The 115,343-nt window shown below is 71.0% G+C and carries 83 protein-coding genes and 1 tRNA gene (1 of these 84 only partly in view); 32 read left to right on the top strand and 52 right to left on the bottom strand.

Annotated elements, in window-relative coordinates; genetic code table 11:
• Positions 1-168 carry the beginning of an MFS transporter gene (locus tag OV207_RS07920; RefSeq protein WP_267553912.1) on the bottom strand. Its footprint begins 1,059 nt before the window's first position, so the window shows 168 of its 1,227 coding nt (coding positions 1-168); the start codon lies at positions 166-168; the stop codon falls past the left edge of the window.
• Between the two features lie 291 nt (positions 169-459).
• Between OV207_RS07920 and OV207_RS07915 the strand changes: the two genes are divergently transcribed.
• The gene (locus OV207_RS07915; protein WP_193348110.1) at positions 460-1,440 is read left to right on the top strand and encodes a hypothetical protein; all 981 of its coding nucleotides are present in this window, start codon (positions 460-462) and stop codon (positions 1,438-1,440) included.
• A gap of 38 nt (positions 1,441-1,478) precedes the next feature.
• Here the strand turns inward: OV207_RS07915 and OV207_RS07910 are convergent, their stop codons facing one another.
• The gene (locus OV207_RS07910) at positions 1,479-2,561 is read right to left on the bottom strand and encodes a hypothetical protein (RefSeq protein ID WP_267553910.1); all 1,083 of its coding nucleotides are present in this window, start codon (positions 2,559-2,561) and stop codon (positions 1,479-1,481) included.
• 93 nt (positions 2,562-2,654) lie between these two features.
• On the opposite strand from OV207_RS07910, the gene OV207_RS07905 reads away from it, so the two are divergent.
• Positions 2,655-3,689, top strand: a complete 1,035-nt coding sequence (locus OV207_RS07905) for a PA0069 family radical SAM protein (RefSeq protein ID WP_193348108.1) — start codon at positions 2,655-2,657, stop codon at positions 3,687-3,689.
• A gap of 31 nt (positions 3,690-3,720) precedes the next feature.
• Here OV207_RS07905 and OV207_RS07900 read toward each other — a convergent pair whose 3' ends face one another.
• From OV207_RS07900 to serC, 4 genes are all read right to left on the bottom strand, one after another.
• Positions 3,721-3,969: a GlsB/YeaQ/YmgE family stress response membrane protein gene (locus OV207_RS07900; RefSeq protein WP_193348107.1), complete on the bottom strand. Its 249-nt coding sequence runs from the start codon at positions 3,967-3,969 to the stop codon at positions 3,721-3,723.
• Positions 3,970-3,999: 30 nt separating this feature from the next.
• Positions 4,000-6,141 (bottom strand): M13 family metallopeptidase, encoded by a 2,142-nt coding sequence (locus OV207_RS07895; RefSeq protein WP_267553907.1) that lies wholly within the window; start codon positions 6,139-6,141, stop codon positions 4,000-4,002.
• Between the two features lie 232 nt (positions 6,142-6,373).
• Positions 6,374-6,937 (bottom strand): chalcone isomerase family protein, encoded by a 564-nt coding sequence (locus OV207_RS07890; protein ID WP_193348105.1) that lies wholly within the window; start codon positions 6,935-6,937, stop codon positions 6,374-6,376.
• Between the two features lie 40 nt (positions 6,938-6,977).
• Positions 6,978-8,066 carry a 3-phosphoserine/phosphohydroxythreonine transaminase gene (gene serC, locus OV207_RS07885; protein WP_267553904.1) on the bottom strand — a complete coding sequence of 363 codons (1,089 nt, stop codon included), beginning with the start codon at positions 8,064-8,066 and terminating at the stop codon, positions 6,978-6,980.
• A gap of 523 nt (positions 8,067-8,589) precedes the next feature.
• Between serC and OV207_RS07880 the strand changes: the two genes are divergently transcribed.
• The 4 genes from OV207_RS07880 (at position 8,590) to OV207_RS07865 (ending at position 14,674) form a co-directional block, all read left to right on the top strand.
• Positions 8,590-10,245: a C39 family peptidase gene (locus OV207_RS07880; RefSeq protein WP_267553902.1), complete on the top strand. Its 1,656-nt coding sequence runs from the start codon at positions 8,590-8,592 to the stop codon at positions 10,243-10,245.
• 28 nt (positions 10,246-10,273) lie between these two features.
• Positions 10,274-11,065 (top strand): sigma-70 family RNA polymerase sigma factor, encoded by a 792-nt coding sequence (locus OV207_RS07875; RefSeq protein ID WP_193348102.1) that lies wholly within the window; start codon positions 10,274-10,276, stop codon positions 11,063-11,065.
• A 6-nt stretch (positions 11,066-11,071) separates the two neighbouring features.
• A complete protein-coding gene (locus OV207_RS07870) occupies positions 11,072-14,065 on the top strand; it encodes a tetratricopeptide repeat protein (protein ID WP_267553900.1) in 2,994 nt (997 codons plus the stop codon).
• Between the two features lie 69 nt (positions 14,066-14,134).
• A complete protein-coding gene (locus OV207_RS07865; protein WP_267553898.1) occupies positions 14,135-14,674 on the top strand; it encodes a hypothetical protein in 540 nt (179 codons plus the stop codon).
• Positions 14,675-14,698: 24 nt separating this feature from the next.
• On the opposite strand, the gene OV207_RS07860 is transcribed toward OV207_RS07865, so the two are convergent.
• The 7 genes from OV207_RS07860 to OV207_RS07830 form a co-directional block, all read right to left on the bottom strand.
• Positions 14,699-15,427 carry a DNA-binding domain-containing protein gene (locus OV207_RS07860; protein WP_193348099.1) on the bottom strand — a complete coding sequence of 243 codons (729 nt, stop codon included), beginning with the start codon at positions 15,425-15,427 and terminating at the stop codon, positions 14,699-14,701.
• A complete protein-coding gene (locus OV207_RS07855) occupies positions 15,424-16,269 on the bottom strand; it encodes a DUF692 domain-containing protein (RefSeq protein WP_267553895.1) in 846 nt (281 codons plus the stop codon). The genes OV207_RS07860 and OV207_RS07855 overlap by 4 nt, the downstream gene beginning before the upstream one ends.
• Before the next feature lie 124 nt (positions 16,270-16,393).
• On the bottom strand, positions 16,394-16,654 hold the full coding sequence (locus tag OV207_RS07850) for a hypothetical protein (protein WP_193348097.1): 261 nt from the start codon (positions 16,652-16,654) through the stop codon (positions 16,394-16,396).
• 47 nt (positions 16,655-16,701) lie between these two features.
• A complete protein-coding gene (locus tag OV207_RS07845; RefSeq protein WP_267553893.1) occupies positions 16,702-17,334 on the bottom strand; it encodes a YceI family protein in 633 nt (210 codons plus the stop codon).
• Positions 17,335-17,420: 86 nt separating this feature from the next.
• Positions 17,421-18,839, bottom strand: coding sequence for a hypothetical protein (locus OV207_RS07840; RefSeq protein ID WP_267553891.1), 1,419 nt, complete (start codon positions 18,837-18,839; stop codon positions 17,421-17,423).
• 227 nt (positions 18,840-19,066) lie between these two features.
• Complete coding sequence (locus OV207_RS07835; RefSeq protein WP_267553889.1) at positions 19,067-19,975, bottom strand: TetR family transcriptional regulator; 909 nt, start codon at positions 19,973-19,975, stop codon at positions 19,067-19,069.
• Positions 19,976-19,984: 9 nt separating this feature from the next.
• On the bottom strand, positions 19,985-20,509 hold the full coding sequence (locus OV207_RS07830; protein WP_267553888.1) for a PaaI family thioesterase: 525 nt from the start codon (positions 20,507-20,509) through the stop codon (positions 19,985-19,987).
• 150 nt (positions 20,510-20,659) lie between these two features.
• Here OV207_RS07830 and fabF point away from each other — a divergent pair, with 150 nt between their 5' ends.
• The 3 genes from fabF (at position 20,660) to OV207_RS07815 (ending at position 24,712) form a co-directional block, all read left to right on the top strand.
• Positions 20,660-21,922, top strand: a complete 1,263-nt coding sequence (fabF, locus tag OV207_RS07825; protein ID WP_267553887.1) for a beta-ketoacyl-ACP synthase II — start codon at positions 20,660-20,662, stop codon at positions 21,920-21,922.
• Positions 21,923-22,227: 305 nt separating this feature from the next.
• Positions 22,228-23,838 (top strand): helix-turn-helix domain-containing protein, encoded by a 1,611-nt coding sequence (locus OV207_RS07820; protein WP_267553885.1) that lies wholly within the window; start codon positions 22,228-22,230, stop codon positions 23,836-23,838.
• Between the two features lies 1 nt (position 23,839).
• Positions 23,840-24,712, top strand: coding sequence for a tetratricopeptide repeat protein (locus OV207_RS07815; RefSeq protein WP_193348093.1), 873 nt, complete (start codon positions 23,840-23,842; stop codon positions 24,710-24,712).
• A 25-nt stretch (positions 24,713-24,737) separates the two neighbouring features.
• On the opposite strand, the gene OV207_RS07810 is transcribed toward OV207_RS07815, so the two are convergent.
• From OV207_RS07810 to OV207_RS07800, 3 genes are all read right to left on the bottom strand, one after another.
• On the bottom strand, positions 24,738-25,124 hold the full coding sequence (locus OV207_RS07810) for a hypothetical protein (protein ID WP_420715193.1): 387 nt from the start codon (positions 25,122-25,124) through the stop codon (positions 24,738-24,740).
• A gap of 119 nt (positions 25,125-25,243) precedes the next feature.
• Entirely contained in the window at positions 25,244-26,026 is a 783-nt protein-coding gene (locus OV207_RS07805; RefSeq protein WP_193348092.1) for a sulfite exporter TauE/SafE family protein, read from the bottom strand.
• A 127-nt stretch (positions 26,027-26,153) separates the two neighbouring features.
• The gene (locus tag OV207_RS07800; RefSeq protein WP_193348091.1) at positions 26,154-27,047 is read right to left on the bottom strand and encodes a hypothetical protein; all 894 of its coding nucleotides are present in this window, start codon (positions 27,045-27,047) and stop codon (positions 26,154-26,156) included.
• A 144-nt stretch (positions 27,048-27,191) separates the two neighbouring features.
• Between OV207_RS07800 and OV207_RS07795 the strand changes: the two genes are divergently transcribed.
• The gene (locus tag OV207_RS07795) at positions 27,192-28,784 is read left to right on the top strand and encodes a leucyl aminopeptidase (protein ID WP_267553881.1); all 1,593 of its coding nucleotides are present in this window, start codon (positions 27,192-27,194) and stop codon (positions 28,782-28,784) included.
• A 123-nt stretch (positions 28,785-28,907) separates the two neighbouring features.
• Here the strand turns inward: OV207_RS07795 and OV207_RS07790 are convergent, their stop codons facing one another.
• The 6 genes from OV207_RS07790 to ruvB all read right to left on the bottom strand — a co-directional run bounded on the left by OV207_RS07790 (position 28,908) and on the right by ruvB (position 36,030).
• Positions 28,908-29,549 carry a hypothetical protein gene (locus tag OV207_RS07790; RefSeq protein WP_267553880.1) on the bottom strand — a complete coding sequence of 214 codons (642 nt, stop codon included), beginning with the start codon at positions 29,547-29,549 and terminating at the stop codon, positions 28,908-28,910.
• Between the two features lie 115 nt (positions 29,550-29,664).
• Entirely contained in the window at positions 29,665-30,903 is a 1,239-nt protein-coding gene (locus OV207_RS07785; protein WP_267553879.1) for a DUF4388 domain-containing protein, read from the bottom strand.
• Positions 30,904-30,927: 24 nt separating this feature from the next.
• Positions 30,928-32,025 (bottom strand): thioredoxin domain-containing protein, encoded by a 1,098-nt coding sequence (locus OV207_RS07780; RefSeq protein WP_193348087.1) that lies wholly within the window; start codon positions 32,023-32,025, stop codon positions 30,928-30,930.
• A gap of 56 nt (positions 32,026-32,081) precedes the next feature.
• Positions 32,082-33,026: a UDP-3-O-acyl-N-acetylglucosamine deacetylase gene (gene lpxC, locus OV207_RS07775; protein WP_267553877.1), complete on the bottom strand. Its 945-nt coding sequence runs from the start codon at positions 33,024-33,026 to the stop codon at positions 32,082-32,084.
• Positions 33,027-33,473: 447 nt separating this feature from the next.
• Positions 33,474-34,961: a hypothetical protein gene (locus OV207_RS07770; protein WP_193348085.1), complete on the bottom strand. Its 1,488-nt coding sequence runs from the start codon at positions 34,959-34,961 to the stop codon at positions 33,474-33,476.
• Between the two features lie 31 nt (positions 34,962-34,992).
• A complete protein-coding gene (gene ruvB / locus OV207_RS07765) occupies positions 34,993-36,030 on the bottom strand; it encodes a Holliday junction branch migration DNA helicase RuvB (RefSeq protein ID WP_193348084.1) in 1,038 nt (345 codons plus the stop codon).
• Positions 36,031-36,152: 122 nt separating this feature from the next.
• Here ruvB and OV207_RS07760 point away from each other — a divergent pair, with 122 nt between their 5' ends.
• A complete protein-coding gene (locus OV207_RS07760) occupies positions 36,153-37,238 on the top strand; it encodes a hypothetical protein (protein ID WP_267553874.1) in 1,086 nt (361 codons plus the stop codon).
• 22 nt (positions 37,239-37,260) lie between these two features.
• On the opposite strand, the gene OV207_RS07755 is transcribed toward OV207_RS07760, so the two are convergent.
• From OV207_RS07755 to OV207_RS07735, 5 genes are all read right to left on the bottom strand, one after another.
• On the bottom strand, positions 37,261-38,754 hold the full coding sequence (locus tag OV207_RS07755; RefSeq protein ID WP_267553873.1) for an ELWxxDGT repeat protein: 1,494 nt from the start codon (positions 38,752-38,754) through the stop codon (positions 37,261-37,263).
• A gap of 278 nt (positions 38,755-39,032) precedes the next feature.
• A complete protein-coding gene (ruvA, locus tag OV207_RS07750; RefSeq protein WP_267553871.1) occupies positions 39,033-39,650 on the bottom strand; it encodes a Holliday junction branch migration protein RuvA in 618 nt (205 codons plus the stop codon).
• Complete coding sequence (gene ruvC / locus OV207_RS07745) at positions 39,647-40,225, bottom strand: crossover junction endodeoxyribonuclease RuvC (RefSeq protein ID WP_267553869.1); 579 nt, start codon at positions 40,223-40,225, stop codon at positions 39,647-39,649. Before ruvC ends, ruvA begins: the two co-directional genes overlap by 4 nt.
• A gap of 36 nt (positions 40,226-40,261) precedes the next feature.
• Complete coding sequence (locus OV207_RS07740; protein WP_267553867.1) at positions 40,262-41,011, bottom strand: YebC/PmpR family DNA-binding transcriptional regulator; 750 nt, start codon at positions 41,009-41,011, stop codon at positions 40,262-40,264.
• A gap of 99 nt (positions 41,012-41,110) precedes the next feature.
• Positions 41,111-42,217 carry a response regulator gene (locus OV207_RS07735; RefSeq protein ID WP_267553865.1) on the bottom strand — a complete coding sequence of 369 codons (1,107 nt, stop codon included), beginning with the start codon at positions 42,215-42,217 and terminating at the stop codon, positions 41,111-41,113.
• A gap of 107 nt (positions 42,218-42,324) precedes the next feature.
• Here OV207_RS07735 and OV207_RS07730 point away from each other — a divergent pair, with 107 nt between their 5' ends.
• Entirely contained in the window at positions 42,325-42,984 is a 660-nt protein-coding gene (locus OV207_RS07730; RefSeq protein WP_267553863.1) for a hypothetical protein, read from the top strand.
• A gap of 22 nt (positions 42,985-43,006) precedes the next feature.
• On the opposite strand, the gene OV207_RS07725 is transcribed toward OV207_RS07730, so the two are convergent.
• The 4 genes from OV207_RS07725 to OV207_RS07710 form a co-directional block, all read right to left on the bottom strand.
• Positions 43,007-43,252, bottom strand: a complete 246-nt coding sequence (locus OV207_RS07725; protein ID WP_193348077.1) for a hypothetical protein — start codon at positions 43,250-43,252, stop codon at positions 43,007-43,009.
• Between the two features lie 130 nt (positions 43,253-43,382).
• Positions 43,383-44,240: a DNA-formamidopyrimidine glycosylase gene (gene mutM / locus OV207_RS07720; RefSeq protein WP_267553861.1), complete on the bottom strand. Its 858-nt coding sequence runs from the start codon at positions 44,238-44,240 to the stop codon at positions 43,383-43,385.
• Positions 44,241-44,362: 122 nt separating this feature from the next.
• A complete protein-coding gene (gene rtcA, locus OV207_RS07715) occupies positions 44,363-45,379 on the bottom strand; it encodes an RNA 3'-terminal phosphate cyclase (protein ID WP_267553860.1) in 1,017 nt (338 codons plus the stop codon).
• Positions 45,380-45,565: 186 nt separating this feature from the next.
• The gene (locus OV207_RS07710; RefSeq protein ID WP_267553858.1) at positions 45,566-46,801 is read right to left on the bottom strand and encodes an RtcB family protein; all 1,236 of its coding nucleotides are present in this window, start codon (positions 46,799-46,801) and stop codon (positions 45,566-45,568) included.
• Positions 46,802-46,947: 146 nt separating this feature from the next.
• On the opposite strand from OV207_RS07710, the gene rtcR reads away from it, so the two are divergent.
• Positions 46,948-48,585 carry an RNA repair transcriptional activator RtcR gene (gene rtcR, locus OV207_RS07705; protein ID WP_267553857.1) on the top strand — a complete coding sequence of 546 codons (1,638 nt, stop codon included), beginning with the start codon at positions 46,948-46,950 and terminating at the stop codon, positions 48,583-48,585.
• A 22-nt stretch (positions 48,586-48,607) separates the two neighbouring features.
• Here rtcR and OV207_RS07700 read toward each other — a convergent pair whose 3' ends face one another.
• The 8 genes from OV207_RS07700 to OV207_RS07665 all read right to left on the bottom strand — a co-directional run bounded on the left by OV207_RS07700 (position 48,608) and on the right by OV207_RS07665 (position 55,170).
• On the bottom strand, positions 48,608-49,291 hold the full coding sequence (locus OV207_RS07700) for a hypothetical protein (protein ID WP_267553856.1): 684 nt from the start codon (positions 49,289-49,291) through the stop codon (positions 48,608-48,610).
• 2 nt (positions 49,292-49,293) lie between these two features.
• The gene (locus OV207_RS07695) at positions 49,294-50,313 is read right to left on the bottom strand and encodes a hypothetical protein (protein WP_267553854.1); all 1,020 of its coding nucleotides are present in this window, start codon (positions 50,311-50,313) and stop codon (positions 49,294-49,296) included.
• A 26-nt stretch (positions 50,314-50,339) separates the two neighbouring features.
• Positions 50,340-51,050 (bottom strand): hypothetical protein, encoded by a 711-nt coding sequence (locus OV207_RS07690; RefSeq protein ID WP_267553852.1) that lies wholly within the window; start codon positions 51,048-51,050, stop codon positions 50,340-50,342.
• Between the two features lie 169 nt (positions 51,051-51,219).
• The gene (locus OV207_RS07685; protein WP_267553850.1) at positions 51,220-52,563 is read right to left on the bottom strand and encodes a M24 family metallopeptidase; all 1,344 of its coding nucleotides are present in this window, start codon (positions 52,561-52,563) and stop codon (positions 51,220-51,222) included.
• Between the two features lie 287 nt (positions 52,564-52,850).
• Positions 52,851-53,051 carry a hypothetical protein gene (locus OV207_RS07680; RefSeq protein WP_267553849.1) on the bottom strand — a complete coding sequence of 67 codons (201 nt, stop codon included), beginning with the start codon at positions 53,049-53,051 and terminating at the stop codon, positions 52,851-52,853.
• 66 nt (positions 53,052-53,117) lie between these two features.
• Positions 53,118-53,966 (bottom strand): tetratricopeptide repeat protein, encoded by an 849-nt coding sequence (locus OV207_RS07675; protein WP_267553848.1) that lies wholly within the window; start codon positions 53,964-53,966, stop codon positions 53,118-53,120.
• 149 nt (positions 53,967-54,115) lie between these two features.
• On the bottom strand, positions 54,116-54,592 hold the full coding sequence (locus OV207_RS07670; protein ID WP_193348066.1) for an anti-sigma factor family protein: 477 nt from the start codon (positions 54,590-54,592) through the stop codon (positions 54,116-54,118).
• Positions 54,589-55,170, bottom strand: a complete 582-nt coding sequence (locus OV207_RS07665) for an RNA polymerase sigma factor (RefSeq protein WP_193348065.1) — start codon at positions 55,168-55,170, stop codon at positions 54,589-54,591. Before OV207_RS07665 ends, OV207_RS07670 begins: the two co-directional genes overlap by 4 nt.
• A 576-nt stretch (positions 55,171-55,746) precedes the next feature.
• Here OV207_RS07665 and OV207_RS07660 point away from each other — a divergent pair.
• Positions 55,747-56,295 carry a hypothetical protein gene (locus tag OV207_RS07660; protein ID WP_193348064.1) on the top strand — a complete coding sequence of 183 codons (549 nt, stop codon included), beginning with the start codon at positions 55,747-55,749 and terminating at the stop codon, positions 56,293-56,295.
• Positions 56,292-56,885 carry a tRNA-uridine aminocarboxypropyltransferase gene (locus tag OV207_RS07655; protein ID WP_193348063.1) on the top strand — a complete coding sequence of 198 codons (594 nt, stop codon included), beginning with the start codon at positions 56,292-56,294 and terminating at the stop codon, positions 56,883-56,885. Before OV207_RS07660 ends, OV207_RS07655 begins: the two co-directional genes overlap by 4 nt.
• On the opposite strand, the gene OV207_RS07650 is transcribed toward OV207_RS07655, so the two are convergent.
• Positions 56,886-57,842, bottom strand: a complete 957-nt coding sequence (locus OV207_RS07650) for an arginine deiminase family protein (protein WP_267553845.1) — start codon at positions 57,840-57,842, stop codon at positions 56,886-56,888.
• A gap of 164 nt (positions 57,843-58,006) precedes the next feature.
• Here OV207_RS07650 and OV207_RS07645 point away from each other — a divergent pair, with 164 nt between their 5' ends.
• The 6 genes from OV207_RS07645 to OV207_RS07620 all read left to right on the top strand — a co-directional run bounded on the left by OV207_RS07645 (position 58,007) and on the right by OV207_RS07620 (position 91,270).
• Entirely contained in the window at positions 58,007-66,226 is an 8,220-nt protein-coding gene (locus OV207_RS07645; protein WP_267553844.1) for a non-ribosomal peptide synthetase/type I polyketide synthase, read from the top strand.
• Positions 66,223-69,660 carry an amino acid adenylation domain-containing protein gene (locus tag OV207_RS07640; RefSeq protein ID WP_267553842.1) on the top strand — a complete coding sequence of 1,146 codons (3,438 nt, stop codon included), beginning with the start codon at positions 66,223-66,225 and terminating at the stop codon, positions 69,658-69,660. Before OV207_RS07645 ends, OV207_RS07640 begins: the two co-directional genes overlap by 4 nt.
• 94 nt (positions 69,661-69,754) lie before the next feature.
• Positions 69,755-83,989: a non-ribosomal peptide synthetase gene (locus tag OV207_RS07635; RefSeq protein ID WP_267553840.1), complete on the top strand. Its 14,235-nt coding sequence runs from the start codon at positions 69,755-69,757 to the stop codon at positions 83,987-83,989.
• Positions 83,982-88,145, top strand: a complete 4,164-nt coding sequence (locus OV207_RS07630) for a non-ribosomal peptide synthetase (RefSeq protein ID WP_267553839.1) — start codon at positions 83,982-83,984, stop codon at positions 88,143-88,145. The genes OV207_RS07635 and OV207_RS07630 overlap by 8 nt, the downstream gene beginning before the upstream one ends.
• Positions 88,142-89,488, top strand: coding sequence for an MFS transporter (locus OV207_RS07625; protein ID WP_267553838.1), 1,347 nt, complete (start codon positions 88,142-88,144; stop codon positions 89,486-89,488). The genes OV207_RS07630 and OV207_RS07625 overlap by 4 nt, the downstream gene beginning before the upstream one ends.
• A 39-nt stretch (positions 89,489-89,527) precedes the next feature.
• Positions 89,528-91,270 (top strand): fatty acyl-AMP ligase, encoded by a 1,743-nt coding sequence (locus OV207_RS07620; RefSeq protein ID WP_267553837.1) that lies wholly within the window; start codon positions 89,528-89,530, stop codon positions 91,268-91,270.
• A 58-nt stretch (positions 91,271-91,328) separates the two neighbouring features.
• Here the strand turns inward: OV207_RS07620 and OV207_RS07615 are convergent, their stop codons facing one another.
• From OV207_RS07615 to OV207_RS07600, 4 genes are all read right to left on the bottom strand, one after another.
• Entirely contained in the window at positions 91,329-91,883 is a 555-nt protein-coding gene (locus tag OV207_RS07615; RefSeq protein ID WP_267553836.1) for a hypothetical protein, read from the bottom strand.
• Positions 91,876-92,991, bottom strand: a complete 1,116-nt coding sequence (locus tag OV207_RS07610; RefSeq protein ID WP_267553835.1) for an AAA family ATPase — start codon at positions 92,989-92,991, stop codon at positions 91,876-91,878. The genes OV207_RS07615 and OV207_RS07610 overlap by 8 nt, the downstream gene beginning before the upstream one ends.
• Positions 92,992-93,012: 21 nt before the next feature.
• On the bottom strand, positions 93,013-94,446 hold the full coding sequence (locus OV207_RS07605) for a protein-disulfide reductase DsbD family protein (protein ID WP_267553833.1): 1,434 nt from the start codon (positions 94,444-94,446) through the stop codon (positions 93,013-93,015).
• A gap of 69 nt (positions 94,447-94,515) precedes the next feature.
• Positions 94,516-96,129 (bottom strand): SPFH domain-containing protein, encoded by a 1,614-nt coding sequence (locus OV207_RS07600; RefSeq protein ID WP_267553831.1) that lies wholly within the window; start codon positions 96,127-96,129, stop codon positions 94,516-94,518.
• Between the two features lie 391 nt (positions 96,130-96,520).
• Here OV207_RS07600 and OV207_RS07595 point away from each other — a divergent pair, with 391 nt between their 5' ends.
• The 7 genes from OV207_RS07595 (at position 96,521) to OV207_RS07565 (ending at position 101,860) form a co-directional block, all read left to right on the top strand.
• The gene (locus OV207_RS07595) at positions 96,521-97,882 is read left to right on the top strand and encodes an IscS subfamily cysteine desulfurase (RefSeq protein ID WP_267554406.1); all 1,362 of its coding nucleotides are present in this window, start codon (positions 96,521-96,523) and stop codon (positions 97,880-97,882) included.
• A gap of 120 nt (positions 97,883-98,002) precedes the next feature.
• A complete protein-coding gene (iscU, locus tag OV207_RS07590) occupies positions 98,003-98,395 on the top strand; it encodes a Fe-S cluster assembly scaffold IscU (protein WP_120538869.1) in 393 nt (130 codons plus the stop codon).
• A gap of 50 nt (positions 98,396-98,445) precedes the next feature.
• Positions 98,446-98,829 carry a HesB/IscA family protein gene (locus OV207_RS07585; RefSeq protein ID WP_193348052.1) on the top strand — a complete coding sequence of 128 codons (384 nt, stop codon included), beginning with the start codon at positions 98,446-98,448 and terminating at the stop codon, positions 98,827-98,829.
• 106 nt (positions 98,830-98,935) lie between these two features.
• Entirely contained in the window at positions 98,936-99,484 is a 549-nt protein-coding gene (gene hscB / locus OV207_RS07580; protein ID WP_193348051.1) for a Fe-S protein assembly co-chaperone HscB, read from the top strand.
• Positions 99,481-101,325, top strand: coding sequence for a Fe-S protein assembly chaperone HscA (hscA, locus tag OV207_RS07575; protein ID WP_267553826.1), 1,845 nt, complete (start codon positions 99,481-99,483; stop codon positions 101,323-101,325). Before hscB ends, hscA begins: the two co-directional genes overlap by 4 nt.
• Positions 101,326-101,327: 2 nt before the next feature.
• The gene (locus OV207_RS07570; protein ID WP_193348049.1) at positions 101,328-101,705 is read left to right on the top strand and encodes a 2Fe-2S iron-sulfur cluster-binding protein; all 378 of its coding nucleotides are present in this window, start codon (positions 101,328-101,330) and stop codon (positions 101,703-101,705) included.
• Between the two features lie 71 nt (positions 101,706-101,776).
• A tRNA-Leu gene (locus OV207_RS07565) sits at positions 101,777-101,860 on the top strand.
• 69 nt (positions 101,861-101,929) lie between these two features.
• Here OV207_RS07565 and OV207_RS07560 read toward each other — a convergent pair.
• Both OV207_RS07560 and OV207_RS07555 read right to left on the bottom strand, forming a co-directional pair.
• Positions 101,930-103,012 (bottom strand): lysylphosphatidylglycerol synthase transmembrane domain-containing protein, encoded by a 1,083-nt coding sequence (locus OV207_RS07560; RefSeq protein WP_267553823.1) that lies wholly within the window; start codon positions 103,010-103,012, stop codon positions 101,930-101,932.
• Positions 103,013-103,029: 17 nt separating this feature from the next.
• Positions 103,030-104,508 carry an alkaline phosphatase family protein gene (locus OV207_RS07555; RefSeq protein ID WP_420715188.1) on the bottom strand — a complete coding sequence of 493 codons (1,479 nt, stop codon included), beginning with the start codon at positions 104,506-104,508 and terminating at the stop codon, positions 103,030-103,032.
• 267 nt (positions 104,509-104,775) lie between these two features.
• On the opposite strand from OV207_RS07555, the gene omp85 reads away from it, so the two are divergent.
• Positions 104,776-105,951 carry an Omp85 family outer membrane protein gene (omp85, locus tag OV207_RS07550; protein WP_267553820.1) on the top strand — a complete coding sequence of 392 codons (1,176 nt, stop codon included), beginning with the start codon at positions 104,776-104,778 and terminating at the stop codon, positions 105,949-105,951.
• Positions 105,952-105,989: 38 nt separating this feature from the next.
• Here the strand turns inward: omp85 and OV207_RS07545 are convergent, their stop codons facing one another.
• The 5 genes from OV207_RS07545 to fni all read right to left on the bottom strand — a co-directional run bounded on the left by OV207_RS07545 (position 105,990) and on the right by fni (position 111,515).
• A complete protein-coding gene (locus tag OV207_RS07545; protein WP_267553819.1) occupies positions 105,990-107,069 on the bottom strand; it encodes a mevalonate kinase in 1,080 nt (359 codons plus the stop codon).
• Entirely contained in the window at positions 107,069-108,055 is a 987-nt protein-coding gene (gene mvaD, locus OV207_RS07540; protein WP_267553818.1) for a diphosphomevalonate decarboxylase, read from the bottom strand. The genes OV207_RS07545 and mvaD overlap by 1 nt, the downstream gene beginning before the upstream one ends.
• Positions 108,052-109,002, bottom strand: a complete 951-nt coding sequence (gene mvk, locus OV207_RS07535; protein ID WP_267553816.1) for a mevalonate kinase — start codon at positions 109,000-109,002, stop codon at positions 108,052-108,054. The genes mvaD and mvk overlap by 4 nt, the downstream gene beginning before the upstream one ends.
• Positions 109,003-109,091: 89 nt before the next feature.
• Positions 109,092-110,423: a hydroxymethylglutaryl-CoA reductase, degradative gene (locus OV207_RS07530; protein WP_267553815.1), complete on the bottom strand. Its 1,332-nt coding sequence runs from the start codon at positions 110,421-110,423 to the stop codon at positions 109,092-109,094.
• A 33-nt stretch (positions 110,424-110,456) separates the two neighbouring features.
• Complete coding sequence (gene fni / locus OV207_RS07525) at positions 110,457-111,515, bottom strand: type 2 isopentenyl-diphosphate Delta-isomerase (RefSeq protein WP_267554404.1); 1,059 nt, start codon at positions 111,513-111,515, stop codon at positions 110,457-110,459.
• Between the two features lie 143 nt (positions 111,516-111,658).
• On the opposite strand from fni, the gene OV207_RS07520 reads away from it, so the two are divergent.
• Both OV207_RS07520 and OV207_RS07515 read left to right on the top strand, forming a co-directional pair.
• On the top strand, positions 111,659-112,078 hold the full coding sequence (locus OV207_RS07520) for a hypothetical protein (RefSeq protein ID WP_324291507.1): 420 nt from the start codon (positions 111,659-111,661) through the stop codon (positions 112,076-112,078).
• A 160-nt stretch (positions 112,079-112,238) separates the two neighbouring features.
• Positions 112,239-113,189 (top strand): zinc metalloprotease HtpX, encoded by a 951-nt coding sequence (locus OV207_RS07515; protein WP_267553813.1) that lies wholly within the window; start codon positions 112,239-112,241, stop codon positions 113,187-113,189.
• On the opposite strand, the gene OV207_RS07510 is transcribed toward OV207_RS07515, so the two are convergent.
• Positions 113,186-114,037 (bottom strand): 2-oxo acid dehydrogenase subunit E2, encoded by an 852-nt coding sequence (locus OV207_RS07510; protein ID WP_267553811.1) that lies wholly within the window; start codon positions 114,035-114,037, stop codon positions 113,186-113,188. The two genes, OV207_RS07515 and OV207_RS07510, sit on opposite strands and share 4 nt — an antisense overlap.
• A gap of 226 nt (positions 114,038-114,263) precedes the next feature.
• Between OV207_RS07510 and OV207_RS07505 the strand changes: the two genes are divergently transcribed.
• The gene (locus OV207_RS07505) at positions 114,264-115,340 is read left to right on the top strand and encodes a cell envelope biogenesis protein TolA (protein ID WP_267553810.1); all 1,077 of its coding nucleotides are present in this window, start codon (positions 114,264-114,266) and stop codon (positions 115,338-115,340) included.
• The last annotated feature ends 3 nt before the right edge of the window (positions 115,341-115,343 follow it).

The following is a 115,343-nucleotide window of genomic DNA, read 5'->3' as shown; positions in this document are numbered from 1 at the left end:
GATGTGAAGCCCCGCCGCGAAGGCGGGCAGGATGCCCATGGACGCGAACTCGGTCGTCCCGATGGCGAAGCCGCCCATCGCCAGCGCGAACAGGGTGAGGCCGGCATGCGGGGTGCGCGTCGTCACGGGGGGTGCTGCGTCATCGATGCGAAGGTCGTGTCCGGCCACGCGGTCTTCCTCAGCGGGTTGCTGCAAGCGGACGACCCTATCCCGTTCGGCCCCTGAGCCCAGGAGCAAAGCGGCGGCCGGGCGACCTTGAGCTCCGCGGCGAAGAGCGGGTGCCCAGGCGCACGCCCACCGAGCCGTGGATGGGCTGGACGTGAGCCCGGGTGAAAACGAACACCTTCGAATGCGCTCCGTCTGGTTCGTGTCCGTCCGCGTGGCGGTGTATTACGACGCACTCCATCCGCCGCGTGCTGACCGGAGTGGATGGCCCACGCAGCTCGGGAAGGCGGCACCATGGCTCTGCTGGATGTCAACTACACGTGGTTCGGTCCCCCGACCTTCGACGCGAGGGACTCCGGCGGCCCCAAAGCCTTGATGCGGGCTCGCAGTGACACCCAGGCCTCGGGCTACGTCATCAACTTCTGGTGTCTCGACGCGCATGTCTGGGCCTACCGCAACTACTTCAAGGGCTCGAACTTCAGCGTCCACAATCGCGAGAAGCTCGAGGTGCGGGGCATCGAGACGTTCCTGAACAAGAACGTCGGCGTGCGCCGCGGCACCCGGAGTGGTCTGGTGCAATCGGGCATCAACTGGGTGTGGTCCAGCTTCAGCTGGGACATCGATCTGGTGGTCAAACACATCATCGAGACGTCCATGGGAGCGTCCGCCAATTCAGCCACGCGGATCCGTGAGATTGTCAATGCCAAGAACATCTGGTCGCTGTACACGATGTACAAGGTGGGCGGGTACGCGATGGACACGGGCGTCGGGCCCGGCGTCGGCGGCGCGGTGAGCCTGCGCGACTACACGACCTTCAAGGTTCCCGCGGCGGGCCCAGGCCACATCGAGGATGCGATTGCCATCGCGCACGCGAAGGCCCCACACAAGTATCTCAGCGACCGCTGCTCGGCCATGACCGCGGGGGTGGCGGGCCACTTCGAGGTCCACCGCGACCAGCCGGCCCCCCACGTGGATGTCTGGACCCTGTTCAGCCCGGCGGGGCATGCCAAGGTGACCCGGGCGCTCGAGTGGTATTGCCGGTTCTGGTACAGCCTGGAGGAGGTGAAGAAGAAGCCCAACTCCACGGAGGAGTACAAGGACCTGTGCCGCCACGGCATCATCTCCGCCGTCATGACCGCCATCACGCACGACGACAACGGGAGGTGTCTTGACGGTGTCGACAGGAATTGCTTGTGGCCCGCCGAGCTCACCGGAGCCGACGCTGGCGTTCCAGAGCTCAAGACCCGGAAGACATACTACGGCTCGCACCGCTGAGCCGCTCCTCGCCCGGCGTTCCCCTCCCGAAGGCCTGCTCAATGCCTTGAGAGGATCTTGATCTCGAGCGGGCTCATGTCCTTATCGTTATACACGCAGGTGAACGCGGCGAAGAATTGCTTGAATTTTTCAAAGCGATCAACCAGGGAGCTGCTCTCGAAGGTCCAGATGCCGTAGTTGGGATCAAAGAAGGAGAGGACGCCGTGGCCCCTCAAGGGCGAGCGGGAAAAGTACACGCCCATGACATGCTTGGGGATGGAGATGGTGACGAACGCATCCTCGTTCTTGAGCTTCTCCTGGTACTTGACCATGGCATCAACGATCAGCCGCGCTGCCTCCTCCCGCTTCTTGAGCCCATCCTTGTCCTCGCCGGGTTTGTAGCTCGCCTGGAGTTCGGCGGAGATGATCCGGTCCTTCATGGAGAGGCGGTTGGCCTTGGTGGCCGATTTGGTGATCTTGCTCGCCACCAGTTGGAGCGCGTAGACATCCCGCTGGCTGACTTCCGCCTCTTGCCAGATCTGCAGGCGCCCCATGCGGGCACCCAATTGCTTGAACTTGTAGCCGAGGGCATCCGAGGCGAGTACGTATCGCGCCCGCTGCTGCGTCGCCGCGTAGTGCTCCGGGTCGTACGAGCGGTCCAGAGGAGCACCTCCCGGTTTTTCCTCGTTGTAGAAGTTCAAGTACGCGGGGATGCCCCCCTGGGGGTACTTCGTCTTGAACTTTTCACGTTTCTCCTCTTCGTTCGGGTCCGTCATGAACGTTGAGTAGACCTGCGCATACCCTGGGTTGCCCAGGCCCAGGCTCATGAGCTGGTTCCGCATCCACATGGCCATCTTGGCGTTTCGGCCCTGCACGTCCTTGGCGAAGAGCCAGGCATAGAAGTCGCTGTCGGGTTTCTTCTCGAACTTCATCCGCAGCCACATGAGCACCAGCCCGAAGCAGACGCCACCCGAGCTCAAGTCCAGGGAATAGAAGACGCCTGTGTTGAAGTCCTCGAATCCCTGGCAGAAGCCGCACTCCAGCGTTCCGCCGTATTTGTTCGCGAGTTTCGCGAGGCCGTTGACGTTGCTGACTTGAGCCGGGACGCTTCCGTAACGGGTCTGATACAGCTTGGCGTACATGGGCCCTCTCCACGAAGGTCCGCGGCGGAAGCCTTCAGGCCGACTCTACTTCACCACCTTGACTGAACGCGCATTCAGTCGCACCGTGGGCGGGTGAAGCCACGTCCCGTCGACAATCCGCCCAACCCCTGGGCGAGCACCGCGGTGGAGTACCTGGACGAGATTCCCCCTGCCCGGCTGGAGGTCTACGAGGACCACAGCCGCTCGGTGGTGGCGAAGAACGACAGCCCCGACGTGTGCTTCTCCTGGAGCGTCAACCCGTACCGGGGCTGCCTCCACGCGTGCGCCTACTGCTACGCTCGGCCCACGCACCAGTACCTGGACTTCGGCGCGGGCACCGACTTCGAGACGCGCCTCGTCGTCAAACCCCAGGCCCCGGAGCTGCTGCGCGAAACCTTCGAGCGCCCGTCGTGGAAGGGGGAGACGGTCGTCTTCAGCGGCGTCACCGACTGCTACCAGCCCCTGGAGGCGTCCCTGCGCCTCACCCGCCAGTGCCTGGAGGTCTGCGCCGAGTACCGCAACCCCGTGGGCATCATCACCAAGGGCGTGCTGATTGAACGCGACCTGGACGTGCTCCAGCGCCTGGCCGGCGAGGCCCGGCTGTCCGTGAGCATCAGCCTCCCCTTCCACAACGAGGAGCTGGCGCGCGCCATGGAGCCCCTCGTCGCCACCCCGAAGCGGCGGCTGGCCACCATCCGGAAGCTGTCGGAGGCCGGCATCGACGTGGCCGTGTCCGTGGCGCCCATCATCCCGGGGCTCAACGACGAGGACATCGCGCGGGTGCTCGCCTCCGCGCGCGAGGCCGGCGCCACGAGGGCGCACTACACGCTGCTGCGGCTCCCCGGCCCCGTGCAGCAGGTGTTCGAGGAGCGCCTGCGCGCGAAGCTGCCTCTGCGCGCGGACCGGGTGCTGCACCGCATCCGCGAGACGCGCGGCGGGGAGCTCACCGACGGCCGCTTCAAGCACCGCATGCGCGGCGAAGGGCTGTACGCGCAGACCATCCACCAGCTCTTCGCCATGTCCGCGCGCAAGGTGGGCATGCGCGCCTCCGCCATCACGGAAGACGCGCCGGACACCTTCCGGCGTCCGACGCGTCCGTCCCGCTCGCCCCAGCTGTCGCTCTTCTAGGCGACGGCCACGGGGCCTGGGCCCTGGCGGGCTATCTCCGGATGATTTGCAGGATGGACAGCAGGATGACCGCGCCCACGGTGGCCACCATCAGCGAGTACAGGTTGAAGCCCGTCACGCCATGGCCTCCGAAGAAGCTGAACACCCAGCCGCCCAGCATCGCGCCCACGATGCCGGCGACGATGTTGGCGAACATCCCCATCCGGGCATTGGTGCCCTTGATGATGCTGGCCAGCCAACCCGCGATACCACCCAACACCAGCCACGAGCAGATTCCCATGCGATCCTCCCGGTAACAGGGCTGAAGCCCTTACCAGACCTCACAACGGTTCGCAGCGGGAGCGACCATCTTCGCCCCTGCCTGACACGAAAACGCCTGCTGGAACTGCGGCAGGTTCGTCACCGGTCCGTTGACGCGCAGGAACGCGGGCGAGTGTGAGTCCGTCAGCGCCCGCTGCCTCGCGGCTTCATTACGAATCTTCGAGCACCACGATTGCGCGTGCGCGAGGAAGAACTGCTGCCCGGGCGTGAAGCGGTACGACGCCGCCTTCGCCGCCTGGTCCGGGTGCTTCGCCAGGTAGGTCTCCATCGCCGCGTACGCCAGCTTGAGGCCGCCCAGGTCCGCCACGTTCTCCCCCAGGGTGAGCTTGCCGTTCACCTTCACCTCGTCCACCGCCGTGTAGCCGTCGTACTGCTTGCGCACGCACGCCACGCGCTCGCGGAAGGCCTTGTCGGACGCCGGGGTCCACCAGGTGCGCAGGTTGCCGTCCGCGTCGAACTGGCGGCCCTCGTCGTCGAAGCCGTGGGTGATTTCGTGGCCCACCACCATGCCCATGGCGCCGAAGTTCACCGGCGCGGACGCGTCCCGGTTGAAGAAGGGCGGCTGGAGGATGCCCGCGGGGAAGACGATCTCGTTGGTGGCCGGGTTGTAGTAGGCGTTCACCGTGGGCGGCGACATGAACCACTCGGAGAGGTCCACCGGCTGGCCCACCTTGCGCAGCTGCCGCGCCTGTTCGAACGCGCTCGCCGCCAGGTAGCTGTCCAGGAACGCGTCGCGCTGGATGTCCAGGCCGTCATAGCGGCGCCACTGGTCCGGGTAGCCGATCTTGTTGGTGATCTTCCGCACCTTCGCCAGGGCCTGCGCCTTGGTCTGCGCGTCCATCCACGACAGCGTGTCCAGGTTGCGCTCGAAGGACTGTTCAATCTGCTGGACCATGTCCAGGGTGGTGGCCTTGCCCTCCTCGCCGAAGGTGCGCGCGATGAAGGGCCGGGCGAGCGCGTGCGGCAACGCTTCGTCGGTGGCCTCCACGCACTTCTTCCAGCGCGCCAGGTCCGCCTTCGCGCCGGTGAGCACCGTGGACTCGAAGCGGAAGAACTCGCCACGCACCGCCTTGGGCAGCGCCAGCTCCACGCTCCTCACCAGGTGGTAGGACAGGTACGGCCCCATGTCGGAAGGCCGCTGCTGGCGCACCAGCGCGGACACCTCCGCGAAGTATTTCGGCTGCGTCACGTTGAGCGCTTCGCCCGCGGGCAGGCCCACCTGCGCGAAGTACGTGTCCCACTGGAACGCGGGCGCCAGCTTCTTCAGGCCCTGGCGCTCCAGCCGGTGGTAGACCTTCTCCGGCTCGCGGCGCTCCTCCTTGGGCAGCGACGCCGTGGCGAGCCGCGTCTCGATGGCGAGGATGCCCGTGGCCTTGCGGCTCGCCATGAAGGGCGCGTCGCCCAGCAGCTCGAAAACCTTCTGCACGTGCGCCTGATAGGCGGCGCGGGCCTCGCGCATCTTCACGTCGGGCTTCAGGTAGTAGTCCCGGTCCGGCAGGCCCAGGCCGCCCGAGTCCACCACCGCGATGACCTGCGTGGAGTCCTTCTGGTCCTGATCGGAGGCCACCCGGAAGAGCGCGTTCACGTCGCGCGCGTGCAGCCACGCCACCGCCGACGCCACGTCCTGCGGGCTCTTGAGCGTGGACAGCTTCGTCAGGTGCTTGCGCAGCGCCGGCAGCGACTGCTCCAGCTGCGCCTCGTCCATGCAGGCGCCGTAGAACGCGCCCAGCCGCTTGTCGTCCGGCGAGCCGTCGCCCTGCCCCTCCGCGGCGCGGGTGAGGATGTCGCGCAGCACGGTCTGGTTGCGCTCGGCCACCGTCTCGAAGCCCCGGCTCCAGCGCGCGCGCTCGGCGGGGATCTCCGTGGACTTGAGCCAGCCTCCGCAGGCGTAGGCGTAGAAGTCGTCACAGGGGTTCGCCGACGGGTCCATCACCGCCGCGTCCAGGCCGGGAGGCATCTGGGGCTCACCCTGGGGCACGGGGGCGGCGGGCGCGGCGGCGCTCGGGGACGGCTCGGCGGAGGCGGCCACGGGGGCCGGGGGTGGGGCCCGGGGCGGCTCGGGGGTGGGCTCCGCCGTCTTGCAGGCGACGCCAAGGACACAGGAGGCAGCGAACAGGGCCAGACGCTTCACAGCGTTTCTCCAACGCGAACGAGGGGTGGGGTTGTCTCGGCGCGCATCAACGCCCGACCCGCCAGGGCATTCCAGTGGCAACTGCACGCCCCGGTCCGTGACGCTCCGCGCTGTCCACCATTGAAGCAATCCGGCGGAAGCCCTCCGGCGGGGAAACGACGACGCCCCGCGGATGACCCCATGGGAGGGGACATCGCGGGGCGCCATGGCTCCGAAAAGGAGGCGCGCGACGTCAGTCGTCCTTGCCGAGCATCCCGTCCCGGAGGCCGCCGTCCACCGGGTCCTTGCCCAGCCAGACGGAGAAGAGCGCGTCGGCGAAGTCCTTGCCCTCCACGTCGATGGCCTGACCGCCCTTGGTCTGCACGTTGGTGCCCTTGCCGGGGACGTAGGTGAGGATCAGCTCCTCGCCTTCCTTGATCTCCGCGGGGATGGCGGCCTTGAAGGCGTCCAGGCGCGTCTGGAGCTTGGGCAGGTTCGCGCCCGCGTTCTTCTTGAAGCCGTTCTCGATGGCCTCCGTGATCTGCTCCTTCTTGAGGTCGCGCTTCATGAACATGCGCACGCGCTTGATCTCATCCGCGTTGAGGATCTGCGTGGCGTCCTTCGACGGCGTCTCCACGTACAGGCCCACGGTGTAGACCTTGAAGATGGCCTTCTTGCGCAGGCCGACGCCGTTGAGCTTGAGCTCCTTGCCATTCACCGTGGCGGTGTCCGGGTACTTCACCCCGGCGATGTCCTTGGCCATCACGGGCGTGGCGAGCGTCAGGGACAGCAGCACGGCGGTCAGCGTCTTCTTCATGGAATGCCTCCAGGTTGTTCTGCGCAATGTCGACGTGAGCCTACCCGTGCATCTTCACGAAGTGATCCATGAAGGACGTCAGCGTTTTGACGTCCTGCGGCGAAACCGCGTTGTACATCGACACGCGGATGCCGCCGGCGGTGCGGTGGCCCTTGAGGCCCACCATCCGGGCCTGCTTCGCCTGCGCGACGAAGGCCGCATCCAGCTCCTCCGTGGGGAGGTGGAAGACGACGTTCATCACTGAACGGGACTCGCGCTCCACCGGGGCCCGGTAGAAACCCGGATTCCTGTCGATGGCGCCGTACAGCGCGTCCGCCTTCTCGCGGTTGCGCTGCTCCAGCGCGGGCAGGCCGCCCAGCCCCTTGACCCAGGCGAGCACGTTGCGCACCAGGTAGATGGCCAGCGTGGGGGGCGTGTTGTAGAGCGAGTTGTTCTCCGCGTGGGTGCTGTAGCGGAAGTACTTGGGGATGTCCTTGCGCCCCTTCGCGATGAAGTCCTTCGCGGCGATGATCAGCGTGACGCCGGAGGGCCCCAGGTTCTTCTGCGCGCCCGCGTAGATGAGCGCGAAGCGGCTCACGTCCGTGGGCTTCCACAGGAAGTCGGAGCTCATGTCCGCCACCAGCGGCACACGGCCCACGTCCGGGAAGGTGTGCCACTGCGAGCCGAAGATGGTGTTGTTGCTCGTCAGGTGGACGTAGGCGGCCTTCGGGTCGAGTTGGAGCTCGGACGCCTTGGGGACGCGCTGGTAGCGCTTGTCCGCCTGCACGGTGGTCGCCGCGATGCGGGGCGCGCCGTAGTACTTCGCCTCGTCCAGGGCCTTCTCGCTCCAGACGCCCGTCATCAGGTAGTCGGCGGAGGCGCCCGGCGTGAGGAAGTTCATGGGCACCTGGGCGAACTGCTGGGACGCGCCGCCGGTGAGGAACAGCACCTGGTGCGTGTCCGGGATGCCCAGCAGCTCCGTGAGCAGCGCGACGGCCTCGTCGTGGACGCCCTCGTAGTCCTTGCCCCGGTGGCTGTGCTCCATGACGGACATGCCGGTGCCGTGGAAGTCGAGCAGCTCATCCCGGGCCTGCTCGAGGGCCGGCAGGGGCAGACCGGCGGGGCCGGCGTTGAAGTTGATGACGCGCATGGCGGGGACCTCACGGTGGGAAACGACGTCCCCCATTCTTCCCCCCGACCGGGCCCCGGAGGCCAGCGCGAAGCGTCACGCCCGCCTGCCTCCTGTTGGAAAGGGGCCTCCACGACCGTCCAGGATCCAAACCCAGACACGCAATCCAATACACCGCATCAACCGGCTCAACAGGTAGACAGGCCCCGGGGAATTAGTGGCTCATTTCCACCTGAAATTCCTCCAAGCCCATGATTTAACTCGGGTTTTCCGTCCCGCAAACCTTGAGCGGAATCGACCTCGGGAGGCGAAACAACAATTCGCATTTTATCGACAAACATTTCAAACGCTGGCTCCGGAGCTTGAAATGACCATCCGCCACCTCCTCTCCTCCTTCACCCCCTCGCGTCCCGCCCAGTCCGCGCCTCCCGCGAAGTCCGCTCCGCGCCTGGCCCCCACCGCTCCAGCCTCCCGGCGTGTCCAGGACGGCTTCGATGCCCGGGGCCCGTGCCTGCCTCCCCCTCCCCGCCCTGCTTTGGAAGACGTGCGAGCCGCGCTGGAACATGCCCAGCGGCGTGCCCGGCTCCAGGCCGCGGCGGAGGAGCACCGGCCCTCGGCGGACGACCTCCGCAAGGCCCTGCTGCAAGCGAAGCTCAAGGGCGCGGGCGAAGCCCTGCGGGATGCTTCGGGGGCTCCGTCCCGGTGCGACGTGCGCGAGGCGTTCCAGCGCGCCGTGCTGCACCAGCGCCTGCGGGAGGCGGGCGCGACCGCGATGGAGCACCTGGCGCGTCGCGAGAAGATGAACGACCTGCGGGAGGCCCTGGGGTCCCTGCCCGGGGCCCCGCCGCCGCAGGGCCCGGCCACGACGCCCTACACCCTCCAGCCGGGCGACACCGTGGGGGACCTGGCCTGGGGCCTGATGCAGCAGGGCGTGCCGGGCCCGGTGGAGGCCATCGCGAACCAGATCGTCCAGCTCAACGGGCTCACCAACCCGGACCTGATCATCGCGGGTGAGACACTCCAGCTCCCCACCGCTCCAGGCACCCAGGGCCCGGCCACGGGCTCCCCCGACGGCGGCACCGGCGTGGGGACGGAGTCCCCCGACGGCGGCACCGGAACCGGAACGGGCTCCCCCGGCGGCGGCACGACGGCCCCCGGGGAGCGCTACCCGGTGCCGTCCATCAAGCAGATGTCCTCCGAGGGCAACGAGGACAACTGGAACCAGGCCTCCAACTGCGGCCCCACCACGATGGCGATGATCCTCCAGGGCTACGGCATCGGCACGGAGCTGTCGGACGGCGCGCACATCAACCAGTTGGGCCAGGGCGTGGGCATCACCGCGGACGGCGTGGGCTACCCGGCCATCCAGCAGATGGCCACGAACAACGGCCTCACCTCCGAGTGGAACCCCGGCACCGACGTGTCGTGGATCCAGCAGCAGCTGGAGTCCGGCAACCTGGTGGCCGTCAACGGTGAGAGCAACGTGATGCTGCAGAACGAGCAGCCCGCGTTCACCTCCGGCAACTTCAGCGGCGGCCATTGGATCGCCGTCACGGGCATGACGCCCGAGGGCAACTTCATCGTCCATGACCCCTCCAGCACGGTGACGGAGCTGACGCCCGGTGAGCTGGAGCGCTTCCTCGCGCAGCACCACGACGGCGGCCACTCCGTCGCCATCCACCCGCCCCCGGGCGTGGCGCCGACGCAGGCCCCCTCCACGGACGTGACGGCCCAGGGTCAGGCGCTGGAGTCGGTGCGTCTGGCGCCGGGCGCCATGTCCCTCGCGGAGTCCGGCTTCGCGGGCCAGGGCGAGTTCCTGACGCGGATGGCCGACACGTACGACGTGCCCATCGACCTGGCGCTCGCGATGCTGTGGAAGGAGTCGCAGTGGGGCACCGCGGGCGCGTCCGTCGGGGCGAACAACCCGGGCAACCTCAAGTTCGTGGGCCAGGAGGGCGCCTACGAAGCCTTCCAGTCCCCCGGTGCCTACGGCAGCTTCGCGGGCTGGTCCACGCTGGAAGAGGGCATCGAGGCGTACTTCAAGCTGCTGGGCACGCACTACCGCGCGGAGCTCGACAGCGGGGACTGGACGGCGCTCGTCAACCGCTACGCGCCCCCGTCGGAGAACGACTCCGGCCTGTACGTCCAGCAGGTGTACGACTATGCGGCCACGGTGCGCCGCCAGCTGGGGTTGGAGTAGCCCGCTCCCGGCTACACTCGCCGCCTCCATGGAGCCGCCCGTCCCCGCTGACGACCGCTACCTCCGGGCCCGCGCCGCCTGGCCCGGGGTGACCCTCGCGCGTGAGGACTTCCTCGCCCACCTCGCCGCGCGGGCGTCCGGCGCCGGGGGCACTCCAGGCACGCACCTGGAGGACCTGTACCTCGCGTGCGCGTGCGCGAAGGGACTGCCCTCGGCGCTCGCCCACTTCGAGCGCCAGCACCTCCCCGCCGCGCGCCACGCCCTTGCGCGGCGGGGCCTGGCGCCGGACGTGGTGGACGAAGCGCTGCAACGGCTGCGCGAGCGACTGCTCCTCGCCCGGCCGGACGGGCCGCCCCGCGTGGCGGAGTACGACGGCCGCGGCCCCCTGGAGGCGTGGGTGCGCACCGTCGCGCTGCGGCTGGCGATGACGGAGCTGCGCGAGCGCGCCCAGCGGCCCGCGGAGGCGCTCATCCCCGCGCTCATGCCTCCGGAGGACGCGTCCTTCGCGGCGCTCAAGCACCGGCACCACGCGGACATCGAGGCGTCCATCGCGGCGGCGCTCGCGTCGCTGGAGCCCCGGCAGCGCACCTTCCTGCGGCTGCACCTGGTGGAGAACGTGGGCGTGGAGGACATCGGGAAGGTGCATGGCGTGAGCCGCGCCACCATGACGCGCTGGCTCAAGGCGGCGCGCGACACGCTGGCCGAGCGCACGCACGCGGAGCTGCGACGCCGCCTGAACGTCGAAGAATCGGAACTGCACAGTCTGGCGCACTCGCTGCTGAGTGGGTTGGACCTGAGCGTGCGGCACCTGCTGCGCTGAGCCGCCATGAACTGCCCCGACGAGAACACCCTCCTCGCCTACTGCGCGCGCTCGCTCGGAGCCGCGGAGTCCCGCGCCGTGGAGGCGCACCTGGATGCGTGCTCGGCGTGCCTCGCGCTGGTGGGCGAGGCGGCGCGGGGCAGCGAGCCCTCCACCCTGCCCGACGACGCGCGACCCGAGCGCCCCGACACCGGGAGGGCCCGGGCACAGGACGACGCGGTCCGGCGCGGCACCGTGCTGGGCCGCTACGTCGTCATCGACCGGGTGGGCTCCGGCGGCATGGGCGTGGTGCTGAGCGCGTATGATCCGCAGCTCGACCGCAAGGTGGCGCTCAAGCTGGTGCGCTCGCTCCGGGGCGACGGCGCGCAGGAGCTGGAGCAGCGGCTCCTGCGCGAGGCCCAGGCGGTGGCGCGGCTGTCCCATCCGCAGGTCATCACCGTCTTCGACGTGGGCACGGTGAACGGCCGGCTGTTCATGGCGATGGAGTTCGTGGAAGGCCGCACGCTGCGCCAGTGGCAGAAGGAGCGTCCCCGTCCATGGCAGGAGGTGCTGGCCGCGTACCGGCAGGCGGGACAGGGGCTGGCGGCGGCGCACGCAGCGCACCTCATCCACCGCGACTTCAAGCCGGACAACGTGCTGGTGGATGGCCAGGGCCGCGTGCGGGTGACGGACTTCGGGCTGGCCCGGCTGCCGGAGGGCACGACGGCCCTGCCTCCCGACACGCTCCCGGACAGCATGACGCCGTCGTCGGAGCCCGTGGCCCTCACGCGCACGGGCTCGCTCATGGGCACGCCCGCGTACATGCCGCCCGAGCAGTGGAAGGGGGAGCCCACCGACGCGCGAGGCGACCAGTTCAGCTTCTGCGTCGCGCTGTACGAGGCCCTCTTCGGCATCCGCCCCTTCGCCAGGGGGCAGCCGCCCGACTTCGGGCGCGTGCAGAGCCCCTCTCCGGAGGTGCGGGTGCCCGCGTGGGTGCGCCGGGCGGTGCTGCGCGGATTGAGCGTCGCGCGCGCGGAGCGCTACCCATCCATGGACGCGCTCCTGGACGCCCTGACGAGGGATCCGACCCGCCGTCGCGCCCAGCTGGCCCTGGGCACGGGTGTGCTCACGGCGATGGCTGCCCTGACGGTGATGCTGGTGCTTCGCGGCGCGTCCAACCCCTGCGCGGGCGCCCCCGAGCGGACGGCCTCCGTGTGGGACGAGGCCCGAAGCGCGAAGGTGCAGCAGGCCCTGCTCGCCACCGGCAGTCCGCTGGCCGCGGAGGCCGCGGACGCGGTGGCGCGCAACCTCACCGACTACGCGCGCGCCTGGGAGCAGGGCTACACCCAGACGTGTCAGGCCACGCGCGTGCGGCAGGAGCAGCCGGAGTCGGTGCTCGCGCTGCGCATGGCATGTCTGGATTCGCGCCTGGAGTCCCTGGGGGTGTTCGCGGACGTGATGGAGCACGCGGACGCGCCGCTCGTGGAGAAGGCCGCGGAGGCGTCCCAGAAGCTGCCGCGCGTGTCGGAGTGCGCCCGCGTGGAGTCCCTCCTCGCCGTGGTGCCCCCGCCGGAAGGGCCCGGCGTGGCCGAGAAGCTGGAGGGCGCGCGCACGCGGCTGGGGCGCGCCCGGGTGCTGCTGGGAACGGGACGCTACGCGCAGGGGCTGGAGGAGGCGCGGGCGGCGCTGGCGGTGGCGCGCGAGCTGGGCTACCGGCCGCTGGAGGCGGAGGCGCTCCATGAACAGGGCTCGTTGGAGTACGAGCTGGCGCGATACGAGGATGCCCAGCGCAGCTTCACCGACGCCATGCGCGCGGCCCTGGCTGGCCGGCACGACCTGCAGGCCTTGAAGGCGGCGACGGAGCTGGTGTTCATCACCGGCTTCGAGCTGGCGGACGAGGAGCGCGGCCTGGACATGGCCGCCCAGGCGCGGGCCCTGCTGGAGCGCTCCGGGCCGGAGGAGGAGCTCGCCTCCAGGCTGGAGAACCACCTGGGCGCCGTGCACTTCGGCCTGGGGCTGCTGCCCCAGGCGAGCGAACACTATGAGCGCTCACTCGCCATCCGCGAGCGCCTCCTGGGTCCCGACCACCTGGACACCGCCAGGGTGCTGACGAACCTCGCCATGGTGCGCAAGCGGCAGGGCCACCCGCGTGAGGCGCTGCGGATGTACGAGCAGGCCATCGCCGTCCAGCAGCGGCAACTGGGCCCGCACCACCCCTCCGTCGCCAGCACCCTCATCGTCCTGGCCGACGCACGGCGCGCCCTGGAGGGGCTCAAGACGACCCTGCCCCTCTACCTCCAGGCCCTGGAGCTGCGACGGACCGCATTGGGAGAGACGCACCTGGACACGCTGCGCCTCCAGAACGACCTGGGACGGCTCCACGAGGACCTGGGCCAGTGGGACGAGGCGCGGCGCTACCACGAGGACGTCCTGGCGCGGACCGGGCAGACCCACGGCACGGAACACGAAGAGTATGCCCAGTCACTGGAGTTCCTGGCCCGGATGGAGGAGCGCCAGGGGCACCTGGACGCGGCCCTCCAGGGCTTCACGCGCGCGCATGCCCTCCAGCAGCGGCGCAAGGGGCCCACCCACTTCGACACCGTGCGCATGCGCGAGGAGCGCGCGGTCGTCCTCCGGAAGCTGGGCCGGACGCGGGAGGCCCGCGCCGAGCTGGAGGCGATGCTCGCGCTGAAGGAGGCCGAGGACGGCGCGGAGCACCCCTGGCTCGTCTCCAGCCTGACGGAGCTGGCCCGGACCTACCTGGCGATGAAGGAGCCCCAGCGCGCCCGCGTCGCCGCGGAGCGCGCGCTGGCCATCATCCGCCCCCTGGGATGGAGCCCGGAGCGACAGGGCCAGCTCCAGTTCGAGCTCGCCCGCGCGCTGTGGGACGCGGGGACGGAGCGGGCCCAGGCGCTCGCGTTGGCGGACACCGCGCTCGCGGCCTTCACCGAAGGGGGCGAGCCCACCGCCGAGCTGGCCCAGGCGGTCCTGCGTTGGAGACAGGGCCGCGCCCCGCCGTAGGAGACACGCAGCAACTTCAATCCTGCATTCTTGGACAATAAGAACAACCTAGAACTCCGGAGAGTCCCCATGTCCTCCCCCATCCGCTTCACGCCTCCGCCGCCGCCCCTCCCCCGGCCCAAGGCACCGGTGCCCGTCCAGCCGGAGCTGGGGGCGGACCTGCGGGAGGCCGCTGCCCGCGCGGGGCGCGACGCGTCGCGGTCCACCTTCGAGCTGAGTCCCCCGGAATCATCCGGACCTGGCTGCGATTCCATCGGCGACCTTGGCGGCTTCGGCACGCCCCCCCCGGAGCCGGTGAAGTGCGCGAAGAACCTCTCGCTGGGCAATGGGGATTCGGGACAGAAGCCCAAGACGGTCACGGATCCGCCGTACCTCTGGCTGGGAAACACCTTCCGGCTGGAGAACTTCCGCCAACTGGGCAAACGCATCGAGGAGCTGAAGGAAAAGCTCTCCGAGCTGCTCCTGAAACCCGCCGGAGGCGAGGCGACCCCGGTGCATGACGTGCAGGAAGGGCGGGGTTCAAAGTCTGGCAGCGCCCCCGACTACAGCCAGGACCGGGGGAGCTCCCGCGCAGGGAAGCCGGGGCGGCTCGATCCGGACGCCACCTAATCCCCCGGGATTGCACCCCGAGCCTCACTCCCGGGGCCGCAGCACCAGCCCATCCTTCGCGAAGCGCACCACCTCCGCGTGGACGTCCGCGGCGGCCATGCCGGTGGCCTGGACGACGGCCTCTTCGGACAGGCCCTCCACGGCCATCTTCAGCACCAGCAGCGCGGGCGGCGTGGCGGCCATGTAGTACGTCACCAGCTGCTCCGGGTGGCGCCACAGGAGCGCCAGCTCGTCACCGGCCGCGGGCGCCGCCCCCCGGTCCTGTGAGCGCATGAACGCGCAGAGCTGGAAGGGCTGCTCCAGCACCGCGAGCGTGGGGTTGGGCGTCAGGTGCTCCACGCGCTCGGGGATGATCTCCTCGGAGGCGAACACCGCGAAGTCCGTCCACTCGAAGCGCGCGAGCGCGGGCAGGAACGGGGGCAGCCCCCGCGCCTCGGTGGCGTCCGCGACGAAGGGCGCGAAGCCTTCACCCAGCCGGTTGAGCTCGTAGTGCCTGCCGGGCCGCGTGCGCGTGTAGCCCTCCACCAGCGCATCCCACGCCTCTCCCGTCACCGCCCTGCGCGTGAACGGGAAGAGCTTCTCCAGCGTGGAGCGCACGTGGCCGCGCACGAACTGGCCATAGAGCGCCATCCGCTCCGGCGCGACGTCCCAGCCCGGGTGCGACGCGGACAGCTTCGACAGGCCCTCCGCGCCGGGTGGCCCCGCGAGGTACGCGTCCATGCTGTCGAAGAAGTGCTTCAACCCCGGCTTCATCGCGGCGCCTCCGCCAGCGCGCTCCGCGCCAGGTCCGCTTCGTCCAGGACGGCGTCCAGCGACGGGATGGCCTGGTCCCATTCGATGAGCGTGGACACCGGGCCGGTGCGCTCCAGCGTGTAGCGGTACAGCGCCCACACGTCGTCGCAGACGCGGTCGCCGTGCGTGTCGATGAGGACCTCCTCCCCCACGTCATGGCCGGCCAGGTGCACCTGCACCACGCGCTCCAGGGGCAGCGCGTCCACGAAGGCGCGCGGGTCGTAGCCGTGGTTCTTCGCGTTGACCCAGACGTTGTTCACGTCCAGCAGCAGCCCGCAGTCCGCGGCCTCCAGCACCTGGCGCAGGAAGTCCGCCTCCTGGAGCGTGCCGCCCGGCATGGCCGCGTAGTAGCTGGGGTTCTCCAGCAGGAAGGGGCGCTCCACGCGCGCCATCACCTCCCGCACGCGCGGCACCACGTGCTCCACCGCCTCCTCCGTGAAGGGCAGCGGCAGGAGGTCGTGCAGGTGCACCCCACCCAGGCGCGAGTAGCACAGGTGGTCGGAGAAGAACGGCGCGTCCAGGCGCTTCACCAGCGCGGCCAGGCGGGTGACGTAGTCGTCATCCAGCGCATCCGGCCCGCCGATGTTCAGCCCCACGCCGTGCGGCAGCAGCGTCCAGCGCTCGCGGCACGCATCCAGCGCGCGCTGGGAGCGGCCGCCCAGCGACAGGAAGTTCTCCGGGATGATCTCCACCCAGTCCAACCGCCGGGACGTGCGCGGCAGCGCTTCATAGAAGTCGCGGCGCAGCCCGATGCCCGCCCCCAGCGGCTTCAACCCATGGCGGTGTGAGTAGCGGGGGGACATGCGCGCGGCCTCCTGGGCACAAGCCTTCGGACGGGGTGGAAACAACACGGGCGGCAGGAAGGAGTCTTCCCACCGCCCGCGAGCGAGGGAGGGACCCGACTGCCGGGCCCTCCACCGGGGATGCCTACTTCTTGCCGCCGCAGGAACCCGCGCCGCAGCTGTGCTCGGCGCCCTTCTCCGGCGTGGTGGCGGCGGGGGCCGCCGTGCCGCTGCAGCTGCCCTCGGCGCCCTTCGCCTCGGCCGGCGTCGCGCTGCAGTTGGCCTCGGCGGCCTTCTCCGACGAAGCGGCCTGGGTGCCTTCCGCGCCCTTCGTGGAGGCACAGCCGGTGGCCAGCGCGCCGAGGGAGAGGGTGCCGACAACCGCTGCCAGAGCCTTGACGTTCATGTGTTGCTTCCTTTCGTACCGCGGGGGTGTGACTACGGTGAAAGCGCTTACGGCTTGAACTGCGTGGAGCCCCAGGCGTCGACGGTGACGTCCGCCTTCTCGCCCACCTTCAGCAGCAGCGCTTCGGTGCGCTGGATGCCGTAGGCCTCCACGGGGATCTGGAACTTCGCGCGCACGCGCAAGAGCTCGCCCGGGGCGCGGTGCTTCGTCTCCGCCGTCTCCTGGAGGTACGTGGCGGTGACCTCCACCGGCTCCTCGTGCATCACGCCGCGGAGGCTGAAGGTGCCCTTCGCCTTGACCGTCACCGGCTTCGCGTTGGCGAGCGGCGCGGGCAGGACGACATCCTTGAACTCGAAGACGATGTCCGGGAACTTCGCCGCGTCCAACCAGCGCTCATTGCGCAGGTGGCCGTCGCGCGTCTCGTTGCCCGTCTTGAGGGACGCCACCGGGACCTGGAAGCGACCACTGGCCTTCTGCCCGTTCACCTCCACGCGGCCCTTCACCTGGTTGGACAGGCCGTTGATGACCTCCAGCGGCGCGTCCAGCACGAACATGACCGTGTCGCGGCCATTCGGATCATTGAAGACGAAGCCCTTCGCGGCGGCGGGCGCGGGGGTGGGCTCGGCGGCGACCGCGGACAGCGACAACACGGAGGCGAGCATGAGTGCGCTGCGGAACATGGCGGACCTCATCTATGGAAGCCGCGGACCTCGCGGATGCATGCGATACGCGACACCCGCTGGAGCGGTTACGGCCCCGTCGCATTTTAAGGTGTTCCCCCCGCGTCATCCGAGGGCCGTCCGCCGTCCAGTGCCTCACGCAACCGACTGTCTGGAGCAGCTTGGAGCTTGACGCCACCCGGGTCAATCCGGACGCCGAGGCCGTCCAACAAACCTTCCAGGTCAGAGAACGCAGGGACCGACAGTTGGTGGGCCAACAACCTGTCGAAGAGGGGCGCACCCGCGACGGCGTCCACGGCGGCACCGAAGCCCGCGAGCGAGGACGTGGGGCCTCGTGTGGCCAGCAGCTCCAGCACGTCCTCCAGCCGCGCGCGCCCCTGCGTCACGCGTCGCAGCTCCACGTCCAGCCGCAGGGTGAACAGGGCGCCGGCCCAGTAGACGCCCTGCCAGTCGCCTTCGAGCGCGACGACCTCCGCCATGGTGCGCGCGCCCGCGGCGGCCTGGCCTCGGGCGAAGCCGTCCGTCAGCTCCTGCCACGCCTGCCGCGCCGTCTGGCGTCCGGAGCGGGCTCGGGCGATCTCCGTGTAGTAGGTGGCCAGCCCTTCGGTGAGCCACGCCACGCGCGGCATCAGCGTGGGGTGCGCCAGGTGCAGCATTTCATGGACGGCGATCCAATCCCCGGTGAAGGACGCGGCGGTGGTGTCCTGGCCCACGAGGATGGAGATGCTGGGGGGCGAGCTCCACTGGACCATGCCGAAGAGGGCGGGCTCATCCGCGCCGGGCACGGGCACGACGCGCACGGTGATGCGCGGGTGGGGGAACGCCTTGCGCACGGTGCTCACCTCGCGCGCGGCCTGGGCGAGCCACGCGCAGACGTCCGCGTCCGACAGGTGCGTGAAGCGGCCCAGCAGCGCGACCTCCAGCACGGAGGTGTCCACGCGCGCCTCGCACCGCCGGCCGCCGAAGCCATGGAAGCCCGAGTCGACCAGGTCCTCGCCGCGCAGGTGGTAGACGCCCGCGTCGTCCGGGAGCCAGGGCAAAAGCGCGTCCGTGCCCGACACCGTGAACTCCACGCGCAGCTCGGGCGTCACCACGCGGGGGCGCAGGAGGTACGCACGGCCGGCCACGTGCCACGCATCCCCCTCCCCGGCGCCGGAGAAGAAGGAGCGCGCACCGCCGCGCGAGCGGGGCTCCAGCGGATAGTGGTAGCGCAGGAAGCGGGTGCCCGGGGGCACGCGGACCTCGCCGTCGCGCAGGCGCAGCGGGTGGGCGGAGCCACCCTCGCCCAGGGCCCAGACGGTGTCCACGCGCTGCGGCTGTCGGAAGAGGAAGTCGCGCGGGGACGACGGCAGGAGGACGATCTCCACGTCCAGGCCCCGCCCGGGCTCGCGCGTGTACGTGACGTTGTAGCGCAGCGCCGCGGTCTCCCGGCGGGGCAGCGGGGAGCGCGCGGTGGCGCAAGCGCCGAGGCTGAGCGCCAGGAAGAGGAGAAACGCGCGAGGCACCCTCGTCTTCAAGCCATCCACGCGGCACCGCCTTCCGGTGTGTCCGTTCCGGAAGAGAGGACCCCACGGTGTGCCCCGTGGCGTCCAGTCCGTTGTGTCGACACGGCAGGACGAGCGTCGGAAGGTGGGCGCGTCCGCGGCCGACAGGGAGGCACGTTGCGCCAGGGGACGGCTTCCTGGGTGCAGACCGCGAGGGACGCGCGGGCGCAGTTCCTGGGCCGGGGTGCTCAGCCCCCCGGTGACTTCTTCTTCCGTGCGGGCGGAAACGAACGAGCCGTCGCCGCCGCTGCGTTCGCGGGCCGTGCCCCCGCGCTCAGGCTCCGTGCCGTCTTCTTCCGCGCCGGCCGGGAAGGACGTGCCTCTGCTGCGTTCGTGGGCCGTGCCCCCGCGCTCAGGCTCCGTGCCGTCTTCTTCCGTGCCGGCCGGGAAGGACGTGCCTCCGCTGCGTTCGCGGGCCGTGCCCCCGCGCTCAGCGTCCCTGTCGGCGGAGCGGGCGCATCCGATGCGGGCCCGTCCGCGCGACGCCCCCGGTTCCCGCTCGCCGCCCCTGCCTCCTCCACCGGAGCGCCCGCGAGCAGCAACGCGCGGGCCGCGTCGAGGAGCTCCGCCGACACCGCGTGCGAGCCGGTCGCCCGCGCGAGCGTCATCGCACCGAAGCACAGCGCCACCGTGGCCAGCATCTGCTGTCGGGGCGTCGCGCCCTCCCGCGCTGGGAGCTGGCCCTGCGCCGCGTCCACCAGTTCGTCCAGCCCCTGGCTGAACGCGGCCTGGACCTCCGGCGGCGCGCGCGTCAGGTCCGACAGGAGCGACGGCATCATGCAGCTCGTCTGCCCCGTGTCCCGGTTGTAGAGGCTCAGGTAGCGCCGCGCGAAGTGGTCCAGGAACGCCGGGCCCCGCAGCCCCTCCAGCCCCGCGAGCCAGCGCCTCTTGCGCTCCTCCATGAATGCCCGCAGGGTCTCCGCGAGCAGCGACTCCTTGGAGGCGAAGTGGGCGTAGAAGCCGCCCACCGTCAGGCCCGCGGCGCGCATCACGCGCTCCACGCTCGCCCCGCTGAACCCCTCCGCGCGGAACAACTTCTCCGCCGCGGCCAGGATGCGTGTGTGCGTGGCCTGCTTGTGCTCGGCGGTGTAGCGCATCGTCCGCTCCTACTCCTTCGCGCCCGGACCGGGCGGCCGGAAGATCATGCACGTCGTGGTGCCGTGCGCGTAGAGGTTGCCCTGCGCGTCCACCAGCCGCCCCTGCGCCGTCGCCACCCTGCCGCCCAGGTGGATGACCTCCCCCTTGCAGAACAACTGCCCGGAGTCGTGCGCGATGCCCTTCACGTAGTTCACGTGCAGCTCCAGCGTCGTGTACCCCACGCCCACCGGCAGCATCGTGTGGATGGCGCACCCCATCGCGGAGTCCATCAACGTGGCCGCCAGCCCACCGTGCACCATGCCGATGGGGTTGTAGTGGTGCTCCCCCGGCTGCACCCCGAACACCACCCTGCCCTCCTCCACCTCCACGGGGCTGAAGCCCATCAGCTCCGCGATGGGCGGCCCCGGCAGGTCCCCCTTCTGGATGGCGCGCAGGTACTCCAGCCCCGACAGCTTCTTCGCCGCGGAGGCGCCCTCCCGGGGGTCCTTCCACGTCACCGTCCGCGTGCGCGGGTTCACGGCCTGCTCGCTCATCGAAGGCTCCTTCATCGTTGAATGACCATCATCCTTCCATCCGCCGCCTGGACGCCCGGAGGCCGCTGCCTCCAAGCGCCTTGGACTTGAACCCATGGAAGTATGTCCGTAATACCATCCGGTCCGAAGTCGGGCGTCAAGGAGCCTTCCATGGAGCAGCGGCGCGTGGTGGTGACGGGAATGGGGCTCATCAGCCCGTGTGGCACCGGCGTGGAGAAGAGCTGGGAGGGGCTTGTCCACGGCCGGAGCGGCGTGGGGCCCATCACGCTGTTCGACGCGAGCCCGCTCGCCTGCCGGTTCGCCGGCGAGGTGAAGGACTTCAACCCGGAGGACTTCATCGAACGGCGCGAGGTGCGGCGCATGGACCGCTTCGCGCAGTTCGCGGTGGCGGCGGCGGACATGGCCATCGCGGACTCGGGTTTGAAAATCACCCCGGAGAACGCGGAGCGCGTGGCGGCCATCATCGGCTCCGGCATCGGCGGCATCGCCAGCATGGAGGAGACGTACAAGAAGGCGCTGGAGAAGGGGCCGGATCGCATCAGCCCCTTCTTCATCCTCCAGATGATCATCAACATGGCGCCCGGCTACGTCACGCTGCGCCACGGCATCAAGGGCCCCTCCTGGTCCACCAACTCCGCGTGCTCCACCAGCGCCCACGCCATTGGCGAAGCGATGCGCGGCATCCAGCGCGGTGAGTTCGACGCGGCGGTGGCGGGCGGCGCGGAGGCGCCCATCTCCATGCTGGGCGTCGGTGGCTTCGCCGCGATGAAGGCCTTGTCCACGCGCAACGACGCGCCCCAGGCCGCCAGCCGCCCCTTCGACCAGGACCGCGACGGCTTCGTGCTCGCGGAGGGCGCGGGCATCCTCGTCCTGGAGGAGTACGAGTCCGCCCTCGCGCGCGGCGCCCGCATCCTGGCGGAGCTGGTGGGCTACGGCGCCAGCTCCGACGCGAACCACGTCACCGCGCCCGCCCCCGAACACGAGGGCGCCCAGCGCGCCATGAGGGCCGCCCTCAAGGACGCGCGGCTGGCGCCAGGCGACATCGGCTACCTCAACGCGCACGGCACCTCCACGGAGATTGGCGACCTGCTGGAGATGCAGGGCATCGCCCGCGTATTCGGCGACGCGGCCGCCAGGCTCGCCATCTCCTCCACCAAGTCCATGACGGGCCACATGAACGGCGCGGCCGGCGCCGCCGAGGCCGTCATCAGCATCCTGGCCCTCACCCGGGGGGTGCTCCCGCCCACCATCAACCTGGAGCACCAGGACCCGCGCATCCCCCTGGACTGCATCCCCAACGTCGCCCGCGAGCAGCGCGTGGACGCCGTGATGAGCAACTCCTTCGGCTTCGGCGGCACCAACGTCGCCCTCGTCTTCCGCCGCGCCCCGGAGAGCCCCCTCCCTCCTTTGTAAAAACGCATCCGCCGGTTTACTGACTTTTCCCCAGTCCTTGGCGCATCGCGTCGGTAAACGGTTGACAACCCGCGCCACCGGCGACGCCTCCGCACACCGGCGACACCTGAAAGCGCTGTGATTACATGGGATTACGCCGGAATCTGCCCAGGAGGGAGGCAGTCAACCCTTCGCGCGTCGCCTGTGGGACAGCGCTCCCATGGCACCGAAACGTTTATTGCAAATCGGTAAATCGATTTGCAGAGTGGATCCAGAGACCCGGTGCCGGACACGTCCTTTGACGCGGCCCGCCGGTGGCTGGAGCCATGAACAACGACAACGCCCTGAACGCGAACGTGGGCCTGAAGCTTCGAGGCCTCCGGTTGCAGCGCAACATCAAGCAGGCGGACGCGGCCAAGGACCTGGGCGTGTCGCCCGCGTACCTGAACCTCATCGAGAAGGGCAAGCGCGTGATGCCCTTCCCGCTGCTCTGGAAGGCGCTGCGCTACTTCGAGCAGGACCCCGAACAGTTCATGTCCACGCTGGGCGAGGGCCGCGTGGACGAGGCCCTGGCGAAGCTCCTGGACGAGCCGCTGCTCAAGAGCCTGGACATCGACTCGGAGTCGCTCCAGTCGCTGTCCGCCGAACCGAAGCTCGCGGGCACCGTGGCGGCGCTCTTCAACCTCTACAAGAACACGCGCACGCAGTTGGAGAACGTGCTCGCGCAGCTCAACGTGGAGGAGCGCACCCGCACGCAGGGCTCCCCGTCCGGCAACGGCCTGGGCAACACGCCGGGCGTGCGCTTCGACTACTCGCCCTTCGACGAGGTCAGCGACTTCCTGGAGAAGCACCGCAACTACTTCCCGGAGCTGGAGGAGCTGGCGGAGGGGCTGCGCCGCGACTTCCGCCTGGAGCAGCAGATCACCAGCAGCCAGCTCACCCGCATGCTGGAGGAGCGCTTCGACTACCGGGTGATGATTGAACGCGCCACCAGCGGTTCGTCCGTGGTGCGCAGGCTGGACCTGGACGCCCGGACGCTCACGCTGTCGCCGGACCTCACCGAACAGCCCCTGAAGTTCCAGATCGCCGCCTCCATTGGCCTGATGGTGATGGACCGCGAGAAGCTGGTGGAGCGCATCCTGGGCGCCGGGCGCATGCGGCACGGGGAGACGGAGCGGCTCATCAAGGTGAACCTGGCGAACTACTTCGCCGGCGCGCTGATGCTGCCCTACAGCGAGTTCTTCAAGGAGGTGCAGCGCACGCGCTACGACGTGGAGCTGCTCTCCAACGTGTTCGGCACCACCTACGAGACGGTGGCCCACCGCATCTGCAACCTGTCCGACCCCAAGCGCCAGGGCCTGCCCTTCCACTTCCTGCGCGCGGACATCGCCGGCAACATCTCCAAGCGCTACAGCGGCACCGGCATCCGCTTCGCTTCGGGCGGTGGCTCCTGCGCGAAGTGGGCGGTGCACCTGGCGTTCCTGAACCCGTCCCAGATCACGCGCCAGTACTCCATCATGCCGGACGGCACGACCTACTTCTGCTTCGCCAAGGTGCAGCTGCAGCCCATCGAGGGCTCCATCGTGAAGGGCACCGCGTACTCCATCGGCCTGGGCACGCACGCGGAGAACGCGAAGTACCTGGCGTACGGCCTGCCCACCAACGACCTGCGCAAGGACGCCATCCCCAGCGGCATCTCCTGCCGCTTCTGCGAGCGCACGGACTGCAACCAGCGCGCGGCGGCCAGCTACCGCTTCGCCTTCGCCTTCGACGAGTACACCAAGAAGGACTGCTTCTTCTCCCCGCTGCTCGTCCACGAGAAGGAGAAGGCCGAGCGCAACGGCCAGAACGAGTCCGCGGACAACGACGCTGACGGGAGCGAGAAGCAGGATTCGCTGGACAGGGGCCTGCGGCGCCGCAAGCTTCACGAGAACTGACATGCACCCGCCCGACACCGCCGAACGCGCCCACATCACCGACGCCATCCACAAGCAGCAGAACGCGCTCGCCAGCCTGCGCATCACCGGCTCTCCCTCCGAAGTGGGACAGGGCCTGGTGTCGCTGGCGGAGCTGCACGGGATGCTGGAGGACCACGCGGCCAGCCGCGAGCACTACGAGGAGGCCCTGGGCTTCTTCAAGACGGCGGGCAACAAGCCGGGGCAGGCCCAGGCCCTCTTCGGCCTGGGCGTGGTGAAGGCCCACTTCGAGGACCACCGGGGCGCCATCGAGCACATGGCCGTGGCCGCCCTGCTCTTCAACGAGGCGCGCGACCGCGACGGCGAGGCCCTCACCCGCGCCTGCATTGGCGAATCCCTGCGCGCCATGGGCGAAGCCGACGCCGCCGAGGAGAAGTACCAGGAGGCGCTCATCCTCTTCCGCCAGACGCGCAACACGGAGCGCATGGCGCGGCTGCTGCTGGACATTGGCGACCTGCGCATGGCCAAGGGCGAGTACGAGCCCGCGCGCAAGCGCTTCCTGGAAGCCGTGCCGCTCCTGGAGCAGGGAGAGGACCCGGAGGCGCTGGCGCTGGGGCACCTGCTGCTGGGCGAGTCCGAGGGCCTGCTGGGCCACCACGACAACGCGCGGCCCCACCTGCTGCGCGCCGTGGAGGGGTACGGGGAGCTGCACGACCACGTCTACGAGTCCCGCGCCCGGTGGGATTTGGGGCTGTCCTGCTACTACCTCCAGGACTTCGCCGCGGCCCGCGAGCAGTTCGAGGCCGTGCTGCCGCTGTACGAGGATCAGGGGCGCCACGACGACGTGGCCAAGGTGAAGAACGTCCTGGCGCACTTCACCGCGCGCGGCGTGTAGTCACACCGCGCGCGGCTCCTTCGCGTCAGGCGTGGAAGCCCGCGCCCACCGCGAGCGCCAGCAGGCCCAGCACCCCGGCGGCGATGGCGGTGTAGCGCCACTCGCCGCGCAGGCCCAGCAGCGTCCCGGCCATGGCCAGCCGCGCCACCGGCGTCACCAGCAGCATGGACGCCGCGCCCTTGCGCAGCAGGTCGATGGCCACGTGCACGGACTCGTCGCGGGGCAGCAGCTCCAGTGCGAGCGACGCCACGAACATCCCCCCGCTCATCACCGCCCCGGTGCGCAGCACGCGGGCAATCCACCGCTCACCGGCCATGGCGCGCCGCGCCCACCGCCGGGCCCGCGGTGGGGCGTCCGGGTGGTCAAGGGACTCCGCCGGGTGCTGGGCGTCCTCGAGTGGATCCTCCAGCAGTCGGTCCCCTGGCGCTGGCAGGGCCACCACGGCGGACTGCTGCGTGTTGCGCGGTGACGGGACCGCCTCGGGCCCCGTCACCGACGAGAGAACTGCGCGTGCCACGGGATTCGCCTCACTCATCTCCATACGCTCGGCCACAACCCCTCCCCTCCCTTCCACAACATCTGTCCGGCCACCAGGAGCAGCAGCGCCGCGAAGAGCTTCTTCAGCACGGCGGTGGGAACCTTCGGCATCAGGCGGCTGCCCACCGACGCGCCGGCCAGTACGCCCACCACCAGCGGCGCGACGAGGCCCAGGTTCAGGTGGCCGCGCCACGCGTAGGCCGCGACGCTCGCGGCCCCGGTGACGCCCACCATCAGGTTGCTGGTGGCGCTGGCCACCTTGAAGGGCACGCGCATGCCGTAGCTCATGAGCGGCACCTTCAGCGGCCCGCCGCCCACCCCCAGCAGCGCGGACAGGCCCCCCGCGATGAACGAGCCGGAGATGCCCAAGGGATAGTTGGAGGGCACGTAGTTGGCCGTCGTCGCCGGCTCCTGGAGCGGCGTGCGCAACAGCAGCATCTGCAACGACACGAAGAGGGTGAAGAGGCCGAACACCACCGCCACCATCGCCTCCGCGACGAAGGCCGCGACCAGCCCGCCGACGATGGCGCCCATCACCGTGGCGAGCTCCAGCGTGAGCCCCAGCCGCAGGTCGCTCAGCTTGTTCTCCACGTAGCTGGCGGCGGCGGCGCAGGAGTTGGCCACCACGCACATCAGGCTCGCGGGGACGGCCTGCTCCAGGGGGATTCCGAAACCCAACACCAGCACCGGCACCAGGACGATGCCGCCACCGATGCCCAGGAGCGCCCCCAACCCGCCCGCCATCACGCCCGACGCCATGAGAAGGAATACCGTCATTCCTTATCGAGGATAGGGGGCACTCCCCGCTTCGGATAGCGGTAGGTCTTTCAGGGTTACGGGCTTGATTGGCCGGATGCCCTGCACGCGAACATCGCGTGGGACCCACGCCCGGGTCGTGCGTCCACTATGCGGCGGTGGCGCCCAGGGTTCCCTCCGGAAACTCCTCGAAGAAGCGCGCGCGCGTGCGTGGGGTGTAGGTGCCGCGCGCCATGTAGCCGTGGAGCCGTTTGAGCAGCCCGCGCGTCACGTCCAGCGCCGCGTCCACTTCCGCAGTGAAGTCGAATTGATCATTGCGGTACAGCTCCTGGAAGGACAGCTGCGTGTACGCCGGCAGGGCACGCACCCGCCCCAGGGGACTGGAGAGCAGGAGGCCGGAGACATAGAGGCCGCGCACCCAGCCATCCAGCTCCGCCTTGGTGGGGGCCTGGCCCACGCGCTCCTGGGAGGCCAGGCGCACCAATTCGTAGATGCCCCGGCCAATGCCGCGCAGCGGGATGCCCTCGCTCTTCACCACCTGGAACTTCTCGCGCAGGCGCGCCGTGCCCACACCGTCCGTGCCGTCCTGTTCGCGCAGGAAGAAGAGCGTCTGCGCCCACTCCACCTGCCGGCGCGCGTCCCAGGCGCGCTCCCCCTTGCGGCGGTGGCGCAGCACCAGCGCGTCCACCAGCGGATGCAGGCGCCGGTCCAGGGCCATGTGCGTGAAGTAGCCCGCGAGGATGGCCAGCCCCGCCTCGGTGCCCACGAGGGCGCCGGTGGCGACGAGCTCCGCCATCTTCAGGCCCAGGCCCACCGGCGCGCGCTCGTGGTACAGCCGCGCGAGCGGAGGCCAGCCGGCCTCCGGCAGCAGCAGCGACAGGCCGCCCCGCACGCCCGCGCACAGGGGCAGGTCCGGCAGCGCGGCGCCAAAGCGCGCATACGGCAGGTCTTCCGACAACGCGCGCACCCAGTCCGCGGGGAGCCCTTCCGGGTGGGAGGCCAACCGTTCGATGGCCGTCAGATGGAGCAGCAAGGTGGGCATTGGGAAGGCACAGCTATCCAGCGCGCCGGGGCAATGCAATGCCGGAGTGGCAACCAGCGCTTTGCGAGCGACACGGCGCCCGTCTACAGTCGCCCCCTTCGGGGTCACCCTCTCTTCCCTTTTAGTCCAGGAGTCCAAGTCGCCATGCAATTCAGTCTCGTCTCCGGTGACGCCGCGCCGGTGAGCGGTGAGCTGCTCGTCATCCCCCTCTTCGAGGGCGAGCTGGTGGGTGACGCCGTGCCTGCGCCGCTGGCCGCCGCCGACTCGACCCTGGACGGCAAGCTGCGCGCCGCCGCCACCCAGGAGGGCTTCAAGGCGAAGGTGGACCAGTCCTTCCTGCTGCACACGCTGGGGCGGCTGGGCAATGAGCGCGTCCTGCTGCTGGGCCTGGGCAACCGCGCGCGCTTCCAGCCGGAGGTGCTGCGGCTGGCCGCGGGCCGCGCGGCCAAGACGGCGCAGCGGCTGAAGGTCACCAGCATCGGCTTCCGCGTGCCCGCCACGGAGCGCACCGAGGACGTGGTGCGCGCGGTGGTGGAGGGCCTGGAGCTGGGCGTCTACCGCTTCGACAAGTACAAGTCCGCGGCGCGCGAGGACAAGTCGCCCAAGCTGAAGAGCGCCGCGCTGGCGCTGCCGCCGGGCACGCAGAAGTCGCGCGCGCTGGACGACGCGCTCAGCTTGGGCCTGAAGGTGGCGGAGGCCGTCAACTGGGCGCGCGACCTGGTCAACGAGCCCCCCAACGTGGTGACGCCCGTGCGCCTGGCGCAGGCCGCGCAGCAGGCCGCGAAGGAAGCGGGCCTCCAGGCGGAGATTGGCGGGCGCAAGGAGATAGAGCGCCTGAACATGGGCATGTTCCTGGGCGTCACCGTGGGCAGCGCGCAGGAGCCCCGGCTCATCCACCTGGTCTACACGCCGAAGAACGCGAAGGACGCGAAGCGCGCCCCGCTGGCGCTCGTGGGCAAGGCCATCACCTTCGACTCCGGCGGCCTGTCGCTCAAGCCCACCGAGGGCATGGTGGAGATGAAGACGGACATGGCGGGTTCGGCCGCGGTGCTGGCCGCCATGAAGGTCATCGGCGGCGTGGTGAAGCCGCCCTTCCCCGTGCACGCCTTCATCGGCGCGTGCGAGAACATGCCGTCTGGCACCGCGTACAAGCCCGGTGACATCCTCACGGCGCGCTCCGGCAAGACGGTGGAGATCACCAACACGGACGCGGAGGGCCGCCTGGTGCTGGGCGACATGCTCACCTGGGCCGGCGAGCACGAGCCGTCCGCCATCATCGACCTGGCGACGCTCACGGGCGCGTGCATGGTGGCGCTGGGCAACTACATCGTGGGCGCGTTCGGCGACGACGACGCCACGGTGAACAGCGTGCTGGACGCCGCGAAGGCCGCGGGCGAGGAGATGTGGCGCCTGCCCATCAGCGACATGCAGAAGGACGCGCTGCGCTCCGACGTGGCCGACATGAAGAACTCCGGCGAGCGCTGGGGCGGCGCCATCAACGCGGCGCTCTTCCTCAAGGAGTTCGTCGGTGACATTCCGTGGGTGCACCTGGACATCGCCGGCCCGTCCAACAGCCCCAAGGAGCGCGGCTACCTGAACAAGGGCGCCACCGGCTCCGGCGCACGCACGCTGGTGGAGCTGGTGCGGCGGCGGGCCACGGAGATGGCCTCCCAGCCGGAGCCCAAGGCGGAGCCGGCGAAGGCCGCTAGGCGCGCGAAGGCGAAGTCGGCCCGCTAGGCGCACACACGGAAGCGCCGGGCACGCGCGCACGAGGCCCCTCGTGCGCATGCGCCCGGCGACGTGGGTTGTTGCCGGGTTGCAGGGGTTCGAGTGCGCGAGGCTCCTCGCGCGCTCCCCTGCCTAACGCGGATCGCCGGGTTCGGGTTCGGGCGCGCGCGGCGGGGTGCGCACCGCCACGCTCGGCTCGGGCAGCGGACGGACGCCGGCCATCAGCTCGTCCACGCTCCCCGTCACGTCCTCGGAGAGCTCCGTGGGCCAGGTGGCGAGCATCATCAGCACGCGGCCGCCGTTGCCCTCGCGCACGGCCACCTTGCCGCGCACGCCGTCGCCCACCTGGAAGTCGAACCCCACCGCGCTGTCCGACAGCGCGATGGGCTGCGGATCCGTGGTGGTGAAGCCCGGCTGCTGGCGCAGGCCCTGCGTCAGCCGCTCGGCGAACTGGGTGGGCGTGGCCACGCCGGGAGCCACCTGGAGCACCACCTGGGCCCCCGACACGCGGTGGCGCAGGATGACCGGAATGGCGAGCCCCTCCGGGGTGCGCTCATTCGTTTCGTCCAGCTGCCACTCCGCCGTGGGCCGCACGATTTCGAAGCCCAGGTCCTCGTCCACGTAGCGTCGCGTGGTGGACGCCACGCCCGGGTCCCCGGAGACAGTCCCGGAGCCGCCCGTGCCGGGCTCCGCCTTCGCCACCGCCGTCCGGGACGCGCCACATGCCGTGCTCAACAGCAGCACGCCCCACCCCAACATCCGCATCACGCCCATGTCGCTCGTCCCCCTACCGCCACCAGCCGTAGGGACGAACGTGGGCACCCCACCCCGGGCTGACCAGGGGGACATCAGGGTGGGTGTCCGACTCAGGAAAGTCCGCCGGAGGACGCTAGGACAGTCCGCCCTGCAAGGTGCGGTACGTGTTCACCAGCCGCTCCGCCACGTCCGTCGGCAGCGCGTTGCGCGCGGAGAACAGCGCGTAGGACACGAAGGCGTCCAGCGCCTCCAGCGCCATCGCCCGGCCCACCGCCTCGCCGCCGCTGGTGGACACGTTGGCGCGCAGCCGGGCCACGTCCACGCGCCCGTCGGGCCCCACCGTGACGCCCTGGTACGCGTCCTCCAGGCCCGGCGGCGGCGCCTCCACGAAGCCGCGCAAGAGGTCCACGTCGCGGCCCGCCTCGCGCAGCGCGCGGTGCACCAGCGACAGCAGGAGGTTGTAGCGCTCCTCCGCGGACAACAGCTCCCAGGCCATGCCCTCCACCGCGGGCCCCGGGGCCGGCGCGGGCTCCGCGGCCTGGACGGCCAGGTGCCCGCCGCGCACCGACTCCTCCACGCCGCTGTAGAAGGCGTACTGGCTGCCCGCGTACACGGCGCGCAGCGCGCCCAGCGTCGTGCCACCGCCCAGCCGGGCGAACAGGGCCTCCTCGCCGGGCAGCGCGCCCTGGGGCCCCGGCAGCACGCGCATGTCGTCCGGGAAGCGGCGGCGCAGGCGCCCCGTCTCCTCCGCGCGCTTGATGCCGGTGAGCACCAGGTCCCGCGTGCGCTCCGGCAGCTTCACCGCGTCCACCGCCGGGGTCCGGGCCTCCAGGAAGAGGAAGCTGCCCTCCTGCATCTCGAAGAGGTTGAGCACCACCTCGCGCACGACGAAGGTCATCGCGCTGTAGAGGCTGGCCTCGGAGACGGTGCCCTGCGACGTGAGCACCTGGCCGATGCGCCGCGCGGGCGTCACCTGCCCGAGCGCCGCCGTCAGCTGCGCGTCCGACAGCAGGCCCAGCCGCACCATCACCGCGCCCAGGCGCTCCCACTGCTCGCTGGAGGTGGCGAACACCACCTGCCCGTCGCGGAAGGCCACCGCGCGGCGCACGGCGCCGTGCTGCACGATGAGCTGGCCGGTGCGGATGCCGGAGAGGATTTGAGCGAAGACCTCCTCGACCGAGAGCGACCCCAGGCTGCCGGCGAAGAAGCCGGACGCGCCGTGGGACTCCGGGAGGAGCAAGAGGCCCTCGGGCGCGTGGAAGTGCGCCACGAGGGGCCTGCTGGGAGAGACGACGGCGGCGAGCGGCCGCTCCAGTTCGAGCGAAGCCGCCTCACCGCTCACGCGGGGCGTGGCCTTGGGTCTGGGCGCCACCGCATCCCTCCCGGGGGTTACAGGCTACTTCTTCGCGCCAGACAGCTCCGCGTCGATGATGCTCTTGAACTCGTCGAAGGGCTGCGCGCCCGACAGCATGATGCCGTTGATGAAGAACGCCGGCGTGCCGTTGACGCCCACCTTGGAGCCGTCCGCCAGGTCCGCCTTCACCTGCGCGGCCTTCTCACCGGAGTCGAGGCAGGCGTTGAACTTGGCGGTGTCCAGCTTCAGCTCGGTGGCGTGCTTCTTCAGGTCTTCCACGCCCAGCGCCTTCTGGTTGGCGAAGAGCTGGTCGTGCATCTCCCAGAACTTGCCCTGGTCGTTGGCGCACAGCGAGGCCTCCGCGGCCTTCTGCGCCTGCTTGTGGAACTCCAGGGGGAACTGGCGGAACACCACGCGCACCTTGTCGCCGTAGGTCTTCGTCACCTGGTCCACCGCCGCGTTGGCGCGGCTGCAGAAGGGGCACTCGAAGTCGCTGAACTCCACGATGGTGACCGGCGCGCCCTCCGGGCCCTTGGAGGGACCGGTGGCCGCGACCTGCTTGCGCTCCGCGGGGGCGCGCGCGGGCTCCGGCAGCTCGTACTTCACGTTGGCGCCCTGGCGCAGGGACTCGAAGAACTTCTGCGCGGCCTCCTGCTTCTGCTGGCCGGACAGGAAGTCCACGATCTGCGGCTTCATCTGCTCGTAGGTCGCGCCCGGGGGCAGCTGGCCCTTGGCACCCTCGAAGACCTCCTTGATCTTCTCTTCCGGAGGCGCGGGGATCTTGTCGTCGATCTCCGCCTTGAGCAGCTGCTCCTCGGTGAGGTTGCGCTTGGTGGCCTCGTCCTTCACCAGCCGCTCCGTGACGAGCCCTTCCAGGCCGCGCTTGCGCAGCTGGTACTTCTGCTTGTCCAGGTTCGCCAGCGGCTCCTTGATGCGCTCGTTGAGCTCACCGAAGGTGACCTTCTGACCGTTGCCGAAGGTGGCGACCACCGCGTCCGGCGCCGGCTCCAAGGCATTGCCAGCCTGGGCCTGGGCGGCGGGCGCCTGGGTGGTGGCCGGCGCCTTCTCCTTGTTGCAGCCGGCGGTGAGGGATGCCGCGAGGAGGGCGGCCAGGGCGAGGCGAGTAGGACGCATGGACATAAGTCGCCGACTTAATAGAGGTGCCCTGGGCTGGCAAGGAATTGCCAACCCCGCCTTCAGGCGACCAGGGGCTCCAGCTCCAGCGCGCCCGCGAGGCTTGGGCGCCCCGGCTCGCGGGCCTCCACGTCCCGGCGGCGCGCCGTGACGATGTCGAAGCTGGACGGGTCCGCCAACACCTTGCGCACCAGCTTGTGGTTGAGCGCGTGGCCCGTCTTGAACGCCGTCATGTGGCCGATGACGGGACGGCCGAACAGCGACACGTCGCCAATGGCATCCAGGATCTTGTGCCGCACGAACTCGTCCGGGAAGCGCAGGCCGTCCGGGTTGAGGATGGACGCCTCGTCCACGACGACGGCGTTCTCCAGCGAGCCGCCGCGCGCCAGGCCCAGCGTCTTGAGCTTCTCCACGTCGCGCAGGAAGCCGAAGGTGCGCGCGCGGGAGATTTCGCGCGAGAAGCCCCGGTCGTTCACGTCCACGTCGAAGGACTGGCCCTGGATGACCGGGTGCTCGAAGTCGATGGTGCAGCTGATGCGGAAGCGCCGGGCGGGGGTGATGGACGCCTGCTTGTCGCCGTCCGACACCGCCACGCTCTTCTTGATGACCAGGTACTCGCGCGGCGCGTCCAGTTCGTGCGCCCCCGCCTCCATGATGGCGTGCGTGAAGGGCGCGGCGCTGCCGTCCATGATGGGGACTTCGGGTCCGTCCAGCTCCAGGCGCGCGTTGTCGATGCCCAGGCCCGCCAGGGCCGACATCAGGTGCTCCACCGTGCCCACGCGCACGCCGTCGCGGCCCAGGGTGGTGGCCAGCGACGTGTCCACCACGTACTCCGCCAGCGCGGGGATGCTCACCGGGCGCGGCAGGTCCGTGCGCACGAACACGATGCCGTGCCCCGCGGGCGCGGGCTTCATCGTCAACGTCACGGGCGCCCCGGAGTGGAGGCCCACGCCCCGGCAGATGGCCGGCTGGGAGAGGGTGCGCTGGGAGTCGGTGAACTGGAGCATGTCGGTGTCGCCTCTGAGGACTGCTTCGGACTGACGCACACAGGGTACGGGCCCGTCCGACCGTTCAACGGGGTCTGACGCACTGCACACAGGAGCAATCAACATGCCACCCGCCCGTGACCCAAGCGCATCCCCAAGGGGCCGCGAGGGGTGGGCCAACCCCCTGGAACTGCTGGCACTGGCGCCATCCGGGCGCGGGACACCGCAGCCCGGGGCCTCCCCCACCCTCTTGGGAAACACGACACATCCCCCTGCACCGTGACAGCCATGTCCGGAAATCACCCTTCAGACCCCGGCGCGATCCGGCGCACCACGCGCCAACCCGGAGTGTGTGTCACCCAAGCGACAAGGGCGCGTCTCTACCGCAGGCGAGTGCCCGGAAGCAAACGTACGCGCGGGGCTCACGGGGAGTCCGGGACTTGACTGAAAAAAGGACCGGGTGGCGGATCAGCGCGTCGCGGGCGGCAGGAAGCGGTCGCGCAGGGCTTCGGCGTCCGGACGGTCGAAGCCGCGGCCCTGGAGGAGCGAGCGGCGGCTCACGGCGTGGAAGGTGGTCTCCAGCGTCTGGGAGAACCGCCGGAGGTCCTCCGCCAGACGGCTGCGGATGCCGGGGCCCTCCGGGGGCCAGGGCAATTCGACGAGCAGCGAGGTGAAGCGATCGAAGGCGTCGTAGTCCGCGTAGCGCAGCAGCTGGTAGCCGCCGTCGTGGAAGTAGTCGAGGAACGACCTGAGGGCGGCCAGCACGCGCTCCGCGGCGGGCACGTCCTCGGAGCGCAGGTGGCCCTCCGCGGCGCGGCACAGCTGGGCGTAGACCCACAGGTCCTTGCGCAGGCGCAGCGCGCCGTCCTGCGCGCTGGTGAGGTGGGCGAAGGCCTCCTCGCCCAGGGAGCCGTTGGGCGCGAGCGCGTCCACGAGCGCGACCGTCTGCTGACGGAACAGCGTGGTGAAGGCCTCCGCGGCGCGCAGGGCGGCGGCGGGGTCGCGGTCCAGGTCCACCATCACCTCGCGGGCGATGCGCTCCGTCTCCCGCGCCAGGTCGCGCGCGGCCCGGAGCGTGGCGGCCTGGAGGGGCCTGGAGCCGGCCTTGGGGGACAGCTCCGTGTGCAGGTAGCTGGCGACGGCGGCGGCCTCCCCGCGCACCAGCGACAGGAGCACGCGCACGCGGCGCGGCACGGGCGGCTGCGTCTCCGGGTCCACGTGCGTCAGGTAGTGCAGCACGCGGAACAGGCCCAGGAACGCGGTGGTGTACAGGGGCCGCGTGTCCGCGGGCAGCGTGCCCAGCACGTCCAGCAGGCGCACGGAGCGCAGCCGGTCGTACTCCACGCGGAACTCCAGCGGGCGGAAGGGCCGGAAGTAGCGGTTGAGGACGATCTCCCGGAGCGTGAGCTTGCCCACGTCCTGGAAGAGCGACAGGCCGATGAGCGGCAGCTGGAGCAGGTTGTCGAGCAGGTTCTTGAGCGCGTCGAACGCCTCGCGCACGACGAAGAGGCTCTCCGGCGGCGTCTCCTGGTCCAGCTCCTCTTCAATCAGCAGCCGGCGCACGCGGTCGTCCGCGAGCTGGGTCTCCACGTACTTGCGGAAGACCATCTTCGGATCGCTGTCCGGGTCCTGGAGGTGCCGGGCGACGCGCACCGCGCGCTCCATGGCGTCGCGCACGTCCGCCAGCTCCTCGTGGAAGTCGCGCGTGACGAGCGGCCGGGCGCGGGCGTCCACCACCGCGTTGTGGAGGTTGAGGTAGCGCTCCACGGCGCGCAGCCACATCTCGAATTCGAAGAGCAGCTCCTCGCGGCCCTCCACCGGGACGCCGCGCAGCCAGCGCTCGCGTTCGGCGAGGAAGCCCGCGCGCGTGGCCTGCGAGGCGCGCATCAGGTCGCCGTAGAAGTCGCGGGTGCTGGGGATGACCGTGGGCACGGAGGGCGCGGAGGCGTGGCTCATGGCGGCGGGCTCGCGGAAGGAAGGCGTGGGGCTAGAAGAGCGTGCCCTGGGGAGAGCTGGGGGGCGGCGTCTTCTTGAAGTACTGGTAGGTGCGCAGCGTGGCGGTGCGGCCCCGGGGCGTGCGCATGAGGAAGCCCTCCTGCATGAGGAAGGGCTCGTAGACGTCCTCAATCGTGTCGCGCTGTTCGCCCACGCTCGCGGCGATGGTCTCCACGCCCACCGGGCCGCCGCCGAACTTCTCCACGATGGTCAGCAATATCTTGCGGTCCATCGCGTCCAGGCCGCTGGCGTCCACGCCCAGCCGGCTCAGCGAGTCGTGCGCCAGCTCGTAGGTGATGCGGCCGTTGCCCTCCACCTGGGCGAAGTCGCGCAGCCGGCGCAAGAGCCGGTTGGCGATGCGGGGCGTGCCGCGCGAGCGGGTGGAGATCTCCCGGCTGGCGGCGCGGTCCAGGGGCACGCCGAGGATGCGCGCGGAGCGGTCGAGGATCTGCTCCAGGTACTTCGGCTCGTAGTACTCCAGGCGCTCTTGAATCTGGAAGCGGTCGCGCAGGGGCGACGTGAGCAGGCCCGTGCGCGTGGTGGCGCCCACCAGCGTGAAGGGCGGCAGGTCGATCTTCATCGCGCGGGCGGCGGGCCCGGTGTCGATGGTGATGTCCAGCCGGAAGTCCTCCATCGCCGGGTAGAGGTACTCCTCCACGGCGGCGTTGAGGCGGTGGATCTCGTCGATGAAGAGGATGTCCCGCTCGTTGAGGTTGGTGAGCAGGCCCGCCAGGTCCCCCTTGCGCTCCATGGCGGGGCCGCTGGTGACGTGGATGCCCACGCCCAGCTCGTTGGCGATGAGGTGCGCCAGCGACGTCTTGCCCAGGCCGGGCGGCCCGGAGAACAGGCAGTGGTCCAGCGCGTCCCCCCGGCTCTTGGACGCGGCCACGTAGACCTTGAGCTTCTCCACGACGGCGCCCTGGCCTACGTACTCGTCAAAGGAGCGAGGGCGCAGGGAGGCCTCCAGCCGGATGTCTTCCGGCTGAACATCTCCCGAGAGGGTGTCATCGGACTTCCTCGCCATCACCATTCCGACCCTATACAGCGAAGGGGGCGCGTGTCGCTCCCCTTCTGGCGCCGCCAGAGGGGGACGGCATGCCGGCCGGCCAGCCAGGGGGTTGAGTCCCCCTGTCCCACAAGGGAGTCGCGTCCATGAGTCCCAATCCCCCTGCGTTCCGCCCCCTGCCCTTCCTCCCGGAGGCCCACACCGAGCGTTCGCCTGGACACCGATTGCAGAAGCTGCGCCGCGCCGCCATGGAGGCCCGGGAGGCGTTCGTGCGCGAGGGTCCGGTGGCGGCGGTGGCGACGTGCGACCTCATCACGTTCCCCTACCCCACGCTGTTCGCCTTCAGCGGGGCGGCGCTGTCCCCGGCGCCCTACGTGATGATGACCAACCGCATGCAGGTGGTGCAGTTCGCGGAGGCCGGCACGGGCCAGCGCCGGACGCTGCTCTTCAACCCCACCGACTACGAGCGGGGCTACGCGGCGCCCTTCTACCGCGCGCTGCGCGAGCGCTACGGCGCGTTCCTGTCCGACAAGGTGATGTCCACCCGCCACGGCACGGTGCAGGGCCACCTGGAGGCGCTGGGGCTGACGCCCGGGGACGTGGACTACCTGGCCTTCGACCACCTGCACATCCAGGACCTGCGCGGGTGGCTGGGCGGCGCGGGCGCCCCGGCCGTCTTCCCGCGCGCGAAGCTGCTGGTGCAGCGGGCCGAGTGGACGATGGTGAAGCACCTGCACCCCATGCAGAGCGTGTGGTTCGTGCCCGGCGGCACGGAGATCCCGGAGGACCGCGTGGTGCTCCTGGACGGCGACTCCTGGCTGGGCCAGGGCGTGGCGCTGCTGAACACGCCCGGGCACACGCAGGGCAACACGTCCCTGGCGCTGGCCACCGCGAACGAGGTCTTCGTGGTGAGCGAGAACGGCGTGAGCACGGAGAGCTACACGCCCCTGCTGTCGCGCATCGCGGGCGTGCGCCGCTTCGCGGAGCAGATGGGCTGGGAGGTGGTGCTCAACGGCAACACGCGCGAGGACTCGTTGGATCAGTACGCGTCCATGGTGGTGGAGAAGCTCTTCGCGGGCCCCTCCGCCGTGGACGGGGCGTTCGTGAACTTCCACCCCTCGTCGCTGCTCACGGCGCACCTGATGGCCCCCGGCCTGGGCCCCACCGTGGTGCTGCCCGCGCCGAACACGGGCGAGATGCGGCCCACGCCCGCGGTGCGAAGGGCGGCGTGAGCCACCGGGCGCGGCCGGACGCTCAGTCCACCGCGCGGCCGCAGCGGCTCAGCGGGAGGAAGGGCAGCGCCCAGGGCTCCTCGCCCTGGTCCGGGTGGGCGGCGACGAAGAAGACGGCGCCTCCGGAGCGCACGAAGCCCCGGGGATTGGAGCCCAGCCCCCCGGGCGCGATGTCGCGCAGGGCCTGCACGCGGCCCGGCGTGCCGTCCGAATACCAGGCCTCGCGACCCCGCACCGCCGTCGACGCGGAGAGGAAGAGCCAGCCGTCCGTCGCCGCCAGCGCCGTGGGGGTGCTGCCCTGGGGGCCGGGCTCCAGGTCCTGCACCAGCACCGTGCCCCGCGACGTGCCGTCCGTGCTCCACAGCTCGCGGCCATGCACGCCGTCGTCCGCCGCGAAGTACAGCCGCCCGCCCAGCGCCGTCAGCCCCGACGGGAGCGAGCCCTCCGGCCCCGGCCGCACGTCCTTCACCCGGCGGGTGCCCAGGAGCGAGCCGTCGCTCCGCCACAGCTCCGCGCCGAAGAACAGGTCCCCGGGCTCGCCGAAGAAGCCCTCCGCGCCGGCCGTGAAGTACACGGCGCCGCCCAGCGGCGTGAGCTCCGACGGGTAGTCCCCCGGGAAGCGCCGCAGCGGGAAGGTGAAGAGGGGGGAGCCCCACGTCACCCAGAGGTCCGCCTCCCCCAGGCCCGGGTCCACGAGGAAGAAGAGGCGGTCGCGCCCCGCCGGCGTCAGCGCGACGAGCACCGTCTGCGCCGGGCCCCGGAAGTACACCTTCGCGGTGCCGGAGTCCGCCTCCGTCACCCACAGCGTCACGGACGTGTCCCCGTACGCCACCAGCGCCAGCCGCCCATTCCAGTCCGTCAGGTCGTCCAGGAAGAGCGACCTGGGGCCGGGCGCGAACTCCTGCGTGAGCCGCGTGCCCGCCCCGGTGCCGTCGGAGCTCCACAGCTCGCGGCCGTGCACGCCGTCATCCGCGGTGAAGTACAGCCGCCCGCCCACCTGCGTCAGGTTGTCCGGCGCGCTGCCCGCCGCCCCCGGCCGCAGGTCCGCCACCAGCACGGTGCCCTGGGGCGTGCCGTCCGAGCGCCACAGCTCCGGCCCGTGCGCCCCGTCGTCCGCGACGAAGAAGAGGCGCCCACCCACCCGCGTGAGGAAGCGCGGCGTGCTGCCCGCCGCCCCGGGCCGCACGTCCTTCACCCGCCGGGAGGTCCGGTCATCCCCGTCCGTCACCCACAGCTCGCGCCCCGCGGCGCCGTCGTCCGCGGCGTAGAAGAGCCGCGAGCCCACCGCCACCAGCGCCTCCGGACGCGACCCCTCCAGGCCCGGCTGGAGGTCCCCCACCAGGACCGGCGTGCGACCACAGGGCTGGGGGACACCGCCCCCCAGGGCAGCCTCCTCCATCGCCGACGACGTCTCCTCCCACGCCTCCGCCTCCCCCTGAACCTCCCCACCGCACCCCACCCCGAGCCCACCGGAGAGCCACAGCACCAGGACCGTCACGCCACGCCACGCCTCCATCACGCACCTCCTCAGGGGCGAGGCCCTCCGCAGCGGAGCACCGCACCTGCACTGTAATTTGATATTTTTATTGGAATGGGCCAGCGCCCCGGACGCTGGCCTCCCTCTCGGTTGTCGTGAGGTGAGCGTCGTGGATCGCCGGATGACTCCGGGCGGACGCGGGTCACGTCACGCAGGCGACGGGCGCGACTTCTTACGGGAATAGGGCTTGCGCGGATTTTCCCTGGACTTCATGTCCTCGGAGGCACCGCGTCTTGCCCCTGGGGGTGGTGCGGTGTTCAGGGGGTGGAGCGCAGGACCTTGAGGGCGTCGCGGAAGAGCACCTGGAAGGTGGCGTCCGGGCCCAGCCGTTCGCTGGCCACGTCCGCGGCCTTCTCCGCCTGGGGCTGTTTGTAACCCAGGTTGAGGAGGGCGGAGACGAGGTCGGCCTTGGTGCCGGAAGGTGCGACGGGCATGGGGGCGGCGGTGCCGCGCGCCACGGCCTCGGTGTGGATGTTCTTCACCTTGTCCTTGAGCTCCAGGACGAGCCGCTCCGCGGTCTTCTTGCCCACGCCGTGGATCTTCGCGAGCCGGGCCACCTCGCCGCGCGCCAGCGCCGCGATGAGTTCGCCCACCTCCATGCCGGACAGCACGCCCAGGGCCATGCGCGGGCCGATGCGCGACACGCTGTTGAGCAGTTGGAAGAGCTCCTCCTCCTGCACGGAGAGGAAGCCGAACAGGTCGAAGGCGTCCTCGCGCACCACGGTGCGGATGCGCACGTCCACCGGCTGCCCCTCCGGGGGCAGCTTGCCCAGCGAGATGCTGGACAGGTTCACCCGGTAGCCCACGCCCTGCACGTCGATGACGGCGTCCTCGGGGCCCTTCTCCAACACGTTGCCACGCAGACGGGCGATCATCGGGCCTCCGGGCGCTTGTACGCGGACGACAGCCGGTCCGCGAGCACCGACGCGGCGCCCTTGCGCTTGCCGTTCGACGGTGACGGCGCGCGGGGCATGCCCACGCGGAAATGGTTGAGGTGGCACAGCGCGACGGCGAGCGCGTCGCTGGCATCCGCGCGCTCCAACGTCGCTTCATCCACGCCGAGCAGCGTCCGCACCATGCGCGCCACCGCGTCCTTGCCGCCCGCGCCGCTGGCGCCCACGGACTTCTTCACGCTCGCGGGGGCGTACTCGTGCACGGTGAGCCCGGCCTGCGCCGCCGCGAGCAGCGCCACGCCGCGCGCGTGCCCCAGCACCAGGGCGCTGCGCGCGTTGCGGTGCGTGAAGAGCCCCTCCACCGCCACGGCCTCCGGCTGATGGCGCGCGAGCGCGGCGCACAGCGCGGCGTGCAGCTCCTTCAGGCGTTCGGCCAGGGGCGCGCCTTCGGGCACCTTGATGACGCCGTGGCCCAGGTGGACCAGCTTCCCCTTCTTCTCCTCCACCACCCCGAAGCCCATGAAGCGGCTGCCAGGGTCCACGCCGAGTACGCGCACCGGCCCGTTCCTTTCCCACGCGCCCGAAGAGGGGCCTTACGCGGACAGCGACTCCATCAGGGACTCGTCGATTTCGAAGTTCGCGTGCACGTGCTGCACGTCGTCGTTTTCGTCGAGCGCGTCCATCAGCTTCAACATGCGCTTCGCGTTGTCGCCTTCCACCTTCACGGTGTTCTGCGGCACGAAGGTCCACTTCTGTTCGCCCAGGGTCAGGCCCGCGGCCTCCAGCTTCGAGCCCACCGCGTGCAGGTCCGCCGGCGCGGTGCGCACCTCGAAGCCGTCCGGGCCCTGGTCCACGACGTCCTCGGCGCCCGCCTCCAGGGCGTGCTCCATCACCTGGTCCTCGCTGGGCCCGGGCTTCACCACGATGACGCCCTTCTTGTGGAACATCCAGCCCACCGCGCCCTCCGCGCCCATGTTCCCGCCGTGGTTGCCCAGCAGGTTGCGCACGTCGCTGGCGGAGCGGTTCCGGTTGTCGGTGAGGCACTCGATGATGAGCGCGACGCCACCGGGGCCGTAGCCCTCGTACGTCACCTCCTCGTACGACGCGCCCTCCAGCTCGCCGGTGCCCTTCTTGATGGCGCGGTCGATGGAGTCGCGGGGGATGTTCGCCTCGCGCGCCTGGCCCATGGACACGCGCAGCCGGGCGTTGCCGGAGGGGTCACCGCCGCCCAGCCGCGCGGCGACGGTCAGCTCCTTGATGAGCTTGGAGTAGAGCTTGCCCTTGGTCGCACCCATCGCGGCCTTCTGGCGCTTGATCTTCGACCATCGGTTGTGACCGGACATGGCGGCGGCTTCGGCTCACTTCGGCTTGGAAGAAGGAGGGACCCCGGAGGGTCCACGTCCCCGGCCTTGTGCCCCGAGCAGGCCGCCCGAGTCAAACGCTCACGACGCCGTCGGCTCGGGCTCGGAAGCCGGCGCGTCCCCGTCCAGGGGGGCCGGCTCGAACAGGCGCGGCGGACCGGCGGACTCGCGGGCGCGCTCGCGCTCCTCCACGAGGATGGCGGGCACCAGCACGCCCAGCATGAACAGCCGGGTCGCCGCCTCGTAGGCCAGCGCCTCCGGGAAGCGGCACTCCAGCAGCATTGCACGCACGGTGCGCCGGCCGTCGAAGAGGCGCACCACCTGCTCCACGTCCTCCGGCAGCGTGGGCAGCTCGCGCGCCAGCCGGTTGAAGTCCACCGTGAGCCGCGCCGCCAGGGGCAGGCCCCGGACGCGCAGCACCTCGAAGCGCTCCAGGCCCGGCACCACCTGTTCGCACAGGTACGCGCGGTCCATGGAGAAGGTGCCCCGGTGCAGCTCCGGCCCGAACGTCACCGTGTAGCCGCCCGAGCCGAAACACAGCAGGCGCCGGAACGCGAGGCTGCCCCGCTCGCCGTGGAAGGACGCGTCCACCAGCAGGCCGTGGCGGAAGGTGAAGGCGCCCGTGTCCTCGGACAGCGTCACCCGCCCCGAACGCACGCCGGCCAGCAGCGCGCGCACCAGGTGCACCAGCGGCAGCGTCCCGGTGTGCGCGTCGTAGACGTCCTCCTCGCCGCGCCGCCCCGCCTTGAGCCGCGCGAGCACCGCCACGTCCCGGGCGTCCACCGGCTCCACCAGGTACTCGTCCGCGCCCACGCCCGCGGCGAGGTCGCGGTGGAACTCCTCCTGCTGACGCGCCACCAGCAGCACCGGCAGGTGCTCCACCTTCGCGTCCGCGCGGAGCAGGCCACAGAGGCTGAAGCCGTCCCCGTCCGGCAGCTCCGCGTCGATGACCACCAGCCGGGGCAGCGCCTCCGAAGAGGCCAGCCGCGCCAGGGCCTCGCACATCCCCTCCACGCGCACGGGCTCGAAGCCCTCCGCGCGGAGCGCCTCCACCACCGCCGGCCGCGACACCTCCCCCACCAGCAGCACCGAGCCGCCTGTCGCCTCACCCGACAGGTCGAGTGCGGAACGACCTCCCGCGGGCGTGGAGGAGGCGGAGGGAGGCGCGGCGTGCAGGTAGGCAACCATGGATTCCCCATTCTTCCAGGGAACAGTGCCGAATGCACAACCTGCCCTCAAGTCCCTGGATTCGTTGGGTTTTGGCCATCGCGCAACCCACGCTAGGGTGCGCGCCCATGACGCGCCTCGTCCTGCTGCTGACCTTCCTCGTCGTGCCCGCCGTGTCTTCCGCCCAGGACTCCGGGCTCTCGCTCTCCAGTGATGACCCGTTGGGCTCGGTGGTGGCCCCGGTGATGCTGCCGTCGGGCGCCACGGCGCTCTACGCCTATACGGGCGCGCCGGAGATCGGGCTGGGGTTCCGGCAGGGCATTGGCGGCTTCGAGATGGAGGCGCGCGGGCGCTTCGACTGGTTCAAGCTGGGCGCGTCGTTGGAGGTGCTGGGCCGCAAGGAGGTGCTGCGGAGCGGGGCGCTGCAGTTGGCGCCCTCGCTGGGCGTGGGCCTGGTGCTCAATTCGGGCGCCACGTACATGGACGACGACAACTTCTCCGGCGTGCTGGTGCGCATCCTGCCGGGGCTCGTCGCGGGCTACCGGGTGGCGGACACCGTGGCGCTGCTGGGCCTGGTGGACCTGCCCATCGACCTGGGGCTCTCGGGCGACAAGCAGCGGCGCTTCCAGGCGTTGGGCGGCGCGGGCGTGGAGGTGTACCTGGGCAGCGGCCTGTCCCTGCTCGCGGCGGGACAGGTGGGCGTGGAGACGTTCCAGGAGCGCGCCGGCGCGGGGCACACGCGGCTGGGCTTCAACGCGCGCGTGGGCCTGGGCACGCGGTTGTTCTGACGGCGGGGAGGGACCGCCGCGCCTAGAAGTCGGGGAGCGGGGCCTGACGGGGCGTGCCCATCAGTTCCAGCGCGCGCACCGCGACCCGGGTGAGCGTCTGCGCGCAAGGCTCGCAGCCTCCGCCGCAGCAGGAGGGCCAGCGCCCTTCCGGGTCGCGCAGGAGCGGACGCACGCTGGACTGGTAGTAGCTGGGGAGCGCGTTCTCCTCGCTCGCGCGCAGGAGCGCTTCGTCGAGGGGCAGGAGCGTGGCGGCGGGGACGTCGGACACGCCCGTTTCATACCAGTGCCTCGCGGGGCTCGCACGCCCGGGACTGGCAGGGACGCTGTTCGGAGCGATGAGGTCCGCGCGGGGCGCCCGCCAGGGGAGGATGCGGCCTGGAAGCGCCTCAATGGACGCGTCAGAGCAGCGACGTCTGCGCGGGAGCTTCGGGCGCGGGGCCGTTCGCGGGCTGGCAGTGCGCGCACCAGTGCGTGTTGCGGCCACCGATGCGCAGGTGCGACACGGGCGTGGCGCAGCGCGGACAGGGCGCCCCCGTCCTGCCGAAGATGTTGCGTCGGTGGAGCGCCCTGCCCTGCACACCGAACAGGTCCCGCTGCGTGCCGCGCAACCTCAGCCCCTCCTCCAGCACGTCGCGGATGCCCCGGTGCAGCTGAAGGATTTCAGTGGGCGAAAGGGACGAAGCCAGCCGCCGGGGGTCGATGCCCGCCGCCCACATGCTCTCGTCCGCGTCGCGGTTGCCCAACCCTGCGAGCACGCGCTGATTCAAGAGCACCGTCTTCAGCGGACTGCGCCGCCTTCGAAGCTGCTGGGCCAACAGCTCCGGCGTGAAGGTGGCATCCAGCGCCTCCGGCCCCAGCTCCGCCAGTTTCAACTGGGAGGCCAGCAGCTGGGTCGGCCCCAGCGCCACGCGCGCGTACCCCAGCGTGTCGGTGAGCTGCAGCTCCTCGTTGCCCTCCAGCGTGAGGACGACGAGCGTCGCTGGTGGCCGTTCGCTGCCCGCGGGCCTGAGCGCCAGCTCTCCCCACAGCATGAAGTGCAGCACCAGGGTCTGCCCGTCGTCCAGTTCGAGCAGCATGAACTTGGCGCGGCGCTCCGCGGAGAGCACCCGCCTGCCGCGCAGGTTCTGGATGAAGTCCTCCGGCGACGCGAAGCGCACCGCCGAGGGCACCAGCACCTGCGCGTCCACGAAGCGCCGGCCGACCACGGCCTGCTTCAAATCGCGGACGATGATTTCGACCTCAGGGACTTCGGCCACGCGCGACTCCTCCCCCACGCGTCATCAACGTAGGAAGGAATCCACGTAACGTCATGGGTAGTCCTGCGCTCCCAGGGGCACCTCGTCCGTCCGCCGGCCATCCAGCCGGACGAGGCCCTGCCTCAGCCGCGCACCGTCACCTCGCACACGTCGCGCGCCAGCTCGCGGACGTCGACCTTCACGTCCAGGAAGTGCGCGAAGGTGTCGCGCTGGGTGAGCGAGTGGCCATCCAGCGCCACGGTGCGGAAGCTGCCGCCCTTCGCCAGCGCGAGCAGCAGCAGCAGCTGGTCACACAGGTGCTCGCCCACCGGGACTTCGGCGTCCAGGTAGCGCTTCACCTTGGCGGCGACCTCCTCACCCACCACCTCCGCCCGCTTGCCGCGCTCGCCGAAGCCGGTGAAGACCTCCGTGACGTGCTCGCTCTCCACCTCCACGCGCAGCACGTTGCCCGGCCCGAAGGCGCGCTTGAGCTCCTCCGCGCGCTGCTGGTCCTCGCGCAGCTTGAGCACGCCCGCCACGGCCTCCAGCTCGCGCCGGGCCACGTCGAAGGGGATGGCCGCCACCTGCGCCACCGCCTCGCGCCGCAGCACCCGGCCGCGCTCCAGCAGGTGCAGCGGCTGCAACTTCGCCGGGTGGATGTTCACGCGGAACTTCCCGCCGCCAGCCGGGTAGTAGCCGGGACGCTCCAGGGCCACCTCCACGCGCGGCCCCATGCGGTTGAGCAGCGGCAGGTACGTCTTCTCCAGGAAGTCGAACGGCGGCGCGGCCGGGTTGTGCGTCCCCCCTTCCAGCATCAGCGTGGACGGACCCTCCGCGTGCAGCAGCGCGGGCAGCACCGTCTGGAGCACCAGCGTCGCGCTGCCCGCCGTGCCCACCGCGAAGTGGTAGTTGCCCGCCGTCAGCGCGCGCGGGTGGAAGGAGAGCTGCTTGGAGCCCAGCTCCGCGCCCGTCACCTCCGCGGCGCCCACGGCCTCCGCGGCCTTGAGCGCGGTGAGGTGCTGGCGCAGCAGGCCCGGCTTGGCGCGGCCGGCGCGCACGTTGACCATCTCGAACGGAGTGCCCGTCACCAGCGACAACGCCAGCGCGGTGCGCAGCACCTGGCCGCCCCCCTCACCCTGTGAACCATCGATGCGAACCATGTGCGTCGTGCTCCTTCGTGGCGCTCGCGGACGGATGCAGCATCCCATCCCTGATAAAAAATAGCGGCGCCCGCTCCCCCACCCTTATCGGCCCTTGCGGGACCTCCTGGGGGGAACGGGCGCCTCGGCATCGTCATCCCGGCATGGGGACCTCGGCTGGACGGCGGGTGGGAAGGACTGCGTCGGCTACCCCTTCACGCACACCACCTGCTTCAGCGTGTGGACGACCTCCACCAGGTCCGCCTGCGCCGCCATCACGGCATCGATGGGCTTGTACGCGGCCGGCGTCTCGTCGATCACGTCCACGTCCTTGCGGCACTCCACGCCTTCGGTCGCCTTCGCGTGATCATCCAGCGAGAAGCGCTTCTTCGCCTCGGTGCGCGACATCACGCGGCCCGCGCCGTGGCTGCACGAGTGGAAGGCATCCGCGTTTCCCTTCCCGCGGACGATGTACGAACGCGCCCCCATGCTGCCGGGGATGATCCCCATGTCGCCTTCACGCGCCCGCACCGCGCCCTTGCGGGTCACGAAGCAGTTCTTCCCGAAGTGGTGCTCGCGCGAGATGTAGTTGTGATGGCAGTTCACCGCCGACTCGGCCAGCTCGAACGGAGGCAGCTCACCGCTCGCCTTCAGCGCCTCCACCGTCGAGCGCATCATGAGCTCGCGGTTCATCGCCGCGAAGTCCTGCGCCCAGCTCACCGCGAACACGTAGTCGTCGAAGTGCTCCGTCCCCTCCGGCAGGTACGCCAGGTCCGCGTCCGGCAGGTGGATGTGGTAGCGGCTCATGTCCTTCTTCGCCAACTCGATGAAGTAGCTCCCGATGCGGTTACCCACCCCGCGTGACCCGGAGTGCAGCATCAGCCACACGCCATCCGACTCATCGAGGCACAGCTCGATGAAGTGGTTCCCGGTCCCCAGCGTTCCCAGGTGGCTCAGCTGCGGCCCACGGCCGATGTGCTTGTGCTTCGCGACGATCTGCTCGTACCCGCTCACGAGCGACGCCCACGCGGCCGTATGCGTCGAGGGCGAACGGCTCCAGGCGCCGCGGTCATTGCGGCCGCCGTTGTCGGTACGGCCGTGGGGAACCGCCGCCTCGATGGCCGAGCGAACCCCGCGCAGCGAGTCCGGCAGCTGATCCGCGCGCAGCGTCGTGCGCACGGCGATCATCCCGCATCCGATGTCCACGCCCACCGCCGCCGGCACCACCGCGCCCACCGTGGGCACCACGCTCCCGACCGTCGCGCCGTAACCGCGGTGCACGTCCGGCATCACCGCGACCCATTTGTGGATGAAGGGCAGGCCCCGGAGGTTGCGAAGCTGCTGCTTCGCCTCGTCCTCGAACGGCACCCCCACCGTCCACGACTTGATGGGGCGTCCCGCCTCGTCCGACAGCACCTCGTAGTTCGTGTTCTCGCGGTTCATGGCCTGCACCTTTCGGTCGTTCGCCCGGGCTCTTTCGTCCCGGTCACGTGGGGGAGCTAGAGCAGCCGCCGTGCCAACGCCGTTTCCGGGGGAGCCCTCCAGGCAAGGGTGCAATTCCCTATCCCATGGGATAAATCCCTATCCTGATGGCTCAAAAAGCGAAGGCGCGCCGGACGGTCGTCATCGGCATGCTGGGGACGACGCTGGACACGGGGATGGGGACGCAGCGCTGGACGCGCTGGCGGCCCACGGTGGCGCTGTGCCAGCAGGAGGACCTGGTCGTGCACCGGCTGGAGCTGCTGCACCCGCCCCGCGCCGCGTCCATCGCCACGGGGATCCAGGAGGACATCGCCCAGGTGTCACCGGAGACGGAGGTGCGGCTGACGTCCCTGCCCATCCGCGACCCCTGGAACCTGGAGGAGACGTACGGCGCGCTGTTGGATCACGTGCGCGCGCACCCCTTCCATCCGGAGGAGGAGGACTACCTGGTGCACATCACCACGGGCACGCACATCGCGCAGATCTGCATGTTCCTGCTGGTGGAGAGCCGCCTGATTCCGGGCCGGCTGGTGCAGACGTCGCCGGGCAACGCGGGGAAGCGCTCGGCGGCGGGGACGCACGCCATCATCGACCTGGACCTGTCGAACTACGACACGCTGGCGGCGCGCTTCCGGCAGCAGCAGCGCGAAGGACTGTCCTTCCTCAAGTCCGGCATCGACACGCACAACGCCGCGTTCAACCGCCTCATCGAACGCATCGAGCAGGTGGCGGTGCAGTCGCGCGCGCCGCTGCTGCTGACGGGACCGACGGGCGCGGGCAAGTCGCAGCTCGCCCGGCGCATCTACGCGCTGAAGAAGGCGCGCAACCAGGTGGCGGGACCGTTCGTGGACCTGAACTGCGCCACGCTGCGCGGCGACGGCGCGATGTCCACGCTCTTTGGCCACGTGAAGGGATCCTTCACGGGAGCCGTGGGCGACCGGCCCGGGTTGATGCGGCAGGCGAACGGGGGCGTGCTGTTCCTGGACGAGATTGGAGAGCTGGGCGCGGACGAGCAGGCCATGCTGCTGCGGGCGCTGGAGGACAAGCGCTTCCTGCCCGTGGGCGCGGACAAGGAGGTGGAGAGCGACTTCCAGCTCATCGCCGGCACCAACCGCGACCTCCAACTGGACGTGGAGCGGGGGCGCTTTCGCGAGGACCTGCTCGCGCGCATCAACCTGTGGACCTTCCGGCTGCCCGCGCTGCGCGAGCGCCCGGAGGACATCGCCCCCAACCTGCTCTTCGAATTGGATCAGGCCTCGCAGGCGCTGGGGACGCGCGTGACGATGAGCAAGGACGCCCAGGAGCACTTCCTGCGCTTCGCCACGTCTCCGGAGGGCCGGTGGAATGGCAACTTCCGCGACCTCAACGCGGCCGTGCTGCGCATGTCCACGCTGGCGGCCGGAGGGAGGATGACGCGCGAGGTGGTGGACGAGGAGCTGGAGCGGCTGCGCGCGCAGTGGCGGCCCGCGGGAGCCTTGGCGTCGGGCGCGGAGGACGTGCTGGCGGAGGTGCTGGGCCCGGTGCGCGCGGCGGAGCTGGACCGATTCGACCGCGTGCAGTTGGCGGACGTGGTGGGCGTGTGCCGCTCAGCGCGCTCCCTGTCGGACGCGGGCCGGACCCTGTTCGCGCAGTCCCGAGCGCAGAAGAAGAGCGTCAACGACGCGGACCGGCTGCGGAAGTACCTGGCCCGCTTCGGACTCAGCTGGGCGGACGTGAGCGGGCGCGGGACGGCGGACGCGGAGTGACGTGAGCGCAGGGGCCCGGCGCTCAGCGGAAAGCGTCCTTCAAGGCACGGCACCGCGCCGTCGTCTGGGCATCGTCGGGCACGGCCGCCACGCCTCCCATCGACGGGGGCGCCACCGGAACGGGCGCCCGGGAGGACTCCTTCGCCTCCTGCAACCACGCGGCGGGCACCATGCACTCGATGGAGAGCGGCCCCTGGAACGTGGCGGACAGGCCCACGTCCGCCGTCCGCACCGCGCCGCGCACCTCGCGGCCGGTGACGTCCACCTCCAGTGTCCCCTCCTTCGCGAGCGTCGGCGGACCGGAAGGTGCTCGAAGCTCCGCCGAAGCCAAACCCACCCGCAGGGGCTTCGTCGTCAGCCTCGCCGTGGCGTGCTTCCTCGTCGGGAACGTGGGCGCCACCGGCACCAGCACCGCCCACTGTCGGCCGTCCCCCGCTTGCGCGCTCAGCGCGACCTCCAGCGTCGGGGGCGCGGTGCCTTCGGTGAACGTGGCGATGAGCCGCACGGTGGGGGCCTCGAAGGTGCCCGCTTCCGTCCTCACCGTGACCGCCCCCGGTGGCTGGGGCTGTTCGAGCGCCGTCAGGGCGGCGGACTTCGACGGGGACACCGGCGCGGCCGTCAGTGGCTCCGGCGGACGCGCCCGCTCCTCCTTCGGCTTCGCGCAGGCCCCGACGAGCAGCACCGCCACCAGGGCCCCTTTGCGCATGATCAGCAGTCCACCCGCAGCAGCATCGCGCTGACGGTGGTGTTGTCGTTCTCCCGCAGCTCATCCACCACGCCGGCCGGATCCAGGTCCAGGTAGACGTGGTACGTGTTGAAGGGCAGGCCCGCCGGCACCATGAAGCCCAGCGAATAGGTGCCCTCCGCGAAGGCCGCCATTGAATGGCTGAAGGTGGCCACGACGTTCGTGGACTCGCTGTACCCGAGCGGCGGCGCCGTCGGGCTCAGGCGCACGCGCATCGAATAGGTCGGTGTCGCCACGTTGCCCATGTTGCCCACGTAGAACTTCACGCTCGTCGCCGTGTTGCGACACACGGCCCGGGTGAGGGCGGGATCCAACGTCTGCGCCACGTCCCCCACCACGCCCATCGAGGACGGCAGCAGGTTGGGCTTCGTCTGGGAATAGGCATACAGGTCGCGCATGCCCTGCGCGTTCGTCGGCCACAGCGTGGAGGCCTCATAGCCTCCCGTCACCAGGTGCGGCGGCGACGTGCGCAGGATGCTGTGCCCGCCTTCATGCTTGAAGCCGAAGAAGTGCCCCGCCTCGTGCACGAACGTGCTCCGGCCCGACGTGCCGAACGCGCTCCCGTTGCGCGGCGTGAAATCCAGGTCGCTGGCGATGCAGACGTCCGCCTCGTCGATGCCGTTGCTCCCGATGAAGCACACGCCCACCGTGGAGTACGTCACGCCGTTGTTCCCGTCGAGCGCCGCCCGGTCGCACAGGCCAATCTCGTTCTGGCCGTCGCTGTGGTCCAACCCGCAGTCCGTCACCGGATTCACGTTGAAGCCACGCACCAGGTGCGACAGGTCGTCCCACTGCCGCAGCCCGTTCCAGTACGCCGTGTTGACGTTGCCGGTGTCCGGGATGCTGCACCGGTTCCGGTACACCACTGGCCCGCTGTACCACTTCACCGGCGAGCCATTGCACGTGTCCCAGGCGGCGGCCCCCGCCTCGCCACCGAGCAGCGCCAGGACTCCCACCAGACCCGCGACCTTCGAGTGCGTCATGGCAAACCTCCGCATCGCGAACCTCCTCACGGCGCACCGGGCGGGACGTCCCGCTCGGGCTGGGGTGGCGTGAGCCCCTTCGCCGGAACCTGCCCCGACGCAGGCGTGACCGGCACGGACAGGGCCGACGCGGTGGCGACCGGCTCCTCGCGGAACGTCCCCGTCACGCGCAGCCCCCGCGCGCGCAGGTGGTTCTGGAGCAGCGACACGAAGGCCTCGCGCTCCAGCGCCTCCGGAAGCCCCGCGACGTCCATCCCCGCACGCAGGGCCGGACGGGTGCCCATCAGGTCCACCGCGTCGAACACCGGCGCCGTCTGCCGGACGCCCGCGGACCCCAGGCCGGAGACGAGCCCGCCCTCCGCCCCCACGAGCACCTCGCGGCCCCCCACCGACTCCACGCGGAAGGCCTGACCGTCGAGCACCGGCGACAGGCTCCACCCGGTGTTGCGCAGGAACACCACGTAGCGCGCGCCCCGGACGAAGCGGGGCACGTGGCTGACGACGCGCTGACGGCCGTCCGGCAGCAGCCCGCCGGCCTGCCGCAGCCGCAGTTCCCCGGGCGCGCTCCCCAGGTGCGCCCGCACGTTCCCCAGCGTCACCACCGTCCACGGGCCCGTGCGCGGGGAGTACTCGGAGCGCACGTCCACGACGTCGCCCTCCACCACCGCGGCCGTCTGGTCGAGCAGGCTCAACAGGCTGTCCACCGCGTGCGGCGGCCGGAGCGGGGCCTCCGCCACGAGGGGGCGCTCCTGCCGCGCGGGGGTCTCCGTGGGGACGTCATCCCCACCGGGTGAAGCACACGCCGCCGCGCCGCACAGGAGCGCGCACGCGAAGCGCGTCCGGCCCTCCCGTCCGAATGTCGTCCATGGCCTGCCCACGCGCATCACGTCCGCTCCCTTCGTGTCGTCAGTGGATGAGATAGAAGGCGTCCTGCCGGGGCACGAAGAACTTCCATCCTTCGTCCGTCAGGTGCGCCGGATCTTCCTGCATCACCGCCACCTTCTGCCCACCCCACTCTGGCACGGCGGTGACGGTGTTGAGCTCCACGGCCAGGTACGACCCCTTGCGCAATGTCCGGGGCACGTCCTTGCGCGAGGCCGCGCGGAAGTCGATGGACGCCCCCAGCGCGTGGCCCTGCGCCCCCAGCGGGTGGCTGTACACCTTGGCCTCGATGCCCTTCTCCTTCATCTCCGCCATCGTCGCGTCGTAGACGTCCGCGGACGAGCGCCCCGGCCGCGACGCGCGCAGCATCAGCGCATCCTGGAGCGCCTGCGTGTTGGCCAGCGCGCGCTTGAGCCCCTCCGGCGCGTCCGTCTCCCCGTCGCGCAGCACATAGGCCATCTTCTGCCAGTCCGTGTTCAGCCCCAGGGCCGTGACGCCGAAGTCCACGTGCACCAGGTCCCCGCGCTGGATGACCACCGCCTCGTCCGCCACCGCCAGGAAGCCTCGGGAAAAGCCGTCCTTCATCCCCTGCCGCTGCACGCGCAGGTCCGGCTGGAACCACGTGGTGACGCGCGCCTCCCACAGCGCGTCGTACAGCCAGCGGCGCACGTCGCCCACCGTCGTCTTGCCGGGCACCACGACCTCGTTGGAGAGCGCCCGCTTCACCAGCGACTCCGTCAGCACCACCAGGTCGCGGTACGGCGCGAACTCCCCGGGCAACCGCGTGTCCAGGTACTCCTCGATGAGCGGCGCCGCGCTCACGAAGCGCGCCTGCGCCTGGGGCCCCAGCGCCTCCGCCAGCCACTGGTAGGAGTCATGCGTCAGGCTGCGCGTCACCCCGCGCTTTCCCCCCATGCCCAGCGCGATGGTGCGCGGCTGATAGCGCGCCTCCAGCTCCGCGAGCACCTCTTCCGGCTTGCGTCCTTCAGCGGGCCGCTCGAAGAAGCGGTTCACGGCTTCCGTGGCGTAGCCCGTCAGCACGACCTTCTTCAGGCCCGCGTCGCCCGCGTCAACGAAGACGAACACGTCGCGGTTGCCCGCGTAGGGCAGCGGCGGCGCCACCCAGGCCGTCAGCGGATCATCGTGGAACTCCTCGTTGACGACCACCCACATGCCCACGCCGTGACGGCGCATCATGTCGAGCAGCATCCCGTGCCGGGCTTCCAGCCAGGACTCGCGCAGGGCCTGGGCCTGGGACGGTTTCGGCACCCGGAGGTCCTGTTCGGCAACGGTGTCGCGGACGGGGGCGGTGGCACAGGCCACCAGACACCCCAGCAGGGGCAGCATCAGAGCACGCGGGCATTTCATGTCGGGAACTCCAGGTCGGGCAGAGGACCGGGAGCGTAGCGCGCTCAACCGAAGTCCTCCGCCCCCGGAACCTTCAAGGCTCCGGGAGCGAAGGACCTGGGGCGCATCCTGCTTGCTTACCCGCCCGGATTTCCCCGCTCCCTCACACTTCCGGGTCCCGTCCCCCCCGGTCCGGGACACCCGGATCCGCCCAGGTCGTACTGGCTGGCGGATCCTCTGGAAGTGGGCGGCCCTCCCCCGAAGGCCGCCGTGGAGCGCGGACACCCAACCGCGCGCGCGCCGAGACGTCAGTAGCTGGCGACCAGCTCCAGGTCGCTTTCCTCGAAATCGAAGGGCTCCCCCTGCGCTTCCCCTTCGCCTGCCCCCTCCACCGTCCGCACCTCCGGCCCCCCGTTGGAGCCGAGCGCCCACATCGCGCCATCCCCCTGGATCCACGCCTCCATGCGGTACATCGCGTCCCCCCGGGTGCGGTGTTTCCTTCCCGCCATCGCCGCCGCCGCCCCGCCGCGCCTCGATAATTAGACGCCGATCGCCAGAATCCTTGGGTTGGCCCTTCAATTCAGCGGATGACCCGCCAGCCGCAGGGCCCGGGCCCGGATTCCGGCCTCCTCGCTCCACCCCGGCTCCCCCCTGCGGGCCACGGCCTCGAAGGCCTCCGCCGCCTGGAGGGGCTGGCCCAGCGCCCGGAGCACCAACGCCCGGTTCCACTGGGCCTGGGGATGGTCCGGCACCTGACGCAGCACGCCGTCCAGGAGCCCCAGCGCGCCCTGCAGGTCCCCCGCCGCCATCGCCACCACCGCCCGGTCGCAGTCCCGGTCCACCGAAGGGGGGCTGCGCGCCAGGAAGTCCGCGGCCTGACGCAGCTCGCCCCGCACGAGGTACGCGGCCGCGATGCCGTGCAGGTCGCCCCGGTCCTCCAGCGCCGCGAGTGTTCGCAGGGGCACCGGGGGCTCGGACAGCAGGGCCCCCCGCTCCGGGGTGCCCGTGCGCGCGGGGACGTAGGGCAGGTAGCCATCCGCGGCCGCGTAGGCGATGCGCGCCTCCATCCCCCGCGCCCGTGCGCCGGAACGCCACGTGTCCCCCCAGCAGAGGCCCGCCGGGCACAGGAACGCCGTCAGCGCCCCCAGCCCCATCGCCAGGACGGCCCCCAGCGCCCGGCCCTTCCAGCCCCGGAGCGAGGCGAAGCGGACCTGCTTCCGGGCCTCCACCGGAGGCGCGGGGGCGTCGTTGTGGGCCACCGCGCCGCAGAGGGCCTGGACGCTGAGCATCTCCAGTTGCATCGCGTCATGCAGGCCGGAGGCGCAGGCGCGGCAGAGCGCCAGGTGGAGCCGGAAGCGCTCCTCGTCGCACGACTCGAGCTCGCCATCCAGGAACCGGTAGAGCTTCTTGCACCAGAGATCCATCGCGCATCGCGGTCCGGGAACGGGCCGCCGCCTCCCATCCCTTTCGAAACGCGAGCGGTGGGAATCCTTGGTGCCGTCCTTCCAGGCGGAATCAGGGCGTCCGCCCGCCTGCCCTCCCAGGGAGGACAGCGGGCGGAAGCGCGCGCCCCTCAGCGTCGCGGGCGGGGGCGCAGCAGCGTGCCACCCGCGCGGCTGGCACGGGGGCAGGGCCACCGGGGCGCGGTGACGGCCTCCACCTTCTCGCCCTCGGCGAACCAGGGGCAGCAGGAGGCGCAGCCCGGGCAGCGGCGACGGAAGCGGCGCGCGCCCCGGTGCCAGGCGCGCCCCTCCAGGTGTTCGGGCGGGGGGGGCACGTCGGAGGCCAGCGCATCCCCGGGCCAGTTCGCCGGCACGTCCTCGTCCCAGGACCCCGGCACGTCCTCGCGCACCTGGCGGGCGGACACCCAGCGCTCGCTCTCCGCGGCGTCCTCCAGCGCCAGCCGCGCGAGCACCTCCAGTTGCAGCAGGTCATGGAAGCGCGCGGCGCACGCCTCGCAGCCCGCCAGATGGCCGCGGACGCGGCGCTGATCCTCGGGGGGCAACTCCCCGTCCAAAAGGGGCCGCAGGTCCTCGCATGCGGTGCTCATCGTTCCCTCTCCTGGCGGCGCCGTTCCGCCGTGTCGTGGAGCATGGCCTTGAGGCGGCGGCGGGCGTGGAAGAGCCACGTGCCCACCGTTCCCGCGCTGGGGGTGTTCATCCGCCGGGCGATCTCCGCATGCCGCAGGCCGCGCGCATGCAGTTCGAACGCCTGACGGAGCTTCTCATTGAGCCGGGCAACAGCCTGGCGCAGCTCTTCTTCCGTGACGCACTCCCATTGTTCGGGCTCCGGCGCGTCCTCCGGATCCTCGAAGAGCATGTGGACGTTGTGCAGGTCCACCCTCCGGTCCGTCTCCGCGCCCTGGCGCCGGCACTGGTCCAGGAACCGGTTGTGCAGCACGCGCACCAGCCACGCGCGCCGCGCCGGCTCCGGCCAGCGCTTGAGCCGCTCCCACTGGAGGAGCGCCCGGAGCAGCACGTCCTGCACCAGGTCGTCGCAATCACTGGCATTGCGACCACAGACGTTGCGCGCGATGGCGACCAGCACCGGCTGATGGCGGATCGCGAATGCGGCGAATTCCCCTCCAGAGCCATCCCGGACAGGGGGCTCCTCCCTCCCTGGCACCATGCGACCGCCTCCCTTCCCTCAGAGAACGCCGAGGGTCGGATTCTTTTTTTCTCACGGATGCGACAAGCGCCAGGACGCTTCACTTCGCCCTGCGGCTGGCAGTGCACCTGGAACAGTTCAAGCAGACGCCAAATCCTCGCACGGAATAGACAGACATCCATGCGTTCCCGGATCAAATCCTCTCCATGGGTGTGCTCTGCCTCGGGGTGTTCCGTGCCCCGCCATCCGCGGGAACCGGCCTCCAGCATGCACCAGCCCCTCCTGGGTTCCGGCCGAATTTCGCCACCGTGGATCCACGGTGGCCGCGCCGCGAGGAGCCCCCTCCTGGTGCGTCATACGCACGGACACCTCCTGTCGGGTTGCCCCGGGAGCAGGGCCCGGAATTCCGGTTTCAGGACCCCGGGCCGGGCGCCTCCAGGCCCCGGGCACCCGGGCGCCGGGGGCAAAGTGGCCCTGGGGCGGGCCTGGAAGGGGCCTTCCCAGGAGGGCGTGGCCGAGGAGAAGCGCCCCGGAGCGAAACTCCCCCTTGCTTGTGTGGGGAGTCCTTTGGTCCTCTTGGGTCACCGCCGTATGCCCATGGAAACCGCCGCCGACAGCCGAGAGTACCGCGTGGTCTTCTTCTGCCCCGCGTCGAACGCCCGGCTCGAACGGCTGGAGGTCCCCGTGCGTCGGCTCTTGTCGCGCATCCAGGCCCCCCCGGCGGAGCTGGCGCCGCTGACCGAGGCCGGGGCGCTCACGGAGGCCGGGTGGCAGGTCTACCTGGTGCGCTCGCTCACGGAGCGCTCCGCGGCGCAGGCCATGGCCGCCTACGTCAGTGAGGCCACCTGCGCGCTGGCGGCGGAGGTGGACGCGGAGGTGCTGGGCCTCTACGTGGACGTGTCGGGGGACTCGGCGCGCATCTGCCGCTGTGGCCCGGAGGACGGGCCGGAGACCTTCGCCGGGCGCCGGCAGGCCGCGCTGCACCGCACCTCCGAGTGGCTGGAGGTCGCCCCCGCCAGCCTGTCCGCCCTGTTCCAGTTGGATCCACCGGACGCCGAATACGAGCCGGACGCGGATGACCGCTTCGTCGAGGAGAAGCTGCGGGAGGCGCGGACCCTGATGGAGCGCTACCGCACGGCGAAATGAGGTCCCGCACCCCGGAGGACCTCGCCGGCCGCTGCGAGCGGTGCTACCTGCCCGCGACGTGGTGCCTGTGTGCCCAGGTGCCCGTCGTGCCCACGCGCACGGAGCTGCTCGTCATCCGCCACAACAAGGAGGCGCAGAAGAGCACCAACACCGCGCGCATCGCGGCGCTGGCCCTGCCCCGCTGCCGCATCGTCTCCTATGGCGCGCCAGGACAACCCTTCGACGCGTCGGTGCTGGATGACGGCGCGGACACGTGGCTGCTGTTCCCGGACGCACCGGAGGCCGAAGGCCCCCTACCCCAGCGGCTCGTCGTCATCGACGGGAGCTGGGCCCAGGCGCGGCGCATGGTGCAGCGCGTCCCCGGCCTGAGGCGGCTCCCGGGGATGCGGCTGCCCCCACCCGGGCCGGACACCCGCCGGCTGCGCCGTCCGCCCCACCCGGACGGGATGTCCACGCTGGAGGCCATGGCCGGGGCGCTCGCGCGGCTGGAGGGGGAGGACGTGGCGCGTCCGCTGCTCACGCTGCACGAGCTGATGGTGGAGCGGGTGCTCGCGAGCCGCGGACGGCTGGGCTGGGTGGACTACCTCTGATCAGGAGGTCGCGCGCCGCTTGAGCGGCAGCGTGAGGCACCGGACGCTGCCGTTGCCTCGTTCGAGCGCCGCGATGTCCACGCCCTCCACTTCGATGCCCAGCTCCTTCACCAGCGGCTTCAGTCGCGGCGCGGCGCTCTCCGAGGCCAGCAGCAACTGGGGGCCCAGGAAGATGTAGTTGGACAGGAAGCAGGGCGGTTCGGCGGCCGGGAGCGGGAGGATGCGCTGCCCCCTCCGCGCGAAGTAGCCCTCGAAGGACTCCCAGCGGGGCGCCTGCCCTGGCGCGAGGACGCGCACCGGCAGGTGCTTCAGGAACGAGCGGGCCAGCACCGCCCGGGGCCCCAGCACGTTGAAGGCCAGGTCCAGGTGGATGATGCCCAGGTGTTCGGGGATGCAGAGTGCCCCCACCTCCTGGAAACCGGCGCCCCAGGCCGTGTCGAGGAACCCCTGGAGGGCGCGCGCGTCGCTGCGCAGTCCCAGGTTCACGAGGATCCGCTCCTCATCCAGCAGGAAGACGTCCCCGAACTCCAGGCCCGCGCCCGGCCCCCCCGGGGGCGCCGCGTCCCGCGAGCCGCCGTGGAGGAGCGCGCCCAGCGCCGCATGCGTCGCGTCGAACTCGGCGAAGCGCGCGGCGAACGCCGCGGTGCCCGTCACCAGCTGGCGGCCCACGACCGCGGCCGTGTCCCGCACGAACACCCGGTTCACCGAGGCCTCGCTCACCGCCCGCGCGGACTCCGGAAGGAAGTCCCCCAGGTCGAAGAGCCTGCAACCGAAGCGGGTCAGCGCCTCGCGCAGCCGGCCGGAGGCGTCCTCCACCTCCTGACGCGACACGGCACCCAGGTACCCGACGGCGGAGGCCTCCAGCGCGGTCGCGACCTCGAGCACCGCCGGCCGGCACACCGCGACGCACTCAAGCTGCGCCGACTCCGACCAGCACTCGATTCCAGTCAACGCCATCCGCAACCACCCGTGGGTCAGCAACCCCCCGGCCTGAATCCCCGTGCCACTCAAGGATTCCTCCGGGGTTTCACTTAGAAGTGTCCTCCATGCTAAACGACAATTACTAGATTTGTCTTCTATTCCAACTGAGACGGAATTCCGACCTGTCAATCCTGACCCACATGACGCCCTCTTCTGCAGCCAGCGTGCGCTCCCGTGAAGAACTCGTCGCCTGGCTGCGGGACTACGTGGCCCGGAGCGCGGACCTCGCGCCGGGCGCGGTGGACATCGACAAGCCCTTCGTCGACTACGGGCTGACGTCCAAGGACGCGGTCTTCCTGTCCGGAGAGCTGGGGGAGTGGCTGGGGCGGGACGTGTCCCCCACGCTCGTGTGGCAGCACCCGACCATCACCGCCGTGAGCGTGCACCTGGGGCGCGCTCCGGAAGCCGGGCTCCCGGCGGTGTCCGGGGCTCCGGTGGCGGTCGCGGAGGGCGCCATCGCCATCGTGTCGCTGGGCTGCCGCTTCCCGGGGGCCCCCTCGCCAGAGGCGTTCTGGGCGCTGCTCCAGCGAGGCGGAGACGCCATCACCGAGGTTCCCGCCGACCGGTGGGACGCGCAGCGCTACTACCACCCGGACCCGACGCACGCCGGGACCATGAACACGCGCTGGGGCGGGTTCCTGGAGCAGGTGGACGGGTTTGATCCGCTGTTCTTCGGCATCTCGCCCCACGAGGCGGCGCGGATGGATCCGCAGCAGCGGTTGCTGCTGGAGGTGGCGTGGGAGGCGCTGGAGCGCGGCGGGCAGGCGCCGCAGGCGCTCCGGGGCAGCCGCACGGGCGTGTTCGTCGGCATCAGCAGCAGCGACTACGCGCAGCGGCAGTTCGGCGACCGGACGCGGCTGGACGCGTACGCGGGCACGGGCAACGCGCACAGCATCGCCGCCAACCGGCTGTCGTACCTGCTGGGCCTGCGGGGCCCGAGCATGGCGGTGGACACCGCGTGCTCCTCGTCGCTGGTGGGACTCCACCTGGCCTGCCAGAGCCTGCGCGGCGGCGAGTGCGACCTGGCGCTCGCGGGCGGCGTGAACCTCATCCTCAACCCGGACCTCAACATCGCCTTCTCCCGGGCGGGGATGATGGCGAAGGACGGGCGCTGCAAGAGCTTCGACGCGGCGGCGGATGGCTACGTCCGCTCCGAGGGCTGCGGCGTCGTGGTGCTCAAGCGGCTGGCGGACGCCCAGGCCGCGGGCGATGCCATCCTCGCGGTGATCCATGGCTCGGCGGTCAACCATGACGGGCCCAGCAACGGGCTCACCGCGCCCAACGGCTTCGCGCAGCAGGAGGTCATCCAGCAGGCGCTCCAGCAGGCCCGGCTGTCCCCTGGAGACGTCAGCTACGTCGAGGCCCATGGCACCGGCACGGCGCTGGGAGACCCCATCGAGTTGGAGGCGCTCAAGGCCGCGCTGCGCCCCGGCGGACGCTCGCAGCAGCGGCGCTGCCTCGTGGGGTCGGTGAAGGCCAACATCGGGCACCTTGAGGCGGCGGCGGGCATCGCCGGCCTGGTGAAGATCGTCCTCGCGCTCCAGCACTCGGAGGTCCCGCCGCAGGTGCACTTCCGCGCGCTCAACCCGCACGTCTCGCTGGACCCGTCCGCGCTCCACATCCCGACGCGGCGCGAGCCCTGGACGTCGGAAGGCGGAGCGCGCTTCGCGGGCATCAGCTCGTTCGGTTTCGGCGGCGCCAACGCGCACGTCATCGTGGGAGAGGCTCCGCGCCAGACTCCCGTCATCCAGACAGCCCCCGAGCGCCCCTACCACCTGCTGACGCTGTCGGCCCGGACCGCGCCGGCCCTGCGCGAAATGGTCCAGCGCTATCAGGCCCGCATCACCGCACCGGACGCCCCTGCCCTTGCGGACGTCTGCTTCACGGCGAACACCGGCCGCGACGCCTGGGCCCACCGCTTCAGCACGACGGCGGGTTCCCACCCGGAGCTGGCCACGCAGCTCGACGCGTTCCTGCACGAGCGCCCCCTCCCTGGCCTGCATCACGGCGAGGTCCAGCGGAGCGCACAGCCCCGGGTCGTCTTCCTGTTCCCCGGCCAGGGCGCGCAGCACGCGGGCATGGGGCGCCAGCTTTACGAGAGCGAGCCCGTCTTCCGTGAGGCCCTGGAGCGCTGTGACGCGCTGCTGCGCCCGCACCTGGACGCGTCCCTGTTCTCCGTCCTGTATCCGGCCCCCGGAGAGGACTCGGAGCGGATCCACCAGACCCGCTACAGCCAGCCGGCCCTGTTCGCGCTGGGCTACGCGCTGTCACGGCTCTGGGGCTCCTGGGGCGTGACGCCGGACGCCGTGCTGGGGCACAGCGTGGGCGAGTACGTCGCGGCCCACCTCGCGGGGGTGCTCGGACTGGAGGACGCGCTGCGCCTGCTCGCGACGCGCAGCCGCCTCATCCAGGCCCTGCCCCAGGACGGCACCATGGCGGCGGTGCTGGCCGACGAGGACACGGTGCGCGCGGCGCTGGAGGGCGCGCAGGACGTGGAGCTCGCCGCCATCAATGGCCCGCGCCACGTCGTCATCTCCGGTGCGCGGTCCGGGGTGCAGCGGGTCGTGGAGGCCTTGCAGGCCCGGGGCATCGACTCGCGTCCGCTCACGGTGTCGCATGCGTTCCACTCGGCGCGGATGGACCCCATGCTCGCGGAGTTCGAGCAGGCGGCGCGCGGCATCACGTTCCAGGCGCCGACCCTCCCGCTCATCTCCAACCTCACCGGCGCCGTCCTGAAGACCGCGCCCGACGCGGGCTACTGGCGGCGCCACGTGCGCGAGCCGGTCCAGTTCCTCAAGAGCATCGAGCACGCGGCCCTCGCGGGCCCGGCGGTGTTCATCGAGCTGGGCCCGAACGACACGCTGCTCGGCATGGCGAAGCGCTGCCTGCCGGAGGGCAACCACCTCTGGCTGCCCAGCCTCAAGAAGCACCAGGACGACGGGCGGACGCTGCTGGGAAGCCTGGGCGCGCTGTTCGTCCGGGGCGTCTCCATCGACCGGACGCGGGTGGACCCCTCCGCCACGCGTCAGCGCGTACCGCTGCCGACCTATCCCTTCGAGCGCCAGCGCTGCTGGCTGGAGGACCTCTCCGTGGATCCCGTGGCATCACCGCAGCAGACCCCACCGTCGACCGCACCCGCCGTGTCACGCCGGGCGCGGATCCAGGACGCCCTCCGTTCGATGGTGGCCCGCCTGCTGCAAATGCCCCCGGAGCGGCTGGGCCCGGACACGCCCTTCCTGGAGCTGGGCGCGGACTCCATCGTGCTGATGGACGCCATCCGCAACGTGGAGAAGCTCTTCGGCCTCAAGCTGTCCATCCGCCAGCTCTTCGAGGAGCTGACCACCCTGGACGCCATGGCCCGCCATCTGGACCAGGCCCTGCCCGACAGCTTCACCTTCGCGGAGCCCGCCGCGCCCGCGCGCGCCCTCCCGGAGCCGCGCGCCGCCGCGTCCCAGGCCCCGGCCACCGAGGCACCGGATGGCTCGCTGGAGCAGATCATCCAGGTCCAGCTCCAGCTCATGAAGCAGCAGCTCGCGCTGCTCGGCGCGAAGGGCTCGGCCATCCCCAGCGTGGAGGTCGCCCCGCGTCCCGAGGCCGCTCCGGTGCCCCCCGCCCCGACCGTGAAGCCCGCGCCCGCGCCCACCGGCCCGGCGGCCTTCTCCGTGGGCACGGCGGACGGCGAGCCTGCACGGGAGCTGCTCCCTGAGCAGCAGCGCTTCCTGGAGTCCTTCCTCGCGCGGTACACGCGCCGCACCCAGGGCTCGAAGCAGAACGCGATCCGCCACCGTGGCCGGTGGAGCGACGTGCGCTGGCAGATGAACTTCCGGCCGGAGGTGAAGGAGCTCTGCTACCCCATCGTCAGCACCCGGTCGCACGGCTCGCGCGTCTGGGACGTGGACGGCAACGAGTTCATCGACCTGTCCATGGGCTTCGGCGTGCACCTGTTCGGGCACAACCCGCCCTTCGTCATCGAGGCGATGCAGCAGCGCCTGGCCCAGGGCATGGAGCTTGGCACGCAGTCGGACCTGGCGGGCGAGGCGGCGGAGCTCATCTGCGAGCTGACCGGCATGAAGCGCGTCACCTTCTGCAACTCCGGCACGGAGGCGGTGATGACGGCGCTGCGCGTGGCCCGCGCGGCCACGGGGCGCACGAAGATCGTGATGTTCACGTCGTCCTACCATGGCCACTCCGACGGGACGCTGGTCGTGGGCCGCATGGTCGGCGGCACGCCGCGCTCACTCCCCATGGCCTCCGGCGTCGCCCAGCACATCGCGGACGACGTGCTCGTGCTGCCCTATGGCGAGGACCGGACGCTGGAGCTCATCCGCGAGCACCTGCACGAACTGGCCGCCGTCCTCGTGGAGCCCGTGCAGAGCCGCCGTCCCAACGTGCAGCCCCGCGCCTTCCTGCATTCGCTCCGGGAGCTGACACGCGAGGCGCGGGTGCCCCTCATCTTCGATGAGATCATCACCGGCTTCCGCCTCCATCCGGGCGGCGCGCAGGCGTGGTACGGCATCGAGGCCGACATCACCACGTACGGGAAGGTCCTCGGCGGCGGGATGCCCCTGGGCGTCGTGGCGGATCGCGGCGGGTTCGTGGACCGCATCGACGGCGGCGACTGGCGCTACGGCGACACGTCCCATCCCGTCCAGGGAACGACCTTCGCGGCGGGCACCTTCTGCAAGCACCCGCTGACGATGGCGGCGACGCTCGCCACCCTGCGGCACCTGAAGCGCGAGGGCCCCGGCCTCCAGGAGCGCCTGAACCAGCGCGCCGGGAAGCTCGCGGAGCGGGTCAACGCCGTCTTCGAGCGCGAGCAGGTCCCCATCGTGATGGTGCACGGCGGGTCCGTGCTCCGCTTCACCTCCTCCGGCAACTCCAGCTACCTGTTCCAGCCGCTGGAGATGGACCTGTTCTTCAGCCAGCTCATCGACCGGGGCCTCTACATCTGGGAGGGCCGCACCTGCATGCTCTCCACCGCGCACACCGACGAGGACCTGGACACCATCGTGCGCGTGGTGGCCCAGAGCGTGGCGGAGCTGCGGGAGGGCGGCTTCTGGCCCCGGCCGAACGCCCCGGAGGCCCGCCCCGTCGAGAGCACGCCGGAGCCGGTGCTGCCGTCGGACATGCTGCCGACCACGGAGGCCCAGCAGCAACTGTGGATCCTCTCGCAGATGAACGCGGGCGGCTCCAGCGCCTACAACCTGTCGCTGAGCCTGCGCCTGTCGGGCGTCCTCCAGGTGGACCTGCTGCAACGGTCGCTCCAGTACGTCGTGGAGCGACACGAAGCGCTGCGCATCCAGTTGGACGCGTCAGGCGAACAGCAGCGCATCCTCCCGCGACTCACCGCCACCCTGCCGCTGACCGACCTGTCGGCGCTGCCTCCGGACGAACAGTCCGCGCGGCTCGCGGCCTGGTACGAAGAGGAAGGCCAGACGCCGTTCGACCTGCACCAGGGCCCGCTGTTCCGCGCCCACCTGCTCAAGCTGAGCCCGTTGGATCACCTGTTCGTCCTGACGGCCCACCACGTCGTGGTGGACGGCTGGTCACTGGGGATCCTCGTGCAGGAGCTCGCCCAGCACTACTCGGCCATCCATGAAGGCCGCAGCGCCATCCGGCCCCGGCCCCTCCAGTTCAGCGACCATGTCCGCTGGCTGCGGCGGCAGGCACAGACGCAGGAGATGGCCGCGCACGAGCGCTACTGGCTGGAGCAGCGCGTGGACGCGGTGCCCGCCATCGAGCTGCCCACGGACCATGGCCGCCCCGCCCTGCGCAGCTACCGGGGCGCCCGGGAGACGGTGCGGCTGTCGGCCACGCTCACCCGCTCCGTCCGGGAGCTGGCGCAGCAGCAGCAATCCACCCTCTTCATCCTGCTGCTCTCCGCGTACACCACCTTCCTGCACCGGCTGACGGGACAGGACGAGCTGCTCGTGGGCATCCCCACCGGCGGACGGGACCTGGAGGACAGCGAGCAGCTGGTCGCCTACTGCGCGCACCTGCTGCCCATCGTCAGCCACGCCCGGGGGGAGCAGTCCTTCCCGAAGTACCTCCAGGGCCTCAAGCAGACGCTGTGGAGCGCCTACGAGCACCAGGCGTATCCCTTCGCGCGGTTGCTCCACCGGCTGGACCTGCCGCGCAGCACCAGCCACAACCCGCTGGTCAGCGTGACGTTCAACCTGGAGCGGCCCATGGCCGCCGCGAAGATGAGCGGGCTGCGCACGGACTTCCACTCCCAGCCCATCCGCCACGTTGCCTTCGACCTGAGCCTCAACGCCATCGAGGTCGAGGACGGCCTGGTGCTGGACTTTGAATACAACACCGACCTGTTCGAGGCCGTGACGCTCCAGCGCTGGACGCGGGCCTTCTACACGCTGCTGGAAGGGCTCGTCGCGGATCCGCGCCGGCGGCTGGCGGACCTGCCCCTGCTCTCGCCCGCCGAGCGCCACCACCTGCTCACCGCGTGGAACCAGACCCGGGCCCCGTACCGCAAGGACCTGCTGGTCCACGAAGTCATCGAAAAGAAGGCCGCCGCCCGCCCCGACAAGGTCGCGGTGGAGTTCGACGGCCAGCACCTCACCTATGGGGACCTCAACGGGCAGGCGAACCGGCTGGCGCACCACCTGCGCGAGCTGGGCGTCGGGCCCGGCGTGCTCGTGGGCTCGTTCCTGGAGCGCTCGCCCGAAGTGCTCGTCACCCTCATGGCCATCCTCAAGGCCGGCGGCGCCTTCGTGCCCCTGGATCCGGGCCTGCCCCTGGAGCGGCTGAAGTACCTGCTCGACGACTCGCGCGTCGCCGTGGTGGTGACTCAGGGGCCGCTGCTGGAGCGGCTGCCCGTGCACACCGCGAAGGTCCTCTGCCTGGACGAGGACGCGGCCGTGCTCGCGGCCCTGCCCGACGCGGACCTGGAGAACGTCGCCTCGGCGGACTCGCCCGCGTACGTCATCTACACGTCCGGCTCCACGGGGGAGCCCAAGGGCGTCTCCGTGGGCCATGGCGCCCTGGTCGTCCACTGCCAGGACGTGCGGGACCACTACCGGCACTCCGCGAACGACAAGATGTTGCAGTTCGCGTCGTTCAACTTCGATGCGTCCCTGGAGCAGGTCCTGCCGCTCTTCATGGTCGGCGCGACGGTGGTGCTGCGGGGCCCGGAGGTCTGGACCGCGGAGGAGCTGCCCCGTCGCATCGTCGAGCAGCAGCTCACGGTGCTGAACTTCCCGACCGCCTACTGGCAGCAGGTGACGCAGCGTTGGAGCGAGTCGCCGCCGGAGCTGGCCGGCCACCGCGTGCGGCTGATCATCATCGGCGGGGACACCCTCCTCCCCAAGGTGCTGGAGCTGTGGCAGCGCGGGCCCCTGGGACAGGTCCGGCTGCTCAACGCGTACGGCCCCACGGAGGCGATCATCACCGCGACCACCTTCGAGGTGCCCGCGGCCACGAACCCGCCCCAGGCCACCGCGCGCATCCCCATCGGTCGGCCGCGCTCCAACCGCACCTTCTACATGCTGGACCGCCACGGCGAGCCGGTGCCCCTGGGCGTGGCGGGAGAGCTGTACATCGGCGGCGAGCTGCTGGCGCAGGGCTACCTGCACCGGCCCGAGCTGACGGCGCAGCGCTTCGTGCCGGATCCGTTCAGCGACAAGCCCGGCGCGCGCCTCTACAAGACGGGCGACTTGGCGCGCTACCTGCCGGAGGGCACGCTCGACTTCCTGGGGCGGACCGACCACCAGGTGAAGGTGCGCGGCTTCCGCATCGAGCTGGGAGAGATTGAAGCGGCCCTGAGCCGGCACCCCGCCGTCCAGGAGGTCATCGTCACCGTGCGGGAGGAGCAGGACGCGGACGCGGCGGGCCACGACAAGCGGCTGGTCGCGTACGTCGTCCCCACGGCGCCCGACGCAGTGACGCCCACCGCGCTGCGCCAGTTCCTCCAGGAGAAGCTGCCGGACTACATGCTGCCGGCCTTCTTCGTCCTGCTGACGGCCATGCCCCTCACCGCGAGCGGCAAGCTCGACCGGCGCTCACTGCCCGCGCCCGACCCGGCGACCAGCGCGCCCACCCGGCCGTTCGTCGCGCCGCGCAGCCCCACGGAGCAGGCCCTGTCCGAGGTGTGGATGAAGGCCCTGCGCCTGCAACGCGTGGGCGTCCACGACGACTTCTTCGAGCTGGGCGGGGACTCGCTGCTCGCGACGCAGGTGGCCTCGCGCATCCGGGAGTCGCTGCGGTTGGACCTCTCCCTGGAGCGCATGTTCCAGGCCCCCACCATCGCGGGCCTCGCGGAGTACCTGGACACGTTGACCTGGGCCTCCAAGGCCCCACCATCCGCGTCCGCTCCGGAAGCGGGCCGTGAGGAGGGCGAGCTGTGAACGGCCTGGATGAACTGCTGACGACGCTCCGCAAGCAGGACGTGCGGCTCTGGATGGAGGGCGAGCGCCTGCGCTTCAGCGCCCCCCCCGGCGTGATGACCCCGGAGCTCACGGGGCGCATGAAGGAGCGCAAGGAGGAGATCACCGCGTTCCTGCGCCAGGCCGGTCAGTCGCTCCAGGCCGCCGCGGAGATCATCCCTTCGGGGCCGCGTGAAGGCGACCTGCCCCTGTCGTCCGGGCAGCAGCGCCTGTGGTTCCTGGAGCAGCTCCAGGGCCCGAGCGGCGCGTACAACATGCCCGCGGCCCTGCGCCTCGAAGGCGTGCTCGACACGGACGCGCTTCGCCGGAGCCTGGAGGCCATCGCCGGGCGTCACGAGGTCCTCCGGACGACCTACGCCCAGGTGCAGGGCCGCCCCGTCCAGCGCGTCCAGCCGCTGGCGTCCCTGCCCCTGCCCCACGTGGACCTCCAGTCACGGGCCCCTGACACGCGCATGGCGGAGGTCCGGCGGCTGGCGGCGGAGGAGGCGCGCAAGCCCTTCGAGCTGGCGCGGGACCTTCCACTGCGCCTGTGCCTGCTCCAGCTCGATGCGCGTGAGCACGTCCTGCTGCTCACGCTGCATCACATCGCGTCGGATGGTTGGTCCATTGGCGTCCTGGTCCGCGAGCTGGCGGAGTTCTACCGGGCCTTTGCTTCCGGCACGGCGCCTTCGCTGCCGGAGCTGCCGCTCCACTACGCGGACTTCGCGCGCTGGCAGCAGGAGCGCGTCACGGGGGGCGCGACGCAGCCGCAGCTCACGTACTGGAAGGAGCACCTGGCCGGGGCGCCGGGCCTGCTGGAGCTGCCCACCGACCGGCCACGCCCCGCCGCGCAGCGCTTCCAGGGCGCCACGCGACGCTTCACGGTCCCCGTGGAGCTGGTCGCGCGGCTCAAGGCCCGCGGACGCGAAGCGGAGTCCACGCTGTTCATGACGCTGCTGGCGACCTTCGGCGTGCTGCTGTCGCGCCACAGCCGGCAGCAGGACCTGGTGGTGGGCTTCCCCATCGCCAACCGGCTTCCGCAGACGGAGCCGCTCATCGGCCTGTTCGTCAACACGCTGCCCCTGCGCCTGCGGCTGGAGGGAGGGCCCTGCTTCGCGGAGCTGCTGGGACAGGTGCGTCGCACCACGCTCGCGGCCTCCGTGCATCAGGCGCTGCCGTTCGAGCAGCTCGTGGAGGCGCTCCAGCCGACCCGCGCGCTCAGCCACTCGCCCCTCTTCCAGGTGCTGTTCACGCTCCAGAACACGCCCACCGAACCGCTGACGCTCCAGGGGCTTGGCATCGAGCCCCTGGAGATTGAAAGCGGCACGTCGCAGTTCGACCTCTCGCTCTCCATGAACGAGACGCCGCACGGGCTGATCAGTGACCTGACCTACGACACCGACCTGTTCGACGCCGCGACCATCGAACGGATGACAGGCCACCTCCTGTCCCTGCTCACCGCGGTGGCGGCGGACCCCACGCAGCCCGTCTCCCGGATGCCCCTGCTCACCGAGCCCGAGCGGACGCGCCTGCTGCGCGACTGGAACGACACCGCCCGCGAGGTGTCACCGTCGCAGGGACTGCACGGCCTGTTCGAAGCGCAGGCGGCGCGACGCCCGGAGGCCATCGCCGCCCGCTTCGAGTCACACGCGCTGACCTATGGCGAGCTGGAGGCGCGCGCCAACCGCGTCGCCCGGCACCTGCGCTCGCTGGGCCTTGAACCCGGACAGCGGGTCGGCATCTTCCTGGAGCGCTCCCTGGAGCTGCTCGTGGGACTGCTGGGCATCCTCAAGGCGGGCGCGGCCTACGTGCCGCTGGATCCGCTCTATCCGGCGGAGCGCCTGGCCCACATCCTGGACGACAGCGGCGTGACGCTGCTGCTGACCGAGCCGGCCCTGGCCTCGCAGGCCCCGGCGCACCGGGCCCGCACGGTCCTGCTGGCGGACGCGGACCTCGCGCCTTCGCAGCCGCTGCACCTGCCGCTGGGCGGCGAGCACCTGGCGTACGTGCTCTACACGTCGGGCTCCACCGGCAAGCCCAAGGGCGTGGCGGTCCCCCACCGCGCGGTCAGCAACTTCATGGCGTCCATGCGGCGCGAGCCCGGCATCACCGAAGCCGACACGCTCTTCGCGGTGACGACCATCGCCTTCGACATCTCCGTGCTGGAGCTGTTCCTGCCGCTGAGCGCCGGGGCCTGCGTGGTCATCGCCAGCCGCGAGACGGCCGTGGATGGCACCCGGCTGTTGCCTGCGCTGGCGGCCAGCGGCGCCACCGTGATGCAGGCCACGCCCTCCACCTGGCGGATGATGCTCGCGCTGGGCTGGGCCGGAGACCCGGGGCTCAAGCTGCTGTGCGGCGGCGAGGCCCTTCCCCCGGACCTGATGGCTCCGCTGCGGGCGCGGGGCGCGTCGCTGTGGAACATGTATGGCCCCACGGAGACCACCATCTGGTCCACCGTGTCGCGCGTGGAGGAGCAGGCGCGGCCCACCATCGGGCGGCCCATCGACAACACGCGGGTGTACGTGCTGGACGCGTGGCTCCAGCCCGTTCCCGTGGGCGTGGTGGGCATGCTGTACATCGGCGGGCTCGGGGTGGCGCAGGGCTACCTCCACCGGCCGGACCTCACCGCTGAGCGCTTCGTGCCGGATCCCTTCAGCCAGGAGCCGGGCGCCCGGCTCTACCGCACGGGCGACGGGGTGCGCGTCCTGCCGGACGGCGCCCTGGACTACGTGGGCCGCGAGGACGGGCAGATCAAGCTGCGCGGCCACCGCATCGAGCTGGGCGAAATCGAGGCGCGGCTGGCCCTGTACCCCGGCGTCCGCGAGGTGGCGGTGCGGGTGTGGGAGTTCACGGGCGGCCCGGAGCTGGTGGCCTACTTCCAGCCCGGCGCTGGCGATGCTCCGGAGGCCCAGGCGCTCCGCGAACACCTGCGCTCCCACCTGCCGGCCTACATGATTCCGTCGCACTTCATGGTGCTGGAGTCCTTCCCGCGCACGGCGAACGGCAAGCTCGACCGCAAGGCCCTGCCTTCGCCCGCGCCGTCCCAGCGCACGGCCTCCGCGTTCGAGCCGCCGCGCACGCCGCTGGAGCTGCGCCTCGCGGAGATCTGGCGGGAGGTGCTGGGCGTGGAGCGCGTGGGCCTGCACGAGGACTTCTTCGAGCTCGGCGGCCACTCGATGAAGGCCGTGCAGATCCTCGCCCGCGTCCAGGAAGCCTGGAGCGTGGACGTGTCGCTGCGCGTCCTCTTTGAACGGCCCACCCTGGAGGCCATGGCGAAGCACCTGGAGGCGCGGCAGCAAGCGGCGCCCTCCGCGTCACCGCCTCCGCTGGTCGCGCGTGCCCGGCAGGCCCGCCGCGTCCAGGCCACGACCCGCGCCGAACTCAACCTGCCCGACTCCCCCAACAAAGGGGACTGAAGGCAGCCCTTCCCGCTCACGGACTCCGCCGGTATGGCGCGCAAGGCCCGTCCTCGCGCCCCCACGGGGTCCCACCTGATTTCCGGTCACGCCCATGAACGCCGAAACCTTCGTCTTCCCCGTGTCGTTCGCCCAGCAGCGGCTGTGGTTCCTGCACCTGATGCAGCCGGACAACCCCAGCTACAACATCGCGGGGGCCGTGAGACTCCAGGGCGCGCTGGACGTGGGCGCGCTCCAGCGGACCTTCGACGCGATGGTGGAGCGGCATGAGTCGCTGCGCACCACGTTCGCGCAGGAGGCGGGTCAGCCCGTCCAGGTCGTCGCGCTGGAGGGCACCGCGCCCGTCGTGCTCGTGGACCTGGAGGCCCTCCCCGAAGCCGAGCGCGAGGAGGCGGCCCGCCGGGGGACGACCGAGGAGACGCGCCGGCCCTTCGACCTGATGCGCGGGCCCCTGCTGCGCGCGCGCCTGTTCCGGCTCACCGCCACGGACCACGTCCTGGTGATGACGATGCACCACATCATCTCGGATGGTGGCTCGCTGGGCATCCTCATCCAGGAGGTGGCGCAGCTCTACGCCGCCTTCCGCGAGGGCCGTGAACCGGAGCTGGAGCCCCTGCCCATCCAGTACGCGGACTACGCCCAGTGGCAGCGCGAGTGGCTGGGCACCGAAGGCGTGCTGACCGAGCACGTCGCGTACTGGAAGAAGCAGCTCGCGGGCGCGTCCCTGCTGCAACTGCCCACCGACCATCCGCGTCCGGCCATCCAGACCCAGCGCGGCGCGCTGCTGCCCCTGCACCTGCCCTCGGGGCTGGTGACGCAGCTCCAGCAGCTTGGCCAGCGCGAGCGGGCCACGCTCTTCATGACGCTGCTGGCGTCCTTCCAGGCCCTGCTGTCCCGGTACACGCACCAGCACGACATCCTCGTCGGCGCGCCGCAGAACAGCCGTGGCCGCGTGCAGACCGAGGGCCTCATCGGCCTCTTCGTCAACACGCTCGTCCTGCGCGGTGACCTGTCCGGCAACCCCACCTTCCGCGAGCTGCTCCAGCGCACCCGCGAGACGACGCTGGCGGCCTACTCGCACCAGGACATCCCCTTCGAGCGGCTGGTGGACGAGGTGCAGCCGGAGCGAAACCTGGCCTACACCCCGCTGTTCCAGGTCGCCTTCAACCTCCAGCCCCAGGCGCCCCAGGCGCTGGTGCTGCCGGGCGCGAAGATCCTCCCCATCGAGGTGGAGACAGGCACCGCGAAGTTCGACCTGACGCTGGACCTCCAGGAGGGCGCGGACGGCCTGCGCGGCTTCTTTGAATACAACCGCGACCTGTTCGAGCCCTCCACGATGGAGCGCCTGCGCGGGCACTTCCAGACGCTGCTCGAAGGCGTCGTCGCGCGGCCGGACGCGCGGCTGGACACCCTGCCCCTGCTGACGCAGCCCGAGCGCCACCAGCTGCTCGACGTCTGGCCCGTCCTCCAGGAGTTCTCCGGCAGGGACTGCCTGCACCAGCGCTTCGAGGCCCAGGCCCGGAAGCGGCCGGACGCCATCGCCGTGGTGGGCGACGGCGAGCGGCTCACCTACGCGGAGCTGGATGCCCGCGCCAACCAGCTCGCCCACGCGCTGCTGGCGCGCGGCCTCCAGCCCGAGACGCTGGTGGGCCTGTGCGTGGAGCGCTCCCTGGCCACCGTGGTGGGCATCCTGGGCATCCTGAAGGCGGGCGGCGCCTACGTGCCGCTCGACCCCACGTACCCCGCGGACCGGCTTGCCTTCATGGTCGAGGACAGCCGGATGCCGCTGGTCATCACCCAGCGCGCCCTGGTCGAACGCCTGCCGGCGAGCGGCACGGAGCTGTTCGTGCTGGAGGACGCCGCCGGCCTGCTCGCGCGGCAGCCCACGCAGGCGCCCGGCCTCGCGCTCGACAGCGACCACCTGGCGTACGTCATCTACACCTCCGGTTCGACGGGCCTGCCCAAGGGTTCGCTGCTGCCGCACCGCAACGTCACGCGGCTGTTCGAGGCGACGCAGGACTGGTTCCACTTCAACGACCAGGACGTGTGGACGCTGTTCCACTCCTACGCGTTCGACTTCTCCGTCTGGGAGCTGTGGGGCGCGCTGCTGTACGGCGGCCGGCTGGTCATCGTCCCGTACCTCGTGTCGCGCTCGCCGGATGCGTTCTACGAGCTGCTGAGCCAGGAGCGCGTCACGGTGCTGAACCAGACGCCCGCGGCCTTCCGCCAGCTCATCCAGGCCGAGGAGCGCAGCGCCTCCGGTCCGCGTCCGCTGGCCCTGCGCTACGTCGTCTTCGGTGGTGAAGCGCTGGAGCCCGCGAGCCTCGTGCCCTGGTTCCGCCGGCACGGGGACGCGCAGCCCCGGCTCATCAACATGTACGGCATCACCGAGACGACGGTGCACGTCACCTACCGCCCGATGAGCATGGCGGAGGCGGAGCGCACGCAGCAGAGCCCCATCGGCGTGGCCATCCCGGACCTCCAGCTCTACGTGCTGGACGCGCGGCTGGAGCCCGTGCCCGTGGGCGTGGCGGGGGAGATCTTCGTGGGCGGCGCGGGACTGGCGCGCGGCTACCTGGGCCGGCCCGCGCTCACCGCGGAGCGCTTCATCCCCCACCCGTACAGCCGCACGCCCGGCGCCGCGCTCTACCGCACGGGCGACCTGGCGCGCTTCACGAAGGACGGGCAGCTGGAGTACCTGGGGCGCATCGACCATCAGGTGAAGATCCGCGGCTTCCGCATCGAGCTGAGTGAGATTCAAATCGTCCTCAGCCTGCACCCGGCGGTGCGCGAGGCCCTGGTGCTGGTGCGCGAGGACGTGCCCGGCAACAAGTCACTGGTGGCCTACGTGGCCGCGCCGAAGGAGGGCGCGCCGAGCGTCAATGACCTGCGCCAGTACCTGCTCGGGAAGCTGCCGGACTACATGGTGCCGGGCGCCTTCGTGATGCTGGAGCAGTTCCCGCTGACCGCGAACGGCAAGGTGGACCGCAAGGCCCTGCCCACGCCCGACCAGTCCCGCCCCGACCTGGGCACGCGGTACGTCGCGCCCACGACCCGTCCAGAGGAGGTGCTCTGCGCCATCTGGGCGGAGGTGCTGGACGTGGAGCGCGTGGGCATCCACGACAACTTCTTCGCGCTGGGCGGAGACTCCATCCTCAGCATCCAGGTGCTGACGCTGGCGCAGCGCGAGGGCATCCGCTTCTCCCTCCAGCAGCTCTTCCAGCACCAGACGGTGGCGACGCTGCTCCAGGCCGCGGAGGTCCGCGCGACCACCACCGAGGAGCTGCCGCGCACGGAGCCCTTCAGCCTCGTCACGCCCGAGGACCGCGCCCGGCTGCCCGCGGACGTCGAGGACGCCTACCCGCTGGCCCGCATCCAGGCGGGCATGCTGTACCACATGGAGTTGGCGCCAAACTCCAACATCTACCACAACACCGACAGCTTCCATCTGCGGCTGCGCAGCCCGTTGAACCCGGTGCGCTTCGAGGAAGCGGTGCAGGCCATCGTCGCGCGTCAGCCCGTGCTGCGCACGGCGTTCGACATGACGACGTACAGCCAGCCGTTGCAGCTGGTGCACCGGAGCGCGCACCTCTCCATCCAGTTCGTGGACATGCGTCACCTGTCGGACGCGGAGCAGGACGCGGAGATCCACGAGCTGCTGGAGCTGGAGAAGCAGCGGCACTTCGAGCTGTCGCGTCCGCCGCTGCTGCGCTTCTTCATCCACCAGCGCGCGGAGGGGTCCTTCCAGTTCACGCTCACCGAGTGCCACGCCATCATCGACGGCTGGAGCCTGCACTCCACGCTGGTGGAGATGTTCAACCACTACCACGCGCTGGAGCGCGGTGAGGCGCCGCCCCCGGCGGAGCAGACGGGCCTCACCTACCGCGACTTCGTGGCGCTGGAGCAGCGCGCCCTGGCCTCCGAGGAGCACCAGCGCTTCTGGCGCGATCAGCTCGCGGGCGGCTCGGTCATGCGGCTGCCCCGCTGGCGCAAGCCACTGGCGGCCGGCGAGCCGCGCATCGCCACCGTCAAGGTGCCCCTCTCCCAGGAGCTCCACGCGGGCCTGAAGGCGCTCACGCGGACCGCGTCGGTGCCGTTCAAGAGCATCCTGGTGGCCGCGCACCTCAAGGTCATGAGCCTGCTGAGCGGCCGCGAGGACGTCATCACGGGCATGGGCGTCAACAGCCGCCCGGAGGAAGGCGACGGCTCCAAGCTGCGGGGCATCTTCCTCAACACCCTGCCCTTCCGCCTGAAGCTGGAGCCCGGGAGCTGGACGTCGCTGGTCCACGCGGCCTTCGACAGCGAGCGAAAGCTCTACCCGTTCCGCCGCTACCCCATGGCGGACATCCAGCGGCAGTGGGGCCGTGAGGCGCTCTACGAAGTCATGTTCAACTACATGCACTTCCACGTCCTGCACGACCTCACAGGGACGCTGGCCTCGGTGGAGACCCTGGGCGTCATCCGCTCCGAGGGCACCAACGTCACGCTGGCGGTGCACTTCCAGACGGAGCCGCACACCCAGGAGCTGACGCTCGAGCTGGACTACAACGCCGTCGAGCTGGAGCACGCGCAGGTGGAGCGCATTGGCGCCTCCTACGCCCGCGTGCTCGGCGCGCTCGCCTTCCACGCCGAGGACTCGCACCACCTGTCCTGCGCGCTGCCTCCCGACGAGCAGCGGCGGATGCTGGTGGAGTGGAACGCCACCTCCGCGCCCTTCCCCCCGGCGACGTTCCAGGCGCTCTTCGAGGCCCAGGCCTCCGCCACGCCGGACGCGGTGGCGGTCGTGGACGGTGCGCGCTCGCTCAGCTACCGCGCCCTGGACGCACGCGCCAACCAGCTCGCGCACCACCTGCGCTCCCGGGGCGTGGGGCCGGAGCACCTCGTGGCGCTCGGCCTGGAGCGCTCCGTCGAGCTGCTCGTCGGCCTCCTGGGCGCGCTCAAGGCGGGCGCGGCCTGGCTGCCGCTGGACCCCACGTATCCCCCGGACCGTCTGGCGTACATGCTGACGGACTCGCGCGCGGCGCTCCTGCTGACCACGAAGGCGCTCGACGCGACGTTCGCCACCGCGCACGTCAAGCGCGTCTTCCTGGATGCGTTGGAGTTCATCGGCGCGGCGACCACGCGGGCCCTGCCCTCCAGCGCGAGCGCGGACGCCCTGGCGTACGTCATCTACACGTCCGGCTCCACGGGGCTGCCCAAGGGGGCGATGCTCACGCAGGGCGGCCTGGTCCAGTACCTCACCTGGGCCGCCAGGACGTATCAGGTGGAGCCCGGGCAGAGCGCCCTGGTGCACACCTCCATCGCCTTTGACGCGACCCTCACCAGCCTCCTCACCCCGCTGCTGCGCGGCGCGACGGTGCGCATGCTGCCCGCCGGCAAGGAGCTGGAGTCGCTGGCGCTGGCGCTACAAGAGGAGCGCGGCCACGACCTGGTGAAGCTCACGCCCGCGCACCTCCAGGCGCTCTCCCACCTGGTGCCGCCGGCCGCGCTGGCCCGGCTGGTCAGCACCTTCGTCGTCGGTGGCGAAGCCCTGCCTCCGGCCACGGCGGAGTTCTGGCGCAAGCACGCGCCGGGCGTCCGGATCATCAACGAGTACGGCCCCACGGAGACGGTGGTCGGCTGCTCCATCCACGACGTGACGACGGACGGTCCGCGGGATGGCCTCGTGCCCATTGGCAAGCCCATCTCCAACACGGAGCTGTACGTCCTGGATGCGCGGATGCAGCCCGTGCCCGTCGCCGTGCCGGGTGAGCTGTACATCGGCGGCGCGGGCGTGGCGCGCGGCTACCTGTCGCGGCCGTACCTCACCGCGGAGCGCTTCGTGCCGGACCCGTTCAGCGGGCGGCCCGGGCAGCGCCTCTACCGCACCGGCGACCTGGCGCGCTTCCTCCCGGATGGGACGCTGGACTTCATGGGCCGCCGCGATGGCCAGGTGAAGCTGCGCGGCTACCGCATCGAGCTGGGGGAGATTGAAGCCGCGCTGCGCATGCAGACGGCCGTGCGCGACGCCGTGGTGCTGGTGCGCGAGGACGAGCCCGGGGACATGCGACTGGTCGCCTATGTCGTCCCCCACCTGGGCCAGCTCGCGGAGGCCGGCGCCCTGCGCACCCGCCTGCAGCAGCGGCTGCCCGGCTACATGATCCCCTCCGCCTTCGTGACGCTGGGGGCCCTGCCCCTGACGCCCAATGGCAAGGTGGACCGCGCGGCGCTCGCCGCGCCCACGCAGTTGACCCCTGACACCGTCGTGGGCCCCCGGAACGACACCGAGGCGCTCATCGCCAGCATCTGGGCGGGCGTGCTGCGCACGGACCGCTTCGGCATCCACGACCACTTCTTCGACCTGGGCGGCCACTCGCTGCTGGCCACGCAGGTGGTGTCGCGCGTGCGCGAGGCGTTTGGCCTGGAGCTGCCCATCGCCGCGCTCTTCGAGGCGCCCACGGTCGCCACGCTGGCCGAGCACATCCAGACGCTGCGGGCCCAAAGCTCCGGCGAAGCGCCCCCGCCGCCGCTCAAGGCCTACCCGCGTGAGGAAGGACTGCCGCTGTCCTTCGCGCAGCAGCGCCTGTGGTTCCTGGACCAGATGCAGTCCGGCAGCGCCTTCTACAACATGCCCGCCGTCCTCCGGCTGACGGGCACGCTCGACCCGGAGACGGTGCGCCGCTGCCTGGAGGCGCTGCTGCGCCGCCATGAAATCCTCCGCACGACGTTCCAGATGAGCGGGCAGGCCCCGGTGCAGCGCGTCGCGGCGGACGCGACCCCGGCGCTGGAGCTCATCGACCTGCGGGCGCTCCCGTCCGAGCGCCGCGAGGAGGAGGCCCGGCGACTGGCCCAGGAGGAGGCCCAGCGGCCCTTCACGCTGGCCACGGGCCCGCTCTTCCGGGGCGCGCTCCTCCGGCTGGGCGAGCAGGAGCACCTGCTCCTCCTGACGCTGCACCACATCATCGCCGACGGCTGGTCCCTGTCCGTGCTCGTGCAGGAGGTGGCGGAGCTGTATGGCGCATTCTCCGCGGGCCAGCCCTCGCCGCTGCCGCCCCTGCCGGTGCAGTACGGCGACTACGCGCGCTGGCAGCGCGAGTGGCTGTCGGGCCCGGTGCTGGAGCGGCAGCGGGACTACTGGAAGCAGCGGCTGGCGGGGGCCCCGGCCTTCCTGGACCTGCCCACGGACTTCCCCCGTCCCCCCGTGCAGCGCTTCCTGGGCGCCACGCACCAGGGCCTGCTGCTGCCCGAGGACGCGGCGGCGAAGCTGCGCGAGCTGTGCCGGCGCGAGAGCGTCACGCCGTTCATGGCGCTGATGGCGGCCTTCCAGGTGCTGCTGCACCGCTCCACCGGCGAGACGGACATCGTCTTCGGCACGGACATCGCCAATCGCAACCACTCCGGGACGGAGGGCCTCATCGGCTTCTTCGTCAACCAGCTCGTCATGCGCGGCGACCTGGGCGGAGACCCGTCGTTCCGCGCGCTGCTCGCCCAGGCGCGGCGCGAGGCCCTGGCGGCGTACGCCCACCAGGACCTGCCCTTCGAGGACCTGGTCAAGGCGCTCAACCCGGAGCGGGACCTGGCGTACTCGCCGCTGTTCCAGGTGAAGCTCATCCTCCAGAACGCGCCCTCCTCCGACCTGGAGCTGCCGGGGCTGACGCTGCGCGAGGAGAGCAGCAGCACCGGCGCCGCCAAGTTCGACATGACGTGGGTGGTGACCGACACGGCGCACGGCCTGGAGTGCCTGTGCGAATACAGCACCGACCTCTACACGCAGGCCACCATCGACCGGATGATGGGCCACCTGCGCGAGGTGCTGCTGGGCGCGCTGGCCCGCCCCGAGGAGCGCATCTCCCGCCTGCCGTTGCTCTCCGCGCAGGAGCGGCAGCAGGTGCTAGGCGCGTGGAACGACACCGCGTCGCCCCTGCCGGAGGTCCTCCTCGCGCACCGCCTCTTCGAGGCGCAGGCGGCGCGCACGCCCGACGCGGTGGCGGTGTCCTTCGAGGCCCAGCAGCTCACCTACCGGGAGCTGGACGCCCGCGCCAACCAGCTCGCCTGGTACCTGAAGGAGCGCGGCGTGGGCCCCGAGTCGCGGGTGGGCCTGTGCGTGGAGCGCTCGCTGGACATGGTGGTGGGCATCCTCGGCATCCTGAAGGCCGGGGGCGCCTGGCTGCCGTTGGACCCCACCTATCCGGTGGAGCGGCTGGGCCTGATGATGCAGGACGCGTCCATCCCGGTGCTCGTCACGCAGGAGCACCTGGCGGATGAGCTGCCCTCGGTGGGGCTGCTGGTGTGCCTGGACTCCGAATGGGCGCAGATTGCCCGGAAGCCCACGACGCCGCCGGGCGTGGAGCTGTCGCCCGACAACCTCGCGTACATCATCTTCACCTCCGGTTCGACGGGCCGGCCCAAGGGCACGCTGCTGTCGCACCGGGGCCTGTGCAACACGGCGCTGGCGGCCGGGCGCGGACACCGGCTCCACCCGGCGAGCCGCGTGCTGCAGTTCGCGGCCTTCGGCTTCGACGCGTCGGTGTGTGAAGTCTTCTCCACGCTCCTGGCGGGCGCGCGGCTGTGTCTTGCGTCGCGCGACGACATCATGCCCGGGCCGCCGTTGCAGGCGCTGCTGGCCTCGCAGGCCATCACCGCCGTGACGCTGACGCCGTCGGTGCTCGCGCGGCTGGAGCCCACGGGGCTGCCCGCGCTGGAGACGCTCATCTCCGCGGGCGAGACGTGCACGCCGGAGCTGGCGCGCCGGTGGGTGGGCGCCTGCCACTTCATCAACGCGTACGGGCCCACCGAGGTGACGGTGTGCGCGTCGCTGGAGGACCGGGTGGATCCGGAGCGGCCCGGCATCGGCAAGGCCTGGCCCAACGTGCGCCTGTACGTGCTGGATGCGCGGATGCAGCCCCTGCCGGTGGGCGTGCCCGGGGAGCTGTACATCGCGGGCGTGGGCGTGGCGCGCGGCTACCTGGACCGCCCGGAGCTGACGGCCGAGCGCTTCGTGCCGGAGCCCTTCGGCGCGGTGCCGGGCGCGCGGATGTACCGCTCCGGAGACCGCGTGCGCCTGCGCGCGGATGGGTCGCTGGAGTTCCTGGGCCGCCTGGATCAGCAGGTGAAGCTGCGCGGCTTCCGCATCGAGCTGGAGGAGATTGAAGCCGCGCTGGCGGAGCGGCCGGAGGTGGGCGCGGTCGCGGTCCTGCTCCGCGAGGACGCACCGGGCCGCAAGCAGCTCGTCGCCTACGTCGTCCCCGAGGAGGGCCTGCACCTGGAGCCCGAGGCGCTGCGCGGCGCGCTGGCGTCGCGACTGCCCGAGTACATGGTGCCCTCCGCCTTCATCCTGCTCCCGACCCTGCCGCTGACGGCCCACGGCAAGGTGGACCGCAAGGCCCTGCCCTCGCTGGAGCAGCAGCACTCGCAGCAGCGCGAGTCCACCTACGTGGCCCCGCGCACGCCGGTGGAGCAGGCGCTGGCGGACATCTGGGCGTCGGTGCTGTCGCGCGAGCGCGTGGGCATCCACGACGACTTCTTCGAGCTGGGTGGCGACTCCATCGTCAGCATCCAGGTCATCGCGCGCGCCACGGAAGCCGGCCTCTACATCACCCCGAAACAGGTCTTCCAACACAAGACCATCGCGTCGCTGGCGCCGCAGGTGGGCCAATCCCAGCGGCCCCAGGCCGAACAGGGCGCGGTGATGGGCCCCGGCCCGCTCACGCCCATCCAACGCTGGTTCTTCGAGTGGGAGCGTCCGCAGCCCCACCACTACAACCAGGCCGTGCTGCTGGGATTGCGCCAGCCCCTCTCGCCCGCGCTGCTGGAAGAGGCGCTGCGAGCCCTGGTGGCCCACCACGACGTGCTGCGGCTGCGCTTCGATTCGACGCCGGAAGGCTGGAAGCAGACGGGCACGGGCCTGGAGAACACCGTGACGCTGCGTCAGGTGGACCTCTCCGGCCTGGAGGAGGGCCCGCAGCGCGCGGCGCTGGAGGTGGAGGCGCAGCGGGCCCAGGCGGGCTTCCGTCTGGAGCAGGCCCCGTTGGTGGCCGCCGTCCTGTTCGACCTGGGCGCCCAGCGCGGCACCCGCCTGCTCCTGGCCATCCACCACCTGGTGATGGACGCGGTGTCCTGGCGCGTTCTGCTCATGGACCTGGAGTCGGCCTGCCAGCAGCTCCTGCGCGATGCCCCGGCGTCGCTGCCCCCGAAGACGACGTCCTTCCTCGCCTGGGCGCAGCGGCTGGAAGCCCACGCCCAGGGACCGGAGCTGGAGCGGGAGTCCGCCTTCTGGCTGGGACAGTCCAGTGACGTGCCCGCCCTGCCAGTGGATGACGGCTCGGGTGAGAACACGCACGAGTCGGCCCGCACGGTGACGGTCGCCCTGGAGCCGGAGGAGACGCGGCTCCTGCTCCAGGAGGTGCCGAAGTCCTGGCGTGCCCGCATCGACGAGGTGCTGATCTCCGCCCTGGCCCAGGCCCTCTCCTCGTGGACAGCACAGCCTCGCGTGCGGGTGCAGCTCGAAGGCCATGGCCGCGAGGAGCTCTTCGAGGACGTGGACCTGAGCCGCACGGTCGGCTGGTTCACGACCACGTATCCGGTGACGCTCGAGCTGCCCGCGGACGGCACGCCCGGGGCTCAGCTCCGCGCGGTGCGGGACGTGTTGCAGCAGGTGCCGCGCAAGGGCCTGGGCTACGGCCTGCTGCGCTACCTGCGCAAGGACGCCGTGGGCCAGCGGATCCAGGCCCAGCCCGAGCCCCAGGTGTCCTTCAACTACCTGGGCCAGCTCGACTCGGCCCTGTCGCCCGCATCCCTGTTCACCGCCGCCGAGGAGCCCTCGGGCTCACCGCATGGAAGCCAGGGGCGGCGCCGGCAGGTGTTGGACGTGAACGCCCACGTGCTGGGCGGCAGGCTGGAGGTGTCCTTCACCTACAGCCAGGCGCTGCACCAGCAGGCCACGCTGGAGCGCGTGGCGGCGGCGTACCTCCAGGCCCTGCGCACGCTCGTGACGCAGCGGGCCTCCGAGGACGCGGCGCGCGTGTCGCCCGGGGACTTCCCCCTGGCCCCCCTGTCGCAGCCCGCGCTGGACGAGCTGGTGCGCACCCGCCCCGGCATCGTGGACCTCTACCCGCTGTCGCCCATGCAGCAGGGCATGCTCTTCCACGCCCTGCTGGATCCGCGCGAGAGCGTGTACTTTGAACGGGCCGCCTGGACGTTGGAGGCGGACCTGGACGTGGCGGCGCTGCGCCGCGCGTGGCAGCAGATCATCGCGCGCTACCCCATCCTGCGCACCCGCTTCGCGTGGGAGGGCCTGGCGCAGCCGCTCCAGGTCGTCCAGCGCGAGGTCGAGCTGCCGTGGGAGGAGCACGACCTGCTCGGCAGGACGGCCGGGGAGCAGCAGCGCTGGCAGTCGGACTGGATGGCCACGGACCATGCGCGCGGCTTCAACCCGAAGCAGGCCCCGCTGATGCGCGTCGCCGTGCTGCGGCTGGCGGAGCGCAGCTGGCGCGTGGTGTGGAGCTTCCACCACCTGCTGCTGGACGGCTGGAGCGTCGGGCGCGTGCTCAACGAGATGCTGGCGTTCTACGACGCCGCGACCCGGCAGCAGCCGCTGCGCATGGAGGAGCCGCCGCTCTACCGGGACTACATCGCGTGGCTGGTGAAGCAGGGGACGGCCCAGGCCGAGGGCTGGTGGCGTGAGTCGCTGAAGGGCTTCGGTGAGCCGACGCCGCTGCCCGGTGAGTCCGGAGGACAGGCCCGGAGCGCGCCGCAGGTGATGGGCGAGCGCAGGCGCCTGCTGTCCGCCGACGTGACGGAGCGGCTGCGCGCGCTGTCGCGCCGCCATCAGGTGACGCTCAACACGCTGGCGCAGGCGGCCTGGGCGCTGGTGCTCGGACGGCATGCGGGCGTGGAGGACGTCGTCTTCGGCGCCACCGTGGCCGGACGCCCGCCCGAATTGCCGGGCGTGGAGCAGATGGTGGGCCTCTTCATCAACACCCTGCCGGCGCGCGTGAAGCTGCCGCCCGAGCAGAAGGTGGTGGACTGGCTGAAGGCGTTCCAGGACTGGCAGGTGGAGCGCGCGCCGTACGAATACGCTCCGCTGGTCCAGGTGCAGGGCTGGAGCCCGGTGCCGCGTGGCACGCCGCTTTTCGAGAGCATCTTCGTCTTCGAGAACTACCCCGTCGAGGAGGCGGTGCGGCAGGGCGCCAGCCAGTTCGAGATCCGGGACGTGGTCGCCCAGGAGCGCACCAACTACCCCCTGACCCTCACGGCCCACGCCGACACGGAGCTGCTGCTCCACATCGACTTCGAGTCCCCCAGGCTCCAAGCCAGCGCCGTGGAGCGCATGCTCGAACAACTGGGCACGGTGCTGGAGGGCATGACGGACGCGGAGGACAAGCGCCTGTGGCAGTTGTCCCTGCTCACGGCCACCGAACGGCACCGCGTGCTGGTCGAATGGAACGACACCCGCGTGGAGCCCGGCCAGGCGGCCTGCCTCCCCGAGCTCATCGAAGCCCACGCGCGGCGGACGCCCGACGCCATCGCCGTCGCCTCGCCGGGGAGCGCGCCGCTCACCTACGGTCAGTTGGAGGAGCGCGCCAACCGGCTCGCGCACCACCTGCGCGCCCGCGGAGTCGGACCCGAGCACCTGGTGGGTGTCTGCCTGGAGAAGTCGCCCGAGCTGCTCATCGCGCTGCTCGGCATCCTCAAGGCAGGCGGCGCGTACGTGCCGCTGGATCCCTCCTACCCCTCCGAGCGGCTCACGGGGATGATGACCGAGGCCCGGCTGTCGCTGCTCCTCACGCAGCGGGACATCCTGGAGACCCTCCCGAGGCCCGCCGTGGACCTGTACCTGTTGGAGGAGGAGGCCTCCACGCGCGCGTCGCTCCCCGCGGACGCACCGCCGTGGCGCTCCTCGCCGGAGGCGCTGGCCTACGTCGTCTTCACCTCCGGCTCCACGGGCACGCCCAAGGGCGTCATGGTCTCCCACCGCAACTGGGCCAACGCGTACCTGGGCTGGGAGCGCGGCTACGCGCTGGCGAAGGACTGCCGCAGCCACCTCCAGATGGCGAGCTTCTCCTTCGACGTCTTCGCGGGCGACCTCGCCCGGGCCCTGGGCTCCGGCGGCAAGCTGGTGCTGTGCCCCCGTGAGTGGCTGCTGGAGCCGACGAAGCTCCATGCCCTGATGCGGGACGAACAGGTGGACTGCGCGGAGTTCGTCCCGGCCGTCCTGCGCGGCCTGCTCCAGCACCTGGAGGAGACGCGGCAGCGGCTGGACTTCATGCGCGTCCTCATCGCGGGCTCCGACGCGTGGTTCGTCAGCGAGTACCACCGGCTGCGGGGCGTCATTGGCGGCGCCACGCGGCTCATCAACTCCTACGGCGTCACCGAGGCCACCATCGACAGCACCTGGTTCGAGGGCGACGGCCTGGGGACGGAGGACAACCAGCTCGTGCCGATTGGTCGGCCCTTCGCCAACAACCGCCTCTACGTGCTGGACACGCACCAGCAGCCGGTGCCCGCGGGGCTCGCGGGAGAGCTGTTCATCGGCGGCGAGGGCGTGGCCCGGGGCTACCGCCTCCGCCCGGAGCTGACGGCGGAGCGCTTCGTGCCGGATCCCTTCGGTCCACCGGGAGCGCGGCTGTACCGGACGGGCGACCGGGCACGCTACCTGCCGGACGGCAACATCGACTTCATGGGCCGCGCGGACACCCAGGTGAAGCTGCGCGGCTTCCGCGTGGAGCTGGGCGAGATTGAGTCCACGCTGGGGCGCCACCCCACCGTCCAGAGCGCGGTCGTCGTCCTGCGCGAGGACCCCAAGAGCCCCCGGCGCCTCGTCGCCTACGTGGTCGGCGTCACGGAGGCGCTGGACACCACCGTGCTGCGCGACTTCCTGCGCGAGCGGCTGCCGGACTACATGGTCCCCGCGCTCATGGTCCGGATGGACGCGCTCCCGCTGACCCCCAACGGGAAGGTGGACCGCCGGGCCCTGCCCGCGCCGGACGCCACCGCGCGCGCCGCCGAAGCCCGCTTCGTCGAGCCGCGCTCGTCCACCGAGACGGGCCTGCTCGCCATCTGGCGCGAGGTGTTGGGGCTGGAGTCCATCAGCGTGCTGGACACCTTCTTCGACATCGGCGGGCACTCGCTGCTGGCCACGCAGATCATCTCCCGCGCGAACACCGCGTTCCAGGTGACGCTGCCCCTGCGCGCCCTCTTCGAGTACCCCACCATCGCGGAGCTGTCCGAGCAGGTCGTCCTCGCGCAGCTCGAACACGCGGACTCGGTCGCGCTCGCGCAGGCGATGGAGGAAGTGGACGGGCTGTCGGAGGAGGAGCTGGAGAAGCTGCTGGAGGGCACCCATGAGTGAGCTGTCGAAGAAGCTGGCGGGGCTCTCTCCCGAGAAGCGCGAGCTCATCCTGCGCAAGCTGCGCCAGCAGAACGCGCTCGCGACGCCCGAGGCGGTGGCGCGCCCCACCGCCATCCCCAGGGCCTCCCGTGACCAGCCGCTGCCCCTCTCCTTCCCGCAGCGCCGCCTCTGGTTCCTGGATCAGTTCGAGCCCGGCACGCCCGCCTACAACATCCCGGAGTTCGCCCGGCTGCTCGGCTCGCTCCAGCCGGAGGTGCTGGAGCGCGCCCTCAACGAAGTCATCCGGCGCCACGAAGGCCTGCGCACCGTCTTCGTCTCCGAAGGCGGTGAGCCGCGCCAGTCCGTCCTCCCCCGGCTGAGCATTCCGCTGCCCGTGGTGGACCTGTCCCACCTGCCCGAAGCCGCGCGAGGTGAGCGGTGTCAGGCCCTGGCGCTCCAGGTGGCGGGCGCGTCCTTCGACCTGGCCCGGGGGCCGCTGCTCCAGACCACGCTGGTGCGACTGGCGCCGGAGGAGCACGTCCTGTTGCTCGTGGTGCACCACATCGTGTCCGACGGCTGGTCCACGGGCATCCTCGTCCGGGAGCTGGCCACGCTCTACGAGGCCTTCAGCCGGCGGCAGCCCTCTCCGCTCCCGGAGCTTCCGCTGCAATACGCCGACTTCGCGGTGTGGCAGCGGGAGCACCTGCGAGGGGACGTGCTCGCGTCGCAGGTCGGCTACTGGCGCAAGCAGTTGGAGGGCAGTGACAGCGCGCTGATGCTGCCCACGGACCGGCCGCGCCCCCGGGTCCGCACGCACGCCGGTGGCAAGCAGGCCTTCCGCGTGGACGCGGCGGTGACGCGGCAGCTCCGGGCGCTCGCGGGCCAGGAGAAGGCCTCCCTCTTCATGGTGATGCTGGCGTCGCTCCAGGCCCTGCTCTTCCGCTACACGCGCGAGCCCCGCATCAGCGTGGGCACGTACATCGCGAACCGGAACCGCACGGAGGTGGAGCCGCTCATCGGCTTCTTCCTCAACACGCTGGTCATGCGCACGGACCTGTCTGGCGACCCGACCTTCCGCGAGCTGCTTCGCCGCGTGGTGGACGTGACGCTGGGCGCCTATGCGCACCAGGACGTGCCGTTCGAGAAGCTGCTGGAGGAGCTGACGCCCACGCGCGACACCAGCTTCTCCCCCTTCTTCCAGACGATGCTCGTCCTGCAGAACACCCCCGACGCATCGACGGGACCGAGCACGCTGCGCCTGGAGCCCTTCTCCGTCGCGGGCGAACCCCATGCCCAGTTCGACCTCACCCTCTGGCTGGTGGAGGAGGCCGAAGGACTGGAGGGCATCTGGGAGTACAACCGCGACCTCTTCGACGCCTCCACCGTCGAGCGCATGGTGGCCCACTTCCAGACGCTGCTCGCCGGCATCGCCGCGCAGCCGGAACAGCGCCTGCGCAAGCTGCCCCTGCTCCCGGAGACGGAGCGCAGCCGGCTGCTGCGCGAGTGGAATCAGACGGAGCGCGCGTTCCCCGCCAACGTCTGCCTGCACCACCTCATCGAAGGGCACGCACGGCGCACCCCCGACGCCATCGCCGTCGTGGATCCGACGCGGCGCCTGACCTACGCCGAACTCGACCGTCAGGCGAACCAGCTCGCGCACCACCTGCGCACGCTCGGCGTCGGGCCGGGACGGCTCACGGGCATCTTCCTGGAGAAGTCCGTGGAGGTGGTGGTCGCGGTGCTCGCCGTGCTCAAGGCGGGCGGTGCCTACGTACCGTTGGATCCGTCGTACCCGCAGGACCGCACGGCGCTGATGCTCTCGGACAGCCGCCCCCAGGTGCTGGTGACGCGCGACACGCTGCGCGCCGCCCTGCCCGCCGCGCTGCCGCCCACGGTGTGCGTGGACTCCGACGCATCCGCCATCTCCGTCCACCCCGTCACGGCCCCCACGCAGGCCGTGGAGCCGGAGCAACTGGCCTACGTCGTCTACACGTCGGGCTCCACCGGACGGCCCAAGGGCGTCATGGTGACGCACCGGAGCCTCGCCAACGCGTACTTCGCCTGGGAGGACGCCTACCGGCTGCCCACGCTGCGCGCGCACCTCCAGATGGCCAGCTTCTCCTTCGACGTCTTCTCCGGCGACTTCACGCGCGCCCTGGGTTCGGGCGCGACGCTGGTGCTCTGCCCCCGCGACTGGCTGCTCGAACCGGAGAAGCTGCATGCCCTGATGCTGCGCGAACAGGTGGACTGCGGTGAGTTCGTGCCCGCCGTGGTCCGTCTGCTGATGGGCCACCTGGAAGACACGGGCCAGCGCCTGGACGCCATGCGCCTGGTCATCGTCGGCTCCGACACCTGGGACATGCGCGAGTACCACCAGCTCCGCACCCTGTGCGGCCCCCAGACGCGGCTGGTGAGCTCCTACGGGCTCAGCGAGGCGACCATCGACAGCACGTTCTTCGAGAACGCCACGCCGACGCCGAGCGAGCAGATCGTCCCCATTGGCCGCCCCTTCGCCAACAGCCGGATGTACCTGCTGGACGCCCAGATGCAGCCGCTGCCCATCGGCGTCCCGGGGGAGCTGTACGTGGGCGGTGACGGACTGGCGCAGGGCTACTGGGGCCAGGCGGGCCTCACCGCCGAGCGCTTCATCCCCAGCCCCTTCGACACCACGCCCGGCGCGCGCCTGTACCGCACCGGCGACATGGCGCGCTACGCGGCGGACGGCACCATCGGCTTCATCGGCCGCAATGACTCGCAGGTGAAGATCCGCGGCCACCGCATCGAGCTGGATGAAATCAAGGCGAAGCTGCTGGAGCACGCGTCGGTCCAGGCCATCGAGCTGCTCGTGCACGAGGAGGACGGCAACCGGCAGCTCGTCGCGTACCTCACGCTGACCTCACCCGGAGCGGTGGGGGCGGAGGAGCTGCGACAGCACCTCAAGCAGCACCTGCCCCCGTACATGGTTCCTTCGGCCTTCATCCTCCTGGAGGCCTTCCCGCTCACGCCCAACGGCAAGGTGGACCGCAAGGCCCTGCCCACGCCCAAGGGGCTCCAGCGCGAACAGCAGGAGGACTTCGTCGCTCCGCGCGACGACGTGGAGCGACAGCTCGCGGTCGTCTTCGAGGAGCTGCTCTCCATGCGCCCCATCGGCGTGCATGACAGCTTCTTCGACCTGGGCGGGCACTCCCTGCTGGCCGTGCGGTTGACGGTGCGGATCCGCGAGCAGTTGGGGCGCACCCTGCCCCTGGCCACGCTCTTCCAGGGGCCCACCATCGAACAGCTCGCGCGGGCGCTCCAGGACAACGCCTCGCGGCCCTGGTCCCCCCTGGTGCAACTGCATGCGGGCGACGGACAGCCTCCGCTGTTCTGCGTGCCGGGCGCCGGAGGCAACACCCTCTATCTGCGCGACCTCGCGAAGCGGCTGGGCCCCACGCGGGCCGTGTATGGCCTCCAGGCCCGGGGACTGGATGGGCTCGCCCCCGCGCATCAGTCCGTGGAGGAGATGGCGGAGTGCTACGTGGAGGCGCTGCGGCAGGTGCAGGCGCACGGGCCCTACTTCCTGCTGGGCCACTCCTTCGGGAGCTGGATCGCCTTCGAGATGGCGCAGCGGCTGCGCAAGCAGGGGGAGGCCGTCGCCTTCCTGGGCATCCTCAACACCACCATCCCGCTGGAGCCGGCCGCGCACACGGAGGCCCCTGACTTCGACGACGCGGACTGGATGGCCTCCGTGGCCAGCACCGCCAGCCGCCTGTACGGCGCGGACCTGGCCCTCTCCGCCGAAGTGCTCCGCCCCCTCGCGCCCGAGGAGCGTCGCGCGGAGCTGACGCGGCGGCTGGTGGCGACGGGACTCCTGCCTCCCGGCACGAGCAGCCAGCACGTCCACGGCCTCATCGAGGTCTACAAGACCGCGTATCGGATCAACTACCTTCCCGGCGACACGGTGCCGGTGCCCATCACCCTCTTCCAGGCCCACGAGCGGCACGAGGATGACGGCATCGTCCCCGCCGACTTCGCGGGCGACGCGACCTGGGGCTGGCGGCGGTACGCGGACGGCGCCGTCCCCGTCGAACAGGTCCCGGGCGACCACATGACGATGATGGTCGCCCCCCACGTCGAACCGCTGGCGCGGAAGCTGCGCGAGCACCTGGACCGCGCACCGGGCGAGGGCACCAGATGACGACGACCGCCACCGAGACCGAGCACCCGCCGTCGTTCCCCCTCGCGTTCGCCGTCCTCATCTGGCTGGGACAGTGCGTGTCCCTGCTGGGCTCCGGGCTGACCAGCTTCGCGCTGGGCGTCTGGATGTACGAGACCACCGGCGGGGTGACGCGCTTCGCGCTCGTCATGCTGTCCGCCACGCTCCCCGCCATCCTGCTGGGGCCTGTCGCAGGCGCGCTGGTGGACCGCTGGAACCGCCGCTGGGTGTTGATCCTCAGTGACTCCGTCGCCGGCCTGATGTCGCTGGTGCTCGCGACGCTGCTGTTCAGCGGCAACCTCCAGCCGTGGCATGCGTACGTCACCACCGCCGTGGTGTCGGCGGCCAGCGCGTTCCAGCAACCGGCCTTCGGCGTGCTGGTGTCCACGGTCATTCCGCCCCAGTACCTGGGCCGCGCGAACGGGATGGTGCAGTTGGGGCTGGCCGCCTCGCAGCTCATCGCGCCCCTGGCGAGCGCGTCGCTGATGGCGACCATCCACCTGCAAGGCATCCTGGTCATCGACGCGGTGACGTTCATCCTGGGCACGATGCCGCTGCTGCTGTTGCGCATCCCCAAGCGGTTCCTGACGACGCCCGTCAACGAGGAGCGGCCGTCGCTGTCGGACTCGGTGCGCGCGGGAGCGCGCTATCTGCGCACGTCGCCCGGCCTGCTGGTCCTCATCGGCCTGCTGGCCACGAGCAACTTCTTCGTGGGCGTCGTGGAGGTGCTCGTCACCCCGCTGGTGCTCTCCCTGTCCAACGTGAGCGCGCTGGCGGCGCTCACCACCGCGGGCGGCATCGGCCTGCTCGTGGGCAGCCTGGCGATGAGCGCCTGGGGCAGCCCCCGCCGGATGGTCCACGGCATCCTCGCGGTCCAGTTCATCAGCGGGGTGCTCTTCATCCTCGTGGGTTGTGTCACGTCCATCCCGCTGCTGACGGGCATCGCGTTCTGCTTCTTCTTCAGCATCCCGCTCGTCAACGGCGCCAGCCAGACGCTGCTCCAGCGCAAGGTCCCACTGGAGCTGCGCGGGCGCGTGTTCGCCTTCACCGGCACCCTCACCGGCGCCATGCTCCCGCTGGCCTACACCCTCGCCGGCCCGCTGGCGGACCGGGTGTTCGAACCGGCCCTGCGTCCGGGCGGTGCGCTCGCCGCGCTCCTGGGGGGCTTCGTCGGCGAAGGCGCCGGCCGGGGCATCGCGGTGATGTTCATCCTCGCGGGCATCCTGACGATGCTCGTGACCGTGTTCGCCGCGCTGTCGCGTCCGCTGCGCGGACTGGATGGCCCCGATGCGCCCCCCACCGGCGAAGTCGCCAGCAGCCCCTGAACCCTCTTCAAGAACTTCGAATCACCGGAGCCCGCCACCATGCTGCCAGCCAATGCCCCCGTTGAGACCCTGACCGACCTGCTGCGCTGGCGCACCCAGCGCCACCCGGAGTCCTACGCCTATACCTTCCTGCCGGATGGAGATGGCGCCGAACAGAACTGGACCTACGCCGAACTGGACCGTCAGGCGCGCGCCGTCGCGGCGCAGCTCCAGGAGTACAAGGCCCAGGGCGAACGGGCGCTGCTGCTCTATCCCCCGGGGCTGGAGTACCTGGGCGCGTTCTACGGCTGCCTCTACGCGAACGTCATCGCCGTGCCGGCCTATCCGCCGCAGTACTTCCAGTCCATCTCGCGCATCCTCTCCATCCTGCAGGATGCCAGGCCGCGCTTCGCGCTCACCACCGCCGCCATCCTGGAGACCGTGCGGGCCCTCCAGGGTGAGTACCCGCAGCTCGGGGACATCCAGTGGATCGCCACGGACGCGCTGCCAGGGGGCATCGAGGAGACGTGGAAGGCCCCCACCGTAAAGGGGGACAGCCTGGCCTTCCTCCAGTACACGTCCGGCTCCACGTCGACGCCCAAGGGCGTCAGGGTGCTGCACCGCAACCTGATGTCGAACCAGGCGATGATCCAGCGCGGCATGGGCCTGGATGAGCAGTCCACCGTCGTCAGCTGGCTGCCGCTCTACCACGACATGGGGCTCATCGGGACCGTGATGCAGGCGCTCTACAACGGCTCGCGCGCGGTGCTGATGTCGCCGTGGTCCTTTCTCCAGAAGCCGGCGCGCTGGCTGCGCGCCATCAGCCATTACCGCGCCGCGCTCAGCGGAGCCCCCAACTTCGCCTACGCGCTCTGCGTGCGGAAGGTGAAGCCCGAACAGCAGGAGGGCTTGGACCTCAGCTCCTGGCGGATCGCCTTCAACGGCGCGGAGCCCGTGCGCGCGGACACGCTGCACCGCTTCGCGGAGACCTTCGCCCCGGTGGGCTTCCAGCGGCAGGCCCTCTATCCCTGCTACGGACTGGCGGAAGCCACGCTCTTCGTCACGGGCGTGCCCCCCGACACGGGGTTCAGCACGCGCACCGTGGACTCCAGCGCGCTGGAGAAGCACCGCGTCGTCACGGTCGAGCCCGGCACGGCGAACGCACGGCCGGTGGTCAGCAGCGGAAGGAGCTGGGGAGACTCGCTCATCCGCATCGTGGAGCCGGAGACGTTCAAGGCCCGAGCGGACGGCGAGGTGGGCGAAATCTGGGTCGCGGGTCCCCACATCACCCAGGGCTACTGGGGCCGCGCGGAGACGGACTCACAGACTTTCGGAGCCCGCATCGCGGGCAGCGACGAAGGCCCCTTCCTGCGCACGGGGGACCTGGGCTTCCTGCTGGACGGGGAGCTGTTCGTCACCGGGCGCCTCAAGGACATGATCATCATCGACGGGCGCAACCACTATCCCCACGACATCGAACAGACGGTCGAGTCCCAGCACCCGGCCTTCCGCGTGGGAAGCTGCGCGGCGTTCTCCGTCGAGCGCGACAACGAGGAGAAGCTGGTGGTGTTGATGGAGGTGGACCGCCGCTACGCCCCGCCCGCAGGGGGCGAGGGCGCACTGGAGCTGAAGGAGGTCACCCGCAAGTTGCAGCAAGCCGTAGCCGCCGCGCACTCCGTGGAGCTGCACGACTTCGTGCTGCTGCAGTCGGATGAGATCCTCAAGACCTCCAGCGGCAAGGTCCAGCGCCGGGCGTGCCGCGTGAAGTACCTGGAAGACTCACTCCAGCGCTGGCAGGGCTGACGGTTCCCACAGGGCGCGGAAGGGGCACTCCCCTCTTCCACGCTCGCGGTGGGTTCCGTCAGAGGACCTTGCGGAACTCGGCCAGCCCCTCGCTCAAAGAAGGCGGTGCTTGGGGAACAGGGGTGTTTCGTGCGGCATCGTCCGCGAACATCTCTGCTGCGGGCCAGCACGCACTCTCGTTGCCGCTGTACCTCGGGTACGCCTGGACTTCGTCGACAGGAGGCCCATCCAGATAGAAGTGGATCCAGGTCTCGATGTTCCGCTTGGGAATGAGACGGGCAATGCGCTCATCCAAGCCAATCGGCTCTTGGGCCTGGGCACGAAGACCGTCATCCAGTTGCTGGCGGCGGTCCTGAACGGAGTTCGCAGGGTCCGCATCCAGATGGATGATGAGCGAGGTGAGAAACCGTGCCGTAAGGGTCCGATGCTTCTTGACCTGCGTAGGAGTGTGCTTACGCACATATTGCTCCCCGGCACCGCCCTCATTCGAGGACGGCAGGGCTTCAACCCGGATCTGGTGCCGCCCGACGCCCAACCGCTTCAGCGCTCGGGAGAGGAAGACGCTCGACTGGAGGTCTTCGCAAAGAATGACATACCGGGAACCGCTACTCACTGGCGATGCTCTCCAATCCACGGGCAACGACATCAGCAGCCGTGAGTTCGTTGATCCCCTTGAAGCGTTCACTCCGGACAGGCCCGCTCTCCTGTCGGAAGAACCGCACTCCGTGGGATGGCGCGAGCTGGTTCAGGACCTCGGGATGATGACTGACGAACCAGACCTGGGGACCACGCTTGTCCAGCGCCAGCTCACTGACCTCCAAGAGCCAGGGCTGGATCTCCTTCAATGCCACGTAGTTGTCGGGCTCATCGAAGATGACCAGACGGCCCGGCTTGAGCACTGCATGGCGGAGCACATGAAGCGCGATGAGGGCCCGTTGCCCGTCAGAGAGTTCTCCGAAGTCCACGGCATAGGGAACGCCCTTGCCCGCGGAGAAACGAACCTGCAGTTGGGGCCGCGACTTGTCGACCGAGAGAGAATCGAATCCCAGGAGAATTTCCCGCAGGGTCGACTGCGTCTGGATCGCAGCATCTAGATCCTGCGCGATCAGCGACGGATACCAGGATGCGAAATTGAGGAGGTCGACGTCGAGCGACTCATTCTGCTCATCCGTGCGCCCTGACATGCTCCGAGGATTGGGACGGAAGTACCAGACCTCTTCGTCCAACCATTTCTTGAATGCGGTGAGCTTCCTGGTGGCAGCGCCCCCACCCACAGCGCCTAGCGCGGACCTGTTGGTGCGCGTGCTGATTTTGACGGTAGAAGAAATAAGGGAGGTTTCGGTACGGAGCATGAGCTGACCGTGGACGAACTCCAAGAGCGGCGCACCGTCGCAAAAGAGTGACTCCTGTGCGATCTCGCTCTTTGAAGGGTCTTCTTCGGAGTGTTTGACGGTGAGCCCGTACGAGAAGAGCTCACTGCCCAGCCGGACATCCAATTCTACCCGCTGCTCCAACCGCGTGTCCCAGCGTGTCCTGGAACTGCTGGGGAACCCCCGGCGAATCTCCGCGTCGTTCGATATCAGCGAGCGGATCCGCTCAAGCACCTCAAGGATCGAAGTCTTGCCCGAACCGTTCTCTCCCAGCAGCAGTGCGAGACGCGTTGGCTTCCACTCGAAGTTGACGAAGCACCGGAAGTTGTCGACGTAGATCCGTTCGAGCATTTGTCCCTCCCTAACACACCCCTACTGCACGACGACCTTGCGCATCTCCGCGGCGAAGGGCTCCGGTGCCAGGAAGCCCGTCACGCGCGGCTTCGTCAGCACCGTGCCGTCCGGGTGCACGAAGGCCACGGTGGGCAGGCCCTCCACGCCCAGCCGCTCCATCAGCGCGTCCAGGTGCTCCTCGCTGTGGGTCGCGTCGATCTTGATGTTGAGGAAGCGCCCGGACTCCGCCTGGGTGATGACCGGGTTCGACGGGTACGTCTCCCGGTCCAGCTCCTTGCAGGCCGCGCACCAGTCCGCGAAGAAGTCGATGAGCACCGGCCGCCCCTCCGCCTTCGCGCTCGCGAGCACCTGTTCGAACTGCTTCGCGTCGAACGTGGCCGTCTTCGGCGGCATCACGTGGTGCCACTGCCAGGCCGGCGCCGTGGGGGGCTGCGCCAGTCCCAGGCGCACCCACAGCGCGCCCGTGGGCCGTGCGTCCAGCGCGCCACCGCGCACCACCAGCGCGCCCACCACCAGCACCACGCCCAGCGCCTTGAAGCCGAAGTCGCGCGTGCCCTCCTTGAACGAGCGGTGCACCGCGCCCGCCAGCACGCCCAGGGCCGTCAGCACCGCGGCGATGAGCGCTCCGGGCACCTGCCCCACCTGGTCGCCCAGCGTCTTCACCGTGTCGCGCGCCCAGGGGAAGGCGTCCTTCAGGTACGAGAACGCGAGCGCCACCAGCATGATGCCCAGCACGCTCTTCACCCACTCCATCCACACGCCACCGCGCGGCAGCCGCACCGTGAACACGCCGATGAGGAAGAACGGCACGCCGATGCCCAGCGCGTAGATGAACAGCAGCGTCGCGCCCAGCGTCGTGTTCGCCGTCTTCGCCACGAACGCCAGCAGGCCCGTCAGCACCGGCCCCGTGCAGGGCGCCGCCAGGAACCCGGACACGCTGCCCATCAGGAACGCGCCCGCGAGGCCCGCGCCGCCCACGTTCGTCAGCTTCGTCTGGAGCGACGACGGCAGCGCCAGTTCGAACGCGCCGAACATGGACGACGCCAGCAGCAGCAGGAACAGCGCCAGCACCGTCACCACCACCGGACTGCCCAGCATGGAGCCGAAGGCCTGGCCCGTCTTCGCCGCCAGGATGCCCAGCGCGCTGAACACCACGCCCATGCCCACGATGTACGCCGACGTCAGCGCCAGCGAACGGCCGCGCCCCTCCGCCTTCCTCGCGCCGAACACCGACACCGTGATGGGAATGAGCGGGTACACGCACGGCGTCATCGCGGTGAGCAGCCCGCCCGCGAACACCACCCCGGCGCCCCAGAGGAGGCTGCCGGACTCCAGGAACCGGGCCGCGTCCAGCCCGGCGCTGGGGCCCGTGGGCAGCACCCACGGCACCACCGCCACCGCGAGGCCCGCCACGAGGGCGACCACCACCCCTGTCAGCTTCATTCCATTCATGCGTGCCTGGCTCCCCGCTCGTCCCGGACCCGGGAGGCTCCCTTCTATATGCGGAGCCCGGCGGGGCGGCTACTCCACCGGCATCGCGTGCGTCGGCGCTGGCACCTTCAGCCCCGCCGAGCGCGCCAGCCCCATCACGCCCTCCACCGCGGCGGCGATGTAGCCAAAGGGGTTCGCCCCATCCACCGCCGTCACGTGCACCTCGCCCATCTTCTGCTGGAAGGCCGCCGCCACCTGGGGGAGCTGCCGCGCCAGCGTCATCTGGATGACCTCCGGGCTCACCGTGTTCTCAATCTCGCGCAGCGTCTTCATGCGCTCCAGCTCCAGGCCCTGCTGCGCCCGGGTGCGCCGCAGCTCCAGCTCCGTGATGCCGGCCTCCGCCTCCGCGATGGACTGCTTCGCCAGCAGCACCTGGAGCCGGGCGGCCAGTTGCTCGGCCTCCTGCCGCGCCTCCGCCAGCTGGATTTCATGGCGCGCGGCCTCCGCCTCCTGCTGCCGGCGCAGGCGCTCCAGCTCCACCTGGGCCTTGGCCACCTCCGCCTCCTGGGCCAGCCGCAGCTGTTCCAGCTCGCCCTGCGCGCGGTTGAACGCGAGCTGCCGCTCACCGTGGAGCTGCGCCTCCGTGAGGCGGGCCTCGGCGGCCAGCGCCTCCAGCCGGGCCTGCTCCTCCGCGGCCTGCGTCTGGGTGCGCACCTCTTCCTGCGCGGCCAGCTTCGCGAGCGCCACCTCGCGCTCCACCGCCGTCTGCTCCTGCTGCGCCTGCCGCTCCTGCGCGAGCCGCGTGCCGGCGACGCGCGCCTCCACCGCCAGCTGCTCCAGCCGCGCCTGCTCCTCGGTGGCCTGCGTGCGCTGGCGCACCTCCTCCCGCGCGGCGAGCTTCTGGAGGTTGAGCACGCGCTCGCCCTCCGTCTCCTCGCGCCGCACGAAGCGCTCCTTCGCGAGCTCCGCCTCCCGCGCCTGCCGCTCCTGCTCCCGGCGGAAGCGGGCCTGCATGTGCTCGAAGACGGACGCGGACAGCACGCGCACGTCCTGGATTTCAATCGTGTCCAGGAGCACGCCCCAGCCCGCGTCGGTGCGGTCCTCCAGCCGGCCCTGCCCGGAGAGCACGGGGGCGATCTCCCGCATCAGCTCCTCCGCGATGCCCTCCTTGCGCCGCGTGAGGCACTCCTCCACGGTGAGGTTCGCGACGAGCCTTCGCGCCGCGCCCACGAACATCTCCCGCAGCAGCTCCGCCAGCTTCTCCTGCGCCCGCTCCGGGTAGCTGAAGTTGAGCATCCGGAAGGCCACCAGCGGCTCCGCGATGCGGTACACCGCGAGCCCCGTCACCGCGACGCCCACCTTCTCGCTCGTCACCTGATCCGCGGTGAACTGCAGCCGCTGGATGCTGGTGGGCACGATGGCCACCGAGTCCCCCGGCAGCTTGAAGCAGCTGGCGCCCTGCCCGCTCACCTCGCGCACGCGGCCCCGGCGCATGTGGATGAGGAACTCGCTGGGCCGCGCGGTGATGAGGCCCCACCCCTTCACCTTGTCCGGATCCTCCGCGGGCTTCCCCGCCCGCCACCCATCCGTGTAGCGGCTGCGGTCCTGGCCCCCCTCCAGACGGACCAGGGCCGGCCGCCCCGCCGCCTCCCCACCGACCTCCGAACCGCTGCTCCGGGCCTGCGACTTCGCGTTGGCGCTCATGGGTGCACCCTCCGCGTGTCCCCCAGTGCAGGCGCCCGGCCAGCCCCCGCGATGCCTTGAAACGGGCACTTGCGACCTGACAGCGCACCATTTCGGGGCGGAACGTGCCAGGACGGCTCACCCGGAGTGATCCATTCCGGCCAGGCGTTGCACCGCCACGGCCCACCTCCAGGCCCAAAAACCAGCCCGGCATCCGGCCCGGCGCGTCAGCGAAGGGGGGACCTCGCCTTATGTTCCCTTGACCCGAGGGGGGTCGATTTTATAATTGACCAGTCCGGTCCACATTCGTGTGGGCACATGTAGACCCTGCCGCTGCGCGCGGACCCACCGCGTCGCCGGGGAGCGGAGGGAAGTCCCACCCTCCCGCGTCATTTCTTCCGAGGAAGCCATGCTGAACCTGCCCATCTACATGGACAACCACGCCACCACCCCGCTCGACCCGCGGGTGCTGGAAGCGATGTTGCCCTACCTCCGTGAAGACTTCGGCAACGCGGCCAGCCGCAACCACGCCTTCGGCTGGAAGGCCGAGGCCGCGGTGGAGAAGGCCCGCCGGCAGGTGGCGGAGCTCATCGGCGCGTCGGAGAAGGAGATCGTCTTCACCTCCGGCGCCACCGAGTCCGACAACCTGGCCATCAAGGGCGTCATCGAGTTCTACAAGTCCAAGGGCGACCACATCATCACCCTGAAGACCGAGCACAAGGCCATCCTGGACACCTGCAAGCGCCTGGAGCGCGTGCGCCAGGAGCGGCTGGACGAGCTGAAGCTGCTGCGGCTGGGCCAGCTGGCGGAGCGCGACGTGCAGCCGGAGGACGTGGCGGAGCTGGCCGTGAAGTTCGACCTGGAGTCGGACGCGACGTACAAGAAGTGGGCGGAGCTGCCCACCGGCGGCGCGCGCGTCACCTACCTGGACGTGGAGCCGGACGGCCGCGTGAGCCTGGAGAAGCTGGCCGCGGCCATCACGCCCAAGACGGTGCTCATCTCCATCATGTTCGCCAACAACGAGATCGGCGTCGTGCAGCCGGTGGCGGAGATCGGGAAGCTGTGCCGTGAGAAGGGCGTGCTCTTCCACTGCGACGCGGTGCAGGGCGTGGGCAAGGTGCCCTTCGACGTGGAGGCGATGAACGTGGACCTGGCGTCCATCAGCGCCCACAAGATGTACGGCCCCAAGGGCGTGGGTGCGCTGTACGTGCGCCGCAAGCCGCGTGTGCGCATCGCCCCCATGGTGGACGGCGGCGGGCACGAGCGCGGCATGCGCAGCGGCACGCTCAACGTGGCCTCCATCGTCGGCTTCGGGATGGCGGCGGAGGTGGCGAAGCAGGACCTGCCCGAGGAGGCCGCCCGCCTGTTCCGCCTGCGCGAGCGGCTGCGCACCGGCATCATGGAGCAGCTGGACATGGTGGTGGTGAATGGCAGCCTGGAGCACCGCATGCCGGGCAGCCTCAACATCTCCTTCTCCTACGTGGAGGGAGAGGCCCTGATGATGTCCATCAAGGACGTGGCGGTGTCGTCCGGGTCCGCGTGCACCTCCGCCTCCCTGGAGCCCTCCTACGTCCTGCGCGCCCTGGGGGTGGAGGAGGACATGGCCCACAGCTCCATCCGCTTCGGCCTGGGCCGCTTCAACACGGAGGAGGAGGTGGACTTCGTCATCCGCCTCGTGGTGGACAAAGTCCGCAAGTTGCGAGACATGAGCCCCCTGTACGAGATGGCCAAGGAAGGCATCGACCTGAAGAGCATCGAGTGGACGGCGCACTAGGCGCGCTCCTTCCAGCGACACGCAGTCCCACCGGGCACGGGAGCCCCCGCCTGCCCGGTAGCGAATCGGTTGCCCCCCAGGCGCATCAGTTCAAGCGTTGTGTGAAGGAGCGTTAGACGCATGGCTTACAGCGAGAAGGTCATCGAGCACTACGAGAACCCCCGCAACGTGGGGACGCTCGACAAGAACGACCCGAACGTGGGCACCGGCCTCGTGGGCGCCCCCGCCTGCGGCGACGTGATGCGCCTCCAGTTGAAGATCAGCGACTCGGGCGTCATCGAGGACGCGCGCTTCAAGACCTTCGGCTGCGGCTCCGCCATCGCGTCCAGCTCGCTCGTCACCGAGTGGGTGAAGGGCAAGACGGTGGACCAGGCGATGACCATCTCCAACAAGGACGTGGCGCGGGAGCTGGCGCTGCCTCCGGTGAAGATCCACTGCTCGGTGCTGGCCGAGGACGCCATCAAGGCCGCCATCGAGGACTTCAAGAAGAAGCGCGCGGCGCGGCAGTCGTAGTTGGCGGCCTTCGTCGCACGCGGCACCTTCCAGGAAGCGAGGACGACCCCATGAACGAGCAGGCCCAGACGACCCAGGCCCCTCAGACGCCCCCCAAGCCGGCGCCCAAGGGCATTGGCCTGGCGGACAGCGCGGTGGAGCGCCTCAAGGTGCTGCTGGCGGAGCGCCAGACGCCGGAGGCGGGGCTGAGAATCGCCGTGAAGGGCGGCGGGTGCTCCGGCCTCCAGTACTCCATGGAGTGGTCGGAGAAGTCCCGCGAGCGCGACAAGGTGTTCGAGAAGGACGGCGTGCGCGTCTTCGTGGACCCGAAGAGCTACCTGTACCTCATCGGCACGGAGCTGGTGTTCGAGCAGACGCTCATGGCCTCCGGCTTCAAGTTGAACAACCCGAACGTGAAGGCCGCCTGCGGCTGTGGAGAGAGCTTCTCCATCTGACGCGCGGTCCACCCACCCGCCCCGTCGGTCAGGGAGCGGGTCCCAGGGGTCCGGCCCGGTGCCGGGCCCCTTTTTCGTTTCGCCCCCGCATGAGGACTTCCCCACCGTGAGGACCCACTTCGACGTGTTCGGGCTGCCCCGCTCCCACGCCGTGGACGTGCCGGCCCTGGAGAAGCAGTTCCGGGAGCTGTCGCTCCAGCTGCACCCGGACCGCGTGGCCCAGGGCAGCGCCAGGGAGCGGCTCCAGGCCCTGGAGGGCACCACCGCCCTCAACGAGGCCTACAAGACGCTCAAGGACCCGGTGCGCCGGGCCTTCTACCTGCTGAAGCTCCACGGCATCGACCTGGACCGCGAGGACGCCGGCGCGCAGAAGGACATGCCCCTGGCGTTCCTGGAGGAAGTCATGACCCTGCGCGAGGACCTGGACGACGCCATCGCGGCGAAGGACCTGCCCAAGGCCCAGGCCATGGCGAAGGACGTCGCGGCAAGGAAGCAGGCGGCGCTGGCGGAGGCCGTGGCCGCGCTCCAGGGGCTGGAGGGCGCCGGGGATTCACCCGACGGGGTGAGAAAGGCATCGCACGCGCTGGGGCGGGTGCGCTACTTCACGCGCTTCCTCGAGCAGGTGGACGCGTTCGAGGAGGAGGTGCTCGCGTGAGCAACAACGGCTTCATGCAGATCCACGACCCGCTCAAGCCCAAGGGGCATGCGGTGGGCATCGACCTGGGCACCACCCACTCGCTGGTGGCGTCCGTGGCCCAGGGCAAGCCGCGCTGCGTCCCGGTGGACGACGGGGACTCGCTGCTGCTGCCCTCGGTCGTGCACTACGGCAAGGACGGCGGCGTGGTGGTGGGCGCGCGCGCCCGGGCGCTCGCGGCCGGGGCGCCCACGGACACCATCGCGTCGGTGAAGCGCTTCATGGGCCGGGGCCCGGATGACGCGGAGACGCGCAAGCTGGGGGCCTACCGCTTCGTCCCCGGCTCGCAGGTGGTGCGCTTCGACGTGGCCGGCGGCCAGCCGGTGACGCCCATCGAAGTGTCCGGGGAGATCCTGCGCGCGCTGAAGCGCCGGGCGGAGGCGCACTTCTCCGGCAAGGTGGAGCAGGCCGTCATCACCGTGCCCGCCTACTTCGACGACGCCCAGCGGCAGGCCACCCGGGACGCGGGCAAGCTCGCGGGCCTGGAGGTGCTGCGGCTGCTCAACGAGCCCACCGCCGCGGCGCTGGCCTACGGCCTGGACAAGGGCAGCCAGGGCAGCTTCGCCGTCTATGACCTGGGCGGGGGCACCTTCGACATCTCCATCCTCAAGCTGGAGGACGGCGTCTTCGAGGTGAAGTCCACCGGCGGCGACTCCGCCCTGGGCGGGGACGACTTCGACCGCGCCATCGCGGAGCGCGTGCTCCAGGCGATGGGCGCCACGTCCCCCACCCCCTCGCAGATCGCGGAAGCCATGGCCGCGGCGCGCAAGGCGAAGGAGGCCCTGACGGACGCGGCGGAGGTGACGCTCAGCGTGGGCGGGCACTCGCAGCCGCTCACGCGCGCGGACTTCGAGGCGTGGATCCAGCCGCTCGTGCAGAAGACGGGCATGGTGTGCCGCCGGGCCCTGAAGGACGCGGGCGTGGGGGCCGGGGAGCTGGACGGCGTCATCCTGGTGGGCGGCTCCACGCGCGTGCCGGCGGTGCGCCGCTTCGTGGCGGAGCTGTTCGGCCGCGAACCCCTGGGCGACATCGATCCGGATCAGGTCGTGGCCCTGGGCGCGGCGGTGCAGGCCAGCCTGCTCACCGACAGCAACCGCCAGGACGAGGTGCTGCTGCTGGACGTGCTGCCCCTGTCGCTGGGCCTGGAGACGATGGGCGGCATCGCGGAGAAGCTGATCCCGCGCAACTCCACCATCCCCACCGCGGCGGCGCAGGTGTTCACCACGTTCAAGGACGGCCAGACGGGCCTGGACGTGCACGTGGTGCAGGGCGAGCGGGAGCTGGTGCAGGACAACCGCAGCCTCGCGCGCTTCACGCTCTCCGGCATCCCGCCCCTGGCGGCGGGCCTGGCCCGGGTGGAGGTGCGCTTCCAGGTGGACGCGGACGGCATCCTGTCCGTCACCGCGAAGGAGCAGAGCACCGGCGTCGCGCAGACCATCACCGTCAAGCCCAGCCACGGCCTGTCGGACGAGGAGATAGAGCAGATGCTGCTCGACTCCATCGACTACGCGGAGGACGACATCCAGGCCCGCCAGGTGCGCGAGCAGCAGGTGGAGGCCGAGCGCGTCCTCACGGAGGCCGACCGCCAGCTGCGCGAGAACGCGGCCCTGCTGGAGGCCGGCGAGCCGGAGGCCATCCAGGCCGCCATGGCCCACGTCCGGGAGGCGGCGAAGGGCAAGGACTACCTGGCCGTGAAGGAGGCGCTCCACGCGCTGGACGAAGCCTCCCGGGCCTTCATCGAACGGGTCATGAACCGCGCCATCACCCAGGTGGTGTCCGGCCATTCCGTGGAGGAGTACTGACCGTGCCCAAGGTCACCTTCAAGAGCCCCCTGGCGGAAGTCGTCGTGGACGTGCCCCCGGGCACCACCCTGCTGGACGCCGCGGAGAAGGGCGAGGCCCAGGTGGGCCACAGCTGCGGCGGCGTGTGCGGGTGCTCCACCTGCCACGTGTGGATCCGCAAGGGGCTGGACTCGCTGAGCGAGCAGCGGGACGACGAGATGGACCGCCTGGACATGGGCTTCGACGTGCGGCCCTATTCCCGCCTCTCCTGCCAGACGGAAGTGGCCCAGGAGGACGTCACGGTGGAGATCACCGAGGAGTCCCTGGTCGCCTTCATGGATGAGAACCCGGCCATCCGCCGGCAGCTCGAATCCGAAGGGAAATGGCCCCTGAGGAAGTAGGCCAAAAACGGGGCTTGACCGGGCAGAAGAGGTTCTTTATACGTCTGCCCGTCGCAACGCCGCGCCAGCCCGCCCGGGTGGTGGAATTGGTAGACACACTAGATTCAGGGTCTAGCGCCTGCAAGGGCATGGAGGTTCGAGTCCTCTCCCGGGCATGAAGTAAAGAAGGGCCCCGACCACAAGTCGGGGCCCTTTTTGTTTTCCGGCGCGGGCCCTCCGGAGCGTCAGGGCGGCGCGGGTTCCACGGCCTCGTGCGCGACGTGGTGCGCGGCGGCGTTGGCCAGCCGGCCGCCCTTGCGCAGGTCCCGGATGCGCAGCTTGCTGTGGTGCACGGACAGCGCGCCCACGGACACCTGGCTGAGCACGGTGCCCAGGTGGGTGAGCGTGGCGAAGGCCGCCGCGGCCTCCGGGCTGGCGCCCAGGGAGCGCGCCGCCCAGCTCGTGACGAAGTAGTAGATGCCCATGCCCGCCGGCACGCCCGGCAGCGCCTGCCCCAGGGAGATGGCGCCCAGCACCACCGCGCCCGCGAAGAGGCCCCCGGGGATGCCAATGCCCTGCAGCGCCAGGCCGTAGGCCAGCGCGGAGGCGGACACCGGGAAGATGGAGAAGAAGAACACCTTCGCCATGCCCTTGAAGGAGCGCGCCGTGCCCAGGCCCTCCCCCACGTGGCTGAGGAAGCTCTCCACGCGCGGCAGGCTGTGACGCTTGTGCAGCCAGCGCCCCAGGGGCGCCGCCCAGTGGGCCAGGAGCACCACCAGGGCCACCAGGCCGACGCACAGCGAGATGGCCACCTTCAGCTGCCCCTGGAAGTGGGCCATCGTCGTGCCGAAGGGGCCCAGGAAGGACAGCGCCACCAGCAGCATCAGGCAGGCGAACTCCATCAGCTTGCACACGCCCACGGAGCCCAGGCCCCGGATGAAGGGCACGTGCTGCGTGCGTGACAGCAGGAAGGCGCGTGTCACCTCGCCCAGCTTCCCTGGCAGCGCGTTGTGGACGAAGACGCCAATGCCCACCAGGTGGTAGCGCTCCCGGAACGGGATGGGCTTGCGCAGGGTGGCCTGCCACTGCACCGCCCGCAGCGGGATGAGCGACGCCTGGAGCAGCAGGAAGGGCACCAGCCACACCAGGTGCCCGGGCAGGTCCAGGAGGAACTGGCGCAGCGGGAAGCGGGGCGTCAGCAGCGCCCCTCCCCCGGACAGGTTCCACTTGAAGAAGGCCGTGGACAGCAGGAGCACGGACAAGCCGAGCCCCACCACGGCGCCCAGCACCTTGAGCCACGTGCGTCCACCAGCGTTGGGAAGCCGCATGGTCCTCCCTTCGGGTTTCAATGCAGGATGCGAGGCGCGCCAGCGTCCAGGTAGGCCTCCGCCAGCCGCTCGTGCAGCCGCGCGCAGTGGCTCAGGCCGGACAGGTCCACCGGCCCGCTCGCGGGCCACATCACCAGGCTGTCGGACTCCACCCGCGTGAGGCCGCCGTGCGAGCCGAACTCCCACGCGAAGCCCACCGTGCCGCCCTTCTGGACGGCCTCTCCGAAGAGCACCAGGTCGCCCGCCGTCTCCATGCGCGGCAGGCCATGGAGGAAGTCCGCCACGGCGCGACGGCTGTACTCGGACGACAGGGGCGCGCGGTCCAGCTCCGCCGGGCCGTACACGCCCCCGCCCATCACCACCACCGCCTCGGCGCCCCGGCGCATCGCCACCATGCCGATGTCCGGGTTCTCCGTGGCCCGCGCCAAAACGTGCGGATGCAGCGCGAGCAGCTCGCGGGCCTCCAGCGGCGCGGGACGGCCGCTCAGGTAGACGTGGGCGAAGTTGCCGGCCTCCACCACCACGGGGACGAAGGGCTCGCGCGCGGACGTGTCCGGCGTCGGCGGTTCGCGCCCGTCGAGCAGGCCGCGCCGGACGTCCTCGCGCAGCGGCGGCGTGTCCCCCTGGAAGAGCACCGCCTCCAGGCGCCGGCCCTGGCGCTGCTCCAGTGGCAGGCTGTCCACGTGGCCGTGGTCGGAGATGAGGATGACGTCGTAGGGCTCCGGCGCGGCGCGGGCCACGGCGAACAGCTCCGCCAGCGACGCGTCCACGCGGTGCAGCTCCGCCAGCGCCAGCTCCGAGCGCGGCCCCCTCCGGTGGGCCACCTCGTCGAAGTTGCCGTACACCAGGTAGATGAGCGGCACGCCGCGCACCATGTCCACCAGGGACTTGGTGTACGCGAAGCTCCAGCCCAGCCGCTGCAGGAGGATGCGGCTCAGGAGGAAGCCCTGCTCGTGGCGCCAGTCGTTGATGGAGCGCGACCACTGCCGCACCTCGCGCACCGCCTGCAGGGACTCCATCCCGAACGAGCGCAGGAAGTCCCACGCACCGCGCGTGCGCGCGGAGCCCAGGCCCTGCATCTCGTATGCGAACGAGCGCGCCATCAGCTTGAAGCTGGACAGCGTGCTCATGCACATGCGGTTGGTGGCGCCCGCGTGGAAGAGCGAGAAGTAGGTGTGCCCGCCGTGGTCGAGCAGGCTGGTGCGGCCGTGGCCCCTGAGCCGCGCGTCGATGGCCATCGCGTCGCCCGGCGTGTTCATCTGGACCTTGCGGCCGAGCGAGCGGTCGTACCAGCTGTAACCCGGCAGGTTCGGATGCTGGAGCCCATAGAGCAGCCCCGCCTGGAAGAACGGCGTGGACGTGGGGGCGCCCCAGAAGGCGTTCTCCAGGTGGTACGCTCCCGAGCGCACGAGGTGCCCCACGAAGGGCATCCGCCCGGAGACAATCGCCTCGTCCAGCAGGGCCTTTGGCACGCCGTCCAGGTGCACCAGCAGCACGTTGCGTGCGCGACGCGCCGCAACGGGCGGAACGCTTGACCCGATGCGCCGGACAAGGTTGTTCGCCCAATTCCGTGAATTCTCGCTGACGAGTTCACTCAGACTTTCGCGCACGTTGACGGCTCCCCCATCCCGCGAGGCAAAATGGGCATTCAGGGGGACAGGAGCTTCTGGGGCCGTGGTGCTCTCTTGGAGAGCAGGCGGGCAGAACGCTTTCTGATCCCGGGCTGGAATCGATGTGCCCCCCTGGGGCTTCACGGGGTTTCGATGCTGGCTCCTGTCGTCCTCCTGTTCTTCCTCCTGCTGTCCCTCAGCGCCGTGGCGGCCGGCCGGACCGCGCCCGGGCTCCTGCCCGTGAAGAAGACGCCGGCCATGGACGGCATCGCCCTGCCCCTGGTGAGCTTCAGCTCCGACCAGGGCTTCGGCTACGGCGCGGTGGGCGGCATGTACCTGTACGCGCCCGGCAAGACGCCGTACGCGCATGCCCTGTCCGCGCAGGTCTTCTTCAGCTCGCGCGGCGCCATGAATCATTACGTCCGCTACGACGGCCCGCAGTTGCTGGGGCCCCTGCGGTTGGAAGGCCGGCTGGAGTACCGCAAGGAGAAGAGCAGCCCCTTCTTCGGCGCGGGCAACCTGTCCGCCCCGGACTTCCGCGGCGACGTGGACGACCAGCGCTACAACTACGACAAGGGCTCGCCGGGCCTCTGGGTCCGCCTGCGCGGCCGGCCCTTCGGTGAGACGCACCCGTTCCAGTCCTACGTGGGCTACGCGTGGCGCAACACCAGCGTGTCACCCTACGAGACGTCCATCCTCGCGCAGGAGAAGCCCATTGGCATCGAGGGCGGCACCAGCGGGCAGATCCTCGCGGGCGCGCTCTGGGACACGCGCGACGACGAGTCCGACCCGACGACCGGCGGCGTGGAGGAGGTGGCGCTGCGCGTGTCGGGCCTGGCCACCTTCAGCCGCTACCAGTACGCGGGCGTGACGCTGAGCGAGCGCCGCTACATCCGGCTGTCGCCGAGGCTGGTGTTCGCGCAGCGGCTCACGCTGGACATGCTGTTTGGCGAGGTGCCGTTCTTCGAGTGGATGACGACGGGCGGCGTCAACGTGTCCGAGGGCATTGGCGGCATGAGCAGCGTGCGCGGCATCGAGCGCAACCGCTTCGCCGGCAACGTGAAGGCGTTCAGCAATTCGGAGCTGCGCTTCCAGGCCGCGCAGATGTCCGTCTTCGGCCAGCAGCTCAAGCTGGGCGCGGTGGTGTTCCTGGACCTGGGCCGCGTGTGGCACCCGGGCGTGACGGATGGCAAGTGGCACGAGTGGCATCCGGGCATCGGCGGCGGCCTGCGCTTCTCGCGCCGCGCGGCCGTGGTGCGCATGGACTACGCGCGCTCCACCGAGACGGGCCGCCAGCGCTTCTACATCACGTTCGGCCACATGTTCTAACGGCCGGCCCGGACGCTCGCCCGGGCTTTTCGGCGTCGTCAGACGAGCGCGTCCACCCAGCCTCGGAGCCGCGGGTCCGCCTGCGCCTCACCGCGCACGCCGGGCTCCACGTCCAGCGTCAGCGTGAGGAAGCCGCGCGACTCCAGGCCCTGGCGCAGCTCCTCGCGGGCGCTCGCGTCCGGGGCGAAGAGGATGCACCCGTCCCCGCCGCCCGCGCCGGACAGCTTGCCCGCGCAGCCGTAGGACGCGGCGATGGCCAGCACCCGGCGCATGCCTTCGGTCTCCAGCGGACCCAGTTCCAGGAGCAACGCGTGCTGGGCCTTCACCGCGTCCGTGAAGGCGCGGAAGTCACCGCCGCCCAGGCCGTTTTCAATGGCGTGGCCCAGCGCGTCCGAGCGCTCCACGAACGACTGGCGCCCGGCCTCCGCGAGCTTCGCCTCCACCTGGGCGATGAGCAGCTTCGTGGACGCGCTCTCTCCGGTGAAGGCGTAGAGCATGGCCACGCGGGGCGCGGGCATGCGCCACAGGTCCACGGGCGGCGACTCCGCGAGCGCCGCGTGGAAGCGGCCGGTGTTGGCGGCCTCCGTCAGCGCGCCCACGTCGTAGCGCCGGTAGCGGGACAGGCCGCCCGCGAAGCTGGAGGCCACGTCGCCGCCGCTGCCCTTGCCGCCCTGCCCCAGCGTGTGCGCGACGAGCGCGAGCTTCAGCACGTCGAACTTCTCTTCCAGGATGAAGCGGGCGGCCTCCGCCGCGAGCACCGTCGCGGAGGCGCTGCCGCCAATGCCCAGCTTGTGGCCGCCCGGGCCCAGCGCGCCCGGCGCCACCGCGACGTCGAACCCCACGCTGGGCCTTCCATGCGCGCGCAGGGCTTCGTCCAGCGTGCGCGCCACGAAGGAGAACCCCGCCGGCACGTCGCGCTCCCACTTCACGCCCCGGGGCGTGGTGAGGCCCTGGAGCGTCCCCTCCTCCAGGCAGACGTGCACCCGCGAGTCCTGCCGCCTGCGCACGTAGGCGGCCGTGCGGGGCGCCACCGCGGCCACGCGCGACACGCCTCCCCACAGCACGGCGTATTCGCCGGAGACGAACAGCTTGCCGGGCGCGGAGAGGGCGCGCTCCATCAGAACAGGTGCTCCGTCAGCAGCGCCGCGTCCCCACCGGGCACGCAGCGCACCACGTCCAGCGCGCCGCACGCGCGGGCCATGGCCTCCGCCGCCACCTCGTGCGCCGCGTCCGTCAGCAGCACCGGGTTGGGCCCGGCGTCGAGCGTGAACCACACCGGCACGCCCTTCTTGCGCTGCTCGCGCAGGTTCAGGATGAGGCCCAGCGTGGCCGGGCTCAGGTAGCAGAGCGGCGGGTCGGCCGCGAGCGACGTGCTGTGCATGCGCCACGCGTTGCGCTCGCACAGTTCGCCCAGCGCCTGCAGGTCCTTCTTCGCGATGAACTCGCGAGCGCGGGGGACCTCCGCCTCCGCGTCCTTCACCCACGCCGCGTAGTAGGGGCTCGTCTCCACCGCGCCCTTCATGCCGTCGCGCGACTTCACTTCCTTCTCGCCGCGGTCGACGATGGCCACCACCATGCGCAGGTCCGACCAGTGCCCCGCGTCGAAGCGCTGCACGGCGTAGCTGTCCTCGCCGTCCGCGCGCTCGCCGCGCATCCACTCGCAGAAGCCGCCCTGCACGCTGCGGCACGCGGAGCCGCTGCCCCGCCGCGCGAGCACGCTGGAGGCGCGCGTGTCGGAGGGGAGTCCCGCCGCCGCGCGCCCCGCCACCGCCAGCGCCGCGAAGCCCGCCGCGCTGCTGGCCAGGCCCGCCGCCATGGGGAAGTCACCGCGCGACACCACCTTCGCGGGGCCCAGGTCGCGGCCCGCCTGCACGCGCACGGCGTCCAGCAGGCGCAGCACGCGGTCGCGCTCGCTGCCCTTCGCCGCGTGGCCGTGCAGCTCCACCTGGTCGGACGCCGCGCCGAACTCCACGGTGGTCGTCACGTGGATGGGCGCCAGCGTGAGCGACAGGCTGGACTGGTGCGGGAGGATGAGCGCCTCATCGCGCTTGCCCCAGTACTTCACGAGGGCGATGTTGGGATGCGCCCGGACGGTTGCTTTCATGAACGGTCTCCGTGGGGCCGCGGTCCCGCCAGCTGGCTGGCGAAGCAGCGCACGCCGTCGCGCGTCAGCTTCGCGACCACGGGCCCGGGTTCGAGGAAGAGGCCGATGACGGCGCCGCCGTCCCCCCCTGCCCCGGTGAATTTGGCGCCCAGCGCGCCCATGCCGCGCAGCCGGTACACCATGTCCTCCAGCGCCGGAGACGACAGGCCCAGCGCGCCCAGCAGGCCCTGGTTGACGTTCATCGCGTCCCCCAGGCCCTCCAGGTCGCCGGCCTCCACCGCCTTCGACGCCTCGGTGACGAGCCTCCCCACCTGCGCGAACAGCCGGCGGTAGCGCTCCGGCCACCGCGCCTGCCGCTCGCGCAGCGCGCCCACCGTCACCTTCGTGGGACTGCGCGCTCCGGCCAGCGCCACCACCACCGACAGCGCGCGCGGACTCTTCACCTCGCGCGCCCGGCCGACGACGCCCGCGGGCCCCTGCACCCGGCGGTAGAGGATGAGCTTCTCCTCCGCGCTGGTGGTGTGGTCCACGCCCGACGGCGTGCCGTGGAACTCCTGCTCCATCTCCCACGCCAGCCGGGCCGTCTCCTTGGGCGACGGGGCCCGCCCCGCCGCCTGGAGCAGCACGCGCGACAGGGCCACCGCCAGCGCCGCGGAGCTGCCCAGCCCCGCGGACAGCGGCAATTGGGGCTCCAGCGTCACCTTCACCTTCGGCTCGCCCACCAGACGGGCCGCCCGCGTGAATGCCTTGCGCATGAGGCGCTTCTGCGCGGCGTCCGCCGTCGCCGGCACGTCCAACTGGCAGGAGCGCGCGGGCACGCCCCGCGCCGTCACGCCGAAGCTCAGGGGGCCCGCGAGCGCGGGGTAGCCGTACACCACGCTGTGCTCGCCCAGCAGGATGACCTTGCCGGCACCGAAGGCGACCAGGGGGTTCGTAGCGGGAGTCATGAGACCGGGCACCGGACAAGGAAGGGGGGCGGGCACTCTACAAGCGCGCCGCCCCGCCAGGGTCTCCGCGCTGGAGCGCGGGGGAGCAATCAGCCGTTGGTGACGGTGGCCGCGACGCCGGGCGTTTCGAGGATCAGGCTGGCGAGGATCTCCTTCGCCTTCTCCACCTTCACGTGCCCGGCCTTCACCAGGAGGTTGGCGACCTTCTCCACGTCACCGCCGCGCGCGCCCGCCGTCACCGCGACGCAGCGGGCGTGCATGGCCATGTGGCCCTTCTGGATGCCCACCGAGCCCAGGGCCCGGAGCGCCGCGAAGTTCTGCGCCAGCCCCACCGCCGCGAACACCATGGACAGCTCGCGCACGCCCGACACGCGCAGCAGCTTGAGCGCCACCTGCACGCCCGGGTGCACCTTGATGGGACCGCCCACCGTGCCCAGCGCCAGCGGCAGCTCGATGCGGCCCACCAGGTGCCCCTCCTCCAGGTACCAGGTGGACAGCGGCCGGTACTGGCCCCCGCGGCAGGCGAACGCGTGCGCGCCCGCTTCAATGGAGCGCCAGTCCTGGCCGGTGGCGATGGCCACCGCGTCGATGCCGTTCATCACGCCCTTGTTGTGCGTGGCGGCGCGGTACGGGTCCGCCTCCGCGAAGCGGCTCGCCTGGGCGATGCCCTCCGCGATCGTCTCTCCCGGCAGGTCGAAGTCCGCCAGCAGCGGCAGCGGGATGCGGCAGGTGGCGCGCGCCAGCCGGCGATCCGACAGGTTGGACAGGATGCGCAGGTACACCCGGCCGCCCGTGACCTGCTCGATCAGCGGCGCGACACCCTCGGCGACGGTGTTGATGAGGTTCGCGCCCATCGCCTCCTGCGTGTCGATGAGGATGTGGACGATGAGCAGCGGCTCGCCGCGCGGGCCCTCCGGCGCGGGCAGCAGGCGCACCTCCACGTCCCGCGCGCCGCCGCCCCGGGCGACCATCGCCGGGTGGAAGCTGTTCGCCAGGGCGAGGATCTGCTCCTTCGCGTCCAGGATGCGCTGGGAGGCCAGGGTGGGGTCGCCGTAGTTCGACACCTGCACCTGGCCGATCATCATCGACTCGTCGGCCTCCGCGACGAAGCCGCCCGACTCACGGACGATCTTCGACGCGAACGACACCGCCGCCACGACGGAGGGCTCCTCCACCGCCATGGGCACGATGTAGTCGCGCCCGTTGACGTTGAGGTTGAGCCCCAGCCCCAGCGGCAGGGAGAAGGTGCCCACCGCGTTCTCGATCATCTGGTTGGCCAGGACGGGCTCCAGGGTGCCCACGCCGCGGAGCTGGCCCAGCTCCTCGTCCGACAGCCGGAACATGCGCCCGATCTGAGCGAGTCGCTCCTCCATGGGCAGCTTGTGGAATCCGGAAAGCCGCGACGTCACGGTGTCAGACATGTTGTTCCTTCCCAACCTGGGAGCCACCGTGCATCACAGGGCCGCCAACCAATCCTTCAAAGCTCCAGACACCACGCGCGGCCGCTGCCGCAGCTCCGCGACGTTCCGGCTTCCCGTCAGCACCAGCGCCTGCCGCAGGGCCGTCAGGATGACCTTCAGCGCGTCTTCCGCGCCCGCGAGCCCGCCCTGCTGCTGGGCCCGGAACAGCGGCAGCGCCATGCCCGCCAGGTCCGCGCCCAGCGCGAGCACCTTCGCGCACTCCAGCCCGCCCCGCACCCCGCCGCTGGCGACGAGCCGCGCCTGGGGGCCCACCGCCTTGCGCACGCTGGCGATGGCCGCCGCGGTGGGGATGCCCCAGCCGCTGAACTCCGCGCCCACCTGCGCCTGGGAGCCGTGCGCGCGCAGCTGCTCCACGCGCACCCACGACGTGCCGCCCAGCCCGGAGACGTCCACGTTGCGCACGCCCAGCTCCACGAGCCGCCGCGCCACGTCCGGGCCGATGCCGCACCCGGTCTCCTTCACCAGCAGCCGGTCGCCGAAGGCCCGCGCCAGCGCCTCCACCACCTGGTAGCCGCCCCGAAAGTCCCGGTCGCCCTCGGGCTGCGTCAGCTCCTGGCCGGCGTTGAGGTGCAGCGCCATGCCGTCCGCGCCAATGGCGTCCGCCAGCCGCCGCACGCCGTCCACGCCCAGGCCCACCGCCTGGTACAGCCCGATGTTGCCCACCAGCACCACCGTGGGCGCCACGTCGCGCACCGCGTACGAGGCCGTGCGCGAGGTGTCCTCCGCCATCGCGCGCTGGCTGCCCACGCCGAAGGCCAGCCCGTGCCGTTCGGCGAGCAGCGCCAGGTCGCGGTTCACGACGCCCGCGCGCTCCGTGCCGCCCGTCATGCCGGTGACGAGGAGGGGCGCCCGCAGCGCCTTGCCCAGGAAGGGCGTGGACAGGTCGACCTCGTCCGCCGCCATCTCCGGCATGGCGCAGTGGATGAGGTGGACGTGCTCCAGCAGGGTCGAATTCTGCGCGGGCTCCACGTCGCCGGTCGCGCACAGGTCGAGGTGGGCATCCTTGCGCCTGGCTGTCGTCTCGTCGCCCATGTCCCGGAAGGCCGCCCGCTCTGTCATTGCAAAAAACGTGTAATTCCGTGGGATTCCTAGCAAGTGGCGGGGCCGGGGTGCAAGACAAAGGGCCCGGTCGGTCGTCGCTCGCGGGTGGATGGACGGCACGGCTTCTGGACGGTATGAGCCCGTGCGTGAGCGCGCCGGACACCAGGGTCGTCGTCTTCCTGCACAGTGGCGAATACGACCGGGTGCACCAGGGGCTGTCCATCGCGGCGGCGGCGGTGGCCTCCGGGCGGCGCGCGGAGGTGTACCTGTTCTGGTGGGCCCTGGAGCGTTTCCTGCTGGACCGTCTGGACGAGCCTGACTTCACCGGCCGCGACGACGTCTCCGACCGCTTCGAGTCCCGCCGCATGCCCACCCTGCGCGCCCTGCTGGAACACATCCGGGAGACGGGGCTCTGCACGGTGGCCGGCTGCACGGGCTCGCTCGGTGCCCTGGGGGGCGAGCCGAAGGCGGGCGACAGCGGCATCGACGTGTGGCTGGGCTGGAGCGCCATCCTCCAGCGTACGGCGGGCGTGACGGATCGTTTCTACCTTTGAGGAAATGAGGAAATCCGCTCGCTGAAGCGGGAAGCCGCCGGGTTGACGCGGGGACGCCTTCATTGACGGCCCCCCGCGCCTGCTTACGTTTCGTGGGTCCCCCTCTTCTGGACGGGACGAAAGGCACGGAACGAGGACCATGGCGCGGCGTGACCCCCACATGACATCCCGAGGACCGGCCGCACCGGCGCTCAAGGGCGGCGGGTGGCACCGGCTGGGCAACGCTTTGAAGACGACCGTCCTGCTGGCCGGGTTGACGGCGCTGGTGCTCGTCATCGGCCAGCGGCTGGGCGGCGCGCAGGGGCTCGCGATGGCGGGCCTCTTCGCGGTGGTGATGAACTTCGGCTCCTACTGGTTCAGCGACCGCATCGCGCTGGCCATCCATGGCGCGCAGCCCCTGCCCTATGAGCAGGCGCCGTGGCTGCATGAGATGGTGGAGCGCCTGTCCGCCCGCGCGGGCATGCCGAAGCCGAAGGTGTACCTGCTGCCCACGCAGCAGCCCAACGCCTTCGCCACGGGCCGCAGCCCGAGCCACGCGGCGGTGGCGGTGACGGCGGGCATCGTGGACATCCTGGACCGGCGCGAGCTGGAGGGCGTGCTGGCGCACGAGATTGGCCACGTGCGCAACCGGGACACGCTCATCGGCACGGTGGCGGCCACGCTCGCGGGCGTCATCAGCTACGCGGCGCAGATGCTCTTCTGGTTCGGCGGCAGCATGCTCAGCCGCGGCGACGACGAGGAGGGCGGCGGCATCGCCGGGGCCATGTCCAACCTGGGCCTGCTGCTGGTGGCGCCCATCGCGGCCACGCTGCTGCAGTTGGCGGTGAGCCGCTCGCGCGAGTACGGCGCGGACGCCACGGGCGCGGAGCTGTGCGGGGATCCGGACGCGCTGGCCAGCGCCCTCTTGAAGATGGAGCGCGCCGCGGAGGCCATTCCGTATGATCGGGCCCCCGCCACGTCGCATCTGTTCATCGTGAACCCGCTGCACCACGGCGGGGTGATGTCGCTGTTCAGCACGCACCCGCCCATCCCGGAGCGCGTGCGCCGGCTGCGCGCGATGAGCGCACGCCTTGGCGGCCGGGCGCGCGGCGGCTGGGAGTACGCGTACTAGCGGGCGGATTCAGGAGCCCCGGCCGGCGCGTCGAAGAAGTCGGCCGGGTGCTCCAGCAGCTCGCGCAGCGTGTTGGCGATGACGCCCGCGTGGTAGCCGTCAATGAAGCGGTGATCGAAGGACGCGTTGAGGCTCATCACGCGGCCGGGCACCACCTTCCCGTCCTCCACCACCGCCACCTCCCGCACCGCGCCGGGCGCGAGGAAGATGGGCACGCGGGTGAACGGCGCGAGCGGCAGGTAGGCGGTGTCCAGGCCCAGCGTGCCCGCGTCCACGACCACCGCGGAGCCGAACGGATCTCTTGGCAGCCCCAGCCAGCCGGGGTCCACGTTCAGCGTGTACGACAGGAACGACAGCAGCCCCGTGAAGCGGCGGAGGAGCAGCGACGGGACGCGCTGGAGCAGTCCCCTGCCCCGCTCCAGCCCGGCGTCGCGCCCTTCCCGCGCCCGCGCCACTGCGGCCTCCAGCTCCAGCGCGACGGCGTGCACGCTCTTGCGGTCCACGTCCTGGATGCGCGCGGGCGTGAGGCCGGGCCGGCACGGGTCTCCGTCCGGCACCAGCGCGCACAGGGTGACGTGCTGGCGCAGGTAGATGCGCTGGAAGCGCAGCAGCGCGTTGGCGTCCGGGCACCGGCGCAGCGCTTCGCCCAGGGCCTTGAGCACCAGGTGCAGGGGGGTGAGGCGGACACCGGTGCGCTGGTGGAAGGCGTCCAGGTACGCCAGCGCCGCGTCCATGCGCACCGTCAAGGTGCCGTAGACGGTGGGGTCGTACGCGGTCGCCCAGCTGCCGATGGCGAGCTTGCGGAAGCTCGACACGTCGCGCTTCGGCTTCAGCTCCAGGTGCGCCATGGGCTTTCGTGGACTCCCCTGAAGGACGCCTTCAGCCTCCTGTTTACGGATTCGCCGGGGCGCGCGCCAGGACCGTGCCGGCGAGGGGCGGCGCACGGCAGGCGGGGCTTCGAGGCCCGGCCGGCGCGGCTGGAGCCCGGGATGTGTCTGCCAGTGAAGCCTTGACGCGCCATGTCCCGGCGGTAGGCTGCCCCGCTTTTTGCATCCTTCTGTGGAGGTTGTTCCCTTGGTCGTTGCTCTCATCCTGGTATCGATCGGTTTCGCCGTGACGCTCGGCCTGCTGCTCTTCGGAGACAAGGGCGGCGCTTCGGGCGGTACCGCGAACCGTCCGTCGGTCTCATCGCCCTCGTTCCGTGGGGAGCTGGAGTCGGAGACCAAGGCTCGCGCCAAGGCGGAGTCGGAGGTCCAGCGCAAGCAGAAGGAGCTGGACGAACAGCGCGCGCAGCTCCAGGAGGTCAAGGAGCAGCTCAAGCAGACGAAGCGCAAGCTCTTCGACCAGAAGGAAGGCGACAAGGGTGCTCAGGACCTGGTCAAGGCCCGCGCCGAGGTGGAGCGCAACGCCAGCATCCAGCTCGCGCAGACGCGCGAGGAGCTGTCGCACGCGCTGACGGAGAACGCCAAGCTGCGCGCCGAGGCCGAGTCGCGCGGTGGCAACCGCCGCCGTGAGGCCCCCGCCCCCGTGCAGGCGACGACGTCCGCGCCGGTGGCGGTCGCCGCCCCCGCGTCGGCGGACCTCATCGCCGCGCCCGCGAGCGAGCCCGTGGTGAGCGCGGCGGTGTCGGTGCCGGCCACGCCGGTGGCCCCTGCCGAGCCCGTGCGCCGCTACCGCGAGCTGAACGACGCGGACCGCGAGAAGATGGACCGGCTGGAGACGGCGGCGAACAAGGACCGCCTGCGCGCCGTGGAGCTGGAGAAGGAGCTGCGCCGCATCAAGGGCCGCGCCGACACCCAGGCGCGCATCCTGGCCGTGACGAAGTCCGAGGCAGACCTGGGCAAGGACAAGTACAAGGCCCTGGAGAAGCGCCTGAACCGGACGCTGCTGGAGCGCGACCTGCTTCGCCGGGCCATCAAGGACCTGGAGAAGAAGACGGGCATGCTCGCCGACCGCACGGAGCTGACCCCGGACGAGGTCGCCGCCAGCGACCAGCGCAGCGACGAGGTCGCCCGCGCCCGCGCCGAAGCGGAGGCCCGCGCCGCCGCTCCGGCCACGCCGACCGAGGCCGCCCCCGTGGAGACGGCCGCCGCCCCGGCCTCCACCGAGGGCGAGGCGAAGCCCTCCGAGGCCCCGCCGACCAACGCCTGAGCG

Origin of the sequence: Corallococcus sp. BB11-1 (assembly GCF_026626625.1) — a bacterium.
Lineage (GTDB): Bacteria > Myxococcota > Myxococcia > Myxococcales > Myxococcaceae > Corallococcus > Corallococcus soli.
This window is presented reverse-complemented; position numbering and strand designations above follow the sequence as displayed.

Excerpts from the sequence above, each read along its gene's own strand:
- OV207_RS07915 (WP_193348110.1), top strand. The coding sequence starts at position 460 with ATGGCTCTGCTGGATGTCAACTACACGTGGTTCGGTCCCCCGACCTTC.
- OV207_RS07910 (WP_267553910.1), bottom strand. The coding sequence starts at position 2,561 with ATGTACGCCAAGCTGTATCAGACCCGTTACGGAAGCGTCCCGGCTCAA.
- OV207_RS07900 (WP_193348107.1), bottom strand. The coding sequence starts at position 3,969 with ATGGGAATCTGCTCGTGGCTGGTGTTGGGTGGTATCGCGGGTTGGCTG.
- OV207_RS07890 (WP_193348105.1), bottom strand. The coding sequence starts at position 6,937 with ATGAAGAAGACGCTGACCGCCGTGCTGCTGTCCCTGACGCTCGCCACG.
- serC (WP_267553904.1), bottom strand. The coding sequence starts at position 8,066 with ATGCGCGTCATCAACTTCAACGCCGGCCCCGCCGGTCTGCCCCTGCCG.
- OV207_RS07875 (WP_193348102.1), top strand. The coding sequence starts at position 10,274 with ATGGAGCCGCCCGTCCCCGCTGACGACCGCTACCTCCGGGCCCGCGCC.
- OV207_RS07870 (WP_267553900.1), top strand. The coding sequence starts at position 11,072 with ATGAACTGCCCCGACGAGAACACCCTCCTCGCCTACTGCGCGCGCTCG.
- OV207_RS07865 (WP_267553898.1), top strand. The coding sequence starts at position 14,135 with ATGTCCTCCCCCATCCGCTTCACGCCTCCGCCGCCGCCCCTCCCCCGG.
- OV207_RS07860 (WP_193348099.1), bottom strand. The coding sequence starts at position 15,427 with ATGAAGCCGGGGTTGAAGCACTTCTTCGACAGCATGGACGCGTACCTC.
- OV207_RS07855 (WP_267553895.1), bottom strand. The coding sequence starts at position 16,269 with ATGTCCCCCCGCTACTCACACCGCCATGGGTTGAAGCCGCTGGGGGCG.
- OV207_RS07850 (WP_193348097.1), bottom strand. The coding sequence starts at position 16,654 with ATGAACGTCAAGGCTCTGGCAGCGGTTGTCGGCACCCTCTCCCTCGGC.
- OV207_RS07845 (WP_267553893.1), bottom strand. The coding sequence starts at position 17,334 with ATGTTCCGCAGCGCACTCATGCTCGCCTCCGTGTTGTCGCTGTCCGCG.
- OV207_RS07835 (WP_267553889.1), bottom strand. The coding sequence starts at position 19,975 with ATGCGCTACACCGCCGAGCACAAGCAGGCCACGCACACACGCATCCTG.
- OV207_RS07830 (WP_267553888.1), bottom strand. The coding sequence starts at position 20,509 with ATGAGCGAGCAGGCCGTGAACCCGCGCACGCGGACGGTGACGTGGAAG.
- fabF (WP_267553887.1), top strand. The coding sequence starts at position 20,660 with ATGGAGCAGCGGCGCGTGGTGGTGACGGGAATGGGGCTCATCAGCCCG.
- OV207_RS07820 (WP_267553885.1), top strand. The coding sequence starts at position 22,228 with ATGAACAACGACAACGCCCTGAACGCGAACGTGGGCCTGAAGCTTCGA.
- OV207_RS07815 (WP_193348093.1), top strand. The coding sequence starts at position 23,840 with ATGCACCCGCCCGACACCGCCGAACGCGCCCACATCACCGACGCCATC.
- OV207_RS07805 (WP_193348092.1), bottom strand. The coding sequence starts at position 26,026 with ATGACGGTATTCCTTCTCATGGCGTCGGGCGTGATGGCGGGCGGGTTG.
- OV207_RS07800 (WP_193348091.1), bottom strand. The coding sequence starts at position 27,047 with ATGCCCACCTTGCTGCTCCATCTGACGGCCATCGAACGGTTGGCCTCC.
- OV207_RS07795 (WP_267553881.1), top strand. The coding sequence starts at position 27,192 with ATGCAATTCAGTCTCGTCTCCGGTGACGCCGCGCCGGTGAGCGGTGAG.
- OV207_RS07790 (WP_267553880.1), bottom strand. The coding sequence starts at position 29,549 with ATGGGCGTGATGCGGATGTTGGGGTGGGGCGTGCTGCTGTTGAGCACG.
- OV207_RS07780 (WP_193348087.1), bottom strand. The coding sequence starts at position 32,025 with ATGTCCATGCGTCCTACTCGCCTCGCCCTGGCCGCCCTCCTCGCGGCA.
- lpxC (WP_267553877.1), bottom strand. The coding sequence starts at position 33,026 with ATGCTCCAGTTCACCGACTCCCAGCGCACCCTCTCCCAGCCGGCCATC.
- OV207_RS07770 (WP_193348085.1), bottom strand. The coding sequence starts at position 34,961 with ATGAGCCACGCCTCCGCGCCCTCCGTGCCCACGGTCATCCCCAGCACC.
- ruvB (WP_193348084.1), bottom strand. The coding sequence starts at position 36,030 with ATGGTGATGGCGAGGAAGTCCGATGACACCCTCTCGGGAGATGTTCAG.
- OV207_RS07760 (WP_267553874.1), top strand. The coding sequence starts at position 36,153 with ATGAGTCCCAATCCCCCTGCGTTCCGCCCCCTGCCCTTCCTCCCGGAG.
- OV207_RS07755 (WP_267553873.1), bottom strand. The coding sequence starts at position 38,754 with ATGGAGGCGTGGCGTGGCGTGACGGTCCTGGTGCTGTGGCTCTCCGGT.
- ruvA (WP_267553871.1), bottom strand. The coding sequence starts at position 39,650 with ATGATCGCCCGTCTGCGTGGCAACGTGTTGGAGAAGGGCCCCGAGGAC.
- OV207_RS07740 (WP_267553867.1), bottom strand. The coding sequence starts at position 41,011 with ATGTCCGGTCACAACCGATGGTCGAAGATCAAGCGCCAGAAGGCCGCG.
- OV207_RS07735 (WP_267553865.1), bottom strand. The coding sequence starts at position 42,217 with ATGGTTGCCTACCTGCACGCCGCGCCTCCCTCCGCCTCCTCCACGCCC.
- OV207_RS07730 (WP_267553863.1), top strand. The coding sequence starts at position 42,325 with ATGACGCGCCTCGTCCTGCTGCTGACCTTCCTCGTCGTGCCCGCCGTG.
- rtcA (WP_267553860.1), bottom strand. The coding sequence starts at position 45,379 with ATGGTTCGCATCGATGGTTCACAGGGTGAGGGGGGCGGCCAGGTGCTG.
- OV207_RS07710 (WP_267553858.1), bottom strand. The coding sequence starts at position 46,801 with ATGAACCGCGAGAACACGAACTACGAGGTGCTGTCGGACGAGGCGGGA.
- rtcR (WP_267553857.1), top strand. The coding sequence starts at position 46,948 with ATGGCTCAAAAAGCGAAGGCGCGCCGGACGGTCGTCATCGGCATGCTG.
- OV207_RS07700 (WP_267553856.1), bottom strand. The coding sequence starts at position 49,291 with ATGCGCAAAGGGGCCCTGGTGGCGGTGCTGCTCGTCGGGGCCTGCGCG.
- OV207_RS07695 (WP_267553854.1), bottom strand. The coding sequence starts at position 50,313 with ATGACGCACTCGAAGGTCGCGGGTCTGGTGGGAGTCCTGGCGCTGCTC.
- OV207_RS07685 (WP_267553850.1), bottom strand. The coding sequence starts at position 52,563 with ATGAAATGCCCGCGTGCTCTGATGCTGCCCCTGCTGGGGTGTCTGGTG.
- OV207_RS07680 (WP_267553849.1), bottom strand. The coding sequence starts at position 53,051 with ATGGCGGGAAGGAAACACCGCACCCGGGGGGACGCGATGTACCGCATG.
- OV207_RS07675 (WP_267553848.1), bottom strand. The coding sequence starts at position 53,966 with ATGGATCTCTGGTGCAAGAAGCTCTACCGGTTCCTGGATGGCGAGCTC.
- OV207_RS07670 (WP_193348066.1), bottom strand. The coding sequence starts at position 54,592 with ATGAGCACCGCATGCGAGGACCTGCGGCCCCTTTTGGACGGGGAGTTG.
- OV207_RS07665 (WP_193348065.1), bottom strand. The coding sequence starts at position 55,170 with ATGGTGCCAGGGAGGGAGGAGCCCCCTGTCCGGGATGGCTCTGGAGGG.
- OV207_RS07660 (WP_193348064.1), top strand. The coding sequence starts at position 55,747 with ATGGAAACCGCCGCCGACAGCCGAGAGTACCGCGTGGTCTTCTTCTGC.
- OV207_RS07655 (WP_193348063.1), top strand. The coding sequence starts at position 56,292 with ATGAGGTCCCGCACCCCGGAGGACCTCGCCGGCCGCTGCGAGCGGTGC.
- OV207_RS07650 (WP_267553845.1), bottom strand. The coding sequence starts at position 57,842 with ATGGCGTTGACTGGAATCGAGTGCTGGTCGGAGTCGGCGCAGCTTGAG.
- OV207_RS07645 (WP_267553844.1), top strand. The coding sequence starts at position 58,007 with ATGACGCCCTCTTCTGCAGCCAGCGTGCGCTCCCGTGAAGAACTCGTC.
- OV207_RS07635 (WP_267553840.1), top strand. The coding sequence starts at position 69,755 with ATGAACGCCGAAACCTTCGTCTTCCCCGTGTCGTTCGCCCAGCAGCGG.
- OV207_RS07630 (WP_267553839.1), top strand. The coding sequence starts at position 83,982 with ATGAGTGAGCTGTCGAAGAAGCTGGCGGGGCTCTCTCCCGAGAAGCGC.
- OV207_RS07625 (WP_267553838.1), top strand. The coding sequence starts at position 88,142 with ATGACGACGACCGCCACCGAGACCGAGCACCCGCCGTCGTTCCCCCTC.
- OV207_RS07620 (WP_267553837.1), top strand. The coding sequence starts at position 89,528 with ATGCTGCCAGCCAATGCCCCCGTTGAGACCCTGACCGACCTGCTGCGC.
- OV207_RS07610 (WP_267553835.1), bottom strand. The coding sequence starts at position 92,991 with ATGCTCGAACGGATCTACGTCGACAACTTCCGGTGCTTCGTCAACTTC.
- OV207_RS07605 (WP_267553833.1), bottom strand. The coding sequence starts at position 94,446 with ATGAATGGAATGAAGCTGACAGGGGTGGTGGTCGCCCTCGTGGCGGGC.
- OV207_RS07600 (WP_267553831.1), bottom strand. The coding sequence starts at position 96,129 with ATGAGCGCCAACGCGAAGTCGCAGGCCCGGAGCAGCGGTTCGGAGGTC.
- iscU (WP_120538869.1), top strand. The coding sequence starts at position 98,003 with ATGGCTTACAGCGAGAAGGTCATCGAGCACTACGAGAACCCCCGCAAC.
- OV207_RS07585 (WP_193348052.1), top strand. The coding sequence starts at position 98,446 with ATGAACGAGCAGGCCCAGACGACCCAGGCCCCTCAGACGCCCCCCAAG.
- OV207_RS07560 (WP_267553823.1), bottom strand. The coding sequence starts at position 103,012 with ATGCGGCTTCCCAACGCTGGTGGACGCACGTGGCTCAAGGTGCTGGGC.
- omp85 (WP_267553820.1), top strand. The coding sequence starts at position 104,776 with ATGCTGGCTCCTGTCGTCCTCCTGTTCTTCCTCCTGCTGTCCCTCAGC.
- OV207_RS07545 (WP_267553819.1), bottom strand. The coding sequence starts at position 107,069 with ATGGAGCGCGCCCTCTCCGCGCCCGGCAAGCTGTTCGTCTCCGGCGAA.
- mvaD (WP_267553818.1), bottom strand. The coding sequence starts at position 108,055 with ATGAAAGCAACCGTCCGGGCGCATCCCAACATCGCCCTCGTGAAGTAC.
- mvk (WP_267553816.1), bottom strand. The coding sequence starts at position 109,002 with ATGACTCCCGCTACGAACCCCCTGGTCGCCTTCGGTGCCGGCAAGGTC.
- OV207_RS07530 (WP_267553815.1), bottom strand. The coding sequence starts at position 110,423 with ATGTCTGACACCGTGACGTCGCGGCTTTCCGGATTCCACAAGCTGCCC.
- fni (WP_267554404.1), bottom strand. The coding sequence starts at position 111,515 with ATGGGCGACGAGACGACAGCCAGGCGCAAGGATGCCCACCTCGACCTG.
- OV207_RS07520 (WP_324291507.1), top strand. The coding sequence starts at position 111,659 with ATGAGCCCGTGCGTGAGCGCGCCGGACACCAGGGTCGTCGTCTTCCTG.
- OV207_RS07515 (WP_267553813.1), top strand. The coding sequence starts at position 112,239 with ATGACATCCCGAGGACCGGCCGCACCGGCGCTCAAGGGCGGCGGGTGG.
- OV207_RS07510 (WP_267553811.1), bottom strand. The coding sequence starts at position 114,037 with ATGGCGCACCTGGAGCTGAAGCCGAAGCGCGACGTGTCGAGCTTCCGC.